The 100118-nt window shown below is 50.6% G+C and carries 108 protein-coding genes, 2 tRNA genes, 1 other RNA gene and 5 pseudogenes; 55 read left to right on the top strand and 61 right to left on the bottom strand.

The genetic code is table 11. The features are described from left to right. Window positions 1-472 precede the first annotated feature (472 nt). Window positions 473-1150, top strand: coding sequence for an endolysin (locus tag C7K08_RS02150; RefSeq protein WP_423218672.1), 678 nt, complete (start codon window positions 473-475; stop codon window positions 1148-1150). On the opposite strand, the gene C7K08_RS02145 is transcribed toward C7K08_RS02150, so the two are convergent. Continuing rightward, entirely contained in the window at window positions 1147-1899 is a 753-nt protein-coding gene (locus tag C7K08_RS02145; protein ID WP_241536969.1) for a TPM domain-containing protein, read from the bottom strand. The two genes, C7K08_RS02150 and C7K08_RS02145, sit on opposite strands and share 4 nt — an antisense overlap. Window positions 1900-1989: 90 nt before the next feature. Between C7K08_RS02145 and C7K08_RS02140 the strand changes: the two genes are divergently transcribed. Further along, window positions 1990-3141 carry an SAM-dependent methyltransferase gene (locus C7K08_RS02140; protein WP_133165141.1) on the top strand — a complete coding sequence of 384 codons (1152 nt, stop codon included), beginning with the start codon at window positions 1990-1992 and terminating at the stop codon, window positions 3139-3141. Here the strand turns inward: C7K08_RS02140 and aroB are convergent. After that, complete coding sequence (aroB, locus tag C7K08_RS02135; protein ID WP_106498992.1) at window positions 3131-4246, bottom strand: 3-dehydroquinate synthase; 1116 nt, start codon at window positions 4244-4246, stop codon at window positions 3131-3133. The two genes, C7K08_RS02140 and aroB, sit on opposite strands and share 11 nt — an antisense overlap. A gap of 156 nt (window positions 4247-4402) precedes the next feature. On the opposite strand from aroB, the gene C7K08_RS02130 reads away from it, so the two are divergent. The 3 genes from C7K08_RS02130 (at window position 4403) to ssrS (ending at window position 6566) form a co-directional block, all read left to right on the top strand. Next, a complete protein-coding gene (locus C7K08_RS02130; protein WP_106499012.1) occupies window positions 4403-5203 on the top strand; it encodes a carbohydrate ABC transporter permease in 801 nt (266 codons plus the stop codon). Window positions 5204-5215: 12 nt separating this feature from the next. Then, window positions 5216-6367, top strand: a complete 1152-nt coding sequence (locus C7K08_RS02125) for a 5-(carboxyamino)imidazole ribonucleotide synthase (protein ID WP_106498991.1) — start codon at window positions 5216-5218, stop codon at window positions 6365-6367. Between the two features lie 15 nt (window positions 6368-6382). Continuing rightward, window positions 6383-6566, top strand: a non-coding RNA gene (gene ssrS, locus C7K08_RS02120) — 6S RNA. A gap of 34 nt (window positions 6567-6600) precedes the next feature. Here ssrS and C7K08_RS02115 read toward each other — a convergent pair. After that, window positions 6601-6876, bottom strand: a complete 276-nt coding sequence (locus C7K08_RS02115) for a DUF2103 domain-containing protein (RefSeq protein ID WP_106498990.1) — start codon at window positions 6874-6876, stop codon at window positions 6601-6603. A 9-nt stretch (window positions 6877-6885) separates the two neighbouring features. Continuing rightward, window positions 6886-7170: an ATP-dependent Clp protease adapter ClpS gene (gene clpS / locus C7K08_RS02110; RefSeq protein ID WP_106498989.1), complete on the bottom strand. Its 285-nt coding sequence runs from the start codon at window positions 7168-7170 to the stop codon at window positions 6886-6888. 77 nt (window positions 7171-7247) lie between these two features. Here clpS and petN point away from each other — a divergent pair, with 77 nt between their 5' ends. Further along, window positions 7248-7349, top strand: a complete 102-nt coding sequence (petN, locus tag C7K08_RS02105) for a cytochrome b6-f complex subunit PetN (protein ID WP_106499011.1) — start codon at window positions 7248-7250, stop codon at window positions 7347-7349. A gap of 316 nt (window positions 7350-7665) precedes the next feature. Continuing rightward, on the top strand, window positions 7666-8745 hold the full coding sequence (locus tag C7K08_RS02095) for a hypothetical protein (protein WP_133165140.1): 1080 nt from the start codon (window positions 7666-7668) through the stop codon (window positions 8743-8745). Here C7K08_RS02095 and psb29 read toward each other — a convergent pair. Further along, window positions 8712-9377, bottom strand: a complete 666-nt coding sequence (gene psb29 / locus C7K08_RS02090; RefSeq protein WP_241536968.1) for a photosystem II biogenesis protein Psp29 — start codon at window positions 9375-9377, stop codon at window positions 8712-8714. The two genes, C7K08_RS02095 and psb29, sit on opposite strands and share 34 nt — an antisense overlap. A gap of 103 nt (window positions 9378-9480) precedes the next feature. On the opposite strand from psb29, the gene clpP reads away from it, so the two are divergent. Then, window positions 9481-10071, top strand: coding sequence for an ATP-dependent Clp endopeptidase proteolytic subunit ClpP (gene clpP, locus C7K08_RS02085; RefSeq protein ID WP_106498985.1), 591 nt, complete (start codon window positions 9481-9483; stop codon window positions 10069-10071). A gap of 48 nt (window positions 10072-10119) precedes the next feature. Here clpP and C7K08_RS02080 read toward each other — a convergent pair whose 3' ends face one another. The 5 genes from C7K08_RS02080 to pyk form a co-directional block, all read right to left on the bottom strand. After that, entirely contained in the window at window positions 10120-10380 is a 261-nt protein-coding gene (locus tag C7K08_RS02080; protein WP_106498984.1) for a DUF7219 family protein, read from the bottom strand. 43 nt (window positions 10381-10423) lie between these two features. Then, window positions 10424-12343, bottom strand: a complete 1920-nt coding sequence (ftsH, locus tag C7K08_RS02075; RefSeq protein WP_106498983.1) for an ATP-dependent zinc metalloprotease FtsH — start codon at window positions 12341-12343, stop codon at window positions 10424-10426. A gap of 79 nt (window positions 12344-12422) precedes the next feature. Further along, window positions 12423-12842, bottom strand: coding sequence for an NUDIX hydrolase (locus C7K08_RS02070; RefSeq protein WP_255098255.1), 420 nt, complete (start codon window positions 12840-12842; stop codon window positions 12423-12425). After that, window positions 12839-14068 (bottom strand): ABC transporter permease, encoded by a 1230-nt coding sequence (locus C7K08_RS02065; RefSeq protein WP_106498982.1) that lies wholly within the window; start codon window positions 14066-14068, stop codon window positions 12839-12841. Before C7K08_RS02065 ends, C7K08_RS02070 begins: the two co-directional genes overlap by 4 nt. A 6-nt stretch (window positions 14069-14074) precedes the next feature. After that, complete coding sequence (gene pyk / locus C7K08_RS02060) at window positions 14075-15859, bottom strand: pyruvate kinase (RefSeq protein ID WP_106498981.1); 1785 nt, start codon at window positions 15857-15859, stop codon at window positions 14075-14077. A gap of 45 nt (window positions 15860-15904) precedes the next feature. Here pyk and C7K08_RS02055 point away from each other — a divergent pair, with 45 nt between their 5' ends. Next, entirely contained in the window at window positions 15905-16234 is a 330-nt protein-coding gene (locus C7K08_RS02055) for a nucleoside triphosphate pyrophosphohydrolase family protein (RefSeq protein WP_106498980.1), read from the top strand. Then, window positions 16234-16698 carry a hypothetical protein gene (locus tag C7K08_RS02050; protein ID WP_106498979.1) on the top strand — a complete coding sequence of 155 codons (465 nt, stop codon included), beginning with the start codon at window positions 16234-16236 and terminating at the stop codon, window positions 16696-16698. Before C7K08_RS02055 ends, C7K08_RS02050 begins: the two co-directional genes overlap by 1 nt. 5 nt (window positions 16699-16703) lie before the next feature. On the opposite strand, the gene C7K08_RS02045 is transcribed toward C7K08_RS02050, so the two are convergent. The 3 genes from C7K08_RS02045 to ilvA form a co-directional block, all read right to left on the bottom strand. Beyond that, entirely contained in the window at window positions 16704-17009 is a 306-nt protein-coding gene (locus tag C7K08_RS02045; protein ID WP_106498978.1) for a YggT family protein, read from the bottom strand. Between the two features lie 23 nt (window positions 17010-17032). Next, a complete protein-coding gene (gene scpB / locus C7K08_RS02040) occupies window positions 17033-17524 on the bottom strand; it encodes an SMC-Scp complex subunit ScpB (RefSeq protein ID WP_106498977.1) in 492 nt (163 codons plus the stop codon). Window positions 17525-17586: 62 nt separating this feature from the next. Further along, window positions 17587-19107: a threonine ammonia-lyase, biosynthetic gene (gene ilvA, locus C7K08_RS02035; protein WP_106498976.1), complete on the bottom strand. Its 1521-nt coding sequence runs from the start codon at window positions 19105-19107 to the stop codon at window positions 17587-17589. Window positions 19108-19183: 76 nt separating this feature from the next. On the opposite strand from ilvA, the gene dxs reads away from it, so the two are divergent. Then, window positions 19184-21103: a 1-deoxy-D-xylulose-5-phosphate synthase gene (dxs, locus tag C7K08_RS02030; RefSeq protein WP_106498975.1), complete on the top strand. Its 1920-nt coding sequence runs from the start codon at window positions 19184-19186 to the stop codon at window positions 21101-21103. After that, window positions 21104-22321 (top strand): NAD(P)/FAD-dependent oxidoreductase, encoded by a 1218-nt coding sequence (locus C7K08_RS02025; RefSeq protein WP_106498974.1) that lies wholly within the window; start codon window positions 21104-21106, stop codon window positions 22319-22321. Between the two features lie 10 nt (window positions 22322-22331). Here the strand turns inward: C7K08_RS02025 and psaK are convergent, their stop codons facing one another. Genes psaK through C7K08_RS02010 form a run of 3 tightly spaced genes read right to left on the bottom strand, consistent with a single transcriptional unit; the run spans window position 22332 to window position 23253 of the window. Further along, window positions 22332-22607 (bottom strand): photosystem I reaction center subunit PsaK, encoded by a 276-nt coding sequence (gene psaK, locus C7K08_RS02020; RefSeq protein ID WP_106498973.1) that lies wholly within the window; start codon window positions 22605-22607, stop codon window positions 22332-22334. Beyond that, on the bottom strand, window positions 22604-22951 hold the full coding sequence (locus C7K08_RS02015; RefSeq protein WP_106498972.1) for a DUF3593 domain-containing protein: 348 nt from the start codon (window positions 22949-22951) through the stop codon (window positions 22604-22606). Before C7K08_RS02015 ends, psaK begins: the two co-directional genes overlap by 4 nt. Beyond that, window positions 22948-23253: a DUF2499 domain-containing protein gene (locus tag C7K08_RS02010; RefSeq protein WP_106498971.1), complete on the bottom strand. Its 306-nt coding sequence runs from the start codon at window positions 23251-23253 to the stop codon at window positions 22948-22950. The genes C7K08_RS02015 and C7K08_RS02010 overlap by 4 nt, the downstream gene beginning before the upstream one ends. Before the next feature lie 16 nt (window positions 23254-23269). On the opposite strand from C7K08_RS02010, the gene csaB reads away from it, so the two are divergent. Further along, a complete protein-coding gene (gene csaB / locus C7K08_RS02005) occupies window positions 23270-24385 on the top strand; it encodes a polysaccharide pyruvyl transferase CsaB (RefSeq protein ID WP_106499009.1) in 1116 nt (371 codons plus the stop codon). 43 nt (window positions 24386-24428) lie between these two features. Here csaB and rpmB read toward each other — a convergent pair whose 3' ends face one another. The 6 genes from rpmB to C7K08_RS01975 form a co-directional block, all read right to left on the bottom strand. Then, a complete protein-coding gene (gene rpmB, locus C7K08_RS02000) occupies window positions 24429-24665 on the bottom strand; it encodes a 50S ribosomal protein L28 (RefSeq protein ID WP_106498970.1) in 237 nt (78 codons plus the stop codon). A gap of 58 nt (window positions 24666-24723) precedes the next feature. Next, window positions 24724-26649, bottom strand: coding sequence for a molecular chaperone HtpG (gene htpG / locus C7K08_RS01995; protein WP_106499008.1), 1926 nt, complete (start codon window positions 26647-26649; stop codon window positions 24724-24726). Between the two features lie 86 nt (window positions 26650-26735). Further along, complete coding sequence (locus C7K08_RS01990; protein WP_106498969.1) at window positions 26736-26960, bottom strand: indolepyruvate ferredoxin oxidoreductase subunit alpha; 225 nt, start codon at window positions 26958-26960, stop codon at window positions 26736-26738. An 81-nt stretch (window positions 26961-27041) separates the two neighbouring features. Further along, window positions 27042-28223: an ATP phosphoribosyltransferase regulatory subunit gene (locus C7K08_RS01985; RefSeq protein WP_106498968.1), complete on the bottom strand. Its 1182-nt coding sequence runs from the start codon at window positions 28221-28223 to the stop codon at window positions 27042-27044. A gap of 27 nt (window positions 28224-28250) precedes the next feature. After that, window positions 28251-29072 carry an inositol monophosphatase family protein gene (locus tag C7K08_RS01980; RefSeq protein WP_106498967.1) on the bottom strand — a complete coding sequence of 274 codons (822 nt, stop codon included), beginning with the start codon at window positions 29070-29072 and terminating at the stop codon, window positions 28251-28253. A gap of 3 nt (window positions 29073-29075) precedes the next feature. Next, window positions 29076-29444, bottom strand: a complete 369-nt coding sequence (locus C7K08_RS01975; protein WP_106498966.1) for a 2Fe-2S iron-sulfur cluster-binding protein — start codon at window positions 29442-29444, stop codon at window positions 29076-29078. A gap of 54 nt (window positions 29445-29498) precedes the next feature. Here C7K08_RS01975 and C7K08_RS01970 point away from each other — a divergent pair. Further along, window positions 29499-29585 (top strand) — tRNA-Ser (locus C7K08_RS01970). Between the two features lie 93 nt (window positions 29586-29678). Then, window positions 29679-30710, top strand: coding sequence for a PstS family phosphate ABC transporter substrate-binding protein (locus tag C7K08_RS01965; RefSeq protein WP_241536967.1), 1032 nt, complete (start codon window positions 29679-29681; stop codon window positions 30708-30710). A gap of 60 nt (window positions 30711-30770) precedes the next feature. Here C7K08_RS01965 and pstB read toward each other — a convergent pair whose 3' ends face one another. The 4 genes from pstB to pstS form a co-directional block, all read right to left on the bottom strand. Continuing rightward, complete coding sequence (pstB, locus tag C7K08_RS01960; RefSeq protein WP_106498965.1) at window positions 30771-31586, bottom strand: phosphate ABC transporter ATP-binding protein PstB; 816 nt, start codon at window positions 31584-31586, stop codon at window positions 30771-30773. Between the two features lie 45 nt (window positions 31587-31631). Further along, window positions 31632-32525: a phosphate ABC transporter permease PstA gene (pstA, locus tag C7K08_RS01955; RefSeq protein ID WP_106498964.1), complete on the bottom strand. Its 894-nt coding sequence runs from the start codon at window positions 32523-32525 to the stop codon at window positions 31632-31634. Between the two features lie 38 nt (window positions 32526-32563). Beyond that, entirely contained in the window at window positions 32564-33520 is a 957-nt protein-coding gene (pstC, locus tag C7K08_RS01950; protein ID WP_106498963.1) for a phosphate ABC transporter permease subunit PstC, read from the bottom strand. A 172-nt stretch (window positions 33521-33692) separates the two neighbouring features. After that, window positions 33693-34682: a phosphate ABC transporter substrate-binding protein PstS gene (gene pstS, locus C7K08_RS01945; protein ID WP_106498962.1), complete on the bottom strand. Its 990-nt coding sequence runs from the start codon at window positions 34680-34682 to the stop codon at window positions 33693-33695. 116 nt (window positions 34683-34798) lie between these two features. On the opposite strand from pstS, the gene dnaK reads away from it, so the two are divergent. From dnaK to murQ, 4 genes are read left to right on the top strand one after another with little or no spacing between them, the layout of a single operon-like run. Then, entirely contained in the window at window positions 34799-36754 is a 1956-nt protein-coding gene (gene dnaK, locus C7K08_RS01940; RefSeq protein WP_106498961.1) for a molecular chaperone DnaK, read from the top strand. An 8-nt stretch (window positions 36755-36762) separates the two neighbouring features. Next, window positions 36763-37599 carry a DnaJ domain-containing protein gene (locus C7K08_RS01935; protein WP_106498960.1) on the top strand — a complete coding sequence of 279 codons (837 nt, stop codon included), beginning with the start codon at window positions 36763-36765 and terminating at the stop codon, window positions 37597-37599. A gap of 9 nt (window positions 37600-37608) precedes the next feature. Further along, a complete protein-coding gene (locus C7K08_RS01930; RefSeq protein ID WP_106498959.1) occupies window positions 37609-37989 on the top strand; it encodes a DUF3110 domain-containing protein in 381 nt (126 codons plus the stop codon). Continuing rightward, entirely contained in the window at window positions 37986-38912 is a 927-nt protein-coding gene (gene murQ, locus C7K08_RS01925; protein ID WP_106498958.1) for an N-acetylmuramic acid 6-phosphate etherase, read from the top strand. Before C7K08_RS01930 ends, murQ begins: the two co-directional genes overlap by 4 nt. On the opposite strand, the gene mtnP is transcribed toward murQ, so the two are convergent. Then, on the bottom strand, window positions 38891-39775 hold the full coding sequence (gene mtnP / locus C7K08_RS01920; protein WP_241536965.1) for an S-methyl-5'-thioadenosine phosphorylase: 885 nt from the start codon (window positions 39773-39775) through the stop codon (window positions 38891-38893). The genes murQ and mtnP overlap by 22 nt on opposite strands. Window positions 39776-39849: 74 nt before the next feature. On the opposite strand from mtnP, the gene C7K08_RS01915 reads away from it, so the two are divergent. Then, window positions 39850-40287, top strand: a complete 438-nt coding sequence (locus C7K08_RS01915) for a peptidylprolyl isomerase (protein ID WP_106498957.1) — start codon at window positions 39850-39852, stop codon at window positions 40285-40287. A 17-nt stretch (window positions 40288-40304) separates the two neighbouring features. On the opposite strand, the pseudogene ribBA reads toward C7K08_RS01915, so the two are convergent. Further along, window positions 40305-41534, bottom strand: a pseudogene (gene ribBA, locus C7K08_RS01910) (bifunctional 3,4-dihydroxy-2-butanone-4-phosphate synthase/GTP cyclohydrolase II); the annotation flags it as partial. An 80-nt stretch (window positions 41535-41614) separates the two neighbouring features. Between ribBA and argC the strand changes: the two are divergent. Continuing rightward, window positions 41615-42694: an N-acetyl-gamma-glutamyl-phosphate reductase gene (gene argC / locus C7K08_RS01905; RefSeq protein ID WP_106498956.1), complete on the top strand. Its 1080-nt coding sequence runs from the start codon at window positions 41615-41617 to the stop codon at window positions 42692-42694. Here argC and purN read toward each other — a convergent pair. Further along, window positions 42685-43266: a phosphoribosylglycinamide formyltransferase gene (purN, locus tag C7K08_RS01900; protein WP_106498955.1), complete on the bottom strand. Its 582-nt coding sequence runs from the start codon at window positions 43264-43266 to the stop codon at window positions 42685-42687. The two genes, argC and purN, sit on opposite strands and share 10 nt — an antisense overlap. Before the next feature lie 83 nt (window positions 43267-43349). Between purN and C7K08_RS01895 the strand changes: the two genes are divergently transcribed. Both C7K08_RS01895 and C7K08_RS01890 read left to right on the top strand, forming a co-directional pair. Further along, window positions 43350-45053, top strand: a complete 1704-nt coding sequence (locus C7K08_RS01895) for a M61 family metallopeptidase (RefSeq protein ID WP_153062408.1) — start codon at window positions 43350-43352, stop codon at window positions 45051-45053. Between the two features lie 176 nt (window positions 45054-45229). Next, window positions 45230-45910 (top strand): N-acetylmuramoyl-L-alanine amidase, encoded by a 681-nt coding sequence (locus tag C7K08_RS01890; protein ID WP_241536964.1) that lies wholly within the window; start codon window positions 45230-45232, stop codon window positions 45908-45910. Here C7K08_RS01890 and C7K08_RS01885 read toward each other — a convergent pair. Continuing rightward, complete coding sequence (locus tag C7K08_RS01885) at window positions 45907-46650, bottom strand: helicase DnaB (RefSeq protein ID WP_241536963.1); 744 nt, start codon at window positions 46648-46650, stop codon at window positions 45907-45909. The genes C7K08_RS01890 and C7K08_RS01885 overlap by 4 nt on opposite strands. Window positions 46651-46885: 235 nt before the next feature. Here C7K08_RS01885 and C7K08_RS01880 point away from each other — a divergent pair, with 235 nt between their 5' ends. Both C7K08_RS01880 and C7K08_RS01875 read left to right on the top strand, forming a co-directional pair. Beyond that, the gene (locus C7K08_RS01880) at window positions 46886-48493 is read left to right on the top strand and encodes a glucose-6-phosphate isomerase (RefSeq protein ID WP_241536962.1); all 1608 of its coding nucleotides are present in this window, start codon (window positions 46886-46888) and stop codon (window positions 48491-48493) included. Window positions 48494-48610: 117 nt separating this feature from the next. After that, a complete protein-coding gene (locus C7K08_RS01875; RefSeq protein WP_106499005.1) occupies window positions 48611-49951 on the top strand; it encodes an MFS transporter in 1341 nt (446 codons plus the stop codon). Window positions 49952-49973: 22 nt separating this feature from the next. On the opposite strand, the gene C7K08_RS01870 is transcribed toward C7K08_RS01875, so the two are convergent. Beyond that, window positions 49974-50657, bottom strand: coding sequence for an HAD family hydrolase (locus C7K08_RS01870; RefSeq protein ID WP_106498950.1), 684 nt, complete (start codon window positions 50655-50657; stop codon window positions 49974-49976). An 89-nt stretch (window positions 50658-50746) separates the two neighbouring features. Here C7K08_RS01870 and acs point away from each other — a divergent pair, with 89 nt between their 5' ends. Beyond that, window positions 50747-52717, top strand: a complete 1971-nt coding sequence (gene acs, locus C7K08_RS01865) for an acetate--CoA ligase (protein ID WP_106498949.1) — start codon at window positions 50747-50749, stop codon at window positions 52715-52717. On the opposite strand, the gene C7K08_RS01860 is transcribed toward acs, so the two are convergent. Both C7K08_RS01860 and C7K08_RS01855 read right to left on the bottom strand, forming a co-directional pair. Next, window positions 52696-53412, bottom strand: a complete 717-nt coding sequence (locus C7K08_RS01860; protein WP_106498948.1) for a DUF1350 family protein — start codon at window positions 53410-53412, stop codon at window positions 52696-52698. The genes acs and C7K08_RS01860 overlap by 22 nt on opposite strands. Then, window positions 53412-53867, bottom strand: a complete 456-nt coding sequence (locus C7K08_RS01855; protein WP_106498947.1) for a peroxiredoxin — start codon at window positions 53865-53867, stop codon at window positions 53412-53414. Before C7K08_RS01855 ends, C7K08_RS01860 begins: the two co-directional genes overlap by 1 nt. Before the next feature lie 90 nt (window positions 53868-53957). Here C7K08_RS01855 and C7K08_RS01850 point away from each other — a divergent pair, with 90 nt between their 5' ends. Further along, entirely contained in the window at window positions 53958-54686 is a 729-nt protein-coding gene (locus tag C7K08_RS01850) for a 3'-5' exonuclease (RefSeq protein WP_106498946.1), read from the top strand. Between the two features lie 23 nt (window positions 54687-54709). Then, complete coding sequence (locus tag C7K08_RS01845) at window positions 54710-54937, top strand: hypothetical protein (protein WP_106498945.1); 228 nt, start codon at window positions 54710-54712, stop codon at window positions 54935-54937. On the opposite strand, the gene C7K08_RS01840 is transcribed toward C7K08_RS01845, so the two are convergent. The 7 genes from C7K08_RS01840 to C7K08_RS01810 form a co-directional block, all read right to left on the bottom strand. Continuing rightward, window positions 54934-55218 (bottom strand): 2Fe-2S iron-sulfur cluster-binding protein, encoded by a 285-nt coding sequence (locus C7K08_RS01840; RefSeq protein ID WP_106498944.1) that lies wholly within the window; start codon window positions 55216-55218, stop codon window positions 54934-54936. The two genes, C7K08_RS01845 and C7K08_RS01840, sit on opposite strands and share 4 nt — an antisense overlap. Before the next feature lie 87 nt (window positions 55219-55305). Then, window positions 55306-55379 (bottom strand) — tRNA-Pro (locus C7K08_RS01835). Window positions 55380-55410: 31 nt separating this feature from the next. Beyond that, window positions 55411-55746 carry a hypothetical protein gene (locus tag C7K08_RS01830; protein WP_106498943.1) on the bottom strand — a complete coding sequence of 112 codons (336 nt, stop codon included), beginning with the start codon at window positions 55744-55746 and terminating at the stop codon, window positions 55411-55413. Beyond that, on the bottom strand, window positions 55743-56066 hold the full coding sequence (locus C7K08_RS01825; RefSeq protein WP_133165138.1) for a hypothetical protein: 324 nt from the start codon (window positions 56064-56066) through the stop codon (window positions 55743-55745). The genes C7K08_RS01830 and C7K08_RS01825 overlap by 4 nt, the downstream gene beginning before the upstream one ends. 4 nt (window positions 56067-56070) lie before the next feature. Continuing rightward, window positions 56071-56742 (bottom strand): peptide-methionine (S)-S-oxide reductase MsrA, encoded by a 672-nt coding sequence (msrA, locus tag C7K08_RS01820; RefSeq protein ID WP_106498941.1) that lies wholly within the window; start codon window positions 56740-56742, stop codon window positions 56071-56073. Then, window positions 56742-57005 (bottom strand): hypothetical protein, encoded by a 264-nt coding sequence (locus C7K08_RS01815; RefSeq protein WP_106498940.1) that lies wholly within the window; start codon window positions 57003-57005, stop codon window positions 56742-56744. The genes msrA and C7K08_RS01815 overlap by 1 nt, the downstream gene beginning before the upstream one ends. A gap of 95 nt (window positions 57006-57100) precedes the next feature. Then, window positions 57101-58861, bottom strand: coding sequence for an ABC transporter ATP-binding protein (locus tag C7K08_RS01810; protein ID WP_106498939.1), 1761 nt, complete (start codon window positions 58859-58861; stop codon window positions 57101-57103). Between the two features lie 55 nt (window positions 58862-58916). On the opposite strand from C7K08_RS01810, the gene C7K08_RS01805 reads away from it, so the two are divergent. The 9 genes from C7K08_RS01805 to C7K08_RS01765 all read left to right on the top strand — a co-directional run bounded on the left by C7K08_RS01805 (window position 58917) and on the right by C7K08_RS01765 (window position 69116). Further along, on the top strand, window positions 58917-59258 hold the full coding sequence (locus tag C7K08_RS01805) for a DUF3288 family protein (protein ID WP_106498938.1): 342 nt from the start codon (window positions 58917-58919) through the stop codon (window positions 59256-59258). A 90-nt stretch (window positions 59259-59348) separates the two neighbouring features. Continuing rightward, window positions 59349-60389: an anthranilate phosphoribosyltransferase gene (trpD, locus tag C7K08_RS01800; protein ID WP_106498937.1), complete on the top strand. Its 1041-nt coding sequence runs from the start codon at window positions 59349-59351 to the stop codon at window positions 60387-60389. Window positions 60390-60420: 31 nt separating this feature from the next. Further along, window positions 60421-61566, top strand: a complete 1146-nt coding sequence (gene carA, locus C7K08_RS01795) for a glutamine-hydrolyzing carbamoyl-phosphate synthase small subunit (protein ID WP_106498936.1) — start codon at window positions 60421-60423, stop codon at window positions 61564-61566. A gap of 14 nt (window positions 61567-61580) precedes the next feature. After that, window positions 61581-61964, top strand: a complete 384-nt coding sequence (locus C7K08_RS01790; RefSeq protein ID WP_106498935.1) for an STAS domain-containing protein — start codon at window positions 61581-61583, stop codon at window positions 61962-61964. 13 nt (window positions 61965-61977) lie between these two features. After that, the gene (locus tag C7K08_RS01785) at window positions 61978-62349 is read left to right on the top strand and encodes a Mini-ribonuclease 3 (RefSeq protein WP_106498934.1); all 372 of its coding nucleotides are present in this window, start codon (window positions 61978-61980) and stop codon (window positions 62347-62349) included. A 36-nt stretch (window positions 62350-62385) separates the two neighbouring features. Further along, window positions 62386-63759: a 23S rRNA (guanosine(2251)-2'-O)-methyltransferase RlmB gene (rlmB, locus tag C7K08_RS01780; protein ID WP_106499004.1), complete on the top strand. Its 1374-nt coding sequence runs from the start codon at window positions 62386-62388 to the stop codon at window positions 63757-63759. 50 nt (window positions 63760-63809) lie between these two features. Then, a complete protein-coding gene (locus C7K08_RS01775) occupies window positions 63810-64055 on the top strand; it encodes a DUF1816 domain-containing protein (protein WP_106498933.1) in 246 nt (81 codons plus the stop codon). 27 nt (window positions 64056-64082) lie between these two features. Then, window positions 64083-65543, top strand: a complete 1461-nt coding sequence (gatA, locus tag C7K08_RS01770) for an Asp-tRNA(Asn)/Glu-tRNA(Gln) amidotransferase subunit GatA (RefSeq protein WP_106498932.1) — start codon at window positions 64083-64085, stop codon at window positions 65541-65543. Between the two features lie 54 nt (window positions 65544-65597). Next, complete coding sequence (locus tag C7K08_RS01765) at window positions 65598-69116, top strand: DNA polymerase III subunit alpha (RefSeq protein WP_106498931.1); 3519 nt, start codon at window positions 65598-65600, stop codon at window positions 69114-69116. Here C7K08_RS01765 and C7K08_RS01760 read toward each other — a convergent pair. The 3 genes from C7K08_RS01760 to ruvA are packed head-to-tail and all read right to left on the bottom strand — an operon-like array spanning window position 69067 to window position 70454. After that, window positions 69067-69489 carry a PAM68 family protein gene (locus C7K08_RS01760; protein WP_106498930.1) on the bottom strand — a complete coding sequence of 141 codons (423 nt, stop codon included), beginning with the start codon at window positions 69487-69489 and terminating at the stop codon, window positions 69067-69069. The genes C7K08_RS01765 and C7K08_RS01760 overlap by 50 nt on opposite strands. A gap of 5 nt (window positions 69490-69494) precedes the next feature. Next, window positions 69495-69764: a 30S ribosomal protein S15 gene (gene rpsO / locus C7K08_RS01755; protein WP_106499003.1), complete on the bottom strand. Its 270-nt coding sequence runs from the start codon at window positions 69762-69764 to the stop codon at window positions 69495-69497. Window positions 69765-69818: 54 nt separating this feature from the next. Continuing rightward, complete coding sequence (ruvA, locus tag C7K08_RS01750; RefSeq protein ID WP_106498929.1) at window positions 69819-70454, bottom strand: Holliday junction branch migration protein RuvA; 636 nt, start codon at window positions 70452-70454, stop codon at window positions 69819-69821. A gap of 21 nt (window positions 70455-70475) precedes the next feature. Between ruvA and C7K08_RS01745 the strand changes: the two genes are divergently transcribed. Together C7K08_RS01745 and dnaG are read left to right on the top strand one after the other, a co-directional pair. Next, window positions 70476-70904 (top strand): hypothetical protein, encoded by a 429-nt coding sequence (locus C7K08_RS01745; RefSeq protein WP_133165137.1) that lies wholly within the window; start codon window positions 70476-70478, stop codon window positions 70902-70904. Between the two features lie 34 nt (window positions 70905-70938). Next, window positions 70939-72963 carry a DNA primase gene (dnaG, locus tag C7K08_RS01740; RefSeq protein WP_106498927.1) on the top strand — a complete coding sequence of 675 codons (2025 nt, stop codon included), beginning with the start codon at window positions 70939-70941 and terminating at the stop codon, window positions 72961-72963. A 38-nt stretch (window positions 72964-73001) separates the two neighbouring features. Here the strand turns inward: dnaG and C7K08_RS01735 are convergent, their stop codons facing one another. Beyond that, entirely contained in the window at window positions 73002-73331 is a 330-nt protein-coding gene (locus tag C7K08_RS01735) for a hypothetical protein (protein ID WP_106498926.1), read from the bottom strand. A 1-nt stretch (window position 73332) separates the two neighbouring features. After that, complete coding sequence (locus C7K08_RS01730; RefSeq protein WP_106498925.1) at window positions 73333-73818, bottom strand: pentapeptide repeat-containing protein; 486 nt, start codon at window positions 73816-73818, stop codon at window positions 73333-73335. A gap of 57 nt (window positions 73819-73875) precedes the next feature. Here C7K08_RS01730 and C7K08_RS01725 point away from each other — a divergent pair, with 57 nt between their 5' ends. The 7 genes and pseudogenes from C7K08_RS01725 (at window position 73876) to secF (ending at window position 79921) form a co-directional block, all read left to right on the top strand. Next, complete coding sequence (locus C7K08_RS01725; RefSeq protein WP_241536960.1) at window positions 73876-74280, top strand: YraN family protein; 405 nt, start codon at window positions 73876-73878, stop codon at window positions 74278-74280. 29 nt (window positions 74281-74309) lie between these two features. Continuing rightward, a pseudogene (gene rsmA, locus C7K08_RS01720) lies at window positions 74310-75113 on the top strand (16S rRNA (adenine(1518)-N(6)/adenine(1519)-N(6))-dimethyltransferase RsmA). Continuing rightward, window positions 75110-76048 carry a 4-(cytidine 5'-diphospho)-2-C-methyl-D-erythritol kinase gene (ispE, locus tag C7K08_RS01715; protein ID WP_241536959.1) on the top strand — a complete coding sequence of 313 codons (939 nt, stop codon included), beginning with the start codon at window positions 75110-75112 and terminating at the stop codon, window positions 76046-76048. Before rsmA ends, ispE begins: the two are co-directional and overlap by 4 nt. Further along, the gene (locus C7K08_RS01710; protein WP_106498924.1) at window positions 75999-76337 is read left to right on the top strand and encodes a DUF3082 domain-containing protein; all 339 of its coding nucleotides are present in this window, start codon (window positions 75999-76001) and stop codon (window positions 76335-76337) included. The genes ispE and C7K08_RS01710 overlap by 50 nt, the downstream gene beginning before the upstream one ends. Before the next feature lie 187 nt (window positions 76338-76524). Beyond that, window positions 76525-77502 carry an alpha-ketoacid dehydrogenase subunit beta gene (locus tag C7K08_RS01705; protein ID WP_106498923.1) on the top strand — a complete coding sequence of 326 codons (978 nt, stop codon included), beginning with the start codon at window positions 76525-76527 and terminating at the stop codon, window positions 77500-77502. Continuing rightward, a complete protein-coding gene (secD, locus tag C7K08_RS01700) occupies window positions 77499-78956 on the top strand; it encodes a protein translocase subunit SecD (RefSeq protein WP_106498922.1) in 1458 nt (485 codons plus the stop codon). The genes C7K08_RS01705 and secD overlap by 4 nt, the downstream gene beginning before the upstream one ends. Continuing rightward, window positions 78953-79921, top strand: coding sequence for a protein translocase subunit SecF (gene secF, locus C7K08_RS01695; RefSeq protein ID WP_106498921.1), 969 nt, complete (start codon window positions 78953-78955; stop codon window positions 79919-79921). Before secD ends, secF begins: the two co-directional genes overlap by 4 nt. A gap of 147 nt (window positions 79922-80068) precedes the next feature. Here secF and C7K08_RS01690 read toward each other — a convergent pair whose 3' ends face one another. Genes C7K08_RS01690 through mnmH form a run of 4 tightly spaced genes read right to left on the bottom strand, consistent with a single transcriptional unit; the run spans window position 80069 to window position 83494 of the window. Next, entirely contained in the window at window positions 80069-81136 is a 1068-nt protein-coding gene (locus tag C7K08_RS01690; RefSeq protein WP_106498920.1) for an AI-2E family transporter, read from the bottom strand. Beyond that, entirely contained in the window at window positions 81133-82161 is a 1029-nt protein-coding gene (locus C7K08_RS01685; protein ID WP_423218671.1) for an AI-2E family transporter, read from the bottom strand. The genes C7K08_RS01690 and C7K08_RS01685 overlap by 4 nt, the downstream gene beginning before the upstream one ends. Next, the gene (gene psb28 / locus C7K08_RS01680) at window positions 82136-82474 is read right to left on the bottom strand and encodes a photosystem II reaction center protein Psb28 (RefSeq protein ID WP_106498919.1); all 339 of its coding nucleotides are present in this window, start codon (window positions 82472-82474) and stop codon (window positions 82136-82138) included. The genes C7K08_RS01685 and psb28 overlap by 26 nt, the downstream gene beginning before the upstream one ends. A 24-nt stretch (window positions 82475-82498) precedes the next feature. After that, window positions 82499-83494, bottom strand: coding sequence for a tRNA 2-selenouridine(34) synthase MnmH (mnmH, locus tag C7K08_RS01675; protein ID WP_241536958.1), 996 nt, complete (start codon window positions 83492-83494; stop codon window positions 82499-82501). Window positions 83495-83523: 29 nt separating this feature from the next. Between mnmH and C7K08_RS01670 the strand changes: the two genes are divergently transcribed. Beyond that, window positions 83524-84228 (top strand): GUN4 domain-containing protein, encoded by a 705-nt coding sequence (locus tag C7K08_RS01670; RefSeq protein WP_106498917.1) that lies wholly within the window; start codon window positions 83524-83526, stop codon window positions 84226-84228. A gap of 28 nt (window positions 84229-84256) precedes the next feature. Beyond that, the gene (locus C7K08_RS01665; RefSeq protein WP_106498916.1) at window positions 84257-84664 is read left to right on the top strand and encodes an ATP-binding protein; all 408 of its coding nucleotides are present in this window, start codon (window positions 84257-84259) and stop codon (window positions 84662-84664) included. Here the strand turns inward: C7K08_RS01665 and C7K08_RS01660 are convergent. From C7K08_RS01660 to C7K08_RS01650, 3 genes are all read right to left on the bottom strand, one after another. After that, window positions 84661-84924: a DUF6439 family protein gene (locus C7K08_RS01660; RefSeq protein ID WP_106498915.1), complete on the bottom strand. Its 264-nt coding sequence runs from the start codon at window positions 84922-84924 to the stop codon at window positions 84661-84663. The two genes, C7K08_RS01665 and C7K08_RS01660, sit on opposite strands and share 4 nt — an antisense overlap. 276 nt (window positions 84925-85200) lie before the next feature. Further along, entirely contained in the window at window positions 85201-85551 is a 351-nt protein-coding gene (locus tag C7K08_RS16065) for a copper-binding protein (protein WP_193464802.1), read from the bottom strand. A 121-nt stretch (window positions 85552-85672) separates the two neighbouring features. After that, window positions 85673-86734 carry a methyltransferase domain-containing protein gene (locus C7K08_RS01650; RefSeq protein ID WP_106498914.1) on the bottom strand — a complete coding sequence of 354 codons (1062 nt, stop codon included), beginning with the start codon at window positions 86732-86734 and terminating at the stop codon, window positions 85673-85675. Between the two features lie 155 nt (window positions 86735-86889). Here C7K08_RS01650 and C7K08_RS01645 point away from each other — a divergent pair, with 155 nt between their 5' ends. Together C7K08_RS01645 and C7K08_RS01640 are read left to right on the top strand one after the other, a co-directional pair. Next, the gene (locus C7K08_RS01645; RefSeq protein ID WP_106498999.1) at window positions 86890-87408 is read left to right on the top strand and encodes a globin family protein; all 519 of its coding nucleotides are present in this window, start codon (window positions 86890-86892) and stop codon (window positions 87406-87408) included. Between the two features lie 45 nt (window positions 87409-87453). Further along, window positions 87454-88644: a pyridoxal-phosphate-dependent aminotransferase family protein gene (locus C7K08_RS01640; RefSeq protein WP_241536957.1), complete on the top strand. Its 1191-nt coding sequence runs from the start codon at window positions 87454-87456 to the stop codon at window positions 88642-88644. On the opposite strand, the gene C7K08_RS01635 is transcribed toward C7K08_RS01640, so the two are convergent. Further along, window positions 88589-89083, bottom strand: a complete 495-nt coding sequence (locus C7K08_RS01635) for a nucleoside deaminase (RefSeq protein ID WP_106498913.1) — start codon at window positions 89081-89083, stop codon at window positions 88589-88591. The two genes, C7K08_RS01640 and C7K08_RS01635, sit on opposite strands and share 56 nt — an antisense overlap. Before the next feature lie 11 nt (window positions 89084-89094). Here C7K08_RS01635 and C7K08_RS16760 point away from each other — a divergent pair, with 11 nt between their 5' ends. Then, window positions 89095-90501 carry a pyridoxal phosphate-dependent decarboxylase family protein gene (locus tag C7K08_RS16760; protein WP_106498912.1) on the top strand — a complete coding sequence of 469 codons (1407 nt, stop codon included), beginning with the start codon at window positions 89095-89097 and terminating at the stop codon, window positions 90499-90501. Between the two features lie 51 nt (window positions 90502-90552). Here the strand turns inward: C7K08_RS16760 and C7K08_RS16715 are convergent, their stop codons facing one another. The 6 genes and pseudogenes from C7K08_RS16715 to C7K08_RS01610 form a co-directional block, all read right to left on the bottom strand. Then, window positions 90553-91257 (bottom strand): YcjF family protein, encoded by a 705-nt coding sequence (locus tag C7K08_RS16715; protein WP_341272125.1) that lies wholly within the window; start codon window positions 91255-91257, stop codon window positions 90553-90555. A 144-nt stretch (window positions 91258-91401) separates the two neighbouring features. Continuing rightward, window positions 91402-92160: pseudogene (locus C7K08_RS16710) on the bottom strand (Era-like GTP-binding protein); the annotation flags it as partial. Then, a complete protein-coding gene (locus tag C7K08_RS16705; protein ID WP_341272124.1) occupies window positions 92160-93284 on the bottom strand; it encodes a transglycosylase domain-containing protein in 1125 nt (374 codons plus the stop codon). The gene C7K08_RS16705 and the pseudogene C7K08_RS16710, both read right to left, overlap by 1 nt. A gap of 9 nt (window positions 93285-93293) precedes the next feature. Then, window positions 93294-94286 (bottom strand): annotated as a pseudogene (locus C7K08_RS16700) (FHA domain-containing protein); the annotation flags it as partial. Beyond that, a complete protein-coding gene (lspA, locus tag C7K08_RS01615) occupies window positions 94286-94750 on the bottom strand; it encodes a signal peptidase II (protein ID WP_106498909.1) in 465 nt (154 codons plus the stop codon). The gene lspA and the pseudogene C7K08_RS16700, both read right to left, overlap by 1 nt. Beyond that, window positions 94747-95322 carry a biotin transporter BioY gene (locus C7K08_RS01610; protein ID WP_106498997.1) on the bottom strand — a complete coding sequence of 192 codons (576 nt, stop codon included), beginning with the start codon at window positions 95320-95322 and terminating at the stop codon, window positions 94747-94749. Before C7K08_RS01610 ends, lspA begins: the two co-directional genes overlap by 4 nt. 15 nt (window positions 95323-95337) lie before the next feature. On the opposite strand from C7K08_RS01610, the gene C7K08_RS01605 reads away from it, so the two are divergent. Then, a complete protein-coding gene (locus C7K08_RS01605) occupies window positions 95338-95628 on the top strand; it encodes an NAD(P)H dehydrogenase assembly family protein (protein ID WP_341272123.1) in 291 nt (96 codons plus the stop codon). Here the strand turns inward: C7K08_RS01605 and C7K08_RS01600 are convergent. Continuing rightward, window positions 95597-96823 carry a M16 family metallopeptidase gene (locus tag C7K08_RS01600; RefSeq protein WP_106498908.1) on the bottom strand — a complete coding sequence of 409 codons (1227 nt, stop codon included), beginning with the start codon at window positions 96821-96823 and terminating at the stop codon, window positions 95597-95599. The two genes, C7K08_RS01605 and C7K08_RS01600, sit on opposite strands and share 32 nt — an antisense overlap. Before the next feature lie 41 nt (window positions 96824-96864). After that, window positions 96865-98085 carry a M16 family metallopeptidase gene (locus C7K08_RS01595; protein WP_106498907.1) on the bottom strand — a complete coding sequence of 407 codons (1221 nt, stop codon included), beginning with the start codon at window positions 98083-98085 and terminating at the stop codon, window positions 96865-96867. 114 nt (window positions 98086-98199) lie between these two features. On the opposite strand from C7K08_RS01595, the gene C7K08_RS01590 reads away from it, so the two are divergent. From C7K08_RS01590 to C7K08_RS16290, 3 genes and pseudogenes are all read left to right on the top strand, one after another. Beyond that, window positions 98200-98934: a phycocyanobilin:ferredoxin oxidoreductase gene (locus C7K08_RS01590; protein ID WP_106498906.1), complete on the top strand. Its 735-nt coding sequence runs from the start codon at window positions 98200-98202 to the stop codon at window positions 98932-98934. 73 nt (window positions 98935-99007) lie between these two features. Next, complete coding sequence (locus tag C7K08_RS01585) at window positions 99008-99853, top strand: efflux RND transporter periplasmic adaptor subunit (RefSeq protein WP_106498995.1); 846 nt, start codon at window positions 99008-99010, stop codon at window positions 99851-99853. A 13-nt stretch (window positions 99854-99866) separates the two neighbouring features. Continuing rightward, window positions 99867-100118: pseudogene (locus C7K08_RS16290) on the top strand (hypothetical protein); the annotation flags it as partial.

The following is a 100118-nucleotide window of genomic DNA, read 5'->3' as shown; positions in this document are numbered from 1 at the left end:
GAGGTGTTGTTGGAGGGGCTTCGAAACCATGGATGGCACCGTTGCTTGAGCCGTGGAAGCTTTCTTAAGGGGGAATGGCAGCTGGATGAGCCCCTAATTCCCCCAGCCAAGGGGCCCTTAGCCCYAGGCGGYGAAATTGAGGCRGCCCGCTATCTGCTTRAGTTTTTAACTTAAAAAATATGTGCAAAATGCATAAGCCACACGGCAAACATCAATCCTCAACTGCTTTTATAGGTTTTCATAGATAAGAAAGTTTTGCAAATAATTAGCATTAGTTTCTCCACATAAACCACTTCATTTGTATAAACGAATACGCAAATTTCCCCTGTCAATGATTGGTGGACGATTTATTATCTGGCCAGCGTATATTMTTGTTTRTCTAATTCYTAGCCATATTCACCCAGTCCGTTTCTGAAAAGAACTCGTGAGCGGCAAAAAAAAATTATTTCTAGTTTTTCTAGCTTCTTCTCTTTTGGCTCCTTGGGGTGCCAAGGCCGTWTCGGCRGCAGAGATKAAGCTGAAAACTGAGCAGCCTGCAGAAATTGCTCAGTTCTCCCTGCCCCGTTTGCAGCTGCCTRGTTTCCCAAGCCCTCAGCGCTTTTTTGCGATCACAGCCGAACGCCGCGCTCTGCTCAACACGATTCGTTATGCAGAAGGCACCTGGAAGGAAGGGGCAGACCTGGGCTATCGGGTGATGTTYGGCGGCAGCTTAATGAATTCCCTCGATCGCCACCCGGATCGGGTTAACTACACCMGTGGCTACGCCAGTGCCGCCGCAGGTGCCTACCAATTCATGCCTGCCACCTGGTCGCTGGTGGTGCGGGCCATGGGGCTAGCTGGCTTCAACCCCCAGGTTCAAGAYCAGGCGGCATTGTTCCTAATCCAAAAGCGGGGCGCCTTGCATCTGGCTGATCAGGGCATYCTCASCGCTGAATTGGCWGCCAAGTTGGCYCCKGAATGGGCTTCCTTCCCCACCCTCAGGGGAGCTAGTTACTACGGACAGCCGGTTAAGCGCCTAACCGAACTGCAACGCTTYTATGAAGCCAACCTTGCCCGSCTGCAGGGGCGTGTGCCGCTGGCAAAAACAGTGCCCCTGGAAAACCAAAATTGCWCCGAYAGCAGTTTGGATTGTGCCTTAAAAAGTTTCTAGCTTGCTTTTGTGGTTCCTGGTTTAGGCAATGTTTTAAGCGCAATTAAATAGGCCGTGAGGGCACTGCCAATAAAGCCAGCGCAGTTGCTAACGAGCGGCACAAAATCGGAGGTTCGAGTAAGAATTGGTGCAAGGCCAAATAAWGCAAACAGCAGCAGCCAGAGTGGCGCCATCAGCAGCAGCCAGGTCCAGGCGATAATTGTTCCTTCTTTCCTTGGGTAGGCGGCAAAGCCAGCCACCAGTCCGCCAAGCACAGATGTGGCAAAGGTTAGTAGCCATTGCTCCTCAGGTAAACCGGGAACTACTTGGCAGCCACCCCTGTTTAAACAAAGCTCCACCGCCGCTAAGGAATCAACGATTGCCCCATCCTCGCCGTGGTCTTTCACGTAATACTGATTGCCAAAACGGGTTTGTAGTTCCACCCAGTAGGTGCGGGGCATTAATGCAAATAATGCTTCACCAACATTGAAATTAAGCAGATTGCCGCCRCGGGGATCTGCCACCAATAAAAGGCTGCGCTCATCTAACTCCCAATATTCCTTAACCGCCAAGCCAGGGGTGCGATCGTATTGGGTTAATACCCTCAATTTCCAACCGCTATCCACTTCAAATTGATCAAGTTCGCTCTCTAACTGCTGGCGTTGCTGATCTGTGAGCGCCTTGGCAAGATCGATTACGGGTGTGGGGTGATCAGGCAGTAGATCGGCGTTGTTGTAGGCCATGGCTGGATCCACTGGCATAAAAGCCATTAGGCAGCACACCATCAGCCCCAGYAACCATCTACAAGCCACAGGATCAAAACGCAGTAGAACGCATTGTCATCGATACCAGGCAAAGCTGTGGCAGTTGATTCGCGTGAAGGGCTCCAGCAGCTTCTCGTTGAACAAGGCGGCAGCGCCTCGTTTTCGCTGGTGATGGATTGGCTTCTAAATAATCCAGAAMACGGTTTTTATGGCAGTGGGCGCTGTTGCTTTGGCAGCCGCGGCGATTTTGTTACGGCTCCATACCTGGGTTCAGCCCTTGCTGATCACCTGCTGAAGCAACTGCTGCCTTGTTTTGATTTGTTAGCTGAGCAACCTGGAACCCTCAGYCTGATCGAGTGGGGMCCCGGTGATGGCTTATTCGCGCAGCAGCTTGCCCAGGGTTTTGTGGCTGCTAATCCCCCCTGGTTGCCCCGCTTGGAGATCCTTTTGCTGGAGTTGAACGCTCCCCTGCGCCAGCGCCARCAGCAAACCCTGCAAAATTGCCCCATTCGATGCCATTGGCCAGAGCTCCAGCAGCTGCAGCAAACCCCTAGGCGAGCTGTTGTTGTAGCCCATGAACTGCTGGATGCCCTGCCCGTAGATCGATTTGTGCTGCATCAAGGCAGATGGCATGGCCTTGAGGTGGGGCTAAATGCAGAAGCTGATTTTGAATGGCAACGCGGTGCTGTTTTGCAGCCCAAAATCCAAAGCCAATTGGCAAGCCTCGGCTTGGCCATGGATGGGGGGGGKAGGCCTGAAGGCTGGTGCAGTGAGTGGTGCTCGAGCCTTGAGCCCTGGTTGGAGCTGGTGCGGCAAAGCATCGATGAGGGTTGGCTTTTAGCAATTGATTACGGCCACCCCGCCCAGCGCTACTACTCCCCCCATCGAGATGGRGGCACCTTGCTTGCCTACCGGGGCCAGCTAGCTAGCCCCGAATTATTGGCAGAACCTGGCAGTTGGGATATCACCGCCCATGTGTGCACCACTTTGCTKGAACAACTTGCCCCCGGCAGTGGCTGGAATTGGCTGGGCTCGGTGCTGCAAGGGGAGGCCCTTTTGCGTTTAGGCCTTGGAACTTGCTGGGCTGAGCTATCTGCYCCAGGYGCTGAAAGCCTCTCCTGGCGCYTGGCWCGCCGGGAGGAATACCAACGGCTAACCGACCCATATCAATTGGGCGGCTTCTGGTGGTTGCAACTTGGTACCCCTGGCTTGCCGAGCATGGRGGAGTTGTTGGCTTCTAGGAGCTGATGCTTTGAAGTGCCATCAAAGCCATYTCAAGGGGCACRTCGTTGCGAATTTCAACGGCTCCAATTGAATTAGGTAACACGAATCTCACCCTGCCAGCACTAACTTTTTTATCRCGAAGCAGGCAATTACGCACATCCTCGTTATCAAAGCGTGGTGCTTKAAGGGGCAAACCACAGCGTTCGATCAAACTGCGYTGACGTTCTTGRTCTGCGGCGGTCCATAAATCAAGTTGAAGGCTTAATTCRCCAGCGGCAAGCATTCCCAAGGCCACCGCCTCTCCGTGCAGAAATTTTTCATAGCCAGTGAGGGTTTCAACCACATGGCCAAGGGTGTGGCCGTAATTAAGGATTGCCCGCAGATTGCCCTCCCGCTCATCGGCAGCTACCACCCGTGCTTTTGCCGAAGCCGACCTTTTTAAAATCAGCAGCAAYAAATTYTCCCCAATGGCATCAAGATCAGCCAGATCWTGATGTTGTTCAAGGGCTTCAAATAACACTGGATCGCCAATTACTCCGTATTTAATAACTTCCGCTAAACCTGCCCGCACCTCACGCTCCGGCAGGGTGCGGAGCGTGTTGGGATCGATCAACACCAGTTTTGGTTGGTGGAAAGCGCCAATCAGATTTTTGCCACCGGGGTGGTTTACCCCGGTTTTGCCGCCAATKGCMGCATCCACCATCGCCAGCAGAGTTGTGGGCACCTGCACAACGGCAATACCCCGTAGCCATGTGGCTGCAGCAAATCCAGCCATATCACCGATCACACCACCGCCAAGGGCAACGATCAAGGAGCTGCGTTCCAATTGATATTGATAGGCCTTGTTATGGATTTCAGTGATGGAGCCAAGCGTTTTTTGATCTTCTCCGCTCGGCAAAAGCATTAACTCTGCCAAAAATCCTTCGCTATTAAGGCTTTTTAGCAATTGCTCCCCATAGAAATCAGCAACGGCAGGCTGGCTCACCACCAGGATGCGGCAGCCCAAACCAAAACCCAGCTTGCTWAGTTCTTGGCCCAGCTGATCAATTCCASCTGCACCGATCTGGATGCTGTAGGAGTTTGCGCCGAGATCAACCAAAACCTTGCCAAGGGTTGCTTCAGCTTCCATGGGGCGCCACTCCTTCAATGCTGAATGTATGGCCCTTTTGGCCCAGAATGGCTGGGCTTAAGGGATTGATGCTTGAAGAGATCGCCTCTACTTCCTTGGTTGTTTGTGGCACCAGCCCTTGCAGTGGTGTTGCTAACGGTACTGGTGCCAGCGCTGATGGCGTTAGTGATGAGTTTTACCCGCACGGGCCTTGATTTGGATGCACCGCTGCAATTCATCGGCTTGGCCAATTTGCGGCGGTTGAGCACAGACCCACTTTTTTTAAAGGTGCTCAGCACAACCTTTCTCTATCTGTTRGGGGTGGTTCCGCCAATGGTTGCTGGTTCGCTTGGTTTGGCGGTGCTGCTAAATCGTGCCCTGCCTGGGATCCACTGGTTACGGGGAGCTTTTTACACACCGGTTTTGGTATCTGTTGTGGTGGCAGCTATCGCTTTTCGCTGGATATAYGCAGAAAACGGATTGTTGAATGGCTGGGCTGGATACTTGCTTGGCAATAATTACAAAGCAATTGGTTTTTTAAGTGATCCAAAGCTTGCCCTGATAGCTGTGATGTTTGTAACCCTATGGAAGGGTATTGGCTATTACATGGTTATTTTCTTGGCGGGTTTGCAGGGTATTTCTAAGGATCTATATGAAGCAGCAGAACTRGATGGCAGCCGCGGTTGGCGCCAACATCTGGATATAACTTTGCCYTTGATGAGGCCCTATGTTGCCCTGGTAGCAGTTATTTCCTCCATCGCAGCAACGAAGGTATTTGAGGAGGTTTTTCTYTTAACCCAAGGGGGSCCCGCGGATTCCACCCGCACKGTTGTTTATTACGTATACGACTTGGCATTTCAGGAATTAGACATCAGCTATGCCTGCGCTGCTGGCTTGGCTCTTTTTCTGGTTGTTTTGCTGCTCAGCTTGTTGCAACAGGGCTTAAAGGGCAGTGGCTTGCCTAAATTGCAAGATTGAGCTGCACTGATTTTGGAGCCAATTGGGATAGTTGGTAGCGGTCAACTGGCGGGAATGCTTGCAGAGGCGGCCCATGCCATGGATTTGGAACTGCATTTGCAGGCCACAGACCCYGGAGATGCTGCCGTTGCMYTGGCGGCGGCGGCGGTTTTTGGACCATCTGAAAGCGCTGCTGCCACCGCTCAATTGGCCWCTAGCTGCAGGCGCATCGCTTTTGAAAATGAGTGGGTTGATATCGAGTCGCTGCAGGCTTTGGAGGAAAAGGGGATTGAATTTCAACCATCTGCCCAGGTGTTAGCTGAAGTGGTTAACAAACGCCACCAACGCAATTTGTTAAATCGGCTCAATATGCCAAGCCCCCGCTGGTGTGAATTAGAAGCTGTGGTGAGTTCTGGCGGGAAGCTGCCAAACCATCTTGATTTTCCCTTGATGGCTAAGGCCACCTGTGGTGGTTACGACGGACGYGGCACTGAAAAGTTACTTAATCGTGCTGCTTTTGAGGCATTGCTGATGCGGGTGGATCGCCGCCTGTGGATTGTGGAGGAGATGGTGAACTATGAAAAGGAATTGGCCATTTTGGTTGCCCGCAATMAAGCAGGCCAAATCAGTGTTTTCCCCTTAGTTGAAACCCATCAACAACACCAACAGTGCGAATGGGTTCTGGCCCCAGCTGASGTGAACCATGGGGTTGAAGCAAGGGCCCGTTCCATGGCGGTTTCGATTGTTACCGCTTTGAACTATGTGGGGTTGTTAGCGATTGAATTTTTCCTTTCCCCCCAGGGGTTGCTGGTGAATGAGTTGGCCCCCCGCAGCCACAATTCAGGCCATTACACGATTGAAGCCTGTGGCACCAGTCAGTTTTGCCAACAACTAAATGTGCTSGCCGATCGCCAACTCGGYTCTTCAGCCCTTGTGGTTCCCGGTGCCTTGATGGTGAACTTGCTTGGCTTTGAGGAATCCAACAGCACCTATCAAGAGCAGCGCAATTTGTTGCAGGCCCTGCCCCAAGCGCAYCTGCATTGGTATGGCAAGCGCTTATCTAGGCCGGGCAGAAAGCTGGGTCATGTAACCCTGCTGCTCCATAGCCTTGATGCTGGTTTGCGCCGTAGGGAAGCGATGGAATTATTRGCCGCGGTGAGGCAGATCTGGCCCAACCCGGCCTGAAAGCCTTAGATTCGCYYCGAACTGCTGCGTTGGTGTTTGCCCTTTCCAGTGTTCTGATCTGACTCCCTTTTCGACATGGGAGTGGTGTCGCGAAGGTGACGTATACCGGCCCTGTAGCCGGAAATGAAACCCCGCTTTCCTCTCCCTTCTGGTTCTTCCAGGTCGAAGACTGAGGGCTCCACGGCCTGGCGGTTCACCCCTTTTACTAATAATGAATTTTTTTAAAAATTAGTTTATCTATTTAGTTGCTCTAGGCGTTGYTGCARTTCACTTTTACTCATTTGGGTAACAATAAAAACCTCCTGGGCGCTGCTACCCCTGCGGGCTAATACCTTGTGACCACCTTTTAAGCCACAGGAAACCCTTAATTTCAATCCCTCGCAACGGCCTTTCACGCGGCAGATAACCGCCGGGGTGATTGTGTCTATGGCGGGATCATTCGCCAAAATTTTCAGGAGGGGAATCAAGCCATCCAGATAGGTGCTGTGGGTGATAACGAGTCGGCCCACAAAAATTCCCTAGGCCTGCTCGAGGGGGGCCATGGTTAAGCCCTCCGCACCGAGTTGCATGTGATACAGCTCCGCCTGTTCCATCGGCCCAACCCACACCACTGCCCTACCGGCGCTATCTATTTCTTGGGCTAGGGCCCAGGCTTGATCGGGSCCCATCGCTGGGATGTATTTCACAAGACAATCAACAACGTGTTGAAAAGTATTTATTTCATCATTCAGTACAACAACTTTATAGGTGGGATAGGGGGCTCGTTCCAGTAAAACGCTSCTTTGGGGGCTGCTATAGGCCAATGCCGCTACAAGCAAAGCTCCATTCTGCTCCGTTGCGCGGCCCTTTAGGTAGAGTTGWTYTAACTGAAAAATCCTCCGTGCTGATCACCCTGGGATGGGCTGCCCTAGCAGCAACCTTCACCTTCTCGATCGCCATGGTGGTTTGGGGTCGTAATGGTGATGGTTCAATCAATTTCTAGAAACCCTTTTGGGTGCAATGCTTGATTTACCGATCGATCTAACCTTCAACTCGGTTTTRGCTGCAGTTGCAGCCCTGCTGCTTATTTTTGTTAGTGGGGGTGTTGTTTACCTTTCTGCAATGGAATGGAAAGACAAACGGCGTCGTTCGGCAGCAACTACCTCCGCAGCTGYTCGCCGATCTGGCAAAAATTGAGGGCCAGTTTTGGTGTTKCCCTATTGCCTTTTGTAGGCGCTTTTACCCTTCTGCTATCAGCTCCAAAACCSCAGCAGGGRAACTTAAATCCTCTTTTAAGCCAAGCATCTTTAGCCCAGAGCTTGCCTATTCAAGCTCTGCAGCCGCCACCACAACTATGGAAAGAGCGGCTCTCAGAGGGCCTAGCTARAAAACTATGGCGGAACGGCAGTGGTTCCTGGCTACAGATATGGGGCCCCCACGGCGACGCGGCGCCTTTATTGCTTGTGCGGGCAGGTAAAGAAGCCGATGCTGTGCCCTTAAGTTTGCGTTGGGGGCCCTATCGGGTGGTTGCAGCAGACGCCTTGGGTTTTCAGAGCTTGAAGCAATTGTTGGAGAAGCCAAGGGGACTGCGCMATAGCCCCCGCTGCGCGGCCTTAGATGGGGTAAACCCGGGCATCTTTTGGAGTGGTTCGGGCCTAGTGGCAATCGCCGCTAATTGGTCTCCATTAYTRGTGCCTCTCCAGCAGGGTTGCCTGCAGCTCGAAGGTAGGCGCTGGTGGGGCCAAACCAGGGGTGGGGATKCTGTTTTGCGGTCTACCAAGTTGGTTGAACAAGGAGCTGAGCCCACTTGGCCCCAAAGCCCAGCGCCATTGCTCYTACAGGGCGATGCTTTGGCGCCCCTTTTGGCTCCCCTATTGGCTCCTCTCTTGGATGGCRCAGCTGAAAAGAGCCTGTTGCAAAGCCCTTTTCAGCTGCAGTTGCAATTCAATCCTGCCAAWAACCCCTATCAAGCCAGCATTTGGATTGCCCTGCGCCCCAAAAATAATGCTGTTCGTGCTAATTACCAACAGCTTTTAAGSCGCTTGGAAAACAACCTGCCCACAGAAATGCGCTTAGAAAATAAAAATAATGTGAGCCTTTTGCTCAATTCCAAGGGCTGGGTGCAGGCCGGCTGGCGCTGGCTTGCCACTGGCGAGTTGCTGGTGGTTTTAGGGGCYGCYCCCACCGATCCCCTGCCGAAAGCAATGGCAAAGCCTCGGATCAGCCAAACAGCTGGCCTWAAACTTGTGGCAGTTCCCCGCCTTTTAGATCAACGGGGCTTGCTGCCTGAGCAGTTCCCCGTGGTGCTTAAGCGATCAACGCTGCTTAGGGGCCAGTGGCGGCCTGGAGTGGCYGGGGGCGCAGCTCAGGTAACTGGTGATTCACTGTTGCTTGATTGACGTTCCCGGCGGCGTTTAACGGCAGCAACGGTTTCTTCCATCATTTCCACCGCCTGCGCCATTTTTTCTAAGTTGCTGGCATATARGCCCATGTCTTTATCCAGTTTTTCCTGTTGCARGCCCATCTGTTCGCCAACACTGGTGGCCCTTTTGCGCAGCGCCTCTGGCTCTTGATCATCGCCACCGCTCAATTCTTGAATTAATGCCATCAGGCCCACGGCATGGAGACGCGAGTAATGAAAATCGCTGCGGTTTGCCCCTTGCAACACAAGTTTTAGGGGCTCTGGTGCCCCTTCSCCACGGCTTGCTAGCCAATTGCTTATCTCCTGCTCACCATGGGCTGAAATACCAGCTTTTAGGGCGGCGGCTTGCTGCCGCAGGYCTTCATTGCTTAGGCCAGTGGCGGAGCAGAGCGCTTGGAAAAGGTTTTCCCGCTGACCTTCCGGTTGAAATCCCTTGGTGAAACTGTCGAAAACCTGGGTAAGGCCCAGGGAGAACAAAGCATCTGGCTCGAAACCCTGCTGATGGGAAAGCAGATGCAACTCCACTAGGAGCTCATCCACCAGCCGGCGGTAGAGGCCAGGAATCACCCTGGGATATGCGGCAAAGAAGCGCCTTTTGCTGTCTGCCACGGTTTGGCAATCACCCACTGGATTCCCCTCTGTTATGGGCGACCATAGCGCTCGACAGCCATGGCACYGTTAGTAGTATCTGAAGAACCGTTTGATAATYGCCATGATCCCCATCGTTATTGAGGATTCGGGACGGGGTGAGCGCGCCTTCGATATCTATTCGCGGCTGCTGCGTGAGCGGATTATTTTYTTAGGGGAGCCCGTCACCTCTGATTCTGCCAATAGAATCGTTGCGCAATTGTTGTTTTTGGAAGCGGAAGATCCTGAAAAAGATATATTTTTRTATATTAACTCACCGGGGGGTTCTGTTTACGACGGCCTTGGAATATTCGACACTATGCAACATGTAAAACCAGATGTGCAAACCGTATGTGTTGGCTTGGCCGCCAGCATGGGCGCCTTTTTGTTAGCCGCTGGGGCAGCTGGCAAGCGCAGCAGCCTGCAGCATTCGCGAATCATGATTCATCAACCCCTTGGGGGCGCCCAGGGCCAAGCATCTGACATCAGAATCCAAGCAAACGAGATACTATTTCTTAAAAAACGCCTTAATGAAGAATTGGCCAGTCGTACTGGTCAACCGCTGGAAAGAGTGCAAAAAGATACTGATCGTGATTTCTTTATGTCACCTGTTGAAGCTGTTAATTATGGTTTGATTGATAAAGTTATCGATCAACGCCCCATTCACGCCGTATGATTAAATGTGTTTGCTTGATTAAGCTAAACTAAGTTAAATAAAATTAAACTAATTTATTAAGTTCTTGTGGCTGTCCCKCAGCTGGCTCCAGATTTGTTTTATTTCGGCATAGGCCGCTTCCTGGCTTACTTTGCCATTGCCTTGTAGGGCAACAATCAGGCCAACTCTTTCTGCAAATTGCTCAAGATTTTGGTGAAAAGCTAATCTTTCAGGCGTCCAATCTTTGCCTCTGTAGTTAGTGAATGCCTCCAGGGGGGAATGGGTTCCTTCCTGCCCCTCAGGGATAGGATCGTTTRAGGGGGAACCCATCTGAGTCATTAAATTAAGCCATAAGCTTAGTTATTATGCACCCTTAGGGGCTGGCAGGCAGTAGCGGGGAGAACCTTTCCTTGTCAGGAATAGCAGCAAATGTACTCACAACCTCCCTAAACTTATCGCCATCAAGGCTTTCACTCTCGATTAAAAGTTCCACTAAACAATCCATACAGGGGCGCTGCTGCTCTAGAAGCGCCAAGGTGTCTTGATAGCACTTATCAACAATCAATCTYACCTGACCATCGATGCGATTGGTGATGGAGTCGGATACATCGCTGCGCGTCATTAGGTCGCGGCCAACAAAAACCTCTTGATTGCCCGCTTCAAGGGACATCGGACCCAGTTCGCTCATGCCAAAACGGGTAACCATTTGGCGTGCCATCCCGGCCACCTGCTGAATATCACCAGCTGCTCCAGTGGTTACTTCGGCATGGCCAAAAACAATTGCCTCTGCAGCACGGCCCCCCAGGGCACCCATGATGCGTGCCCTTAGTTGGGCACGGCTCACCAGCATTTGCTCTTCATCWGGGGAGAACCAGGTGAGGCCCTGGGCTTGTCCCCTGGGAATKAGGGTTACTTTCTGAACGGGATCATGGTGTTGAACAAGGGTTCCCACTAGGGCATGACCCACTTCGTGATAWGCGATCAAACGCTTGCTGCGGCCATCGGTAAGGGGTGTACCTTCCATGCCGGCAATTACACGATCTACGGCGTCGTCTATCTCAGCCAAGCCGGTGGCAGTTTTGCGGCGCCGCGCTGTGAGGATTGCAGCTTCATTAAGTAGGTTGGCGAGATCAGCACCGGTGAAGCCAGGGGTGCGCCTAGCGATCATTTCAAGGCTCACATCTTCCGCCAAAGTTTTATTGCGTGAATGCACCTTTAAAATGGAAAGCCTGCCCTTGATGTCAGGGGCATCCACACTCACCTGACGGTCGAATCTACCCGGACGCATCAGGGCGGAGTCAAGAACATCAGCCCTGTTTGTTGCAGCAATAATTATCACTCCGTTATTACCTTCAAATCCGTCCATTTCAGTGAGCAGCTGGTTAAGGGTTTGCTCCCTTTCGTCGTTGCCGCCGCCAATACCAGCACCCCTTTGACGGCCTACAGCATCTATTTCATCGATAAAAATCAAACAAGGGGCATTCTCCTTAGCCCGCTTAAACARGTCCCTTACTCGGCTTGCACCCACACCAACAAACATCTCAACAAATTCYGAGCCGGCYAGGGARAAGAAGGGCACACCAGCTTCGCCAGCGATSGCTTTTGCCAGGAGGGTTTTACCGGTTCCAGGGGGGCCTACAAGGAGCACACCCCTTGGAATAGTTGCACCAACGGCAGTRAATCTTTCCGGCTGTTTGAGAAAGGTAACTACYTCCTGGAGATCTTCTTTTGCTTCTTCAACTCCCGCCACATCATCAAATTTAACTCCGGTTTCAGCCTCCATTAAAAAGCGGGCTTTTGTTTTGCCGAATTGCATGGCYTGGCCAGGGCCCCCAGGCATGTTTGAGGAGCGGCGAGCCAATAAAACCAAAGAGCCAATGAGTAAAAGAGGAAATAACAAATTGCCTAAAACACCTARAACAGGMGGAGCACTGCGGGGGGGATGGATATCAAAACTGATCCCTTCTTCTTTTAATTTATTAACCAGTTCTGGTGCTAATCCAGGCAAATCAACCCGTAAACGTTGAACRCGGTTGTCGATATCTGGATCAACGGCTTCTACAACCGCACTGCGGCCACCATCAAAAATATCYACAGAAGTTACCCTTCCAGCATCCACATAATCGAGGAAGCGGCCGTAGGTCATGCGGGCTACGGCACTGTTGCGGGGTGCCAAATTTGGTTGATTAACAACCCGTGCCGGGCCACCGTTAGCAATTACCTGCCAGAGCAGAAATAAACCTAAGGAGATAGGTAAMGCCCAAAGCAGAACGGTGCGCCAACGGTTGTTCATGGATGGTTTTGCAGCCGCTGGCYAAAATTGTTTCGYAATTGTAAAGACCCTGAGAAGCCAGCGGGGCTCCCCCAGCGCTTTATTGCTTCAAAAGTTCAGTTACTGCCCATTGCAGCGATGGGGCAAAGGGTCGGATTTCAGCATTTTTTGGGCTYAAAACCTCACCACTGCGCAGTTCTGCCAAGCTGGCTAAMACCATGTCTTGACCCTCCAGGAGCGTTAGCTCCGTTAAGGGCACCCCAAGGGAACCACGGAAGAAATGGGCCACCCTTTGGGGGCTGCTTTGCACAAACCAGGGTTCTAGCTGGGTGGAGGTCCAGTTGATTTCCTCCAATAGCTCCCTTTGCACGGCTTCCATGGCTGTTTCCCCTGGCTCCAGATGACCGCCAAASAGGGCCCAGGTGCCCGGATACACGATTCCGGCAACGTCGTCCCTTAATTGCAGTAGCCATTTGCCCTGGCGCTCGAGCATGGCAAGGGCAACCTCTGGTGGATTCACAGGCGSCGCAGGGCAACAATTGGATCTAATTGGGCGGCCCGCCTTGCWGGCACCACCCCAAAAAAGAGGCCAATGGAGCCAGATAGGGCAACGGTGCTAGCAACGCTGGCCAGGCCGATGGCCGCTGGCAGGGGCGTTAAGGCCGCTACCGCCAGAACTGCCCCGAGCCCTATCAGGCTGCCCACCAACCCCCCCAAGCTCGACACCACGAGGGCTTCCACAAGRAATTGCAGCAACACATCGTTGCTGCGGGCACCTACGGCCTTGCGMAGGCCGATCTCTTGGGTGCGTTCACTWACAGACACCAACATGATGTTCATGATGCCAATACCTCCCACCAGAAGTGAAATCGCGCCTATGGCGCCAAGCATCAAGGTGAGSCCCCCGGTGATTGTTCCCACAATTGAAAGGGCATCTTTTTGGGAGCGCACAGCAAAGTCGTCTTCCCTGAGGATTTTGTGGCGCAGGCGCAGCAGATTACTGATCTGAAATTTGGCGGCACTCACCGATTTTTCATCTTTTGCTTCCACGCTCACAAAACTGAGGGAGGTGCCAAAGGTGGGATCTCTGCCACTCAGCCGACTCACCATGGTGCTGAGGGGCACGTAGGCGGCATCATCTTGGTTTTGGCCAAGAAAAGCTCCTTTTGAAGCCATGATCCCCACCACCTGGAACGACTGATTGCGGATGCGCACCTCCTTGCCGATTGGATAGCCCCCTGGCAGTAGGCGCGCCGCCAAGTCGGGGCCCAGCACCGCCACATTGCGGGCGCCTTGGAGGTCGGCATCACTAAAAAAACGACCCTGGGCCATATCAAAACGTCGCACCGCYAAAAATTCGGGGGTGATCCCGGAAACCGTTGCAGTGGCGCTTAAATCCCTTGCCCTTACCGTTTCGCTCAGGGTGATTTGGGGTGCCACACGGCCCACGCTTGGCACTTGCTCAAGGATGGCGTTGGCATCYTCTAAAACCAAGGTTTTGGGCGTTTCAATGCCGCGTCTACGGGTGTCGTTGTTGCCAGGCACCACAAACAACACATTTGCCCCAAGGGTGCTTAGTTGACCCTCTGCCAAGTTTTGAGCCCCCTTCCCAACCCCCACAAGGGTGATTACAGAGGCATTGCCAATCACGATGCCAAGCATTGTTAATGCTGAGCGCAAGCGATTCGAACTCAGGGCCCCAAGGGCCATGCCAATGGTGTCTTTTATGGGTAAACGGGCACTCATGGCCGATTAGCCAATGTTGTCGGCGCTGCTGTGGTCGTGCACATGGGTACCCCGGTGAACYACCCCATGGCGGATATCAAGCGTAACTACCTCACCTTGGCGCACATCACTGGTTACCTGTGCAACGCCCACAATCACGGGAATACCCAAGCGTTGGCCGATAACAGCGGCGTGGCTTTGACTGCCGTCTTCCTCTGTGATCACCCCGCCGGCGCGGCGGATCGCCTCCAGGTATGAAGCGGTGGTGTGGGACACCACCAAAATCTCACCGGGCTCGATGCCAGCTGCCTCCTCAGGGTTTTGGGCCARGCGCACCTTGCCGCTWACGGAAGCATTACCAAAACCGGTACCCCTGCCCAACACCGCAGAAACGATCCCAACTTTCACCAAATCAGTGGAACCACTCACGCCACTGAGGGTGCCGGCGGTTTGCACCACCAGGTCGCCCTCCTCTAGCAATCCCTGTTCTTGGGCAACACCCATGGCAATGCTGAAGGTGCGGCTGGTGGAACTTTGGGTGCTRATMACCAATGGRTTAACGCCCCAAACCAGTTGCAGCTGACGGGCCACCTTCACCTCGCTGGTAACAGCAAGGATGGGCGTGGAGGGGCGGAACTTACTCACATTTCTTGCCGTTGCACCACTTTTGGTTAAGGGCAGGATCGCRGCTGCATCCAGTTGATTTGCGATGGTGCTCACCGCTTGGCTGATGGCATTGGGAATCGTGCTGGCCAGCTGGGTATCCGGTTGGCGGTTTGGATAATTTTGCTCGATGCGCCTGGCGATGCGAGCCATGGTTTCCACCGCCTCCACCGGGTATTGGCCCACGGCGGTTTCGTTTGAAAGCATCACAGCATCGGTGCCATCGAGAATCGCATTGGCCACATCACTTACCTCGGCCCTAGTGGGCCTGGCGTTTGTGGCCATGCTGTCGAGCATTTGGGTGGCGGTRATTATCGGGATGCCCATCGAATTGGCCTTGCGGATTAATTCCTTTTGCAGCAGTGGCACCTCCTCTGCTGCCATYTCCACGCCGAGGTCACCGCGGGCAACCATTACCCCATGGCAGAGGGGCAGGATTGAATCGATTTGATCAATCGCTTCAAATTTTTCTATTTTTGCRATCACTGGGGTTCTATGGCCAAGGCTGCGAATCAACTCGCGAATCTCCTCCATRTCTGATGGATTGCGCACAAAGCTCAGGGCAACCCAATCCACCCCCAGCTGTAAGCCAAAGGCGAGGTCGTTGCGATCTTTAGCGGTTAGTGCCCGYACRGAAAGCAACACATCGGGGAAATTAACCCCCTTGTTATTGGAGAGCACCCCCCCCACGGTTACTTTGCAATGGAGGGTTTGTTCCTGTTGATCGATCCAATCAACCAGCATTTCCACCTTGCCGTCGTCCATCAGGATGCGACTGCCGGGTGGCACTTCAACCGCCAATTTGTCGTAGGTAACGGTGGCGATGTGTTGATCGCAGGCCACATCCCTTGCAGTTAGGGCAAAAGGGTCGCCTTTAGCCAGGGTTATGGGKCCAGCATTAAACCTACCGAGACGAATTTTGGGTCCCTGTAAATCTTGAAGAATGCCCACATGCATTCCCAATTTGTGGGCTACCTGACGAATTGTGGCTGCCCGCTGGGCATGTTCAGAGTGGTCGCCGTGGGAAAAATTGAGTCGAAAGGTGGTGGCGCCCGCAAGAATTAACTCGCGAATCATTTCCGGCGATTCGGTGGCGGGCCCGATGGTGGCGACAATCTTGGTGCGTCGCTGCAGGTCGGGCTTTGGCATGAACCGGGCTTGAGACGCAGCGGAAGCTATCACCCTACAGATCAAATGGAACTCAATTCCTATCAGCTCCTTGCCCGGCGAACGGCCCTCTACCCCCACCGAGGCAACAACATCCTTTATCCCACCTTGGGCCTGTGCGGTGAAGCCGGAGAAGTGGCAGACAAGGTAAAAAAGGTGTTACGTGATGGCGMCGGTGAGTTCAATAGCGAGCAAAAGCAGGCAATCGCCATGGAATTGGGCGATGTGCTCTGGTATGTGTCCCAATTGGCTGATGAGTTGGGTTTTGGCCTTGAGGCCATAGCCGAGGCAAATTTAGAAAAACTGCAAAGCCGCGCTGCCCGTAACGTGATCTCCGGCAGTGGTGATCAACGTTGATGGCTTCTTTACTGGGTTTACTTCTGGCAATTCTGTTGTTTTGGGCGCCCCCTGCTCTGGCAGCGGTTTTGCAGGTGTTGGAGGTAAAACTTGAACCCTGCCCCCAGGCMGATGTGGGTGCCCAACCGGAATTTCGCAGGCCCCTAGGGGCCAGCTGCTATGCCCTCAGCGGCGAGGTGCTGAACAGTGGAGCTAAACCGGTGGTTGATACYGATGTATTTGCCCAAATACTTGATGCCAGCGGAGAACCGGTTTTACAAAATCGCACCAGGGTTGGCTCCATCGGTGATGTGCAGCCAGGCCGTTCTGCCTTTGCCCTAAGGCTTTCGGTGCCTGCTGGCACCCCTGGCCCCCTTCAGGTGAGCCACGCCAAGGCCAAGGGCTTTAGCGCGCCCGTAAGGGCTAGGGCGGGTGTTAACGATGAACGTTTACCGCTTGAGCTGGAATTGAACTTGGAAGAATAAAAAAATTACTGAAAAGAGCTRAATGATGGTGCGGTGCTCATCGCCAACTGGCTCAGCAGGCCACCACCAATCTGCAGKGCAAAAAAGGCCACCAAAGCTGATAGATCAAGGCCGCCCAGGGGGGGGATAAGCCCGCGAAAAACATTCAGGTATGGGTCGGTTATCGAGCTCAAGGTTGAGAGCAATGGATTGCTCCAATCGAGGTTGGGGAACCAGCTCAGCAGCACYCGCACCACCAAAACAAAWGTGTAAATACTGAGGGTTTGGGCAAGCACCTGCAGAAAGGAGCTGAGGAGGAGGCTGCTGTCCATGGGATTAGGCGAATGGTTTAAATCTATCCAGCCTCACCGCCAGCGCTGCTTTTTACGCTGAAAGTGCGATGGAATTTTTCCGTGAGGCTTATCCAGAAAGAGCGGCCATCGCTTTGGCGCCTTCTTTCAATGAAACCCTGYTCCACCAGCTCTTTGATGTGGTCGTAGGCGCCGCTGCCCCGCAGGTCTACCAGCTCCGATTGCAGGATGCGTTTTTTTAGGGCAACGGTGGCAAGGGTGCGCAGGCTGGCCGTGCTGAGGTCTACGGGAACCAATTCCTGCACTAGATCACTGAGGTCGGCCCGTAATTGCAAACTGAAGCCAGCACTTTCCTGGCGGATTTCCAAGGCGGTGTCGCGATGGGCGTAGTCGGCCATCAAGGTAATCAGGGCAAGTTCCACCTCTTCAGGGGGGGAATGCACAAGCTCACTGAGTTGATGCAAGCTGAGGCAGCGGCCCTTCAGATARAGCACTGCCTCAAGTTGGGCCGGTAGGGAAAGGTTTGGATTTGCCACGGTTCACTTTAGGCATGCTCAAGTTAGAATGTTCAAATTAAAAATGTTTAYACTTGCAATAATCACACCAGAAATAATTGATAGGCCGGGTTCTTGGTTTCATCTGCCCAAGGCACCTTGAGCTGCCTAAGGAATWGCTGCCAATCACTTGATTGCTGCTTAGGAACCTGCACGCCCAGCACGATTCTTCCCACATCAGAGCCTTGATTGCGGTAGTGAAAAATCGAGATATTCCAACAGGGGTTTAATTCTTCAACAAAAGCCATCAAGGCACCTGGCCTCTCGGGAAATTCAAAGCGATAGAGCAATTCCTCCAGGTTGTTATCGCCAGATCCTTGGGGTAGGCGTCCGCCCACCATGTGGCGCAGGTGCAACTTTGCTAATTCATTGCCTGAAAGGTTCACGCAGGGAAAGCCCGCATTGATCAGCTTTTCWGCTAGGGCGGCAGCATCAGCTTTATTAATAATTTGTACACCGATAAAAATTTGAGCCTTCACCCCAGCAGCTAAGCGATAGCTAAATTCGGTGAGGTTGTGGGTGCCAAGCAAACGGCAAAATTGCCGCAAACTTCCKGCCCCCTCGGGAATTTCAACGGCAAACATCGCCTCCCGTTCTTCACCCAATTCGGCCCGTTCAGCTACAAAACGCAGCCTTTCAAAATTCATATTTGCGCCGCAGGCCACGGCCACCAATTGCTGACCCTTCGGGCGGCCWACGGCATCGGCCTTAAGCCCAGCTATGGCGAGGGCTCCGGCCGGCTCAAGAATTGAGCGGGTGTCTTCAAAAACATCTTTAATTGCCGCGCAGATGGCATCGCTATCCACCGTTACCATCCGATCCACCACCTGCTGGGCGAGCCGAAAGGTTTCCTGTCCCACTTGTTTTACGGCTACCCCATCGGCAAATAAACCCACCTGGTCAAGGCACACCCGCTTGCCGGCGGCAAGGGATTGGGTCATGGCATCGGCATCCACAGGTTCCACGCCGATGATYTCCACATCTGGCCACAGTGATTTCACGTAGGCGCCAACGCCGGCGATCAAGCCACCACCGCCAACTGCAAGGTAGATGGCATGGGGGGGCTCAGGGCACTGACGCAATATCTCCAGGCCGATGGTGCCCTGGCCAGCGATCACATCTGGATCATCAAAGGGGTGGATAAAACAAAGCTTGCGCTCGGCTTCCAATTCGCGGGCCCGTTCATGGGCTTCGTCGTAGGTATCACCGTGGAGCAACACCTCAGCACCCAGCCTTTGCACCGCTTCCACCTTTGTTCGCGGCGTTGTGAGGGGCATCACGATCAAAGCTTTGCAGCCAAGTTTTTGGGCCGCCAGGGCCACCCCCTGGGCGTGGTTGCCGGCACTTGCTGCGATCACCCCCTGCTCACGTTGCTTTTGGCTCAGTTGCACCATCTTGTTGAAGGCGCCGCGCAATTTGAATGAAAAAACCGGTTGCAGGTCTTCCCTTTTGAGTAAAACCCTTTGCCCAAGCCTTGCCGACAAGGTGGGTGCTGGCTCTAGGGGGGTAACAAGGGCTACGTCGTAGACCCTGGCCCTCAGGATTCGTTGTAGGTAACCCTGCATTGCGCCTCATTTCACACCTATATCTTCAGCCTTGGTGTGGGGGGCCTAGATTTAGTTACCACAGAAACGCGGCGGAATGCACCTCAGTGAGCTGAGTCATCCGAATCAATTGCACGGCCTAACCCTGCTGGAATTGGAGGCAATTGCCCGCCAGATCCGTGAAAAGCACCTGGAAACTGTTTCAACCAGCGGTGGTCATCTGGGCCCTGGCCTTGGGGTTGTTGAACTAACCCTGGCCCTCTATCAAACCCTCGACCTCGACCACGACCGGGTTGTTTGGGATGTGGGTCATCAGGCCTATCCCCACAAATTGATAACCGGCCGCTACGGCCAATTCCATACCCTTAGGCAACAGGGGGGAGTGGCTGGCTACTTAAAACGTTCTGAGAGCCGCTTTGATCATTTTGGCGCTGGCCATGCTTCCACGAGCATCTCCGCTGCCCTTGGCATGGCCCTGGCCAGGGATCGCCAGGGCTTAAGCCATAAATGCGTTGCCGTAATCGGTGATGGCGCCTTAACCGGTGGGATGGCCCTAGAGGCGATAAACCATGCGGGGCATTTGCCCCACACCAAATTCATGGTGGTGTTAAACGACAACGACATGTCGATATCACCACCSGTKGGKGCACTTTCCACCTATCTAAACCGGATGCGTTTAAGCCCACCGGTGCAATTTCTTAGTGGCAGTGCTGAGGAAGCTGTAAAAAGTTTGCCTTTTATGCACGGACAATTGCCATCGGAGTTGAGTCGTTTAAAGGAGGGAATGAAACGCCTAGCCGTGCCGAAAGTTGGGGCGGTATTCGAAGAGTTGGGATTCACCTATATGGGACCAGTTGATGGCCACGACATGGCTGCAATGATGCGCACTTTTCAGGCAGCCCACCGCTGCGATGGGCCTGTTYTAGTACATGTAGTTACCACCAAAGGCAAGGGATATCCCTATGCGGAAGCTGATCAAGTTGGTTATCACGCCCAATCTGCCTTTGATTTATCCACCGGAAAATCTTTTCCAGCAAAGCGACCAAAACCACCGAGCTACAGCAARGTGTTTGGTCAAACCCTTGTGAAACTCTGCGAGCAAAACAGCAATATTGTTGGCATAACAGCAGCGATGGCAACCGGTACCGGATTAGATCTGCTTCAAAAAGCACTACCGCAGCAATACATAGATGTTGGTATTGCTGAACAACATGCAGTAACCCTTGCAGCCGGCATGGCMKCCGAYGGATTAAGGCCAGTTGCTGCCATCTACAGCACCTTTTTGCAAAGGGCTTACGACCARCTAATTCATGATGTTGGCATTCAAAATCTTCCCGTTTGTTTTGTGATGGATCGGGCCGGCATCGTGGGAGCCGATGGTCCCACCCACCAGGGTCAATACGACATYTCTTACCTGCGYTGTATTCCGAATTTCACGGTGATGGCCCCGAAGGATGAGGCGGAATTGCAGCGGATGCTTGTTACTTGTATTGCCCATCCAGGACCCACAGCCCTTCGCATACCAAGGGGYGAGGGAGAAGGCGTTCCCTTGCTGGAGGAAGGCTGGGAGCCCTTAGAAATTGGCAGGGCTGAACAATTGGCTGAAGGTGATGATCTGCTGATTGTTGCCTATGGGGCCATGGTGGCGCCCGCCATGGCAACAGCCGGATTGCTCCAGGAGCAGGGGATAAGGGCTGCGGTTGTTAACGCCCGTTTCCTGAGGCCCCTTGATGAAAGTTTGCTTGTGCCCATGGCCCGCCGCATCGGCAGGGTAGTAACGATGGAGGAGGGGTGTCTGGCGGGGGGCTTTGGCGCTGCCGTGCTCGAGGCCCTTCAGGATCAGGATGTGTTGGTGCCGGTTTTACGCATTGGAATCCCCGACCAACTGGTAGACCACGCCAGTCCGGATCAATCCAAGCAGGCCCTTGGCCTMACACCAAGCCAAATGGCCCAAAGGATTTCCGATAAATTTGGCGTTGCCCTAAACCATCAATACCGCGAAGCTCAACCGGTGTGAGTGGAGAGTTTTGAGGTTTTAGTTGCTGGTGCTGGCCCAGCGGGGGGGGAGTTGGCCCGCTGTTTGGCCCAGGCCGGCGTGTCTGTTTGTTTAGTTGATCGTTTGGCTGATATGCGGCAGGCGGCATTTAGCAGCGCCGCCCTGCCCCTTGCCAGTGTTAGCCGTTTTGGTTTGCCTGCGGAGGTTTTGGCAGCTAGCTGGCACGGTTGGCAGCTGCTCGGACCGAATGCTATTTGGCATCAATGGCAGCAACAGCATGCCCTGGGGGCGGTGTTGGATTTTGGCGGCCTGCGCCACTGGTTAACGGTTCAGGTTCAGGCCCTTGGTGGTGAAGTGCGGCTCGCCAGCAGCGTTGTTGCAGTGGAAACCAATTCAAACAGCAATCAATTAATTACCAAATTGAGGGATCCCCATGGAAAAATCACAAAGGTGAAATCCAATTGGGTGGTTGATGCCACAGGCCAAAGCCGTTGCTTTATTGGTGAAACCAGCAACCTTGTTAAAGACCACCTACTGCTCGGAATCGGGCTTGAGTGGTTGTTAAAGGTAGATATGGGCCGTTGGCAGCACTGGAGTAAGAAACTCAGCTTTGCGCTTGGCAGTAGCTGGGTTCCCAATGGTTATGGCTGGGTATTTCCGATGCAGCCTGGCCTGTTGAAGGTGGGTGTGTGTCGTTTGCCTCCTCCTTGGCAAAGCAAGCAGCTAGGTGGCCTTGCCCTTGGCCAATTGCAAAAGCAAYTCCTCAAGGAGCTGGATTTGGGGGGAGCAACGGTTATTAATCGCCATGGCGGGGTGATCCGCAGCCGGGTGCAGCGGAGTGATTGCCATGGCCGTGGGCGGTTGCTTGCCCTTGGTGATGCAGTTAGCACCGCAAATTTGTTGGGTGGTGAGGGCATACGCCATGCCATGGAGAGCGCCAGGGTTCTATTGCCCTTGTTGCTCGATGCCCTTGCCAATCCAGGCGATGAAAAAGCAAATCAAGGCTTGATTAAAACCTATAMAAAAAAGCTCCAGGGGCAATTGGGAACCCGCTGGAGCTTGAGTGGACGCCTTGCTAAACGCACTTGGTGGGGCCTGGATAACAAGGCGGCAGATCAACGCATGGAGCGGTTGCTGCAGGGGCTAAACCATTGCAGCGCTGMGGATTTATCGGAACTGCTTTTTAACTACCGCTTTGAACGCTTCGGCCTGAGGGCTCTTCCCTATTTATTTGGCTAGGGGCTGGTGTTCAAAGAACACCAGAAGCTGCAAGGCCTTGAATTGCACCGATTCCGATGATGTGGCCAAGGCTGGTGGTGGCCAAAAGGGCGCCGTGGCCAAAGCCGCCAAAGAAACTGTTGTTTGGTAGAGCCAAACCCTCGTTTGGATATTTGATGGTTGCTTTGCCAATGGCGATGGCAATTACGTTGCAGAGGATCATCACTAAACCCACCTTGGGGGTCCAAGTAACCACTGCGGGGGTGAGTGCYAGTACTGGGCTGATCAGGGTTGGAATAACAGTCATTTTTTAGGGGGCCTTGGTGCGGCTAGTTGATCATCTTGCCCTGGGGCGGATTGTGCCGCAGGCCGTAAGACTTGTTCACTGCCGAAACCTAAAAGCAACACCAAATTGCTAAGGCTCAGGAATGCTTCTGCGCCGCCATGGAGCCAATCCACGTTGGCCAATTCCTGCCCATAGCGGTTAAGGGCAATGGTTGCTGCGCCAATGGTGATCGCCACAAATAAAAGTGTTAATGCAAAGCCCCAAAGGGCGAGAGGYGGAAAACGGCCACTGCGTTTTGCCCACCAAAGGAAAAGAAGGTATGGCAGCAGGGATGCTGCAAATAAAGGTGCTGCTGGATCGTTCATGGCAGCTGCGGTTTGGCCGAACGGGCAATTAACCAGGCGGCAGCCGCTAAGCAGCAGTTGCCCAGCAGGGTGAGGCTTGCTTGCAGGGTTACTAACCARTGCAAGTCAATGCTGTTATCAAAAAGGTGCCAGGTGCAGGCGCAAAGGGCACTRGCTAAGGCGGGCACCATGGCAAGGGCAAGCCAGCGCCATTCAGGCTCATGCTTTCTTTCTCCCCAGGCAACCACAGCAGCCATTGCAAGTAGCCACTCCAGCACTGAACTGAGGTGAATAACCCAGGTGTGAAAGGAAAGGATGTGCATTGCTGGCAATTTAGTAATGCCATGGCTCACACTGACAGGGGCATGGACGATCGCTGTGGTTCCCTCCCCAAACAAACTGCTGATCTGCGGTTATTACGGCGAACACAATCTTGGGGATGATGCTCTACTCCAGGCGCTTTTGGCCCAGGTGGGTGCTGGTTGCAATGTTGTTGTTACCGCAGCGGATCAGGTTCAAGTAGCTAAACGATTTGGTGTTCAAACCTGCAATCGCCGCAGCCTAAGCAGCACTCTTAGGGCATTGGCCCGTTGCGAGCTATTGATTTTTGGTGGTGGCAGTTTGCTGCAAGACAGCACAAGTTTTAAAAGTTTGATCTTCTATGCAGCCCTGATAATYGCGGCCCGGTTGCAGGGCAAAGCGGTTTTACTTTGGGGCCAGGGGCTGGGGCCCTTGAAGCGCTGGCCCAGTAGGCAATTGGTGCGTTTTCTCCTGGCAATTGTGCAGGCTGCCAGTTGGCGTGATCCAGGCTCCGCCGGATTGGCCCGCCAATTGGGCCGCAGCCCCATGGCCCCMGACCCCATTGGTGCTGATCCCGTGTGGTGCCTAGCCAAAGGCCATTGGCGCGGCCGTGGCGGACCAATAATTTTGGCTTGGCGGCCCACAGCATTGCTGCAMAACCACCAGTGGCGGGTTTTGCTTGAGGCCGTAGCCCAATTGGCCGAGCAAAACCATCGCCAGGTGTTGTGGATGCCTTTCCATGCCCATCAAGACCGGGGTTTATGGCAACAGCTCTATGCAAGGGGGCTGATGCCGGAATCCCTATGGAGATGCTCAAGGGAACTTTGCCTTGAACGGCCTGAAGAGGCCATGGCAGAGGCATCCCTGGCGGGGTTGGTGTTGGCAATGCGTTTGCACGCTCTGATCCTTGCCGCCTTAACTGGAGCACCCTGCACTGCCCTCAGCTACGACCCAAAGGTGGCAGCAGCAGCAGCAGGTTTGGGGTGCCCTTGCCTTGATTTGGCAGAGGTGCCTAACAATTCAGAAACTATTTATTCCAGCTGGAATAAACAACTGGATAAACCGCTATTGGGCGATCAAATAAATATTCAAATTAATAGCTCAGCMGTACATGGAATAATGCTAAAAAAGCAACTYAAACCAAGTTRWTATTAATTAARTTRTCAAAAATTAAATYATTAAAAAYCAACTTGTAAAATCAAACCTTGGCRAGGTTTACGCCCAGTTCCTTTGCAAATGCACCTAAGCCCTTCTTTTGAACAGTGCGCAGGGCCCTGGTGGAAAGCCGAATTTTTACCCAGCGGTTCCCTTCAGCCCACCAGAGCCTGCGGTAYTGCAGGTTCACCTGCTGCAGCTTTTTGGTGCGCACATGGGAGTGGCTAACGGCCATGCCGTTGTTGGCCCGTTGACCGGTTAGCTGGCACACCCGAGACATCTACTGAATTCCAAATAAGAACTAGCYCACTAGCTTAGCAAAGGAGYGGGGCATTGATTCAGAGGCCCCKYTCCATCAGCTGCCCCATCAGATCGCAACTGCGTTGTTGAAAACCAGCCAGCTGATTTGGCTCGAGGCCACCCACGGCCAACCTGGCCATCTCATAGAGGTGGCGGCTCAGCTGTTCCGCTAACACCTGGCTTGGGGAATTGGCCCCAGGGCTGGTTGTGAGCACCGCTCCAGATGAAAGCTTYAGCAATCCATCCACAAGGCGGTGACGACGGTTTACGAGCAGCACGTGGTGGTCTGGTAGGCCTGGCARCCTCTGTTCCATCAGRGCTCCCATGTCGTTTAGGCGGCGCATCTGCTCCGGCAAAAGAATTAAGGCTGCCGGTGCGTTTTCGCCCTTAAGGCTCTGCACCTGAATGGTGATTTTGTCGTTTGATAACGACTGCTTGAATAGATCGCGCAATTTTTCGCTTGCTTCTTTGCCATCGGCATCGGCAAGGCTTGGTTCCTGCTCTTGAAGGCTTGAATCCAGCTCGGAATCAACCCGCTGAAATTTCAATTCACCATGGCGCATTTCAAGCCARGGAATGAATTGAGCATCAATTAATGAATCAGCCAACAAAACYTCAGTCCCCTGKCCCTGCCAGAGGGCAAGGGCGCCGGCCTGGGCGGCTTCRTCGTTGCAATARAGAACCCGTTCCTTGTGRTTTGCATCGGTGCGGGATGTGTAACCGCTAAGGGTGGTGAARCTCTTTTCAGCGAATCGGATTGGATCTGGCTCTGGAGCGTCGCCCTGMTCATCGGAATTATCTGTCTTYAAGGTGGTGCCAAATARAATTATTTCTGCAATTTGATCAGCAAACTTATCATCTTCCATGGCACCAATTTTAATAAATGGAGCCACTGAATCCCATATTTCGGCATATCTGCTTGGATTATTTCGTTTTAATTCCTTGAGWCGATCACCAACYTTTTTAGCAACAAAACCACCAATTGAGCGCACCTTGCGRTCGGTTTGTAAGGCTGATCTGCTTACGTTTAAGGGGATATCTGGTGAATCGAGCACCCCGCGTAAAGGCAGCAGGTAGCGGGGRACAACCTCCTTAATTGAATCGCTTACAAATACTTGGTTGCAGTAAAGCCTAATTTCGCCCTTGTCCCAGTCCCCTCGGCCAGCGAGCTGGGGAAAATATAATATTCCTTGTAAATTGTATGGGTAATCGGTATTTAAATGCACCCATAGCAAGGGGTCGCCTTGAAAAGGRTAAAGATAGCGATATAAATTAAGGTARTCTTCGTCTTTTAAGTCCCTTGGGCTTTGTCTCCAGGGCGCCTCACGCTTGTTTACTGTTTCCCCATCRAGCTGAACTGCAACCGGCATGAAATCACAATAAGTTGTTATWAGATTGCGTATTCTTGCKGGCTCAATATATTCGAGTTCCTCATCTTGGAGATGTAAAATTATATCGGTGCCCGGTTCAGCCCTCTCGCCAGCTTCAAGGCTGAAGTTTGGCGAACCATCACAGCTCCAGCGCACTGCTTCTGAACCATCTTTTGCGCTGAGGCTGAGCAGCTCCACCTGTTTTGCAACCATGAAGCTGGAGTAGAAGCCAAGGCCAAAGTGGCCGATAATTGCATCGCTCTCCCGTTTGTATTTTTCTAGAAATTCCTCTGCGCTGGAGAAGGCAACTTGATTTATGTAGCGCTTCACCTCATCGGCTGTCATGCCGATGCCGTTGTCGCTGATGGTGAGGGTATTGGCTTCCCTATCTATTCGTATTTGAATGCAACCTTCAGGTCCTTCGCTGCAATCTCCAGCCATGGCAGCCATGCGCCTTTTGCTGATGGCATCGGTGCCATTACTAACTAATTCCCTAAGGAAAACCTCGTGGCCGCTATAAACTGCCTTCTTGATTATTGGAAAAATATTTTCGGTGTGAATCTGTATCTGACCTTTTTCTTCTAGCACCGTCATGRGTAGATCAATTAAAAACTTTTCAACCTTAGGCAGCTGCTCCTCCAAARCTCAAGGCCCCTTGAGGGTGGGTTCTCCGAACCGGCTTAGCTGATTTGCTGTAGTTCAGGGCGTTCCTCAGGCAAAATTGCACCCTCAACCGGGCACACTTGCAGGCAAATGCCACAATCGATGCAGGTTTGAAAATCAATCCAATAAAAGGCTGTTCCCTTGGGATTTGCCCCTTTGCCGGGGTGWATGCAGGCAACGGGGCAGGCATCAACACAGTCGGCAATGCCTTCACACACGTTGCTGATGATCGTGTGGGCCATCGGATTAATCCTCGTTRATGAAACTCTAAAATCYCAAAAGCAAAAATGCTTGYTGGTTGAYTAAAGATTGGAATCGAGCTTTTAGCTGAGCCAGTTGAGCAAGCTGATGCCTCGGGCCGCGGCATGWTTTTCTGCCTCCTCTTTTGTGTTGCAGGGRTGAGGCCARAGTTCAGCCTGTTCGCCGCGGCGGTGGCACTGCTGCTGGAGGTTTAGGGCTTGGTTCAGCAGCTCAGATCGCTGAAATGCCACGAGCCAACAGTTTTTGTTTGGAAGGGGGGCATGGCCGCTGGCATTGCCAAGCAAAACCCGCACCTCGCCAACGGAGAAACTAAAGCCCACCCCTGTGGCCTCGGCATCTAGAGGGCTGAATTTTTTCAACAATTTGTTGTAGCGGCCACCGTTGGCAATGGCCACTGGTGCATGGGGCCCCTGGCACACCAATTGCATTACCAAGCCGTCGTAGAGGGCGAATTGGGGTTGAAAGGTTGGATCTAGTTGCAAGCGAATTCCAACGCTGGCAGCAAGGGGCGCTATCGCCGAAAGCAACTCCTCAAGCTCATCCAGCAGTGCTGCAGGGCCAAGCAAGTTWTTAAGTTTTTCCAACACCAGCTTTGGYGTTCCCCTCAATTTGATTATTTGCAGCAGCAGTTGCAGTTGMTTGTTGTTTATGGCTATTTGTTTTAAACCCAGCTGATCCCCATGGCAGAGGGCCCGGCGGCAATTTTGCTGAACAGATGGCTCAATTTTTTCAAGCACTAGTTCAAGCAGCCCTTGGTGACCGATTAATAAACAGGGGGCGTGCTTTTCGTTTAGGGGTAGATGCCCTGCGGCATCAAGCAAAAGCCTGAGCAATTCAGCATCCCCAGCTGGGCTGGCGCTACCCATTAATTCAACGCCGCTTTGTAGTTGCTCGTTGATTTTTGGATTTTCGCCATCAAGCCTTTCAGCCAAAAAGATCGAGCCGCTGTAATGCAGTCGTAAAGGCCTTTGCAGCGCCTCKAGCCGAGTGCAAGCGGCCCTGGCAATGCTGGCTGTCATCTCTGGCCGCAGGCCTAAGGGCTCATCKGCAACAACCTGTAAAACCTGGGCTGAGGCGATAGCCCCCCCAGCTTCAAGGGTGTCTAAACGTTCGATGCTGGGGGGTGTTACCTCGCTGTAACCCCATAGCTGATAAACCTCGGCGAGGCGATCACAAATCCATCGRTTTGCCCCCACATCCTGGGGCAAAAGATCGCGGGCGCCGCTGGCGGGCTGCAAGGCCATGGGTGCTTACGCAACATCGGCCAAATCCTATGCTTTGTAAATCTCTTTAGGCATCGGTTGGCAGCTRGATAAACCAGCCAATAAAGGCTCCATWAGCCCTGGGCTGGATGCCACAACCCTGCCGCTAGCAAGATCCAGCGCTGAACCGTTGTAATCACACACAACTCCTCCGGCCGCCTCAATTAGGGCAACACCTGCTGCCAGGTCCCACGGCTGCAAACCCCTTTCCCAGTAGCCGTCTAGCCKCCCTGCTGCCACAAAGGCCAAATCAAGGGAGGCGGCGCCACCGCGYCTAACCCCATGGCTGCGGTGGGAGAAATAACAAAATTCGGTGTAGTTGTTGTTTTGCACTTCAAAGCGGTCGTAGGCAAATCCAGTTACCAGTAGTGATTCGCTTAAATCGTTGCAACCGGAAACYTGAAGCAGATCGCCGTTGCAATAGGCGCCTAGGCCATGGCCCCCCCAATAAGACTGCTGCAGGGCTGGGGCTTCAATGGCACCAAGAATTGGCTTGCCATTTTTTAGAAGCCCAACAGAACAGGCAAATAGGGGAAACCCATGGGCGTAGTTCGTGGTGCCATCAAGGGGATCTACGCACCACTGCAATTCGCCAAGGGGGCCTTGCAGGCCTGTTTCCTCGGCCAACACACCTATGAGCGGGCTGCGCTGATGCAGCACAGCAAGAACGGCTGCCTCAGCTGCTAGATCAGCTTCCGTAACCAGGTCGCCGGGCCTGCCTTTGCTACGCACTTGCTCAAGCTTTCCCCAGTGCTTCATTAAGGCATCGGAGCCAGCGGCCGCCGCTTCTTTGGCTATTTCAAGCAGTTCTAAAGGGCTTTGAGTGGGCATTGATCAATGGTCCTCAAGGGGGATTGCTTTGCGCACCCTGCCGCGGGCGAAGGCTTGGCCAAATTGCAATAAATAAACCTCATCCTCGGCTTGGGTTTCTGCAACCAAGGCGCCGCTCACCTGGGCAACGCAAAGGAGGGCATAGCCCTTTTGCTTAAGAGCGCGCGAAAGGCCAAGGGCTTCCGGCTGCTCCAGGTTGCCCTCAAGCACCCTTACGGCGCAAGCGGTGCAACAGCCATTCCTGCAGCTGAAGGGCAATGGCGTGCCAAGGGCCTCAAAGCCCTGGAGCACGTAGGAACCCTCTGGCAGATTGGCRCTATGGGTTTYCCCCCGTTGCCGGTCGTGGATGGTAACCCGATGAAGAACAGCCATGGGGAGTTAAGGGTTCAACTGCTAGGTTGCCACGGGCTATTCAAAGCCAGTTAAGGAGAGGTGGCCGAGTGGTCGAAGGCGCAGCACTGGAAATGCTGTATAGGGGCAACTCTATCGAGGGTTCGAATCCCTCCCTCTCCGTTTCAATTTGCAGCATGGCTACCTTGCCTTAAAGAAGCCACAAAGAAAGCTCCCCATTATTCAGGAACAGATTTTGTGGGAATTGTGGTTCTAGTGAGCAGCCGATCCGGATCAGTTGTTTTTGGTGTGGCAATTGGTTTGTTGCTAGCGCCCCTATCCTCAAGGGCCCAAATCAGTTCAATAAGCAGCAGTGGCTCCAGCACCGTCGCCCCCATAACAGAGCTKGCGATTAAGGAATATCGCAAAACTGGTGCTGCTGGCAAAGCATTATTCACGCCCGTAGTTGTTAATGGAACAGGGGCTGGGTTTAGGGATTTTTGCTCTGGAAAAACTGCAATTAGTAATGCATCACGGCCCATTAACACCAAGGAACTAAAAGCCTGTGCTGCAGCAAAAATTGATTTTTATGAACTGCCTATMGGCTTTGATGCGCTAACGGTAGTAGTAAATTCTGCAAACACCTGGGCCAAGAATATTTCCTTGATCGAACTTAAGAGACTTTGGTCCCGCGACGCCCAGGGCAGGGTGGAACGCTGGAATCAGGTGAATTTAGATTGGCCTGCAAAGCCAATTAATCTTTATGGACCTGGCAAGGATTCAGGTACATACGAATATTTTAACAAGGCTATTAATGGCGATGCCGATAATTCTAGGGCCGACTATAGCAGTAGTGAAGATGATAATATTATCGTAAAAAATATCAGCTCAGATCCCAATGGCCTCGCCTATTTCGGATTTGCCAATTACAAGGCCAATCAAGCCAAACTCCGCGCCCTAGCAATCGAGGGAGCGAAGGGCAGTGTTCTGCCATCYATCAAAAATGTTCAAAATGAAACCTATCAACCACTTTCTAGGCCAATATTTATTTATATTAATGGCAATCAAATAAAAAATAACCCATCCCTAAGGGCATTCATTGGCTTTTATTTGAGAAATGCAGCTGGTTTTGTTGCCAAAGAAGGCTACATCCCCCTATCTAATTCGCAATATCGAATCGTAGAAAACAAGCTGTTCCGTGATGTTCGCGGTAGTTCTTTCGCTGGTGAACTCCCCGTGGGTGCTGGCATAGGTGAATTACTTAATAGAAGCATCGATAGCAATAAAAGGCCAGAATTCCGCAATTAAAAAACCTCCCCTTGGGGAGGTTTTTGTATCTACCTTTTGGGGATAGCCTATATATTTAGATCAACCGAACCTACCGCTCACATATTCTTGGGTTGATTGTTGCTTTGGATTATTGAAGATGTTGGCTGTTTCATCAAATTCAACTAAGTAGCCCACCTTGCCACTGCCACCTTCAACGGCAACGGCATTGTAGAAGGCGGTCATGTCTGATACACGCACAGCCTGTTGCATGTTGTGGGTAACAATCACAATCGTGAACTCTTTCTTCAGTTCATGCATTGTTTCTTCAACTTTTAGAGTTGAGATCGGATCGAGCGCTGAGCAGGGCTCATCCATCAGAATTACATCAGGTTGGGTGGCGATTGTGCGGGCAATACAAAGCCTTTGCTGTTGGCCACCAGAAAGGGAATAACCACTCTCTTGAAGTTTGTCTTTGCATTCGTCCCAAACTGCTGCCCGGCGCAGGGAACGYTCAACCAACTCGTCCATGTCGCCGCTGTAGCCGTTTATCCTTGCCCCAAAGGCAATATTTTCATAGATGCTTTTTGGAAATGGGTTTGGCCTTTGAAACACCATGCCAATGCGCCTGCGCACTTCAACGGGATCCACCTTGGGTTCGTATAAATCCTGGCCTTCATAAATAATTCTGCCTTTTAGGCTAAAGCTTGGGATCAAATCATTCATCCGGTTAAAGCAGCGCAAAACAGTGCTTTTACCGCAGCCGGAGGGTCCGATGAATGCGGTTACCTTGCCGCGGGGCACCTCTAGAAAAACACTCTTAACAGCTTCAAAGGAGCCATAGCTRATCGTTACGTTGTCGCAGGTGATAGCAACCTGGTCGTCGGGAACGTCGGTGATGTGGGTGGTGAAGGTCATTTGAATTTTTTAGTGGAGATTTTTGTGTAGCTTGACAGTGGCTTGTTAACGCTGGGCAAAGCCAGAAATCCAGCGGGCAAAGATGTTCATTCCCAAGATCATAATTACCAAAACGAAAGARGCYGCCCAAGCCAGAGTGATTTGAGCCTCGTAGGGCATGATTGCAAAATTAAATATCAAAACAGACATTGTTGCGAGCGGTTTGAAAATACCCTCTGGCCAGAAAGGTGAAAAGAGTGCAGTAAATATAAGTGGAGCTGTTTCACCGGCGGATCTGGCAATTGCTAAAACAATGCCGGTTGCAATGGGTGCTACCGCAGCGGGTAAAACAACCTTCATTGTGGTAACAAACTTAGATGCCCCAACGCCAAGGGCACCCCATCTGAGTTCTTGGGGTACGAGCTTTAAACCTTCATCTGTGGTTTTAATAATTGTTGGGAGCATCAGCACAGAGAGGGCCAAGCCGCCGGCTACAGCCGAATAACTATTGCCAAACAAAACTCTTGTTGAAACCACCAAACCATARATAAACACACCGGCGATAATTGARGGTACACCCGCCAATACATTGGTACCGAATCTCACAAACTCTGCAAATTTATTGCCCTGGGAAAATTCAGCCAAATAAATGCCACCACCAACGCCTACTGGAACAGAAAATACAACCGAAATCAGGGTTACAAGGAGGGTGCCCAAAAGCGCATTTCCAATGCCACCGCCTTCAAGTCCTGGTGGGGGTGGCAGTTGAACAAACATTAATGGCCTGATAACTGAAATACCCTTAAAGAGCACATAGGCAATAACAAAAATCAGCGGCAGAACGGCAATTGTTGCAAACGCGGAGGCCAGGCCAGTCATGAAAMCGTTGGCCTGGTTCCTAAGTAGACCTGGTTTGCGGTGCAGTGACGTTGGARTGAAGTTGGAAAYTGAWGATGTCATTTTAGTAAATTAAAGTTTTGGGTGAGATTGATTTGTTGTTACTCATATTTTAAGCTCAACCGCTTAACTATCCATTGGGCTAGCACATTAACWATAAAAGTTATTATCATTAAAACCAAAGCTGCATACATTAAAGCTGAAACCTGTACGCCATCAGCTTCGCCAAACTGGTTGGCAAGTAATGCGGCAATAGTATTGCCAGGGGCAAACCAAGAAAGATTAAAGCTTGTTGAGTTGCCGATAATCATCGTTACAGCCATCGTTTCTCCCATGGCCCTGCCAAGGGCAAGCATGATTCCGCCGATGATTCCAGAAATGGCTGCTGGTAAGAGAACTTGAAAAATTGCAGTCCAGCGGGTTGCACCAATTCCGTAGGCGGCCTGGCGTAGATCAGGGGGCACTTGATTTAAGCAATCCCTTGAGATTGCCGTGATAATCGGCAGGAGCATAACCACCAAGATCAAAACGGCAGGCATAAAACCTGGGCCGTTGGCRGGCGTGCTGAAAAAAGGAATAAATCCCAAGTTGTTATGGATCAGATTTAATACTGGCCTGATCGATGGCTCAAGAACAAATATCGCCCATAATCCCAAAACAACGGAAGGAATTGCAGCGAGCAACTCAACCATATTTGAAATGATCGTTCGATATTTCAAGGCGATAAAATTTTCAGTTAAGAATATTGCTGTGCCAACACCGAGAGGAACAGCTAAAACCAATGCCAACACGGAGGTTAAAATTGTGCCATATATGGCAGTGAAGGCACCAAATTTCTCTTCAACTGGATTCCAGGTGGTGCTGGTGAGAAAGTTAATACCAAATAATTTAATTGCCTCCCTCGCTTCCCAAAAAACAACAAGAAATATGCCAAAAAGAATAATTCCCACCAGAGCTGCCAGCGCAGTTACCAAAGAGCGGAAGCCGTTGTCTAGCAATTTGTCACTTGCTGGTCTGTGGCGCAGGGTGTAGAGCAGATCTCTGCGGGTTGCTTCCATAAATCAAATTGCAGAAACCTAAGCATGCTGGAGGATGCTTAACTGCAAGTTAAGCTATTTGGATAGAACAAAAAAAAGGGGGGCAAATTGCCCCCCTTTGGTAAAGAATTTAAAAATTAAGTTAAAACTAGATTTAAAAAACTAGATTTAAATAATTAATTAAAAGACCTAACTATTTACCAATTTGCTTAACAGCAGCCTTGGCCTTGGCAAGAATGTTGCCTTCTAGGGGCACATAACCAAGATCGTCTGCCAATTTCTGAGCCGCAGGGCTCAGGGCGTAGTTCAAAGCCTTTTGGATGGCTTGAGTTTTATCTCCGTTCCCGGTTTTGTAGGCCAGGATCCAAGTAAGAGTAACGATGGGGTAGCTCTTAGCGCCAGCGGGATTGGGATCTTCGCCAGCATTCATGTCGTTGAGCTTGATGTTGTCTAGGCCAGCGGCACCRGAAACAGCTGTGGGCTTAACGAATTGACGAGCTTTGTTTTGAACAGCCGCGGCTTTGATAACGCCACGAACATAGGATTGGTTGAGGTAACCAATTGAACCTGGGGTTTGTTGGATTACACCAGCAACTCCTTCGTTGCCCTTGCCGCCAACACCAACTGGCCACTGCACRCTCTTACCTTCGCCAACTTTGCTCTTCCACTCAGGAGAAAAAGTTGARAGGCTGTTGGTGAATGCAAATGTTGTACCTGAACCGTCGGAACGGTGGGCTACGGAGATGGGGCCCGCGGCACACTTAAGTTCCTTCCAGTCGGTAATGTTGCCAAGGAAGATATCAGCAACTTGTTTTTGGGTAAGCTTCAGCTCACAACCGGGCTTGTTGTAGGCAACGGCKATGGAGCCGCCAACCATGGGGATTTGAACAACGCCACGGCTAACTTTGGCAGCYTCTGAATCTTTGATTGGTTCGTCGGGCGCCCCGAAGTCAACTGTTCCAGCTACGTACTGACGAACGCCAGCGCCAGAGCCAACAGACTGGTAATTAACCTGGCTWCCGCCTTTAGTGTTGGCGTAGTCGGCAAACCAGCGTTGRTAAATGGGRGCWGGRAAWGWTGCWCCGGCACCACTGATGGTGGYTTGGGCAAGCACGGGCAAAATTGTGGCAGTGCTAAGGGCCGCAATGGCGCTAAAAGCAACCGCTTTCTTGGCAACAGRCATGGGAGCCAACTTTGGTTCAAACGWTTAATAAGTTCTTTTTCTTAAGGCTGCGTTATCGCCTCGGGGCTGACTGGTTTGCCATTGCCCGTTACCTTTGAATTCATTCGCTCAGGTCCATGGGGAGGATCGTTGGCATCGACCTCGGCACTACCAATTCAGTTTTGTCTGTTTTGGAGGGGGGGCGCCCAGTTGTTGTTGCCAATGCCGAGGGCTTGCGTACCACCCCATCGGTGGTGGGCTTCAACCGTGAAAAAGAGTTGTTGGTGGGCCAGGCCGCCCGTCGCCAATTGGTACTCAACCCACGCAACAGCTTCAGCAATCTCAAACGCCTTATCGGTCGTTTGTGGGTTGAGCTAGACGATGCCAGCCAGGCCGTTGCCTACACAATTCGCGCCAACGATCAAGGCCAGGTGCGGGTGGTATGCCCTGGCATGGAACGGGAGTTTGCTCCTGAGGAGCTAGTTGCCTGCCTGTTGAGAAAACTTGTAGACGATGCCACCACCTACTTGGGGGAACCSGTTGAAGCGGCGGTGATAACCGTTCCAGCCTATTTCGATGATGCCCAGCGCCAGGCCACCCGGGATGCGGGTCGCTTGGCTGGTTTCAGCGTTGAACGCATCTTGAATGAACCCACGGCAGCGGCCCTCGCCTACGGCTTTGATCGCAACCGTTCCCAAACGGTTTTGGTTTTTGATCTTGGTGGTGGCACCTTTGATGTTTCTGTTTTGAAGATTGCCAATGGTGTTTTTGATGTGAAATCCACCAGTGGCGACACCCAACTTGGCGGCAACGATTTCGACCAACGCATTGTTGATTGGCTAGCCGATGCCTTTCAGAAAAATCATCAGATCGATTTGCGCCGCGATCGCCAAKCACTGCAACGATYGTTAGAAGCGGCTGAAAAGGCAAAACAGGAACTATCGGGCACCCAGCAAACCCAGATCTCCTTGCCTTTTATCGCCACAGCTCCCGAGGGGCCCCTGCATCTGGAAATAAACCTGGATCGCCGCACCTTCGAGGGCCTTTGCCCAGATTTATTAGATCGTTTGCTCCGGCCTGTTCAAGAAGCGCTTCGCGATGCCGGTTTRGCCCCCGAAGACATCGATGAAGTTGTGCTGGTGGGCGGCGGCAGCCGCATGCCRATGGTGCAACAACTTGTGCGCACCTTGATACCTAAAGAACCAAGCCAAAACGTCAATCCCGATGAGGTTGTAGCCATTGGCGCCGCAGTTCAGGCCGGAATTCTCACCGGKGAACTGCGCGATTTAATGCTCAACGACGTAACCCCGCTTTCAGTGGGCCTTGAAACCATCGGTGGTGTGATGAAGGTRATCATCCCCAGAAACACCCCGATTCCGGTGCGCCGATCGGATGTATTCAGCACATCGGCAGCAAATCAATCAACGGTTGATATCCAYGTGCTCCAGGGTGAGCGCCAAATGGGCAGTGATAACAAATCCCTGGGCCGTTTTCGTTTGGCTGGTATCCCCCCAGCCCCAAGGGGGGTGCCCCAGGTTCAGGTTTCCTTYGATGTGGATGCAAACGGAATCCTGCAGGTTTCTGCCACGGATCGCACCACTGGAAGGCGTCAAAGTGTCACGGTTCAAGGCAGTTCCAACCTCAGCCAACAGGAAATCGACCAGCTTTTAGCTGAGGCWGCCAGCAAAGCCCTTGAGGATCGCCGCAAACGTTCGGAGGTTGATCGCCGCAACCGCGCTGAAACCCTTATCGCCCAAGCGGAACGGCGCCTGCGGGATGCCTCCCTTGAGTTAGGGCCCTACGGCGCAGAACGCCAGCAACGCAGTGTTGAGAGTGCMCTTAGGGATTTGCGTGATGGCCTCGAACAGGTGGATGAACGGGAGCAGGATCTTTTGGTAAGCCAGTTGGAGGAAGCCCTTTATGGCTTAAATCGCCGCTTGGCAGCTGAGCGCCGCGAGGGGGAGTCGGGGGGGCCATTACAGGGKCTACGCAGCACCCTTGGCTCGCTCAAGGATGAATTATTTGCCGACGACGACTGGGATGATTGGGATCGCTCAAGTAAAAGACCTGATGATCCCTGGGGGCGCTATTGAGTTCTTCCATGGTTTCGCCTAACCCCACCGACCACTGGGAAGTGTTGGGTTTAGAGCCCGGCGCCAATCAGCAGGCCCTAAAGCAGGCTTTTCGCCGCCTGGCGCGCCGCTGGCACCCAGATCTAAATGCCAATGATCCAGTAGCGGAAGAGCGTTTTAAACKAATAAACGAGGCCTACGCCGTATTGAGTGACCCCAGCCGGCGTGGCTTGTGGGAAGGGGGCGASCAGAAGGAAGAACAGGATCCCTTTGCCACTGGTTTTCCTGATTTTGAAACCTATTTGGAAGCCCTGTTTGGCAAGTTTCCTGAACCTGAACCTGAACCCAGCRGTTGGCCCGCAACCACCCCAGGCCCACCGCCGCCACCAGTGCAGGCCCAAGGMAACCAGGAAACGCTGATAAAACTCACTCCCCAGCAGGCCCTTGATGGCACCAGTGTTCAAGTGGCTTTACCCGATGGCCTGGTGGTGGAGGTGCAAACCCCCGCTGARGCCGGTGATGGTTGGCGACTGCGGCTAGAGGGGGTGGCTCCCGGAGGTGGCGACCATTTTTTGCTGCTGCAGGTGCGCACCGATGAGGATTTGCGCATCGATGGTTTGCGGGTGYTTTATCGGCTTGATCTACCCGCACCCCAGGGGGCCTTGGGTGCCCAGGCCGTGGTGCCCACCCTYACAGGACCTCCGGGCACATCAAGCGGCCAGTTGTTGCGCTTGCGGGGTAGGGGGCTTGAGCGCCAGGGCCGGGGGGGTGATCAAATAGTTGAGGTGAGGCTTGTGGTGCCGGATGCCTGCAGTGAAGCTGAAACAGCCCTYTATCGGCGTTTGGCTGAACTGCTGGAAGAATGAGCTAAGTGAATGGGGGCTCAGTTGAGCGAAAAAGTGCACGTATTGCTTTTTGATGCTGGCAGCGATGCTGAAGGTATCCATTCCCTMGAACTAAATGGCCGCACTGTGGTGTTGTTATTTGCCGATCAAGACGATGCTGAACGCTATGCAGGCCTGCTCGAGGCCCAAGATTTTCCCTGCGCCACCGTTGAGATGATCCAGAGGGACGAGGTTGAAATTTTTTGCGCCCAGGCTGGTTACGAGGCCCGATTTGTGCCAACTGGCTTCCTACCAAAATCAGCTGAAGAGCGCCTACTKCTTGCCCCACCTGAGCACAACCTWGATACCAATAGTTGGAAGGAGCAAACAGATTTAGATGCCTTTCGCCGCTCCCTTGAAGGTTTGCTATGAACCTTGATCGAGGCCACCTTTTAACAGAACAGGCCAATGGTKCAAGCGAAAATCTTGATCAACTCAGTTCCCTAGAACTGGCGGCACTCTTTGCAAGCGAAGACAAATTGCCTCAACAGGCGGTTGAAGCAGCAGTGCCTCAATTAGCCCAGGCGATTGATGCCATCAGTTTGCGCTTAAAACAGGGCGGGCGTTTGTTTTATTTAGGGGCTGGCACCTCTGGCCGATTGGGGGTGCTKGATGCAGCTGAATGCCCGCCAACTTTCTGTAGCGATCCCAGCTTGGTGCAAGGGGTTCTAGCCGGTGGGGCGGCCGCCCTGTTGCGCAGTTCTGAGGGGCTGGAGGATTTATTTGAAGGCGGCAAAGCTGATTTGCAAACCGCTGGATTCAATTCAAGTGATGCCTTGGTTGGCATTGCTGCTGGYGGCACCACCCCCTATGTGTTGGGGGGKCTTASTTATGYCCAAGAGATTGGYGCCMTTGCCATTGCCATGGCCTGTGTACCAGCAGAGCAAGCACCCATGCCTTGCCAGATCAACATTCGCCTGCTCACTGGCGCCGAATTACTCACGGGGTCTACAAGGCTTAAGGCTGGAACCGCCACCAAGATGGCCTTGAACATCATTTCCACTGGGGTGATGGTGCGGCTGGGCAAGGTGTTTGGTAACCGCATGGTTGATGTGGCTGTTACCAATGCCAAGCTTGAAGATCGGGCCCTGCGCATACTGGCCCACCTGGCTGGCGTRGATCGCAGCCAAGGAAAACTGCTACTGCAACAGGCCGGTGGATCAGTGAAGGTTGCCCTATTGATGGCCGCTGCTCAGTTGCCAGCCGCAGATGCCGTTGCTCTGTTAGCCGCCTCGGCTGGAAATTTAAGGCTCGCTTTACAGGCAAGTGGCTTTCAATTGAAMGGGCCCCAATAGGGAGTTGTGAATAGATCAAGCCGCTCYCGGGTTGGGGCGGGTACGTGTTCTTTAGCTGTCATCAAGGCATTGGCCAGGGCTGTGTGGGCTTTGCTGCTGGGCCTCAGCTGGTGGAGCTTTGCAGCCGCTTTTGCTACCACTTCTTGGGCAGTGGCAGCATTTGCCTTGAGATTTGCTATCACCATTTCCACGGTTACGGCATCGTGGTTGGGATGCCAGCAGTCGTAGTCGGTAACCATGGCAAGGGTGGTGTAGGCAATTTCCGCCTCCCGTGCTAGGCGAGCTTCCGTGTGGTTTGTCATGCCGATCACATCACAACCCAAGCTGCGATAAAAATTGGATTCTGCTTTTGTTGAAAAAGCAGGACCTTCCATACACAAATAGGTGCCGCCGCGGTGCAAATGCCGCTCGGGGGGCAACACCTCTTCAACCGCTTCGCACAGCAGTTTYGACAGCTCTGCGCAGAAGGGTTCGGCCAAAGACACATGGGCCACAGCCCCCTCACCAAAAAAACTGCAGGGGCGCTGATGGGTGCGGTCTAGGAATTGATCGGGYACCACTAAATCAAGGGGCCGCAAAGCTTCCTGCAAAGAGCCAACCGCTGAACAGGAAATGATCCARCGCACCCCAAGGGAGCGCAGGGCCCAAATGTTGGCGCGATAGGGCACCTCAGTGGGTAGAAAGCTGTGGTGGCGCCCATGCCTGGCCAAAAAAACCACCTGTGCATCGCCAAGACGACCGCGGCGCAAACTATCCGACGGTTTGCCAAAGGGGGTGTTGAGCTGCAGTTCCTCCACATCACTCAGGCCCTCCATTGCATACAAACCACTGCCCCCCAATACGCCAATAAGGGCTTCGGGCATGGAGCTGGGGGAGGGGTTCGCAGAGGTCATCTCGATGTGCCAAGGTTCACCCATTCCACACTGGAACAGCACCAATGACCAAGGCTTTGATGGATACGGATGCGGGCCAACTCGAGATCGAGTTGTTCGACACCGATGCACCGCAAACAGTGGCTAATTTTGTGAARTTGGCAAACGAAGGCTTTTATAACGGCCTTGCCTTCCATCGGGTGATCGATGGATTTATGGCCCAGGGGGGATGCCCAAATAGCAGGGAGGGGGCAAAAGGTGTTGCAGGCACAGGCGGCCCTGGCTACATGATCAACTGCGAGATCAATAAAAACAAGCAYCARGCAGGTAGTCTTTCCATGGCCCATGCCGGTAAGAACACCGGTGGCAGTCAGTTTTTTCTKTGCCACGCCGCCCAACCRCAYCTTGATGGGGTTCACACCGTTTTCGGTGTTACGGGTAATTTAGAAGTGGTTCTTGCCATCAAAAATGGAGCACGTATTAATAAGGTAACTATTCAATAAACTGCTAGGGTTTAACCCATTAAATGGCCCAGTTTTTTTGCTTTTGTACTTAGATAATCAGCGTTRTGTTCCCCTGGATTTATCACCAGGGGGCAGCGCTCAACCACCTCGAGGCCATAGCCGCCAAGGCCTGCGATTTTGCGTGGATTATTAGTAATAAGCCTTAGGCGATGCACTCCCAGATCAAAGAGAATTTGGGCGCCTACGCCGTAGTTGCGTAGATCGGCCGCAAATCCCAAACTTTCATTCGCTTCCACCGTATCAAGGCCACCGTCCTGCAGGGAGTAGGCCTTTAATTTGTTGATCAAACCRATGCCGCGGCCCTCCTGGCGCAGGTAAACCACAACGCCACAACCTTCTGCTTCAATCATGCGYAAGGCAGCCTCCAGCTGGGGCCTGCAATCGCAGCGCAGGGAGCCAAAGGCATCTCCSGTGAGGCACTCTGAGTGCACCCTCACCAAAATAGGTGAATCAGATTCCTGAGGATTTCCCTTAACAAGGGCTAGATGGTCTTGTCCGTCAAGGCTATTGCGATAACCAATCGCTTCAAATTGACCAAATTGACTTGGTAAATTTGCAGATGCTTCGCGTACAACAAAGCGTTCGTTTTTCAGGCGATAGCTAATTAAATCTGCGATGGTTATTAAACATAATTGGTGCTCTTGGGCGTATTTGTGCAAGTCGGCTAGCCGCGCCATCGAACCATTKGCATTTTGGATTTCGCAGATCACCCCAGCTGGATATAGGCCCGCCAACCGCGCYAGATCAATTGCTGCCTCGGTGTGACCAGCCCGTTTTAAAACACCTCCATCTTTTGCCCTCAGGGGGAACACATGGCCAGGTCGGCGCAGGTCTTTGGGAAGGCTTTCAGGATGCAGAGCAACTTGAATTGTGCGGGCTCGATCTTCGGCGGAAATACCGGTGCTCACCCCCTGTTCAGGGCCCGCATCAATGCTCACGGTGAAGGCGGTTTGATTGGCATCGGTGTTGTTATCAACCATCAAGGGCAATTCGAGCTCATCTAAGCGGCGCCCCTCCATGGCTACGCAAATCAAACCCCGAGCTTCCGTTGCCATGAAATTGATCTGCTGCGGGGTTGCAAATTGAGCGGCGCAGATCAAATCGCCTTCGTTTTCACGATTTTCATCGTCTACCACCACCACGCAGGCCCCGGCCCGAATCGCATGCAACGCCTTTTCGATCGAATCGAATTGAATATCAAGGCCGTTGGCGGGTTGGGCAGCCATGGGAAGGGATAACTGATGTTTGTTATAAAGCTTCTTGCGTGCCTATCGATCACTAAAGTTTGCGCTAATCAAGTTGCTCCATGGCCGTAGCTAGTAGTTCCCCGCGGCGGGTTGCCGTTATTGGTGCCTCGGGTTATGGCGGTTTGCAAACCCTGAGGATTTTGCAAAATCACCCTGGCTTTGAGCTCAGTTTTCTTGGTGGGGAGCGCAGTGCAGGTAAAAGCTGGTTTGATTTATGCCCTTTTTTGCCACTGGCAGAAAATTTGGTGGTGCAGAATCCAGAGCCAGATGCCATAGCAGCTGCAGCAGATTTTGCTGTGCTCAGCCTCCCCAATGGTTTAGCCAGTGGCTTGGTGCCCCGGTTGCTCCAGTTAGGGGTAAGGGTTGTTGACCTATCGGCCGACTACCGATTTCCAAGCCTKAGCCAATGGGCGGCCACCTATAGCAGTGAAGCAAAAGAGTTCGATCGGGCAGATCAAGAGTTTTGCTCCGAGGCGGTTTATGGCCTGGTGGAATGGGCCATGGAGCAATTACCTAAGGCTCGMTTAGTGGGGGCCCCTGGTTGCTTCCCAACGGCCAGTTTGCTGGCGCTGATGCCCCTGCTRCAGCAGGGCTTRATTGAAGGGGAAGGAATTGTGATYGATGCCAAAACTGGCACCTCAGGGGGTGGTCGTGCCCCTAAGGAGCATTTGCTTTTGGCAGAAGCTGCTGAAGCGGTTGCCCCCTATGGGGTTGTGGGCCATCGCCACACCGCCGAGATTGAAATGCTTGCCAGCAAGGCAGCCGGTAGGAATATYCAACTTCAGTTCACCCCCCATTTGATKCCGATGGTTAGGGGCCTGCTGGCAACYGTTTACGGTCGCTTGCGGGACCCAGGTCTTACGGCAGAGGATTTAACTACTTTGTATCAAGTAACCTATAAGAATCATCCCTGTATAGATATATTGCCAGTTGGTACATATCCCTCCACTAAATGGGTTAAACATACAAATAARGCRCTTATATCAGTAGCTGTTGATAAGCGCACTAGCCAGGTTATTGTTATGAGTGTTATTGACAATTTAATTAAAGGCCAAGCCGGCCAAGCGGTTCAATGCCTCAATGTAATGACAGGTCAAGCGGTTGATGCAGGCTTGCCAATGCTTCCATACTATCCATAAACCAATTGCCTTACTTTTGAAAATATCGCTGGAGCAAATATCAGATGTTCCTGTTCTTGTATTTTAAGTTTCAAGCTCTCTAATGTGTCAGATGGTTGGATCTCAACCTCCGCCTGGGCAATTATTGGGCCAGCATCAACATTGAGCACCACCTCATGGACGGTGCAACCACTTTTTTTTGCACCAGCGGCAAGGGCTGCTGCAATCGCAGCRCTTCCTTTAAATTCTGGCAGCAGGCTTGGATGAATATTTAGCAATCTTCCACTTGGGAATGCATCGATAAGTTTTGCTGTGATTATTCGCATCCAGCCAGCCAAAACAACCAAATCAATTTTTGCCAGCTGCAAGGCCTTAAGTATGGCATCATCAAAATTTTCACGGCTATCAAAATTACGGTGATTAATCAGCARCCAGGGTATGYTGTATTTTTCAGCCCGCTGCTGGGCACCACAACCTGGGTTGTTAATGATTAATAATTCAATGGTTGCTAAACCYTGYTKATGATCGCGGCAATAGTGAAGCAATGCCTCAAAATTGCTTCCAGATCCGGAGGCGAGTACCGCTATACGCATTGCTCTACTTCCATTGCTCTATTCCAATTAGMGAATTACGGCTAGCATAGTTTAGGGCTAATTATCCGTTGAGGTATTTATTGGTGATCGGTCCCCATTATTGGCTTGATTTAAGCAATGCTTCAAGCCAGCGTTTCCAGGTGGAGCTCAAATGCACTCCCCAAACCAGTCGGATCAAATTGCAGCTTCCCGTTTGGACCCCTGGTTCCTATTTAGATCGAGCTTACGCAAGGCATCTTGAGGGTTTAGTTGTTTTTCAGGCGGATCAACAGTTGTGTGCAAGGCGMTTAACCAGTAGCAGTTGGCTCCTAATTGTTCGCCCCGGCCTTGAGCTCAGCATTAGCTATGGCCTCCTGGCTGTGGAAGCAAGCGTGCGCAGCAATTGGCTTGATCAAGGGCAMGGCTTTTTAACAGCTGCTGCCTGGGCCCTGGAGGTGGAAGGCCAGCGCTGGTTTAGCCATACCCTATCTCTGAAGCTACCGCTGGGATGGCAGGTTGCCACATCGCTTAGCCAGCTTGGGGATGGCWTATACAAGGCTGATAACTACGATCAATTGATYGATTGCCCCATCGCCTTAGGTGCGATGGAGGAGATAACTTTTGATGTGGGCGGAGTGCCCCACCGCTGGGTTTGGCAAGGTTTGATAAAACCAGCGCCATTGGATCAATGGCGCTGGCAATTGCCATTGATTTGCAGCACTGTTTGCCGCTTGATGGGAGTGGAGCATCCGCCGGCATCTGTTTATTTATTTATGATTCGTTTTTGCCTTAATGGTTTTGGCGGTTTAGAGCACGATAACAATACGGCGCTTATGTTTAGCCGAAATGAGCTAAATACGCCAGCAGGCGTACGCMRSCTTTTWCAACTTGTAGCCCACGAATATCTACACCAGTGGAATGTAAGAAGATTAAGGCCAAGGGAGTTAACGCCGTATAATTATTCAGCTGAAACAATCACAGCTAGCCTTTGGTTTGCAGAGGGAATTACAAGTTATTATGATTCCCTGCTTGTTTTGAGAGCAGGTCTTTGTAGTAWTGCTGATTATTTTGATGATTTAGGAAAAGATATTAATAGGTATCTTTGCACTCCAGGTAAGGCGGTGCAAAGCCTTGTGGCAAGTAGCGAAGAGGCCTGGATTAAACTTTACCGAAGGGATGCCCATAGTGATAATCAGCAAATTAGTTACTATTTGAAAGGTCAATTAGTGGCCCTTTTGCTTGATATACATCTTCTATCTAAGGGCTTTTGCCTAGGGCAGCTTCTTCAGGAATTGTGGCAAAAATTTGGAATTTATCAGCGCGGCTACAGCCCTGAGGATTTATTAAATGCAGCCGCTAAATTTGATGATAAACTGCTATCAATTTTGCCAATATGGCTTAACAGTATTGAAGATCTACCGCTGGAAAGTAATCTTTTAATGGTTGGAATGCGCCTAGCTAGTGCCGATGCAAAGCATGCATTTAGTGGCATAGGTTTGGAGTTAAACAATGGTGAGTTGCGCATTTGCAAGCTCGCTCGTGATAGCCCTGGTGAATCTGCTGGTTTGTGTGTGGGTGACGAAATACTAGCCATCGATGGCGAGCGATGCAGATCGATTGATTTCTTTGATCAATATCTGCAGCCAAATTATAATCATCGCCTATTGATTAGCCATGATGGTTGCATATCTGAAATGCTGCTCTGCCCATCCATTATTAAGCCCTTAAGCTGGAGCTTGGTTGAGGATCCTGATGCAGCTTCAGATGCAATTAAGCTCCGCTGCCGTTGGCTTCAGGGGCATGGGTAATGTTMAGGCAACATTTTAGATCCAAAAAAATTAAACTCGCAGCCTGCTTTGCCTTGGCGTTTGGAAGCTATTGGCTTGCAATTTATKTGCAWAAAAAATATCTTATTAATAGGAATAGCAATGCTKTTGCTGGTATATCAATTCCAAGGATAAATGARCAAAGYTCTAAAACACCGTTGCCGCCAACGCAGCCTGAGTGGAAATCACCTCTGATCATGAATTGCCCTAAAGCAAATCCTGATTTAAGATCTAGATTATTATCAATGGATCTTAAGTTAAGTGAGRTTAAGGCGCATCCTTCCAATTATGGCGAGCGTGTAAAAATTGACAGTTTTGGACAAAAACTAAACCCTAAGCCTGCTGTAATTGTATTACATGAAACAGTGTTTGATGTGAATTCAGCTATTAATACATTATTAACCCCCCATCCATCCGATGAAGATCAGGTYAGTTATCACACCCTGGTTGCTAGGAGCGGGGAGATAGTTCAATTGGTACCTCCATCATTTCGCGCCTATGGGGCAGGACATTCAGCATTTAAAGGCCGGTGGATTTTCTACAACAAAAATCTAAGCGGATCTATTAATAACTTTGCTTTGCACGTGAGTTTAGAAACCCCTGAGGATGGTTTTAATGATGATCTTAATCACAGTGGTTACAGCAGTGCCCAATATGACGCATTGAGCCGAGTGTTGGCTGATTGGATGATTCGCTACCAAATAGCGCCGGAGGCCATCACAACCCATCGCCACGTTGATTTAGCTGGCGCTAGGGCTGATCCGAGAAGTTTTAACTGGTTGCAATTGCAGAAGAGATTAACAGCTTTGCAACTAGTGTGTAAAAATCATAAYAACTAGATCAGTGCACTTGCAGTTGGCTTTTGGTTGCCATATACCAAGCCATGCAAAGCAGGATCTTGCATATATTTGAGAATTCTGGTGGGGTAGTCGAGCTTGCCGTTGTGTAAATAGGCAAGTGTTGCCAGCAGATGGGCTTCTCGATAGCTTGTGCTGGAATTTGAATTATTTCCAGGTTTAGCATCAAGGGCGATGATTAACCGATGCATTTTTTCAGCAAGTATTGCGATATTTCGTTCTGGATTTAAGAGCTCACTCTTAGCCCAAGCCAATTGCTGAGGGCTGGGATTTTTKGGTAATAAGCCTTGATGGATCAGTTCCTCAACACCTAATTGAGCCAAACCATGGGTTTTAAACAGTCCCGATTGAACAGCTAAGGGCGTGTCTTCTCCAGGTTTTGCATGCTGAAGTTCGTCGTAGAGGATTGCAGCTAAAAACATTGGATTTATTCCTTTTGCCTTTGCTTCACGCCGCAAGGTAGGMGTTAGGGCCCCCAAACGATCCAGGGTTTGATTTCTTAAGGGCAGCCAGTGGTCTAGCCCAGCGGTGAAGAGCTGGGCTATGGGGGTTTGGGGACCGTGCACGCCAAAACGCTTCTGCAATAGTTGCAGCTCTTGAGCGCTGAAATCCGCTGGATCCGGTCTAGGTGATTCGGCCTGAGCTGATCTACTCAGATCGATTTGGTTTGAATSAATWTCTCGGCTCGGATCTGCAAAGGAACCCGCTAAAAATAATGTCAAAGCAAAGCTGAAGCCAGTTAGGACGGGCTTTTTCAGCGGCTTTAGTTGTGGCAGGGCAGGTAGCTGAATGGCTAAAAACCAACCAAATCAATATTAAATGCTTTTTTTATTGATCCCCWKGGTGGGTGCCAGTAGTTCAAATGCTTAAGCCCACTACGTGCCATAACCCCATCGTCACCAAAGCTGAATAGTCTGCAGTGCAGATCGTTTTGGGCATCAGATGGGCACCTCGAGCATGGCCGGCTCCCTTCCTGATCTAGACATATCCRACGGCGCTGGCCAGTGGCAGCGTTTTTGCAATTTGCTCTGGCACCACGAATCCCTTGGCATGTGGCTTGATGTAAGCCGCATGCAGCTGAATCAGCCCCAGCTTGATCAGTTTGAGCAGCCCTTTGCCAAGGCATTTGAGGCAATGGCAGCGATTGAGGCCGGCGCTGTTGCCAATGCCGATGAAAATCGCCAGGTGGGCCACTACTGGTTGCGAAATTCAGCWTTGGCTCCAGATCAAGAAACCGCAGCTCACATAGGTGAAGAAGTTGCACGAATGCAGCAATTTGGTGCTGATCTTCTTGAGGGAAAAATCAAAGCCCCCAATGGCAGCTYATTTAGCAATGTGCTTTGGATTGGAATTGGTGGTTCTGGCTTAGGTCCCGTTTTGATGATTCGGGCCCTGCAGGAAAACGGCAAAGGTTTGCCGTTTCATTTCCTAGACAATGTTGATCCCGATGGAATGAGCCGCCTGTTTAACGCAATCGGCCCATCTMTGCCAACCACTTTGGTGGTGGTTGTTAGTAAGTCTGGTGGTACACCAGAACCTCACATCGGTATGGTGCAGGCAAGGCACCGTTTTGAGCTTGCCGGTTGCCAATGGAGCCAGCATGCAGTGGCAATCACCATGCGCGATAGCAAATTAGACAAAGAAGCAGCAGAACAGGGTTGGTTGAATCGCTTCGATATGTTCGATTGGGTGGGTGGGCGCACTTCGATTACCAGTGCTGTTGGTGTGCTGCCGGCTGTTCTTGCTGGTATCGATAGCGCTGCCTTTCTTGCGGGAGCGGCGGAAATGGATTGTGCAACCCGGCTGCCAATTTTGTTGCAAAATCCGGCTGCCTTAATGGCTGCGAGTTGGTATGTGGCTGGCGATGGCAAGGGTAAACGCGACATGGTGGTGCTGCCCTATCGCGATCGTTTAGAGGTGTTTAGTAGATATCTACAGCAGTTGGTGATGGAATCYCTCGGCAAGCGTCTTGATAGGAAAGAACAGGTTGTTCACCAAGGAATCGCTGTATATGGCAATAAGGGTTCAACGGATCAACATGCCTATGTTCAACAACTTCGGGATGGGATCGATAATTTCTTTGCCACATTTATTGAAGTATTAGAAGATCCAACAGATATACCAATGCTTGAGGATTCCTACCCTGGTGATTTCCTTGATGGATTTTTACAAGGCACAAGAGCTGCTCTGTCTGAGGGGGGAAGGCAAAGCATAACGATCACTCTGGAAAAATTTAAYGCAAAAAATCTTGGCGCCCTAGTGGCTTTATTTGAAAGGGCCGTTGGTTTATACGGTGAACTTGTTGATATCAATGCCTACCATCAACCCGGTGTTGAGGCGGGCAACAAAGCTGCTGCCGAAATCCTTAGTTTGCAAAAACAAGTTGAATCATTGCTGCAGGATGGTGTGGAGCGTTCTGTGAAKCAGATCTGCGAYGAATTAGCAAATCCCACTGCCCAGGAGCCAGTTTTCTTCATMCTACGGCATCTATGTGGCAATGTTCGCGGAATAATAGCTAAGGGYAACTGGAGTGACCCCTTGAGCTTAACTTTTAAAAAAGTTTAATTTAAAAAGTTATTTTAAAACTATGTAATAACAATGAAAAAAACAGTTCAGGCTTACATCGAGGAAATTCCTAATTGGCAGGATGGATCCTCCCTTGGCAAAGCACCCCTATCTGGGATGCAATGGTTGGTTTGGAGCCTTGCCACTGCGGGCAAGTTTTTTGAAGGCCTGATTGTTTTCATGGGTGGAATAGCACTTCCKTTGGTTTCTGAGCAGTTTTCAATTGATCAAACAACAAAAGGATTCATTACTGCTGCTACATTRGCTGGAATATTAATAGGTGCTCTCTTTCTTGGYGGGCTGGCTGATCGCTTTGGCCGAAAGCCGGTTTTTATAGGAGAGATGKTTTTGCTATTGATTGGATTATTAGGTGCATCATTTAGCAGTAGTAGTGAATTGCTTATATTTTGGCTTTTTATAATGGGCTTAGCCCTTGGCGCTGATTATCCAACAGCCCATTTAGTTATTTCYGAGAGCATACCAGCCTCAATTCGCGGCAGGCTTGTATTGGGTGCTTTTAGTTTTCAGGCCTTGGGAGCTGTAATCGGTACGGCGATCTGTGCGGTTGTTTTGAGTTCTAAACCAGAACTGAGTACCTGGAGGATTTTCTATTTATTACCTRTTATCCCCGTTGCTCTTGTTGCWTGGGGGCGAATATTTTTGCCTGAAAGTAGCCATTGGCTCCTTAGTAAAGGGCATTTAACTAAGGCTGAAAAGCAGCTTCGCAAACTCTTAAATAGGCAAGAYATAAGTTTATTGCAACTAGAAATTGCCGAGGAGGGAGTGGTAAAGTATAAATCAAGTAAATTCGGAGATCTTTTCCATGGTAAGCAGCTCAAATCTACAATACTTGCYTCTTTGCCATGGTTTCTCCAGGATATTTCTACCTATGGAATTGGTATTTTTACRCCAATAATAATTGCAGCAGCCTTYGGCGCAGAGGCCCAAGAGCATAATCTTTCCGCTYTAATCCATAACGATTTACTTGGTGCCAAGGGAACTGCCCTAGTTGATATTGGCTTTTTAGTTGGCATTGCTTTTGCCATATGGCTTTCAGATAAGTTGGGTAGRATCCCTTTGCAAATAGCTGGCTTCATAGGTTGCGCCCTTGGYCTTTTAATTGCAGCGGCCGGAAATTTCAATGGTGCCAATAATATAGTTTTAATTGGAGTTGGCTTTTTCCTGTTCCAATTTATGACGAATCTAGGGCCAAATTCTCAAACTTACTTAATTGCTGGTGAAGTATTTCCTACTAAAATTAGAGGAGTAGGCGCTGGATTYGCTGCTGCATSTGGCAAGGTTGGAGCGGTAATAACCGCTTTCTTTTTTCCTGCTTTGCTAARTGGTTTTGGGGCAGACCGCTTGCTTCCATTGCTTGCCSTAACYTCATTAATTGGCGCCTGGATTACTTGGCTTTATCGAGTRGAAACAAAAGGTGTTAACCTGGAAACGATATGATYTCACTWTATTGAARCTMTTATTAWATTGGCACATTAAATAAGGTTTCTAGGATAATTGATTTTTCTGGATAATYCTTTKCATTTAACCCTGGGGCTGGTAATACAAAAACTTSGCAACCKGCTGCAAAMGCYGCAGTTGCCCCTGCGGGGGAATCCTCAAATGCCCAGCAATTTTTTGGATCAACATTTAATTGTTTTGCGGCTTCAATAAATAAATCGGGGGCTGGTTTTCCCCTATCTATGTTTGCGTCATCTCCATGGACCCGCACTTTTATCGATTCCAACCATGGGTGTGGTTTTAGTTTTACCAATACCGCCTGCATGCCACTGCTAGTGGCAATGGCCATGGGTATATTTTTTTTGTGGCAAAGCTCAACCAGCTCCCTTGCTCCAGGCATGGGTTGGGCATTTGAAACCAGGGATTGAGATATTGGTTGTTGAATTGCCAARAGCTCCTCACTGCTTATTTGTAGGTTTAATTTTTTAATTACCGCCGCCGCATTATCAAAACGATTGCGGCCCCTGAGCTCCAGCAATAGGCCTTCAGGCACGTGGGCGCCAAAATGCTCGATGCTTGCGGCCCATGCTCTGCTGTGCAGAGGTTCCGTATCTARCAAAAGGCCATCAAGATCAAAGAGGCAGCCGGCGGGTTTGATTTGCCGCAGGTGTTGGAGCACAGCGTTGCTGGGTACATACCTCTGCATCTTCTCCTGCTTTTTTACTTTGACGACCGAGGGCTTGTCGGTTAGATAACTGTTTAAGCAACCTTGCAAGGGCGATTGCCCCCCCAGTGATGACAGACATGGCCATTGAATCTGTTCTCAAGGAAGAGCGCACCTTTGATCCCCCAGCAGAGCTCTCCCAAAGCGCTGCCATCGGTTCCWTGGCCAGCTACAGGCAGCTTGTGGCGGAGGCAGAGGCAAACCCCGAGCTCTTTTGGGGAAGCCATGCCAAGCGGGAGCTCCATTGGTTYAGYCCATTTAGCCAAGTGCTCGATTGGACTAATCCGCCGTTTGCCCGCTGGTTTGAAGGGGGCACCACAAATATTTCTTACAACTGCCTTGATCGCCATCTGCAAGGCCCCAGGGCTGATAAACAAGCGCTTATTTGGGAAGGGGAACCAGGCGATAGCCGTATTTTTACCTACAGGCAACTCCACCATGAGGTTTGTAAAGCTGCAAATGCCCTTAAAGCCCTTGGTGTTGAGCGGGGCGATTTAGTTGCTCTTTACATGCCAATGTTGCCAGAGGCCGCCATCGCCATGTTGGCCTGTGCGCGCATTGGAGCTGCCCATTCGGTTGTATTTGGTGGTTTTTCAGCGGAGGCCCTTAGGGATCGCCTCAATGATGGCAAAGCAAAATTAGTGATCACAGCTGATGGTGGATTTCGCAAAGATAAAGCCGTAGGGCTCAAGTTAGCCGTTGATGACGCCCTTTCCCAGGGCTGTGAATCTGTGCAAAAAGTATTAGTTGTGCAACGCACTAAGCAAGAGGTTGGTATGCAGAACGGTCGTGACCATTGGTGGCACGATTTGGTTGATTGCCAATCATCAGCTTGCGAGGCTGAACCTATGAATAGTGAAGATAGATTATTTGTACTTTATACATCAGGTTCCACTGGSAAACCAAAAGGGGTTGTTCACACCACAGCTGGTTACAATTTATGGGCTCACTTAACATTTAAATGGATATTTGACCTGAAGGAAAATGATATACACTGGTGTACTGCCGACGTTGGATGGATTACAGGTCATAGTTATATTGTTTATGGTCCACTMTCTAACGGWGCCACAACATTGATGTATGAAGGAGCTCCAAGGGCTTCTARTCCTGGTGCTTTTTGGCAGATCATTGAGAAGCATAAAGTTAGTTTGTTTTATACAGCGCCAACGGCTATTCGSGCGTTTATGAAAAGTGGTAGGCAGGTGCCAGATCAATTTGATATGAGCTCATTGCGTATTTTAGGCAGCGTTGGTGAACCTATTAATCCTGAGGCATGGATGTGGTACAGGGATGTTATTGGCTCAAATAAATGTCCAATTGTTGATACTTGGTGGCAAACTGAAACCGGTGGCGTGATGATCAGTCCCCTTGCGGCTGCAACCCCAACTAAACCTGGTTCTGCAACATTGCCCCTACCTGGGATTACCGCTGCAGTAATGGATGCCAATGGTAATTTATTAGCTGCAAATCAAGGTGGTTATTTAGTAATCCTTAAACCATGGCCGGGCATGATGCGAACATTGCAAGGAGATCCAGAGCGATTCCGTTCAAATTATTGGTCGTATATCAAGCCGGCTGATGGTTCCACTATTTACTTTGCTGGCGATGGTGCCCGCAGGGATGAGGCTGGTTATTTCTGGGTGATGGGTCGTGTGGATGATGTGATCAATGTTTCCGGCCATCGTTTGGGTAGCATGGAAATAGAATCRGCCCTTGTTAGTCACCCTGCAGTAGCCGAAGCGGCAGTTGTGGGGCGTTTTGATGATTTAAAGGGMGAGGCAATTGTTGCTTTTGTAACCCTTCAGGTTGATCKGCTTGGTAGCGAAGAATTAGTGGCTGAATTAAGGGCCCATGTGGGCAATGAAATTGGCCCTATTGCAAAACCAGACCAGATTAATTTCACAGATTCATTACCTAAAACCCGTAGCGGTAAAATCATGCGACGGATTCTTAGGGCTTTGGCATCTGGTGAAGAGATAAGTGGTGATACAAGTACCCTYGAAGATCGTTCTGTTCTTGATCAGTTGCGTAATGATGCTTGAGTATTCCACCATTCTGTAATCGCTGCTGCCAAACGATTTAATTGCCGCTGGCGTGAACCGTCTGTGATTCCCGCTAGAAATTGCTGCCTTAATCCAGCRCTTGCAGGGGTGAGATGATCACCGCTAAGTTCCAATTGTTTAACATTACTAGAYGGATTTTTGTTTAGGCATTTAAGCAACAGGTTGCTCTGGTCTAATTCGTCGCTCTTAAATTTAATAATAAGTTGATCTTTTGGTGCTTTAATATCGCTAATAATCTGCATCGTTTCATCTGGGCCTGGGCTGAATTCACTTGTTATACCTAGCCTTGGTGCCAATTCATTGAAAAATGGAATTGAGCGGCCAGCTGAAAAATTATTAAAGCTCATGTGGGCCTGGGCTTTGCAGCCCCGCCCTTGGTCGGGGGCCAGTAGRTGCAGTTTGCAGCCCATGCTGTGGCCAAGTCTTAGGCAAGCTAAATTCTGTTGCTCTGCCCTAAAAGAACGCCAAGCATTAACAGCTAGGTATTGATGATCAAAATTTGGTACGAATGGCCAGCAGTGGATRAGCCAACCCTGTTCAGCTAGWGMTTCTAACAGCCTGCGGTAACTCARCTGGGGTGTTGCTCCTAAGCCGCTGCCGCCAATAAACTGAATTAAGGCCTTTGGTTCCCTTGGGCGATATACCCATAGTTCACCTAWTTGCTGCCAGCCCATTAAGAATTAAGCATTTCCAGGGTTGTTTTTGCCTTGGCAACATGGGCATTTGCGTCAAGCATTGCATTAAAMACAAGTTTGACTATTTTATWTTTGTCAATAACATATGTTACTCTTCCTGGTAGTAAAATCAGTGAATTGGGTACGCCAAATTGTTGGCGTAGTTTATTTTGTTCATCCACTAGAAGTGGATAGGGAAGTTGATGGCGTTCGGCAAAGCGTCTGTGGCTCGWTGCWCCGTCGCCACTCACACCCCATACCTCTGCTCCCAACTGTTGGAGTGTTGCATATTGATCTCTGAAGGAACATGCCTCAATGGTGCAGCCGGGGGTGTCGTCTTTTGGGTAGAAAAACAGCACTAATGCCTTTTCACCAATGTTGTTTAAGCATCGCTCTATTCCATTTTGATCCTTCAGGCTGAAGGCCGGAGCCTTGTCTCCAACGGCAATAGACATGGCATTACTGCATTGGCGCCCCCAAACCCTAGACAGATTCTTGCTGGCTTAGTGTTTTGCTGGGACGATAGAACCAGTGAATCCCCATAAATGGCTGCAGCATGGCAACAACCCAGTTTGTTAACTGCGTTGCCCCAACAACTTTTGATCATCGACACTGAAACCACTGGTTTAGAGCCAACCTTGCACCAGTGCCTAGAAGTTGGCGCAATCCTTTTTTCCGTTCCCCATCGCTGTGTTTTAAGCCAACTCTCCTTTYTATTGCCGGCAACTAGTAACCCGGCCATTGCCGTTAACGGCATCGATCCAAAKGCCACCCAGCTATCCCAGCCCTGGCACCAGAGTTTGCAGTTGTTTGAAGCGATGGCCGCTGCRGCCGATGTGGCTGTTGCCCACAACGCTTGTTTTGATCGCCGCTGGTTTGGTTGCGGCCAGCTTCCCTGCCTTGATATGCCTTGGGTTTGCAGCATGGAGGATCTGGCTTGGCCMAAGGCCCTTGGTTTGAAAGCAAGGCCATCGTTGAGGGATTTAGCCCTTGCTTTTTCAATTCCCGTTTGGGCTGCCCACAGGGCCCTAACGGATTGCATCTACATAGCCCAAGTATTTGAGCGTTGTGATGATTTAGAGGCTCTRCTTTTGGAAGCTCTCGAACCTCGCCAGCTTTATCAAGCTCAAGTTAGCTACGCCCAAAGGCAATTAGCTAAGGATGCTGGGTTTCGCTGGAATGAACCAATTAAGGGGGCTTGGACCCGTCGCCTCAGCCAAAGGCARCTGCAAACCTTGGAATTACCATTTGAAGCAAAACCGTTGGCGGGTTAATCATTGGCTTTTATGCTGGAGCCATGGCAGCCAGCRCTTTGCTAAACCTGCAACTTTGCACCTGGCAAAGGGCCCGCACATGGGCAAGGCTCATCCGTGAGGCGGAAAATCTTTGGCATGGCGAGATTCGTGATCTGCAGCGGCTTGGCGCCCTTGAATTAGATCAGCTGTTACACGAAATCCCCCAAAGTTTAAAACCAAGGATTAATCGTTGGTTGCAGGTATACAGAGCGGCAACTCGCTTGGTTTAACTAATTTCTTCCGCTGCATTACTTTTGATTGTGCAATCCGAGGTGGGATAACTAACGCATAGCAGCGCATAACCCTGGGCCATTTGCTCATCATCYAAAAAGCTTTGATCTGCTTGATCAACCGCTCCACTWATCAACTTGCCCGCGCAGGTCGAACAGGCMCCTGCCCGGCATGAATAGGGCAGATCTACCCCGGCGGCATCAGCTGCATCGAGTATGTAGCTGTCGTCTGCACAGCTAAAGCTCTTTCCAGCTTCGATCGTGATTGTGTAGCTAGCCATGATYGCTGAATCTTTATTCCTTGATAGCAGTAGCAATGCTTAAAGGCAAAAAAAAACCGGCAATTGCCGGTAGTTTTTAATGATCAATCGGAGCGGCGGGATTTGAACCCACGACCCCCACTACCCCAAAGTGGTGCGCTACCAAGCTGCGCTACGCCCCGAACCTTTGAAAAGTAACACAGCAGCAAGTGCCTAGCGTTGTTTGCGCAATTGCTTTAGCAAGCGCAGGGTTAGGTGTTCTCGCAACTGCCTTTGATATCCATACAAACGGCGGCTGCGGGCAAGGGCCCTCAACTCCAGCATGCTTAGGGAGGCAAGCATCAATTCCGGCACTCGCTTCCAGGCCGCAGATGTGGCCGGTAACGAGGCTTCYGAATTGGAATCCTGTAGCTGGGCAAGGGCATTGCCAGCTAGCCATTCAGGCACCAAAACAAASAGCACCGCAAGCAGTCCATAGAGCTCCACAAGGCCCTTTGGCAGGGGGTGAAGGGGCTTGTTTGGTTGTTTAGGAGAAKGGTTGTTGGTCACACCTGTTCCGTGCGATGGCAGCGGGTTTTGCTKAGTAGGTCTTCGATGGTTAGTTCATCACCACTGAGCACAACGCTCAATCTTTCATTGGCATAACGGGTTAAGGCAAAGGCCTTCTGATCTCGAAACAGATTTGTTTTATAGCCCCTGTGGTACATCGAGGCTTGGCTGTCGTTGCGTTCCAGCAGTAATTCACTGCTRTCGGCGCAGCGATAGGTTTGCTTCAGCTCATAGTGTTCCCACCAGGGGGAAGGACCTGAGTGAGCCGAATTTGCTGTAAAAAACAGTGGTGCAGCAAGGGCTAGAGCCCAAAGCCTCACCTTGTTAAAGCWCGATTGGGCTGTTCTCACCACGCAGCACACAGTGGCTCACCGACCAGTCGTAATGGCTCCAAACCTTTTCTGGCAGGAGGTAGTGGCAGCCTGGAAAGGGGCCAAGGCTCACCCTGGTTGGTTGTGCTGAGCAGTAAGGGCGGCTTCCAGGCTTGGCCAGGTACTGCTGGTGGTATTCCTCAGCGGCATAGAAGATTTGATTCAGTTTAATTTCAGTGCTGATGGCAGCAAAACCCTTTTCGGTTAATAAATTYTGATAGGCATCACAGCTTGCCTTGGCAATCGCATCAAGGTTTGGATCGTTTGTGTARATAACCGATCGATACTGACTGCCGCGGTCATTGCCTTGRCGATCACCCTGGGTGGGATCGTGGCATTCCCAAAAGAGCTTGAGTAGATCGCAGAAATCAACAATTTGCTTGTTCCAAACCACCCTYACCACCTCAGCGTGGCCAGTGCGMCCACCACAAACTGCTTCGTAACTAGGTGAAGCGCCATTGCCACCGGCATAACCAACGGCGGTGSTAACAACCCCTGGCAATCGCCAAAAGCCTTTTTCTGCACCCCAAAAGCAACCGCAGCCGAAGATCGCCTCAGCTTGGTTCGGTCCCGCCTCGGCATCGATAAAACTGCCAAGCACAAAATGTTTGGTTGATTCGGCCATTAGGCGTTGCTGCTGCTTTGCTCCCTTGGTTCTAATGCAATGTGATTAAGCAGCGTTGTGGTGAAAGCAAAAACCAAAAATGGCAGCGATAGCACCAGGATCAAACCCACGGCCACCAAGGCAAACAGGGGTCTGCTGGCACCCATCAAGCTCAATGCTGTTGCAAGGCTGATAAAGATCAAGCCAACCCATGCCAGCACCTGGCCGTATATGTCCCCAAATGTGAGGGTGCAGCTCATGCGGTAGGCGTGAATGTTGCCCATGGCGGCCTTTGCTATTTGTTCAACTATGGACAATCAACTGGCTGGAAATGAAAAAAATGGCACTTCTTAAACAACTGCTTAGCGAGAACAACTGTTTAGCGAGCGGCCACTTCTAGRTCAGTRCTGGCCTTTTCCCTTTCCCATAGGCGCCGATAGGTGCCCTCCTGGCCCACYAATTCCCGGTGGGTGCCCTCTTGAACCAACTGGCCATCAACTATCACCAATACCCGATCACAGGCGGCAGCCGCAGATAGTTGGTGGCTTATGAACAACACCGTGCGATGTAGGTCGATGGTTAGGGATTGCAGAATTGCTGCAGCGGTGCGGTTATCTACGCTGGCAAGGGCATCATCAAGCACAAGAAGTGGAGCATCAACAAGTAAGGCGCGGGCAAGGGATGATCTTTGCCTTTGGCCACCACTAAGGGTGATACCTCTCTCACCCACAAGGGTTTGATAACGATCTGGAAAGCTTTCAACATCGGCCTTGAGTTGTGCTTGCTGAACAACTCTCTCTAGCTGCASAATTTCAGCATTTGGATCCCCATAGCAAAGGTTTTCTGCAAGGGTTGCTGAAAATAAATAGCCCTCCTGGGGCACCATTGCAATCTGTTTGCGAAGKTCGGCGAGTTTTAGGCAAGTGATGTCTTGTCCATTAATAAATAGTTGGCCKGATGGAACCTCCAACATGCGCCCTAAGGCTCTTGCCAGGGTTGTTTTACCGCTGCCTACAGGGCCTACCACTGCCACCAACTCACCGGGCTTAACGCAAAAACTAAGCTTGTTTAAAGAATTTTTCCCAGCGCCTGGATATCGCACACACAGGTCCCTTGCTTCGATACTTGCCCCTGTGGAATTTTCTTGCAACTYATCTGCCCTAATTGGATCTTGAATGCTTGCCTCACGGCTAAGTAGGTCTTCAACTCTCTCAAGACTCACCTGTCCTGTTTGGAATGAACTGAGGGTGAAACCCAGTAAAGCRGTRGGAAATACAAGGCGTTCAATATAAAGAATAAGGGCAATTAATCCGCCTAATGTGAGGCTGCCGCGCTCCAGTTGACCGCTACCAAGAGCTAAAAGTACGAGCAGTGATAGTGAACTGATGCCCTCTAGTAATGGGAAAAGAGTGCTGCGGGTGCGGGCGAGGGCAATGGCGGCATCGCGATAGCGTTTGCTTAGAGATGCAAATGCACCTACCTCTGTGGGTTCTTGCCCATAGATTTTGATTGCACTAATTCCTGAGAGATCCTCTTGGATTAAATCGCTTAATTGGGCAAGATTCTGCTGTTGTTGGCGCTGTTGGCTCATCATGCGTCCCCCCGAGGCGCCCACCACCACCAGCATCAATGGGTAGAGGATGATTGCCGCCAGGCTTAGCCAGGGGTCTATGGCCAGCATTGCTGGCAGGGTGAATGCATAGGCAAGGGCTGTGTTTGCAAGGCTTAATACCGCGAATCCAAGCAGCCGCCGTACATTTTCCACATCACTTGTAGATCTGCTAATCACTTCGCCGCTGCCAGCGGTTTGTACCCAGCCGGGCTCCTGTTTCAACAAATGATCAAAAATACGTTGACGCAACAAGATTTCCACCTGCCTGCCGGCGCCAAAAACCAATACCCGCGACCAAAGCCTTACCCCGGCCATGGCGCTAGCAAGCAGGGCAATCCAAAGGGCTTGGTGGAGTAGATCGCCAAGAGAAAAGCCTGGCTTGAGGCTGTTTACGGTTCTTTGCACCAACAAAGGCAATGTGGTGCCGAGCAAATTCACCACCAAAAGAGCCAACGCCCCCCGCAAAAGTTGCTTGCGTTGGGGCCGTAAATAACGGGCAATCAAACCCAGTTTCAACGAAGCAAACATCCAATCCCTCCCCTCACACCCAAACTACGTAGCAATCAACCCCAATGGAGGTGCCATGGCGATTGAGTCCCCCCAGTCCCATCCCCTGTATGCCCTAGATCGCAACATTGTKGATGGTTTGCTGGCTGCTAAGGAGCCAACCAGTGGGCAAATGGTTGATGCCGCAAGGCTTTTTAATCGCTATCAGGGTTTTCCAGGTGCCACCGACCTTAAAGAAGACCTGGAAAAAACCCTGAGGCTCTGGGGTTTTGATCGCAATGAACTCAACCGTCGCTGTAGGGAGCTCTGGAGCACTGGTTATCTGCCTGGTGAACAGCTCAATGCTCAACCTGGCAGTGAGGTGGGATCGCAAGTGGGCAGTGGCTTTGATTCAACCGATAGTGAAAATGACGCCTAGATCACCCGAATTGGCCACTTCTTAGGCGATTATTAAGAGGTCCCCATCACCTGGCCCGCGATGCTTAGCATCCGGGTCTTTTTTTTAGCTATGCAAGTGGTTCAGCAGCTCCCCGCCTTGTTGGAGCGCCTTCTCCAAGGGGAATGCTTGGCTGAAGAGGATGCGGCCGGGTTGATGCAGGCCTGGTTGGAAAACAGTCTTAGTGCSGTTCAAACCGGTGCTTTTCTAGCTGCCCTGCGYTGTCGCACCCCCTCAGCAATTGAGCTATCAGCCATGGCCTTGGTGCTGAGGGCAGCGGCACCGCTGCCCTGCAAGCGCCCCGATGGGCCTCTGCTCGATAGTTGCGGCACCGGTGGTGATGGTGCCAATAGTTTCAATATCTCCACAGCCGTTGCCTTCACCGCCGCCAGCTGTGGGGTAAAGGTGGCTAAGCATGGCAACCGYAGTGCAAGCGGCAAGGTTGGTTCAGCAGATGTGCTGGAGGGGCTTGGCATTCAACTAACAGCTCCTTTGGAATCAGTTGTTGGTGCAATCGATCGAGCCGGCGTTAGTTTTTTGTTTGCCCCTGGCTGGCATGGCTCCCTGGCGGCGCTTGCCCCYMTGCGCCGCAACCTTGGCGTGCGCACCATATTTAATCTTTTAGGCCCTCTTGTTAATCCACTTGCCCCTGAGGCCCAGGTGTTGGGGGTGGCSGACATTAATTTGTTGAAACCCATGGCTGGGGCCCTCAAAAATTTGGGTTTACAGAGGGCTGTGGTTGTTTATGGCCATGGTGGTTTGGATGAAGCGAGCCTCGCTGGAACAAATGAATTGATTGTTTTAGATGCAGGTGAATTGCACGCCCAGCAATTAGATCCCACCGCCTTTGGCTTGAGCCTTGCGCCCCTTGCTGAACTTGAGGGCGGTGATCTCGTAACCAATCAAGAAATTCTTAAGCGGGTGTTGCAAGGCAATGGCAGCAAGGCCCAACGGGAGGTGGTTGCTCTTAATACAGCTCTGGCGCTTTGGTGCAACGGTTCAGTGCAGCATTGGGGTGATGGTGTGGAACGTGCCCTAGCRAGCCTTGATAGTGGGGAGCCATGGMAGCGTTTACTAGCCCTCCGCTCTGCCCTAAACCCCGTTGCGGGATGATCCTCTTAATTAAAAAATCGTGCTGAAGTTGATGGAAGCCCAGCTTGTGCTCGCCGATGGCACCGTACTGAGGGGCAAAAGCTTTGGTGCTAGGGGAACAGCCATTGGTGAAGTGGTTTTTAACACCGGGATGACCGGCTACCAAGAGGTGCTCACCGATCCAAGCTATGCGGGGCAATTARTTACATTTACMTATCCAGAATTTGGCAACACCGGCATAAACGAATTTGATATGGAATCTGATAAACCTGCTGTGCAGGCTGTTATCAGCAGGGAATTGTCGCCGGTTGCCAGTAGTTGGCGCGCAACCGCAAGCCTTGATCAATGGCTGCAGCAGCACGGGGTAGTGGGTTTATTTGGTGTAGACACCCGCGCTTTGGTGAGGGTTTTACGGGAGGGTGGCGCCATGAATGGGGCCGTGAGTAGCGATGGCACATCAGCCAAAACACTCCATGAAATGGTTTGTTCTGCCCCATCAATGGAAGGTTTAAATCTGGCCCAGCAGGTTTCAACCCCTAAGCCCTACAGCTGGCAACAGCTATCACCGGTTGGCTTTGATCAACGCTTGAAAGCGCAACCAAGCAAGCCCTATCAAGTGGTGGCCATTGATTTCGGCATAAAGCGAGCAATTCTCGAACGCTTGGCGGCCCACGGCTGTGAACTCAGAGTGTTGCCTGCAAGCTGTTCCTTGGAGCAGGTTCTGGCTTGTARACCCGAGGGAGTGTTTCTTTCAAATGGGCCTGGAGATCCCGCTGCAGTGAGTTCAGCCATTGGCTTGGCGAGGGGATTGCTGCAAGAAAAAAACCTGCCTGTTTTTGGCATTTGCCTGGGGCATCAAATTCTTGGTTTGGCCCTTGGTGGCAGAAGCTTCAAACTTGGTTATGGCCATCGCGGCCTTAACCACCCCTGTGGCGCAGCGGGGATTGTGGAAATTACAAGTCAAAACCATGGATTTGCCATTGATGCGGCAAGCCTTGATCCTGAACGGGTGAAGATCACCCATAARAACCTGAATGATGGAACCGTTGCCGCCATTGAGCTTTTGCATCAGCCCGTTTTTGGGGTGCAGTATCACCCGGAGGCATCCCCAGGACCCCATGACGCTGATCATCATTTCGCCAAATTTGTGGCATTGATGGCAGATAGGCGATCTGTGGATAAGATTGAGCGCCCATAGGGGCCCATCAGCTGTTGAGGACTGGAGCCATCACCGAATTGCAGCGACTCACCGTCTCTCTCCGTGGTGGATTTGAACCCCAGGAGCGCTACCTGCTGTTCCATTTCACTGGTCAGCTGGATGCCTACTCGGAACGTCAATTCCGCGATTTTGTAAGCCAATACGTGGCTAAATCCAAGCTTCCTTTGGTACTAGATCTGAGCAAGGTTGATTTCCTTGATTCATCTGGCCTTGGCGCCCTCGTGCAAATTGCCAAGCAGCGCAATGAGGCAAAACTCAAATTTTTTGTAGTTGGAAATAGCCGTGTTGTGCAAACGGTGAAGCTGGTGAGATTGGAAGCTTTCCTTAATCTTCAACCGGATCTCACCACTGCCCTAAGTGGTTTTGCTGCCCAGTAAAACTCYAATTGGCATGGCCTTGCCGGGCCCCGCCCAGTTGGCATGGCTTGGAGATGCMGTGTGGGAACTTCACCAGCGCACCAGGTTGGTGCGCCACCAAGCCAGTTCCCACCGGCTTCATCAAGCTGGTGTTGAGCAAGTACGCGCCGAAGCCCAAWGCGCCGCTTTGTTTTTTTTAGAGCCCCACCTAACCGAATCTGAGCTGGAATGGGTGCGCAGGGGGCGTAATTCAGCGGGTAGAGGGCCGAGGCGTGTGGATCCAGCCATCTATGGCAGGGCCTCAGGGTTTGAGACAATGGTTGGCTGGCTCTATCTCTGCAATCCGGAGCGACTTAATGAGTTGCTTTGCCTTTTTCAGGATTTACCCCTGGATGGCCCGGTGTGAAATTGTTTGAGCCTGGTTCCCTTTGCTGCCTCCGCCATGGCTCCCCGTCCCGATCGCCCCAAAGGGGAGCGCCCTAGGCGACCCTTCAGCCGTCCCGACGGTCCAGCTAGGGGAGCCTCTAGCCGGCCGGAGCGTCCGGTGCGCCTTGGTCGCTCCGATAGGCAGGATCGCAGCAAGTCTTACGAATCTCCGGAGCGGGCCGACCGATCTGATCGATACCGAACGAATAGATCTGAGCGACCAAGTTTTGATCGAACAAGCTCAGATCGAGCAAGCTCAGATCGAACCAGCTCGGATCGACCAAGTTTTGATAGGCCAAGATCAGATCGACCCAGTTTTGGAAGGTCTACTAGCGACCGTTCTCGCTCAGATAGAAGCCGTGCCGGTCAAACACGTTTTGAGAGAACACGTCTAGAGAGAACAAGTTTTGATCGACCCAGTTCAGAGCGAACAAGTTCTGATCGCAGAAGTTTGGATCGCAGAAGTGATCCAAGATCCAATCAAGATTTTGAACCAACCGCCGATAGCAACACAAGCCCCGAGATTGATGATTTGGTTTGGGGCCGCCACGCGGCCATGGCAGCCCTAGAAAGCGGTCGCCCAATTCATCGCATCTGGTGTACGCCAGAGATGCGATTCAGCAGTCGTTTTTTACARCTACTTAGGGAAGCAAAGGGTTCTGGTGTTTTGGTTGAGGAGGTTACCTGGGCTCGCCTGGCCCAACTCAGTGGCGCAGCTGTTCACCAGGGAATTGTGCTGCAAACGGCAGCGGCGGAAACCCTCAACCTGAAAACCCTTGTGGAAGGTTGTAGTCAATTGGGGGAGGCACCMCTTTTGATGGCTGTAGATGGGCTCACCGATCCACAAAATCTTGGTGCGATCGTGCGCAGTGCGGAGGCCCTTGGTGCCCATGGTTTAGTGCTGCCCCAGCGGCGCAGTGCAGGGTTAACAGGTTCTGTGGCAAAGGTGGCAGCCGGAGCGCTCGAGCATCTACCCATTGCAAGGGTRGTGAATTTGAATCGGGCTCTGGAATCCTTGAAAGAAAATGGCTACCGCGTGGTTGGTTTAGCCGAGGAGGGCAGTGTTCCTCTTATGGATGCTGATTTAGAGGGCCCCTTGGTTGTTGTTACCGGTTCCGAGGGAAAYGGCCTTTCGATGCTTACCCGCCGCCATTGCGATCAATTAGTTCGTATCCCCTTGCGCGGGGTTACCCCAAACTTAAATGCAGCAGTAGCAACTGCTTTGCTGCTTTATGAGCTGGCTCGCAGGGGTTGGATGGCAGGTATTCAYGGCCAGGATCCCGCCCCACGACTGCAACGGGTGCAGTTGCAATCGTCGCCAGCCGTAGCTGTTGAAACCCCAAATGAGGAGCAAATAAGTGACGGATTCAGCGCAGAGATCCGCCTATAGGCCCCAGAGGGGCCTATGTGAGGTCAAAATAACGGCGCATGAGCTTTCTGATGGGTCTTTTTTCCGCTCCCCTCCGCGCCACTGCCAATGCCCTAGGCCTGGCCTGGTGGGCGAGGGTTGATACCCGCCAACCAGAYGTCACCTATTGGTTCGGCCCCTATGTGCGTCGCCATACGCTCGAATGCAAGCTACCTGCTTTCTTGGCAGACCTGCGCAGTGAGGGACCAGCGGTATTGGAACATCGTTTAGTGCGAACCCGTCGCGGTGAACCATTCACCATCGAACATCAGGGCTGATAGCGTCGCAAYAGTTTTGTTTCGCACATGGTGATCAGCCGGGGGCGTGCTGCCTTTGATCAAGGCTTGCAATCGGCCAGTGCCCACACCCAGGCAAGTTTTGATCGCATAGCTGAAACCGAACCGCAGTTGCACTCATTCGTAACGCTTACCCAAGAGCGGGCGAAGTTAGATGCAGAGCGGATTGATAAGGCGAAGGCAGCCGGTGAAAAGWTGGGACCCCTAGCCGGAGTGAATCTGGCAATTAAAGACAACCTCTGCACTAAAGGTATWAAAACCACCTGCTCAAGCCGAATGCTCGAGCACTTCATCCCCCCCTACGAATCCACWGTTACCCAAAGGCTTTGGCAGGCAGGGGCTGTGCTGGTGGGTAAAACAAACCTCGATGAGTTCGCCATGGGCAGCTCAACGGAAACCTCAGCATTTGGTGCCACTGCCAATCCATGGGATCCCACCAGGGTGCCGGGGGGAAGTTCCGGGGGCAGCGCCGCAGCTGTRGCCGCTGGCCAATGCGATGCAGCCCTTGGTTCAGATACCGGTGGATCAATCCGACAACCGGCAAGTTTTTGTGGTGTTGTGGGCTTGAAACCCACCTACGGCCGGGTGAGCCGTTGGGGACTTGTGGCCTTTGCCAGCTCCCTTGATCAAGTGGGTCCATTTGGCCGCACGGTTGCKGATGTGGCGGCTGTTTTACAGGTGATTGCCGGCCACGATCCCTTTGATGCCACAAGCCTTGACCTACCCGTTCCTAATTACCTTGAGGCTTTGGATCAGCCARTTAAGGGTTTGAGGGTAGGAATATTGAAAGAGGCCTTTGGCGCTGGTTTAAACCCTGAAGTTGAGGCTTCGGTGCGTGGGGCTGCAARCCTGTTGCAATCCCTTGGCTGCACCATGGTGGATGTGAGTTGTCCCCGTTTTAAAGACGGTATCGCCACCTACTACGTGATTGCCCCTTCTGAGGCATCGGCCAATTTGGCCCGTTATGACGGTGTTAAGTATGGCCAGCGCCATCAAGCTGGCGAAAGCCTCGGTGCCATGACGGCACTCACTAGGGCCAATTGTTTTGGCGCAGAGGTTCAAAGGAGAATTTTAATTGGTACCTATGCCCTATCTGCTGGYTACGGAGATGCCTACTACCGCAAAGCACAACAAGTGCGCACATTAATTAGGGAGGATTTCAATAGGGCTTTCCAACAGGTTGATTTATTACTTACGCCCACCTCGCCTACAACTGCCTTTAAACCTGGGGAGCATAGTGATAATCCAATAGCTATGTACTTAGCCGACTTGCTAACCATTCCAGCAAACCTAGCTGGTATTCCTGCCATCAGTGTTCCCTGTGGTTTTGATAGCAATGGCCTCCCMATTGGCCTGCAATTGATGGCACCGGTGCTTGAGGAAGCGAGATTGCTTCAGGTATCCCATCACTATGAGCAGGCCGCTGCGGTGATGAAAGATCGGCCCGAAGCTGCACTGGCCATTGGTTAGCACCATATCTAGTGCCCCTAGCTAGGGTRGGTGCACTAGGGCTGGTGGAAAGCTTTGTCGTTTGTTCCCCTTCATAACCACAGCGATTACAGCCTGYTKGATGGGGCAACCCAGCTTCCCGCCATGGTGGCGCGAGCCGTTGAATTGGGGATGCCAGCTGTTGCCATAACGGATCATGGTGTGATGTATGGCGCCATTGAACTACTTAAATTGTGCACAAAGGCTGGGATAAAACCAATTATCGGCAATGAAATGTATGTTGTTAATGGCAGCATTGAAGATCCCCAGCAAAAGAAAGAGCGTAGATATCATCTGGTTGTGTTAGCAAAAAATCAAATTGGTTATAAAAATCTAGTAAAATTAACAACAATTAGTCATCTCCAAGGGATGCGAGGTAAGGGAATTTTCTCACGGGCTTGTATTGATAAACAGATATTGAAAAAATATAGTGAGGGTTTAATTGTTGCCACCGCTTGCATGGGTGGTGAAATACCCCAGGCGCTTTTAAAAGGAAGATATGATGTGGCTAGGGACATTGCCATTTGGTATAGGGATGTATTTGCTGAAGATTTTTATCTGGAAATTCAAGATCATGGCTCCCCTGAGGATCGGATCGTAAACACTGGCATAGCAAAATTGGCGGCTGAACTTGATATTGAAATAATTGCAACTAACGACGCTCACTACTTAAGCGGATTGGATGTGGAGGCCCATGACGCCCTTTTATGTGTATTAACAGGAAAACTCATTAGCGATCAGAAGCGCCTCCGCTACACCGGCACTGAATTTATTAAAAGCAGAGCTGAAATGGAGTTGTTGTTTGCCGATCATTTAGAAGCTAGCGTTGTTGAAAAAGCCCTTGATAATACGGTTAAAGTTGCAAATAAAGTTGAGGAGTATGACATTCTTGGACGGTATCAAATGCCAAATTTCCCGATCCCTGATGGCCACACTTCAGTTAGTTACTTAACGGAAGTTTCTGAGCAAGGATTAAGGGCAAGACTGGCAATAACAGATTCGGAAGTAATTGAAAAAATCTATGCAGATCGCCTCTATTTTGAACTGGAGGTTATGGAGCAGATGGGTTTTCCCACCTATTTCCTTGTGGTTTGGGATTATATTCGTTTCGCTCGAGATAATGGTATTCCTGTGGGGCCGGGTAGAGGTTCTGCCGCAGGATCCYTGGTGGCCTATGCCCTCGGAATAACAAATATTGATCCCGTTAAGAATGGTTTGTTATTTGAACGCTTTTTGAATCCTGAGCGAAAGTCTATGCCGGATATTGATACCGATTTTTGTATTGAGCGCAGGGGGGAGGTAATTGAATACGTAACCAAGCGCTATGGTGAGGATAAGGTGGCACAAATAATTACATTTAACCGCATGACTTCAAAGGCAGTTTTGAAGGATGTGGCCAGAGTTCTGGATATTCCCTATGGGGACGCAGACAGACTGGCAAAATTAATTCCTGTTGTTCGAGGCAAGCCAGCAAATCTAGATGAAATGATAAGTGAGGAATCTCCAGCGCCTGATTTTAGGGATAAATATAATAACGAYCCCGCTGTTAAGCATTGGATCGATCTTGCTCGCCGCATTGAGGGTACAAACAAAAGTTTTGGCGTTCATGCAGCAGGTGTTGTTATCGCAGCTGAACCCCTAGATGAACTTGTGCCACTACAGCGAAATAATGATGGTCAAATAATAACTCAATATTTCATGGAAGATGTTGAATCAATGGGTTTACTTAAGATGGACTTCTTGGGCCTTAAAAACCTAACCATGATCGATAAAACCCTGCAGTTAGTACATCAGCATTCTGGTATTCGCATAGATCCAGATGATCTGCCAGCAAATGATTYAGCAACCTATGCCCTATTGGCAAGGGGGGACCTGGAAGGAATTTTCCAATTGGAATCCAGTGGCATGCGCCAGATCGTAAGAGATTTAAAACCATCCTCCCTTGAGGATATTTCTTCGATATTGGCCCTCTATCGTCCCGGACCTCTTGATGCAGGGCTGATACCTAAATTTATTAATCGCAAACATGGTCGTGAATTAATCGAATTCGTTGATCCCAAACTTGAGCCGATTCTGCAGGAAACCTATGGAATTATGGTTTATCAAGAGCAGATCATGCGCATCGCCCAGGATTTAGCTGGCTATTCACTTGGTGAGGCTGATCTGTTGCGGAGGGCCATGGGTAAGAAGAAGGTGTCAGAAATGCAAAAACATCGCAGTCAATTTGTACAAGGGGCAACTGCTCAGGCGGTTCCTGAAAAGGTAGCAGATACATTATTTGATCAAATGGTGTTGTTCGCAGAATATTGTTTTAATAAAAGCCACTCCACTGCCTATGGCGCTGTTACCTATCAAACCGCATATTTAAAAGCCCATTATCCGGTTGCCTACATGGCAGCTCTATTAACAGTTAACTCTGGTATTACAGATAAGGTGCAGCGCTACATTTCMAATTGTAATTCCATGGGCATTGAGGTTTTACCCCCTGATTTAAATAGTTCAGGCATTGATTTTACCCCACAAGAGAATAAAATATTATTTGGTTTGTCGGCAATTAGGAATTTAGGCGAAGGTGCCATTCGCGGCTTGTTACTTTCACGGCAWAAAGATGGTCCGTTCCAATCCCTTGCCGATCTCTGCGATCGCATGGCAACTGCTAGCTCCTTAAATCGCAGAGCCCTGGAATCATTGATCCATTGCGGTGCGCTTGATTGCCTAGAACCAAAGGCAAATCGTGCCCAATTGATGGCTGATCTTGATCTGCTGCTTGATTGGGCTAACTCAAGGGCAAGGGATCGYGTWAGTGGTCAGGGTAGTTTGCTTGATTTATTAACAGTTGATAGCTCTGCAGGAWCAAATACTGCTGTTAGTACAGCGCCAAAGGCTGCGTCTGTTGCCGATTATGCCCCTACGGAAAAATTGCGTCTCGAAAAGGAATTGGTTGGTTTTTATCTATCAGATCATCCGTTGAAGCAATTGAAATCCACCAGCCATTTGCTTTCACCAGTTGGGTTGGCTCAACTGGAGGAGCAGGCCGACCGCAGCCGTATCTCTGCACTGGTGATGGTTCCAGAAATAAAATTAGTAACCACCCGCAAGGGCGATCGCATGGCAATTTTGCAGCTTGAAGATCTCACCGGTAGTGCAGAAGCGGTTGTTTTTCCAAAAACCTATGCKCGGCTTGCTGATCATTTGATGGTTGATGCCCGTTTATTGTTGTGGGCCCAGGTAGACCGGCGCGATGATCGAGTGCAGTTAATTGTTGACGATGTTGCYTTGGTTGATGACTTGCGCYTGGTGATGGTTAAATTAAATCAAAAGCAGGCGGGAGATATTACGGTTCAACATCAACTAAGAGAATGTTTACAGCAGCACCGTGTTGATAATGAATCAGTTGGTGCAAGGATTCCAGTTGTTGCAGAAATAGAGAGCCTTGAAGGCCATTGCTTTGTGCGCCTTGGTCATCAATTTTGTGTAAACAATGCTGATGCCGCAGTKGCAAGCCTTAGCGCTGCTGCTTTTCAGGTGAGCTTGCGCCACTGCGCAGCCGCTTGATATTAGGTTTAATTTGCTCAAAACCAAATAGAGARCCGGGTTCTTCTAACCAACTGCTTGAGAAGATTCCATAGCTAAGCCCAACTAAGCCTAGTAAGAARCATCCACCAGAACTTATTAAGGTGATYCCAGTTGGGATATCCAGGATCTTTTTAGTGATTAATAGATAACTACCAACAAAAACTGCCATCCCCATAATTGTTGGTATKCCMGTGGCGATAGCAACCCTTCGAGCCATGCGGTTWGCAACCGTTTGGGGAATTGCCTTTTTGCTATCGCTAACTTTTAGCTTTTTAACGGRTTTAGGAGCTGCGGCTGCTTTTGCTGGTGATGATGTTGGCTGATTGCGCTCGTGAGCGAAGCCATCCGCCATGGTGCCTAGCCTCGGATGCCCAGTTTAGCGATCAGGGTTTGATACCGCTCGTTGCTTTGGCTTTTCAAGTAGCTCAGCAGGCTTTTGCGGCGACCAAGCATTTTCAGGAGGCCTTGCTTAGAAGAAAAATCGTGTTTGTTGGCCTGTAGGTGGCCGGTGAGCTGGCTGATGCGCTCACTCAACATGGCCACCTGCACTTCCACCGATCCGGTGTCTGTGCCATGGGTTTGGTGGCTGTTAATCAGCTCTTGTTTCTTTTCTGTGTTGAGCGGCATGCGGGAGATCGGCCCGAATCGGTGCAATCRACCACCATAACTCCCCGAGGGGCCTTATTTGGCAGTTTGGCCAAGCCAGCGCAGGCTTTCCCGCAACCAGGCATCACTATTTTCYGCATCATCCCCGGATAGCAGGGGATTCACGGCCTTAAGGGCCTCGTGAATTTCCAAGGGGCCATATCCCAAACTGGTGAGCATCTGCTCAAGTTCTGGCCGTAGGTTTGTTTCGAGTGCAGCCAAGCTGGCTTCTTGGTTGTGGCTRATCACATAACTATCGAGTTTCTGCCTCAGTTCAAGCGAGAGGCGCTCAGCGGTGCGTTTGCCCACACCCTGGGCACTGCAAAGCAGGTTTAGGTTTCCCTGCTGGATAGCTTCAATAAGAACTGGCGCCTCCATCGCTCCCATCAATGCCATCGCAACCTGGGGGCCAACCCCGCTAACTCCAATCAGTAGTCGAAATAGATTGCGCTCCTGCTGATGGCTGAAGCCGAAAAGCACACTGCCATCTTCCCTATGAAGATGATGGATCCAAAAACTGAGCGYTGCAGCCCCAGGGCTAAGCCGATGCACAGCCCACAGCTCTTTACTAATTTGAACCTCGTAGCCCACACCGGCGCAAATCAAAAGCAAACCGCAGCGATTTCCCTCCTGCCAGGTGTGGCCCAGGTGTCCTTCAAGCCAACCGATCATGCTGTGCTCAGATTTGAACTAATGGTGCCGTTGCTGCCAACCCTGCGCCGGCTGGCTCGTCTGGGGGCTTTGCTTAGCTTGCTGATCAGCCTTTCTGGCTGTGTTTCCTTCAATCAACCGCCGCGTCAGGCCCTGCTATCGGCTTTAAATCTGCAAGTTCAATTGAGTGAGGTTGAACTGGCTGATGCCCTGCAGCTATCGCCAAGGGAGGATGTGCCTAGCCTGCAGCGGGTGCGGTTGGATCAACAACGGCTGGAACGGATTCAAAATCAAAAGGTATGGCTGCTCCATGGCCGATTTGATTGGCGCTGGCCTGGAGAAGCGCTGAATGTGGCAAGCCCCTTTGAATTGCGTTTGATACGCGGTGAAAAAGGTCAAACCTGGCGACTGCTAAAGCCACCAAGCTCCCAGTCTCCCCAGTGGCGGATATATCCATTGCCCCTGGCCTAAAACCAGCAACAATGGGAAACCCTTACGGTTAACAGTGAGCAGCCCCCGTCTCCACCCCCGCACAATTGAGGCGGTAAAGGAAAGGGCAGACATTGTTGAAGTGGTTGGTGAACACGTAGTACTAAAGAAAAAAGGCAAAGAATTTGTTGGGATTTGTCCATTTCACGATGACAAATCACCATCGATGACAGTATCGCCAGCAAAGCAATTTTATTATTGCTTTTCCTGTGGGGCTGGTGGTAATAGTTTGAAATTCCTGATGGAATTAAAGCGTCAGAGCTTTAGTGATGTGGTGCTTGAGCTGGCAAGGAAATATTCATTACCAGTTGAAACACTAGACGCTCCTCAGCAGGAACGCCTAAAAGAACAATTAACGCGACGAGATAAAATTCACCGGGCACTTGCATTGGCGAGTGGTTGGTTTCGAGCAAATTTGCGCAGTCCAATCGGTGCAGCAGCTCTRAACTATTTGCAAAAGGATAGGGGCTTAAATAACGGCACGATCGAATTATTTGAGTTGGGCTACGCACCCAATAAGTGGGATGCGCTTATCAGCCATTTGCAACAGGTTGAAAATATTGATATTAATTGTTTAGAAATGGCTGGCTTAGTTGTTGCCCGCAAGGGGGGCGATGGATTTTATGATCGCTTTAGGGAGCGATTGATGGTTCCTATTCACGACCGTCAAGGCCGAATCATTGGTTTTGGTGGCCGTAGCCTTGAGGGGGTAGAACCAAAATATTTAAATTCACCTGAAACTGAAGTATTTGAAAAGGGTAAGCAYTTATTTGGTTTAGATAAGGCTGCAGATCCAATTCGCCGCGCTGATTGTGCAATTGTTGTTGAGGGTTATTTTGATGTAATTGCCCTCCATGCCGCTGGAGTGCGCCACTCGGTTGCAGCATTGGGTACAGCGCTTGGTAGTCAGCAAATTACCCAGTTATGCCGCTGTTGTGATAGCAGGCGGATCGTRCTTAATTTCGATGCTGATGGGGCTGGTATTAGGGCAGCTCAAAGGGCAATTGGTGAAGTTGAGCAACAAGCGTTGCAGGGGCAGATTGAATTGCGGATTTTGCCTTTGCCCGAGGGGAAGGATCCGGATGATTTTTTAAAACTCCAGGGCTCTGCCAACTATTTAGCCCTCGTTGAACAAGCACCCCTCTGGCTTGATTGGCAAATTGAGCAGGTTTTGATCGGCATGGATTTAAACCGTGCCGATCAATTTCAGCAAGTGGTGAAGGCCCTTGTGGAGCTGCTTGGCAAATTGCCCCAATCGGCCCTGCGCAGCCACTATTTGCAAAGGGTGGCTGAACGTCTATCCGGCGGTCAATCGCGCATGGCGTTGCAGCTGGAGGAGGATCTCCGTCAACAGGTGAAAGGCCAACGTTGGCATGGGCGCTCCAGTCGCCATGGTCAACCAGGGGAAGCTGGGATCAGAGAACGGGCAGAGGCAGCTTTGCTCCGTCTTTATTTGCATGCACCGGCGGTGCGCGCCGAAATTCGCAGGGAGTTGCGAACAAGGGACCTGGAGGATTTTGGGATTCCACATCACCGCAAGCTGTGGCTTGTTATTAATGAATTAGAAGAATCAAAACTTGGCATTGTTGAAATTGAGGATATTTGTAGGGGCAGTAGCCCTGGGGAAGCCCTTATGGATATAGATATTGCTAAACTACTAAGTGATCATCTTTTAGAAACAAATACAGCCCTGCTTCAACGGCTGAGTGAACTGCTTGAGCCCAGTGAACTTCAAGATCTTAATTTAATCAATCCCACTCAACACTTGCGGGGTACCACAGCTAGCTTGGAACGCCAGCGAGTAATACGTAGATGTCGCCATTTAATTGAAGCTTGGGGTAGCCAACGCCTACAAAGTTTAGAACATTGTATTTCTTTACTGCTTGAGGCRGATCGCATTCAACCGGCTAACAATGACGATGGTGAACAGCGGATTGATTTACTATTTAATGAATTAAATGCAGATGCAATCCGATTYCAGGAACTTTATTACAATGARAGGCGTTACCTWACCGAGCTGGACGCMCAGCGTTGCGCTTAATTCTTGTAATTTATCTTACACTTTTTTTAAACTTTGYTTTAAACTTCATCCTGCTCCAGGAGCAGCTGTTGAAACTCAGTGTATAGGGTATCTTTTTCAATGATCTGATTATTTTTTTGTTTGATTTTTGTGGTTTCTGATTTCTTGGCTTCCATGGATTTTAACCTCGCTAGTAAATGKTCTGGCACATYACCGTCCGGGCTTACTTGCATTAGTTGACGGAACAATTCTTCGGGATTTTGTTCAGTTTCTACCGGATGTAATTTTCGGGTTGGTGTTGCTTCTGTTTTCTCAGGAGTTGCTAGCGGTTGGGGCAATCGCCTTCCAAGTGCTTCTAAACGCTCTTTACTTTTAGGATCAAGGGCCATATTACTCACATTCCAAGCTGTTAAAGGTGCTGCGGCCAGTGCTGTTGTTTGTACCGCTCGCCACTGCGCATAAAATCTTGAGTGAATCGCCCCGCAAAGGCACATTGGTAAAATCAGCACCAATAATACTCACATTCTTGAAGCGTGTATTAAAGGCAAATGCATCTTCAAGGATTGCTTGGTCGAGTTTTGTGCCATCAAATACTGCAGAATCCAAGGTTGCTCCGCGTAAATTTGCATCACTCAAATCTGCATCCTGAAGCTTTGCACCGAAAAGGCTTGCCCCTTCCAAGTTTGCCCCTTTGAAATTAGCCTCCCGCAAATTTGTGAGGCTAAATGTGGTGGCTCTTAAATCAGCWCCATGGAAATCCGCCCCGATTAACACCTGCTTATTAAATTCCTTCGCAGCAAACACAGGCAAGGCCATCCCTAAGCCGCAGCCGAGCAGGGACAGTGCTAGCACTAGGGAAGCGATTAATCGTGCCATTGCTTCATAGCTGAGTTTGGGTGGAACCCTAGATCTATTTCGATCCCTTTAGGTTTGTTGCCACCATCTCAACCAGATAGCTATCCAAGGAATAGAAGAGATATTGAGGGCCTTGGCGCTGAATTAGAGGCTCTGCAGCTGCTTAAGCAACGGGGCTGGGCATTGCTTGAACATCGCTGGAGCTGCCGCTGGGGTGAATTGGATCTACTGGTTTCCAAGCCCCAGAGGTTGCTGCTGGTGGAGGTGAAAGCCCGCAGCCGTTGTGGCCCAGACAATTGGGGGCTCGGGGCCTTTGGTCCCCAAAAGCGGCGCAGGTTAGAACGCAGTTTTTCCTGTTGGTTGGCGCTAAACCCCAATTGGCATGGGGCATCGGTTCAGATTGCCCTTGCCCTAGTGCCCTTGGTTTCGCGGCCCCGCTTGAGGCTCTCTCGGCCCATTCGCTGGTTGGTGCTCCACAGTTAGGAGCAACCCTCTGCAAATAGCCTCAATTTATGGGCTTCTCAGGCCACACCGCCCGCAAACGATTTGGCCAACACTGGTTAATCGACGCTGCTGTGCTCAACAGCATTGTTGCGGCGGCAAAGCTGCAAGCCACAGATAGGGTTTTGGAAATAGGCCCAGGGCGTGGTGCCCTCACCGAAAAAATTCTTGAGCAACCATTGCAAAGGCTTGAGGCCATTGAATTAGATCGGGATTTAGTGGTTGGTTTACAGCAGCGCTTTGGCAAAGATCCAAGATTTAACTTGCACCAGGGGGATGCCCTCGCCATGGCGCTCCCAACGGCAAATAAGGTGGTTGCAAATATTCCTTACAACATCACAGGCCCCCTGCTGGAGATTTTGCTTGGTCGGCTTGATCAACCGCGCTTAAATGGTTTTGATTCCCTTGTGCTGTTGTTACAGCAGGAGGTTGCCCAGCGAATCACGGCTGCACCAGGAAGTAGCAGCTTTAGTGCCTTGAGCGTACGTTTACAACTTCAGTGCTTTTGCGAAAAGGTTTGTGAGGTGCCTCCCCGTTGTTTCCAGCCACCGCCCAAGGTGAACTCTGAGGTGATTTGTTTAAGGCCCCTGGCTGAGCCGCTGCAATTGAATATTGCGATAACAGTTGAAAAATTGCTGAAATCAGCCTTTGCAGCCCGTCGCAAAATGCTTCGCAATACCCTTTGCCAATTTGTACCGGAGGGGGAGCTTCAAAATTGACTTAACCAGGCGRATGTTTCAGCTCAACAAAGACCCCAAGAAATAGGTCCCAACAAATGGGTAGCGTTGGCAACTGCTCTGTTAGCTGAGTTTTGATTAAGCAAACTGCAATCCTGCAAAAGAAGGCCCCTGCCAAGCTCAATTTGCACCTGGAGGTGTTGGGAATCAGGCCAGATGGTTTTCATGAGCTTGCRATGGTGATGCAAACCGTTGATCTTTTCGATCACATCAGTGCTTCAGCCGGGGTTACTGGTGTTGTTTCGCTTAGCTGCTCCGATYCAAGCCTTGGCGTGGATGAAAGCAATTTGATAGTGAAAGCAGCCGTTGCACTTAAAAGCCATTGCAACCGCCCCGATCTCGGGGCTCAACTGCAGTTGCAAAAAAATATACCGATCGGGGCTGGCTTGGCTGGGGGATCTAGTGATGCCGCTACACCGCTGTTATTGCTTAATGAATTTTGGCAACTTGGTTTAAGCATGGCTGAGTTGGAGCAAATCGCAGCCCAGCTTGGTTCAGATGTGCCTTTTTGTTTAACAGGGGGCAGCCAATGCTGTTTCGGGCGTGGCGAAMGCCTGCAGGCCCTGGCCGATCTTCCAAGCCTTGGGGTGCTTCTTATCAAGGATCCCAGCGCCCAGGTGAGTACCCCATGGGCCTATGGCCAATGCAAGCAAATGCGGGGCGATTTTTACCTCACCAACGAACAAGACTTTGAGCAGCGCCGTGAGCAACTGCGCCAAGGCCCCCTGTTGCAATGGTTCAAGGGCACAAGGGAACCACCCATGCCAATGCTGCGCAACGATTTACAAGCGGTTGTTGCCCCTGCCGTGCCCTCTGTTYCCAAAGGATTGAGCCTGCTTAAGGAAGCACCGGGTTTACTTGCTGYAGCCATGAGCGGTTCGGGCCCCAGCTTGTTTGGCCTATTTCCCAATCGCGCAGGGGCTGCTCTGGCGGAACAACAGCTCTTGCCCGCCCTGCGGGAGAATGGTTTTAGCCATTGGGTATGTGGATTTGAGTGTGCCAGAACCTACTAAGCAGCTGTTGCCGGCCAAGAAAGGTCCCCTCAGTTATTTGAGTGGCAGCCTCACCAGCGCCCTGTTCTGTGGTTTAGCCCTGAGCATCACCTGGAAAATCATTGGCTACTACAGCGATCGGCCGCCCCACTACAGCCAAAGAATTGCCCAATCAATTGCCACTGCAGTGAAAACCTTGCTTGTGGGCACAGGCTGCTTAGCAACTTTTACCTTTGGCTTGATCAGCATCGGCCTATTTCTKCTTTTAATTCGCTCCCTTATCCCTGCCGGGCCCGCTGCTGCCGATTAACCTGGCTTTAGTTTGATTAGTTCCATGACTCCCCATGACTTGGGGTTACTGGCCCTTCTGCTTTCGCCAGGCCTTTTGCTATCGGTTTTATTACTCACAACCTTTGCGGCAGGAGGCTAGGGCTCTTATCCGCTGATAGGTTGGCTCCCAGCCGAAATTTTCCGGCTTTCTACGTGCCCTGAGTTCTGTGGCTGAGACCCTTCTTTTCAATGCCTTGCGCGATGCCATCGATGAGGAGATGGCCCTAAACCCATATGTATGTGTGATGGGTGAAGATGTGGGCCAATACGGGGGCTCCTACAARGTTACAAAAGATCTATACGAGAAATATGGCGAATTAAGGGTTCTTGATACGCCGATTGCWGAAAACAGCTTCACGGGCATGGCCGTGGGAGCTGCGATGACTGGGTTGCGACCAATAGTGGAAGGCATGAATATGGGTTTCTTATTGCTTGCCTTTAATCAGATTTCAAACAAYATGGGGATGTTGCGCTACACCAGTGGCGGTAATTTCACGATCCCCACAGTTGTTAGGGGACCGGGGGGCGTTGGTAGGCAATTGGGGGCGGAGCACAGCCAACGCCTAGAGGCCTATTTTCATGCAGTTCCTGGCATAAAGATAGTTGCGTGTAGCACTCCAACCAATGCGAAGGGCCTAATGAAAGCTGCCATTCGCGACAACAATCCAGTTCTATTTTTTGAACATGTATTACTATATAATTTAAGTGAGGATATACCTGARGGTGATTATACCTGCGCCTTGGATAAAGCGGAACTTGTTAGAGAAGGGGAAGATATTACAATCCTAACCTATTCGCGCATGCGCCACCATTGCTTGGCTGCTGTTAAGCAGTTGGAGGAGGCTGGCTACAACCCAGAACTCATTGATTTAGTTAGCCTAAAACCCTTTGATATGGATTTAATCAAGAAATCCATTTCAAAAACCCACAGGGTGGTTATTGTTGAAGAATGCATGAAAACTGGCGGCATCGGTGCCGAGCTGATTGCATTAATTATTGAAAATTGTTTTGATGAATTAGATGCAGCCCCAGTGCGCTTATCAAGCCAGGATATTCCCACGCCCTATAATGGAAAATTAGAAAATCTAACTATAATTCAACCCCATCAGATTGTATCTACGGTTAAATCGATGGTACAGCGATGACTAAATCGCAAGGCTGGCTCGCTCTAATTCTTGCCCTTGCAATAGGAAGCGTATTGGTTTTACGTAGTTTACCACTTTCACTTGGTCTTGATTTAAGAGGCGGCACACAATTAACACTYCTGATMAAACCTGCAGGTACGATTAAAAAAATTGAGCCAACAAAACTAGAAGCTGTTAAAGATGTGCTTGAAAGGAGGGTTAATGGCCTAGGTGTTTCTGAAGCCACGGTTACAACCTCCGGCGATGATCGCATTGTGGTTCAACTTCCAGGGGTCCAGGACCCCCGTAGGGCAGCYGAAGTTCTTGGCACAACAGCGATGTTGGAGTTCAGAGCTCAAAAACCTGGCACTGAACAAGAAATGACTGGTTTGATGAGATTGAAGCGTTTGCTTGAAGCTAAAATTGACCAATTAACAGGCACTGGTAAAGCAGAATCCGTTCARGATGATTCCCTAAAGGATTTGCTGAAAACCTTAGATATAAAAAGCTCCKCCGAMGCATCAGAACTAGATCARCTAAAGGCAATWCTATTAGATACTAATCGCAGAATTGTTAGTCTATTTGAGCCACCAGCTTTCACCGGTACCCACTTGATTGATGCTGGTAGGCAGCAACAACCTAATAGCCAGGCTTGGGAAGTAACCCTGAGGTTTGACAGGGTTGGTGGTGATGAATTCGCAGCATTAACAAAATCTATTGCCGGCACTAATAGGCTTTTAGGGATAATGCTTGATGGTAGGTCTATCAGTGAAGCAAGCGTTGGTCCGCAATTTGCCACCGCTGGAATCACAGGCGGTGCCGCAAGTATCACAGGTCAATTCAGCGCTGAACAGGCCAGGGATTTGGAAGTGCAATTAAGGGGTGGTGCCTTGCCCTTACCAGTTGAAATAGTTGAAAATCGCTCCGTTGGTCCCACGCTTGGTGCGGAAAATGTTCGCAATAGTTTAGTTGCAGCAATTTTAGGTATAGTTTTGGTTGGTATATTTATGGTTGTTATTTATAGGTTGCCTGGTTTTGTTGCTGTTCTTGCGTTGTGTTTGTATGCACTTTTCAATCTTGCCGTTTATGCACTTATTCCAGTAACTCTAACCCTGCCAGGTATCGCTGGTTTTATACTTTCAGTGGGCATGGCTGTGGATGCAAATATTCTTATCTTTGAACGTACAAAAGAAGAACTCCAAGATGGTAATAGTTTGTTTAGATCAGTTGATGTTGGATTTTCTAGGGCCTTTTCATCAATATTTGATGGMCAYATAACCACCTTGATCAGCTGCGCTGCCCTCGCTTGGCTTGGTACGGGCCTTGTTCGAGGCTTTGCAGTAACCCTCGCAGTTGGTGTACTGCTTAGTTTGTTTACTGCCCTCACCTGTAGCCGTACCCTTTTACGCCTTGTACTTAGTTATCCAGCCCTTCGTCGCCCTGAATTTTTCTTGGGCTCCCCAACTCAGCCATGACATCTTCCAGCGGTGCTCTGCTACGTGAGCCATCTTTCCGAATAAATAGATACCGGCGTTTCTGCATGGTTCTAACTGTTTTCCTGCTATTTATTAGCTTGCTGGGCTTGATGTTGTCTTGGCTTTCGCCGATCCATGCCCCATTAAGGCCCGGCTTGGATTTTACAGGTGGCACATTAATCCAAGTTGAAAGGATCTGCAGCCCTGCTTGTAAAAGTTTTTCCACTGAGGAAYTGCGAAAGGATCTACCAAGCGGCGCTGTTGTGCAAAGCCTTGATTCAGGMAAAGCAATCAGCGTACGCACTGCGGCCCTTAGCCCAGCTGAGAGYGGAGCAGTAGTTGAAAGCCTTGATCGCCTGCTCGGACCAATACAAGCCAGCGGTACCCAAATAAATACAATTGGACCATTATTGGGATCTCAGCTATTGCGCAGCAGTTTACTAGCACTAATAGTTAGTTTTGCTGGCATAGCTATTTATATCTCTTTGCGTTATGCCCGCCTCTATGCTGCAATGGCATTGATGTGTTTRACCCATGATGTTATTTTAACCACGGGATTATTTGCTTGGCTTGGATTATTGGCTGGGGTAGAAGTTGATAGTTTGTTTGTAGTTGCGCTTCTTACAATAGCTGGCTATTCAGTAAATGATACCGTGGTTATTTTTGATCGTATTCGCGAACAACAACAGGTGCTTCCCAATCTTAGCGTTGAGGATCAAGTAGACCGAGCGGTTGCCGGCACACTTAAAAGGTCTTTCTATACAATAACTTCAACAATACTACCAATAATAGCCTTGATATTATTTGGCGGTGAAAGTCTTTACTGGTTTGCTGTTGCCTTACTTGTTGGTGTTCTMATTGGTGGTTGGTCGAGCATTGGTTTGATTCCACCATTGTTGCCCCTGCTTGGCGGCAAGCTTCCSAATAGGGGKTCTGCTGCCAATACTGCAGAGCTTCAAGCGTGAGTTTTAGAAAACTTTTTGCCACAACATTATGGTTGYTGGCTTTRTTAGAACTTCGTTCTGAAATAATYTTGCTCTACCAGCATTTCACYTGGACAAGTTTTTTCTATGCTATTTTTACTCATAAACTTGCATCCTTAGTTCTAATAATTATTCCCTAYTGGTTCTTTCATGCACAAGTGACCTTAAAGTCCAGCGATCCATAATCTCTTTAACAAATATTTCCTCTAGTAGAACTTGTAAAACCACAACTGATGGTAGYGCGAGCAGCACACCCGGCAGTCCGAGGAGAGCACCAAGGCTCAACTGTGCCATCAGGGCAACTGTGGGTAGWAGATTTACAGTGCGCTTTAAAAGTATTGGTGTTACCAAAAATGCTTCAGCATTTTGAATAACAAGCCTCATGATAATTACCTGCAAGCTAAGTAAAGGTGATATTAAWAGTGCAACAGCAGCCGGMACAAGGGTGGCTACAGTTGGACCAATGGTGGGTACAAAAGTGAGAATCCCACAAATTAAGCCGCTAAGTAACGCWAGGGGAACCTTTAGCCATRCCAGGCCTGCCCATGTAACAACAAATACCARTGAAGCMGAAATTGTCATGCCCGCCAACCAGCCGCCAAGGGCCTCTCTGCATTCTGCTAAAAGTCTTTTGGTGTGTTGCCGGTAAAATCTTGGGCTTGATGAAATTATTAGTCGTGTATGACTTGAAGGATCTAAACAAAGCAAAATAGCTAGTAATGTCATTAATATCAGCTGAATTGAACTATTTGCTGCGCCTCCAGCCAAACCTAGTAATTGACTMCCCAATGGCTGTAAACGTTGCAAGCTTGCGATTGAACCTAGGGAGCTAAATGATTTTTGGATATCATTAAGGCCTTGTATGTCTCCTGTGAGTAGAAAAAGCCTTTGCACTAGTATTGGMACTAATTGGTTAAGTGTTTTTATTTGCTCAAGCAATTCTGGCAAMAGAAGCGTGCCTAGTTCCCAACTGATAAAAGCAATCAGAACCACTACAACTGCAATGGCTAAAGGTCTTTTTAGTTTTAAGCGTTTAATAATGAATTGAACTGGCACATCTAAAGCAACTGCCATTACAATTGCACCAAATAGTACAAGTAACACCCAGCGCAGCTCCCAGGCAAGCACCCCAAGGCAAATCAGGGCAATGCTTCCAAGCAGAGCTGGCCAATTAAAACTCCGTTGATTATTTTTCATGCTCCCAAGGGCCTTTTTAGGCCATCAAGAAAATCATTGATGAGTAGATCCCTGATCAAAACTTGCATACAAACGGCAAGGGGTAAGGCAAGTAATAAACCGATCGGGCCAAAAATTAAYGTAAAKGCMACTTGTGCAGCAAGGGTTAGCCCTGGCAATAATTTAAGTTGATGATGCATTACCGAAGGTGTTATCACATAGCTTTCCATATTTTGAATAAACACATAAAGAACTARCACTGCCACAGCTTTCCAGGGGGATTGMAGWAKGGCTACAGCCATGGGGAAAATTGTACCWATTGTTGGGCCAACATTTGGGATTACATTCAASATCCCAGCAAGGATTGCATTGGCAATTGTAAGCTTTATACCAAGTAAACTTAAGCCAATGAAGGCTAGAATAGCTACGCATATTGAACTAATAAGAACGCCAAACATCCAGCTTTTCAGCGCTTTTCCGCAGCTGATTAGCACAAGGCTGAAWCGTTTTCTATAGAAGGATGGAGCTAAGGAAACAGCAACTTGGTGATAGCCACTGGGTTGGGCGGTAATCATCACTGCCACGGCAAGCACGAAGAGGGTTTGCAGCGCTGCGGCCCCTAGATTTCCGGCAAATCCAAGCAATGGTTTAACGCCACCACTAATATTGAAATCATTGCTTTGGCCAATACGCAGCAAAAATGTGTTGCTTAATTTGGCTAGATAGGAAAGTGCTTTTGGTAATTGTGTAAGCAGTTCGCTAAACTGTTCAACAAATGGTGGTACTAATAGAGCCGTAAGTAGAATCGCTAATGAAAAAATTACAAATAAACTAATTAACAGGGCTTGCCATCGTTTCAGGCAAAACTGCTGCTCCACTTTTGACACCAAGCCACACAGAGCTACGGCAATAACAACCGCGCCAAATAGTTGGATCAGTAGTTCCCGCAATTGCCAGCAAATGCCCAAGGCTGCYAGTAGTGCCAACAGGCCGCACCAGCTGGCAAATCCCATGCCAGCTTCAGCTTTGGTTGAATCCAAGTTCATGGCTTTCTGCATAGCGCTCAGCAAAGCGCATAAAACGCTCGAAGTCTGCCTCGCTTTTCCATGTATAGGTGGCCTCTAGGGCACTCGCCTTTCCGTTTACAAAGCGTGCCTTCACGTCACGGGTTATGAGCTCCCCTTCYTCATCCAGCAAAAACATGCCTGTGATGTCGCCGATCGCTTCAGGGGCGAGGGCATTTGGCTCCTCAAAAACGAAGAGTGCTTGGCCTGTCATGCCGTCGCGGGAACGGGTRAGCCTGATATCAGGTACCACCGGCTCATCAACTCCTCGGAAAAATTGAATTGCTGCTGCCATTTCATCCCWTCTAAAGCGAGAAGCTTAAGCAGCCCSMAGCTCCATCAGCAGCTGAGCAATATTTTCAATACTTTTACCGCCCCCATCAAGCCGTTCAATGCTCGATTGGCGCCGAGCTAGTTCACTGGTGTAGGAGCGGTCGTAGTAATCCAAGATTTCAGCGCAGGCTCTGCTGAGATCACCATTGCGAATGCTGCTCAGCGCTGTGGCTGTTCGTTGGGGACCGAGCTTGCGGCTAAGCCGTTCGGTTGCCTCAATTAATCCCTTCGGGCACTGGSTGCCATAAACCTCCACCAGCATGGCAATGCGCTCCTCCTTGGGGCGCTCAAGCACCACTAGCGGAGCTAGTTGCATTTGCTTCCAGATGCCATKTGGAATTCGGCAGCGTCCCACCTGGGCACTCTCCGCCTCAAGCCAGAGCGGTGCCATGCCRTTTACGCCCCTTAATTCAATCGCTAGGCAATTTTCAAAWTGTTCCACGCTTGGCTGTTTYGGTAAGCCAAGGCCGCCAAAGCTGCTGCCGCGGTGATTGGCCAATTTCTCCAGATCCACCACCGCAGCTCCCCTTTTTGCCAGGGCCTGCAAAACAGCTGTTTTGCCACTACCTGTGCCTCCACCCAATAGGCATATMGGCCAACTCAGCTCAAATTGGGCTAGGGCCCAGTTGCGGAAACTCTTGTAACCCCCAGCTAAAAGCTGAACATCAATGCCAACGGTTTTAGCGAGCCAAGCAACGCTGCTACTTCTCATGCCACCCCGCCAGCAATAAAGCCTTAGATGCCCKTTWTYCGCCTCAGCTTCCAATTGGTTGGCAAGCTCTRGCAAACGGGGTGCCACCAGTTCCAAACCAAGCTTTACGGCTRCTTTTGAACCMTCCCGCTTGAAGCAGCTACCCACGGCAGCTCGTTCCTCATTAGAGAAAAGCGGCAGGTTTTTTGCCCCTGGAATATGGGCCTGCTCATATTCACCTGGGCTGCGCACGTCTAAAAGAGGGGCAGGGTTAGCCAGAAAAGCATTCACTGCAATACTTACCTCTGGCCTGTTTTGTGATGTTGACTGGTCCACGTTCCGATGARCTGCTTGAGCTTTTCCTTGCAGGCACCGAGCGACAGCAACTGCGTTGTTGGGCACAGCTTCAATCGCAGGCATTTGAGCTTAGGGAGCTGATCTGGGAGAGGTTGCTCACTCAACCAAGGCAGGCAAATTCCTGGGCGAGTGGATCTCTACTGCGCCTATTGGCAAGGGATTCAGAAATGTTGGCTGAAATCAAGATCCGCTTTCCGCGGGGCTGGTTGCCATGCCCAGAGGGTTTTGCCAACTTATTTGAACAGCTACAGGATGCCTTGTTGCTCGAGCAGCTTGAGCTTTCAGATCGGCTAACTAGTTCTTTGCTMAGGGAGATGGCGGGGCCGGAGGCTGTGGCGAGGGGGTATGTGTATTTCAGCGAGGTGGCAAATTTCAAACCAAATCTTTTGGCYCACATGGATGCCCTCTGGTGGCTCTATAGCAATGGAAGATTTGGTTTTCGTGTGCAAAAGCAACTMCTKARCAGCGTATCTGGCAACTGGGAAAAMCTYTGGCAGTTGATTGCTTGGAAAGCAAACGGTGTTTGGACCCGCTATCCCAAAAACTTCAACTGGTCCCATGGGGCACCAGAGGGGCATATGCCCCTCGTGAATCAATTGCGTGGTGTTCGCTTACTTGATGCAATCTTGAAACATCCCGGCCTCGACTTAGGGCCTGGCTCTGCATAGGATCGAATCGCTGCGCAATGGGCGCCTGATGAACCAGGCTCAAACTTCTTGCCAACGCTGGCGCTGGTGTGAATTCAGCACAACTTCCACCTTGGCCCTACAGCCGCTTTTGGAGTTGTTGTTGGAACCGGTACCAGAGGCRGATAAAGATTTAATCCAGCTTGGTTTGCAGGAGGCGCTCGTAAACGCTGTTCGCCACGGTAACGGCGGAGATCCCCTCAAGATTTTGAGGGTTCGTAGGATCATGATGCCKAACTGGTTTGTATGGCAGGTGCAAGACCAAGGTTGTGGTTTGCCCCAGCAATTGCGCTSTGCCYATCTACCCCAYTGTTTAGATGCCTTATCAGGCAGGGGCTTGTATTTGATGCATCAATGTTTTGATGACGTGCGCTGGAGCCCGAGAGGTAACCGGGTGCAAATGGCAAAACGCCGTTAGGAACGGGGGCAACCGGGATCCCGTTGTTCTCGTTTGAGCCAACGCAAAGCGCTCTCCAATAATTCAACAGCTGCTTGATCACCAGGGCCATTGGCTTGCAGGGCATGGATAAGGGCCGCTGAGATTTGCTCGCTGGCTCGCCTATGCGGATCGGTTTTTAAATGATGCCAATCACGATCGCTTATTTTTAAAAGATCATGGAGCTCCTTGGCAGCTTCCGATAGGTTTAAAAGCTCYGTATCAGCTGAAAAATCCGGCATGGCAGGCTATTTTGTGGTTAACAAAATCCTATTAGGTTCGCTGTGATGGCAGCARGAAAAATACTAAAACCGCTTCAGTGGCTCCATAAATTGGCTGCTATCAATTCCATACTCTATGATTCAAAAATTATTTCAAAGTATCCRTTAAAAACTCCATTCCAAAGACGTTTGCATCAACGYAAACAATTTCTAAAAATATTKATAAGTAACCAGCCCTGGCAATCAGWTGGTGATGGCAAGTTTTGGCGAGCAATGCGTTGGGGTGGCGCTGGTTTCCTAGCGTCTCAAGCCCTGCATTACTTCTTGACGAGGTGATATTGAAGGCTGCAGGTGTTGGGCGCTGCGGGCTAGATCGTCGTGCAACTGCACGTCGTCTGCAGTTTCGGTATCGATAACGGTTTGCARTAGATGTTGCGGACCACGCATCCAGGCATTGCGGAGGGARCGCCTTAAACGGTCTTCCACAAGAACCAAGCGATCGGCAGCTTCCCTAGGGCTTTCACCCTGCTCAATTTCAGTGCGGAGGCAAACCCCAAAGCCATGGGCTTCGATCAGGGCTCTTCCACCGATTAACACGGTTTGGAAGGTCCAACCTTCAAGCCATCTAACCCGGAATGGGTTGGTCATCAAYAGCCTCAGGCACACCACCATTTGAACGGATGGGGAGATCCTTTACAAGTTTTTTCCATTTCTTGTTTCGTTTCTTGAACCTAAGCCTGTGGAAAACTGGGCACGGACATCCGTTTTTCTAGCCAATCTCAGGCTTACTAGCGCACCAGATGCGTGTCATAAACCAGGTTTCTCCTTTGATCTCAGTAAAACCAACCCTGCTTAGGCGAGTTTCGATCTGATCGCCGATGTAATCGCGGTAATAGGGCTCATGGAACACCCTGCGGAAATTTTCCATAACAGGCTGAAATTGCGGGCTATCGGCCAACTGCACTGAATCAGCCAGAACAAGCACGCCGCCTGGCACTAAAACTCGGAAGGCTTCAGCTAGCACTGCCTCACGGGCTTCCGCRGGAAGCTCATGCAAAAGGAAAACGCAACTAACCGCTTGCATGGATTCATTTTGAAAMGGCAATGCCTCCGCATTTCCCTGCACCAGCTGGGGCAGTTCACCGGGCAATTGAGATAACCAKCGGTTTGCTTGGCGTAGGTAGGCATTTGATAAATCCAAGCCCACCAATTGGGCGCTGCTAAATGCACCTCTTAATTGCCTAAGGGTGCGGCCAGTGCCGCTGGCCACATCAAGAATTCTTAGGGCRCCACTAGCCAAATTTGCCCTTGATAGGCGTTCTTTTAATGGCTTCAGGATCCTGCGGCGCATGGCATCTGCCGTGCCGTTAAACAGCAATTCCACCTGCAGGTCRTATAGCTCAGCTGAACGATCGCTGAGGTAACCATCGGTTTGRTGGTGAAAATTCTGCAGGTAGTAGTCGGGRAAATTGCTGATGTCAACGTTGTTGGGAAGATCTCGCACATCCCGGCGCAGCCTGCGGTTCCAAATGTTTGGCAAATCAAGCCACACCAGTGGGTAGCGCAGCATCCAATCCAGCCATGGGGCATCGAATAATTGGCTGGTGGGATACAAGCCTTGTTCTGCCTCTAGCCAATCCCTTTCAAGCAGGTAATCCATGCTGGTGCGCAAGGCTTGCARGGTTTCGGCTCTTATCGGGATTGTTTCAGCATTTGCCTTGGGCGCCACCAGATCCATCAATTGGGTGCTCACTTGTTTGTGGGCAATACCAAGCAAGCTTTTGCCCTGCTGCATGGTTTGGTAAGCGATCTTGGTAACCGAAGCCGCCATCGATGGGGGGTGTAATTAACTRCTCACATTTCAGCGGATTTGCCGCTTGGCCGCGAGATTCAAGTAACCGTTTCTGTCRGATCTAGGCAAACAAGGCGGCTTWGGCGCTGCAAAAGCATTGCGGGTGATAGCTTTTGGCCACTGGTCTTGATGCYATGCAAGATGCGATCACCGGWTTGATCGGCCGTTACGACCAACAGGGTCGCTATTTCGACCGCTCAGCGTTGGATCGCCTTGAGGCTTATTTCGCTGAATCAAGCCTGCGGYTGGCTGCGGTAGCAATCATTAATGCSGATGCGGCTGAAATCATCCGGGAAGCCAGTCAACGCCTTTGGCTTGCTGATCCMGAACTGTTACTKCCCGGTGGCAATGCTTACACCACCCGCCGTTTATCCGCCTGCCTTAGGGATCTCGACTATTTCCTGCGCTATGGCTCCTAYGCCCTCGTGGCCGGTGATTGGCAGGTGTTGAACGAAAGGGTGCTTAATGGGCTMAACGACACCTACAAGTCCCTGGGTGTGCCCACAGGCCCCACGGCAAGGGGCATTCTTTTAATGGCAGACGTATTAAGTGAAAAGTTGGCTGCCACAGGCTTCAGTGATCCAACTTTGGCTCGCGCCCCCTTTGAGCACATGGCAAAAAACCTTGCCGAAACAAATTTGAATGGCCGTTGAATCGGCCAATGGTTAGTCTCACATCCTCAATTCTTGTCTAGTCGCGTGAACGATTCCCCGCTCTCCACTGTGAAAGAGACCGTGAGTGCGTCCCATCGTTTACGGCTAGATCCGATYKCYACGCCTAATCGCCTGTTGTTGGGGCCAGGTCCATCAAATGCAGATCCCACTGTGTTGCAGGCCATGGCCAGGCCCCCCCTCAGCCACCTGGATCCGCTTTATCTAGAGCTGATGAACGAAGTGCAGGAAATGCTGCGCTAYGCCTGGCAAACCGATAACAGGATCACGATTCCAGTTAGCGGTACCGGCAGTGCCGCCATGGAAGCAACCATTGCAAACACCGTTGAACCAGGAGATCGTGTCCTTGTTGGGGTGATTGGTTATTTCGGTTTGCGCTTGGTGGATATGTGCAACCGCTACGGAGCAGATGTGCAGGTTCTTGAAGCTCCCTGGGGTGAAGCCTTGGCGCTCGAGCAAATAGCAGCAGCCATCAAACAACACAGGCCGGCGGTGTTTGCCTTAGTGCATGCCGAAACTTCCACAGGTGTGTGCCAACCCCTTGASGGCATTGGCGCCCTTTGCCGCGAAAACAACTGCCTGCTCATWCTCGACACCGTTACATCCCTTGGTGCTGTMCCCCTCAAGCTCGACGAAGCCCAGGTTGATTTGGCYTACAGCTGTAGCCAGAAGGGCCTGAGTTGCCCCCCGGGCCTGGGGCCATTCACCATGGGGCCGAGGGCTGAGGAAAAGATTGAACGGCGCAAGGGCAAGGTTCCAAATTGGTATTTAGATATGTCTGGTTTGAAGTCTTATTGGGGCAAAGATCGCACTTACCACCACACAGCGCCGGTAAATATGAATTTTGGTTTGCGGGAGGCACTCAGGCTGCTCTGTGAAGAGGGTTTGGAAAATGCCTGGGCTCGCCACCGCAGCAATAGCGAAAAAATGTGGCTTGGGCTAGAGGAATTAGGCCTTGAACTGCACGTGCCCCATTCCCTTCGCCTGCCAACCCTCACCACCGTAAGAATYCCCGCTGGTATTGATGGCAAAGCCTTTTCCGCCCATYTGCTAAATAAACATGGGRTTGAGATCGGCAATGGKTTAGGGAGCCTTGCCGGTGAGGTGTGGCGCGTTGGCCTGATGGGCACTAACAGCACCCCAGCGAATGTTGATTTGTTGCTTAATTTGCTTGAACTTGAGCTGCCAATCTTCCGTACTGGCCGCGTCGCTGCCTAAACCAGCTAACCAGTAGCTCCTCACATTGATCAGCCAAAACTCCGCCAGTTACCTCCATGTGGTGATGGGCACTGGCGTTGTTAGCAAGATCCAAACAGCTCCCCAATGCGCCGCGCTTGGGATCACAAGCACCAAACACCACATGGCCCATTCGCGCTTGAACAAGGGCCCCGGCACACATCGGGCAGGGCTCCAAGGTAACTATCAGGGTGTGCTGATTAAACCGCCAGGTGGAGCTGCTCAGGCTTGCCTGGCGCAGGGCAACCAATTCGGCATGGCCAAGCGGGTTTTGTTCTTTTTCGCGCCGGTTACTGCCCCAGCCRATCGCCCTTCCCAKTGGGTCGAGCACCACTGCAGCAACAGGTATCTCCCCGCAACCGCCAGCAGCTGCAGCCAGCCTCAACAGCCGCTCCATCCAGATGKTGATGGGTGTTTCCATTAACCATCACAATGGTTGATCAACGGATCAATGGCTTGCAAGCCCCAGGACTTCCCAGAGCTTTCCCAGGCCCAGATGAAACCCAGGGCGCCTTGGGGGAATTGCTCGGCCATGGGAGCAAAATACTTTGTGATTGGCTAGAGGCAACAAATAACCACGGACCTAGGCCCGCTCTAAGCGTTCAACCCCTCGCGGAACCGGGTRATGYTGGTAAGTCGATGGAGCAGCTCTGGTGTGATCTCGCCGGGTTGATGGATGGTGCCTATAGGCCTAATCATCCGGGCGCATTGGCCCACCTTGATCCCCCTTCCCTAGGGGTTTCAATTTGCGCTGAGATGATTGCAGCAGGGCTKAATAACAACCTTCTRGCKGAGGAACTCTCCCCATCTTTAAGTMGATTRGAGCGCAGYTTGTGCAGCTGGATCGCCCGTGARATCGGGCTTGGTGATCTTGCCTCAGGGGTGCCTGCCAGCGGTGGAAGTTTAAGCAACCTGATGGCCCTTGTTTGCGCGCGCCAGGCAGCTCAACTRCAAAAACACTCAAATTGTGTTGTTATTACAGGAGCCGCTTCCCATGTGTCATTAAACAAGGCGCTGGCGGTTATGGGCATAGGGGCTGATTGTCTATGGCGATTGCCACTGGATAGCCAGGGGCGGTTAAAGGCAAYTGAAGTWGCTGCYGCTWTTGATAAAGCTCAAAAGCTTGGCTTACCGATCCTTGCCGTTGTTGCCACTGCAGGTACCACCATTCAAGGACTGGTGGATCCCATAGGAGACATGGCAGCATTGTGTAAATCTGCAGRGGTATGGCTGCATGTGGATGGTGCAATCGGTGGYGTGTGCGCYTTAGTTGAGAGTGAACGCTGGCGAGTTGAAGGGATTGGTTTAGCTGATTCAGTTAGCTTGAAYCCACAAAAACTACTTGGTGTTAGCAAGCCTTCCTCACTGCTGCTTTTAAAGGATCCAGCCCATTTAAAAAATAGTTTTTCCACTGGMCTTCCCTATATGGAGCCGCCTWTGGTTAGYCAGGGCGGTGAATTAGGTTTACAAGGAACCCGGGGGGCTGAGGTGTTGAAATTGTGGATGAGTTTGCAGTATCTGGGCCTTGAAGGTATTGAAAATATTTTGCAATCTGCTTTTTCCCGTGCCTCAATATTGCGMAATTTGCTTGAGTCTATGCCATTGCAGTTATTAGCTGGTGATTTACATCTCCTTAGTTTTACYGCCTCGGGAATRGAATCWGAAAACCAGGTTGCCTGGCGCGATAGATGTCATAGGGAATTGTTAAGATCTAATTWTTGGCTATCYAAGCCAAATTGGCGTGAACTGCCACTTTTAAAGGCTGTTCTCGGTAATCCCTATACAAGTTCCGARCATTTGCAGCAGTTGGCTTCTGTTGTTAAAAAATCATTGATATGAAACAGGAAAATAAAAGGGGCCGCTGGGTWGCAATAAGCACKGGCGTTATATCTATTGCCATTGCGGTGGTTTATTTGTTGGTGGTTTTTTTACTGGATCGCCAGGGCCCCCTTCTTCCACCACCTCCCGAGGCCCTCGGCGGGGCGGTAATTGTTGCACCTGCTGTTTCAGCGGTTCCACAACCCGAGCCAGGGCTTCTTCAAGGAAGCGTTTGAGATCAAGGTCGCGCCGCTCTAGGTCGTATTGCTCGCGAACAACAGCAGCTATTCCGCCATCGCCCCAGTCTTGTTGTTGGCGGAAATAGCTKATGAAGCTTTTACCGGCTAAGCGGGTTAGCCAAGCACCGGTAACAGCTTGRATWGCCTTCGAGGCGAGCAATGCGGGCAGGTTTAAACCCATGGCAGTGCCAATYAATCCGGCCCCCCCCTTCACCAGGCCAAGGCTGCCTAAGGTTCGCCCCAGGGATAGGGCTAATTGTTGTCCCTGATTTTTGCTCATGGTTACYCCRTAAATCTGGCCAATTTCAATAACCATCTGGGCATTTACGGCGGCYGTTGCAAGCAAATCAAGCCCTGGCAGGGGGGTTAAGGCGATGGCACCAGCGCCAATCCAGCCATAGCGTTCWACAATTTGCATTGATTCTCGATAACGCTGTTTGTCAAGAAGCTCTTCTGAAATCGCTGAAAGACGACTGCTTTGCAAAAGAATGTTGTCGGCAAGTAAATCTTCTCCCTCCTCGCGGAGCAGTTGGGCCAATCTGTTTAAAAGTCGATTGATTTCTGCAGCTGGCTGCAGTGGTTTTCCACCAGGTTGGGGAATTGATTGCGGCGCACCACTGGCACTTACAACATCATCATTTCTAATTAATCCGCTRCAGCGAASGCGTAATAAATGCARTAAACGCTGTTCTTCACTTTCGCCACGAAGATCACATTTRTTTAACACTAAAAGCATACGCTTTCCCATTTGAGCGAGTGCTTGTAAYACTTCAAATTCACTAGATCGGAGATCACTATCAACAACAAATACCAATAAATCTCCGCGAGTTGCTTCAGCCCTAGCCTGCTGCTCTCGCTCTAGGCCAATGGCTCCTGATTCAAGAATGCCRGGGGTATCGCGCAATTGAATTGATCGTTGCATGCCCTGYAGGCGCATTAAATAGTTTGTGCTGATCTTTGTACTACCCATTACCGCACCAACCTCACCAATTYGATCATTTAAAAGGGCGCGAATTARTGAAGTTTTACCGCTAGATCCACTACCAAAAAATACAACTATTAAGTCACCCTTTTTAAGGTWTGTCTCAACTTCTAGGCGGCGTTTTAGCAATGCTTCTCTCGCAACCAGATCCTTAAGTTGTGTTAATTGTTGATCCAGGGCGTTAAGATTTTGTTGCGCGGCTTCGCCGCGGTTTGATGCTGCCTTGGGTAATTCTAATTTTGAATTTCTTAGCCTTGGTCCCAACCATGGCTTTAACAGTGGATAAATTGAAAGACCTATTGCTGCAACGAGAAGTAATAATGTGGGACCAACCAACCAACTCGGYAACCAATAGCTTAATTGCCAMAGCAAACTRTTAACAGCTTGCAAAACAATTGAGAGAATAACGATGGCAAGTARTAAACCAACCACCAGAAGCCATGGCCGAGGTGCTTTCATCAACGGGCTTCAGCGTTTGTGCTGCCTCTACCGGCGCTGCGAATGATATCTGCCCAAAGTTGGGCTGCTAAAGCACTGCTTGCTGCCGTKGGAGTGCTGTTATCGTTGCCCAGCCAAATTCCCATCACCCAGTGGCGGCTGGGTTCAAAGCCAATAAAAAGTAGATCTCGCCCATCATTGGTGGTGCCAGTTTTGCCACCCTCTGCCCCCCCAAGGGAAGCKGCATTACCAGTRCCCCACTGCACCACCCCCCTCAGTAAMGCTTGCATTAATTGRGCTTGCTTCACACTTACTACCCGGCGATTATTCGATCTGGTTTGGGATGGTTGGCGGCAAGCCTTACCTGAATTTGCACAGGGTTCAGCATCCGTGAGCCTTCTGATCGTGGTTGGTTGTTGCCAAATACCGTTATTGGCAATGGCTGCGTAGGCAGCAGTCATTTCAATTAGTTTGGTTTCGCTCTGGCCCAACACCAAACCAGGAACAGCTGCTAGCGGTGTTGTGATGCCAAGATCACGGGCTTTTTTAACTACAGCATCTAATCCGTAACGGCGACCTAATCTCAAAGCTGCTGTATTACTGCTACTGGCAAAGGCTTGGCTTAAGGCCAAACTGCCAGCGCAGCCAGCCGTAAAACTTTGGCCACCCCAATCTAGGGGTGCACAACTAACAGCATCATCTGGTTTTAAGCCCCGCTCAAGGGCTACCAAGTAAGTCATTAATTTAAAAGTGCTACCCGGTTGCCTAAGGGCTTGGGTGGCCCGRTTGAATTGACTTGTGTTGTAATCCCTTCCACCAACCAAGCTCAATACGGCCCCGTTACGGCTATCGATCACTACAACAGCCCCCTGTTCCACACCCCAACCATTGCCGGGTTGCAGGTATTCGCGCAATTTTGTTTCCACTACTTCTTGAAGCACTGGATCTAGATTTGTATCAACAAGGAAATTTCCCTCGCCAGCAACCTCTGAACCAAGCAAATTCTCTAGATCACGATATACCTGATCTGAATAAAAGGGAGCTGGCTTGCGTTCCCTTGCGGCGCATGCCCGCGCTGCCAAAACCACAGGGGTGCGTCTAGCACGACGGACCACATCGTTTGCAACAACACCCTCCGCCGCCATCTTTGTKAGCACCCCATTGCGGGCGCTCAGGGCATCTTGGGGAAAGGCACATGGATCATTGCCATTTGGTGAAGGCAGTAARCCAACCAGTAGTGCSGCTTGYTCTAATGATAGATCTTTAGCTGCTCTATTAAAATATAATTGAGCAGCATCTTCAAAGCCCCATCCAACKCCTAAGTATACTCTATTTAAATAACTTAGCAGTAAATCCCGTTTACTAAATCGTGCCTCTAGTTGYAATGCAACCATTAATTCTCTCCATTTCCTACCTAGGGTTTCGCCTTGGCCCACCTGTTCGGGATATAARCTTCTRGCTAATTGTTGGGTGAGAGTACTGCCGCCTTCAAGTACTTTGCCGCCRAGTAAATTTGTTAATAAGGCCCTTGATGTGCCGATGGGATCAATGCCTGGATGCCACCAAAAACGATTATCTTCGCTGGCAAGAAGTGCTTTRATTAAATGAGGTGAAAAACTATTTAATCCAGATAATTCTTGGTGTCCACTGCTATTTGAGCTTGATAGGGGACGATTATTGCGATCGTAAAGAACCATCGGACCACGAACAGGWGCTAAGCTGCCCCTTACGGGCACACTCACGCTGCCAATAACGAGCAAAARTAAWCCAAATAACCCTGTTCCGAGGGATGCAATGCTRAAAATTTTAAACCCTTTATTWATCCAGGGTCGAACATTCAGTTGGCGRAATTCTAYTTCTGGTACATTTTCTGCAGAGGCTGGTCCTAAGCGAATTAGATCTCCATTTTGCAATTTAATTGTTTTGATTGAACAACCCTGCCAGCTAAGGCCATTGGTTGAACCATTATCKCTGAGATGCCAGTGGCGACCTTTTAGCTCAAGTAAAGCGTGGCGCTTTGATACGGCAGGGTGATTAACAACTATCTCTCCATCGCAATCACGGCCAATTCGGTATATCTGCCCATATAAAGGGTGGCAAATGCTCRCTTCTCCATGTTGATGAATCCAAAGTTCCGCCAGGTTCATCAATTCCGCCTCAAGTTATTAATCAACAGTGAAAGCACAGCTAAATTAATAGCTACATCAGCAAGATTAAAAACAGGAAAGCTAATTGGCACAAAATCAAGAAAGTCCACAACCGCCCCAARCCGCCACCTATCTAATCCGTTGCCGATTGTTCCTCCCAATAGCCAGCCCACCGCCAAAAGTTGCAGCAAGCKCCACTGGCTTCCCCTGCGCCATAGCCATAGCAGCAAAAAAATCGCAACKCCAAAGCTGATTAAGCCAAGCCAGGCAGCCCCTTGGGGAAACAAGCTGAAGGCGGCTCCGTTGTTCCAYACCAGGCGCAAATCAATCAAACCAGGGAACAAAACCGCCTCCCTACCCGCCCCCAAATTGCGTAGCACCCAATACTTACTCCACTGATCCAGMAGTACTACGCCAATTGCAAGGCMAATGCTGATGCGTCGCCCTTTTAAAAGCTTGTTCACCGGTTYACCAGCAATAGAGGCCGCAGCAACCTGGCCATCACTCCAACAACACAACAGAGCAACAACTGGGCCGGAAGGGGCATCAGGCTGTAGGTAATCAGCAGCTGGGGCAGGCTCTCTCCCCAGCGGCGGGCGAGGCTACCCAAACCCAAATTAAGTAACCCGCATAGCTGGATTGTGAGAACTCCGAGGCAGGCAGTGCCAGTTAAATGCTCGAGGGAGTCCATACCTGGCTGTTTTGCTAAACGTCCGCATAACCAGGCTGCTGGTATGAAACCAGCCAGGTATCCGAATGAAGGTTGTTGCAGGTAAGCAAGGCCTCCGCCCTCTTGAAAAACAGGTATTACGCTGAGCCCAAGGCTTAGGTAGGCCACCGCAGCAAGCATTCCCGATCGGGGGCCGCACACAAGTGCYGTTAGTAGTAAAGCGGGCACCTGGGCCGTTATTGGTAAATCATGGAAGCCGAAACCAGCCTGGGGACTCCACCAAGGCATAGCCGGTTGGAGCAATCCACCGGTGAGAATAAGCAGAAGCCCAACTAAGGCTCCCCACCAGTTCAAGAGGGCGCGCAAGCTCAACCCATGTAATTGCCGCCATCCTGCACCACTCCAAGGATCTCTTCAACATTGACTGACCCATCAGAAGCAATTTTTGCCGTTGGCAGCCTSGTAAAACTCCAGGTTCAACAGCCCTGGTTGAAAACCGCAGCTGCCATGCCCGTACTGCGGCCCGCAGATCTGGTAGACCTAAAYGAGCAGGGYGAAGTGGTTGCGATCCATGCGATGCAACAGAGGGCCGTTAAATTCCGTAGGGGYACGTTTTTACTGCCGGTTAGTTCCCTGAGCTCTAACGTTGAGCCCTCTGCCAATGCTGTTTGAGTTCTTTAATCGCAGAGCTGGGTCCGCAAATGCTTAAATTTGCCYTTTGTAGCCAGCGTTGAGCTGCTGCAAGCAATTSAGCTGGTTCTATCCGATCAAGTTTTTTCAAGCAAATTTCGTTGTGATCTGCTGGCAAGCCATAGCTGAGGAGCATTGCTAATCGGTCGGCTCTTTGGCCTCCAGTTTCGCGGCTCAATGCTTCCATCCCYTTTAGTTTTGCAACGGCAAGCTGCAGTTCAGCCTCTGATATCGGAGCTTGAATAATATTTTGCCATTCTGCTAATAGTGCATCTAGGGCTTCGCATGCCCTACCAACAGCACAGGAAAGATGCCAAACCATTGGTGAATTTGATCTACGCATCATCAATTCCACACCAACGTCGTAGGCCAAACCTCGCTCCTCTCGAATCACCTGAAATAGGCGGCAACTCATGCCAACTCCAAGGTGCACTTGAAGCAGCCTAAGCATTAGGGAGTCTGTATTATCAATGCCTACAGTTCGAAAGCCCATCATTAGAACCACCTGCTCAGTGTTGCAAACAACAGAAGCAAAATTAAGTGCTGGCTCTGGATTGGGTTCTGGTGCACTAATTGGTWCATTGTTCCATAGGTTTAATCTCTCTCTGCAGTTTTTAATTAGTTCTGCTGGGGGGTCTCCAGCTAAAACRAGCAGTGCTTTTCTGCATGTTAGCTGTTTAGATGTCTCTAGTAGATTWTTTTGTTTAATATTTTTTAGATCTTGCTTGAAGCCAATGGGATCACTGCTATAGGGTCCATCATCAAAAAGTAATGGCTTTAATTTGTCATKGCATAGCTGAAAAGGATCCTCCTGAAGTCTTTTCAGCATCTGAATATTAAGATCTCGTTCTAAATTTATCTGCTCTTCATTGCAATGGGGGCTTTCAAGCATCGCAAGTATTAATGGCACCATTGAATTTGCATCAATTCGATTGCATTTGAGTGCAATAACAAGCAGGTCTTCTCCGGCTTCACAGCGTAAATTTGCGCCATGGCTTTCCACGAAACTTGCGAATTTTTCAGCATTGAATTCTGCGCAGCCGCGCGTTAGCACTCCAGCTAGGAGCTGCTGACGACCCTTCATGCCAATCGGGTCGAGGATGCTGCCTAGGGGTAAAACAATTCGAGCCGAAAGGATTGGAGCCCCTGGTTGATGGATCAGCTCAACTGATTTCATGGCTGAATTGTTGTTGGGAATTTGTTCATGCGGGGATTAGTTCAAGCAGGGATTACTTCAAGCAGGCAGGCGGATTGCAAATCCCAGCGGCCTGAAAGGGCTTGAAGCCTTGTTAAATCCCATTCCTCAAGCCATCGCAATGGTTGATCCAATGCACATAGGCGCCTTTGCAGGCTCGCTTGCCCCAGGTGATGGGTTACTTGACTGATCGCTTCAAGGCCAAAGGTATAGCCATTTGCCACCATGCGTTTTGAGCGCTCAAGTTCAAGCTTGCCAAGTCCCTCCTGGGCTTCTTTAAGCAACTTTTGCAATTCCAATCGAACCTTTGATAGGTGTTCCAGATCGGTAACCGCCTCAAGGATCACCAAACTGCCCCGCTCTAGGGGATGAACCTCCACATCGATTGATTCAACCAACTGAAGCTCTTCWCGCAGATGTTTTACCAGCCTGGATGAGCGGCCCTCAGCAAGGGCACTGGCCCAAAGGTCTATGCCCATTAGGGCTTGGGGATCTGAGGCCGGAGGTGCGGGCCATGCCACTAGGAGTCGAGCCGATTCCAAACGGGGTAMACGCAACAAATGCTCCCYCGGTTGCCAAAACAACAACAAATCATCTGGTGTGTCCACTGCAGAGCCAGGATCAAGGCTGCCCATTGGTCCAGCACCTAGCCAGYTCARCAACTTTTCTGGATCAAAACAGCCGCCTACGGCGATGCTGCAGTTTGCCGCCTTGTAGTGACGTTGCTGAAAATTACGCATTCCATCTGGTTGATGGCTAACTAGATCGGAGCGCAAGCCAAGAATCGGCCTGCCGTAGGGGTGGCTGCCACAGGCGAGTTGCATTAACGCCTGAAAGGCAACCTCCTCTGGTTGATCCTCGCTTTGGGAGAGCTCCTCGAGCACCACCAGGCGCTCCATTTGAAATTCCTTCAGCTCCAAACCTGGCTCCAATACCAATTGGGGAAGTAATTCCCAGGCAACGGCAATGCCTGAGGCCGGAATAATCAAGTGGTAGTGAACCTCGTCGTAGCCGGTGGCAGCATTGCTAGAGCCGCCTAGGAATTCGATTTGGAGATCAAATGCCCCTGGGGGCAGCCGTTCATTTCCCTTGAAAACCATGTGCTCAAGGAAATGGGCTATGCCGCTTTCCCCCTCCTGCTCCATGGCACTACCTGCCTGGCACCAAAAATCAAGACAAACAACCGAAGAATCATGCTGGGGGAGGCAAGTAACCGAGCAACCATTTGCGAGCTGAAGCTCCATTGGTGCCGGAAAGCCAAGGGCAAAGCGAGAATTAATCAGGGCTCTAGCAACGCTTAAGAGCCATCATGGTCTGGCCGGTGGCCCTTAGGCTCCAGAAACTGCGTATTGCGGCAGATGAATGCACCCCATCCATTGGTAGATCGCATCGCCCAATCCCTCCTTCCCCTTTGGAAGGATCTGCCAGAGGTTGCGGCCCTACCCTTGGAGGCAAACCTCCGTGAGGTGCGCGGCGAACTGGAAGGTGATGAAATGGCCATCAATAATGAATTACTACGCTGCCGTGGAATTCGTAAAATTCATCTTGAAACGGCTCATATCGGCAGAAATCTAGACATTCTACACTGTGTAATGTTCCCAGATCCCTGTTTTAATCTACCTTTATTTGGCGCTGATATCGTTGCTGGCAGAGCTGGCATTTCAGCTGCAATTGTTGATTTGTCCCCCACCAATGATGATTTGCCTCCAGCCATAAAAGCAGGCTTGCAAAAAATTAAACGCAATAATTATTCCCAGGTGAGGGAAGTGCCACCTTGGGGAACAATTTTCTCCTCCCAGGTGTTGTTTGTGCGGCCAACTTCTTCTATTGAAGAGSATTGGTTTTTAACTGATCTGTTGGCATTTCACCAGGTTTTTTTAGAACAGCTAAGGCTGAGCATGCCCCAGTCGCCYGATCATCCAGATAGCCAAAGGCGATATCAGGGGCAATTGCACTATTGCCAACAGCAAAGGCGAAACGATAAAACCAGAAGGGTTCTGGAGGCGGCATTTAATCCACARTGGGCAGAGAATTACATTCAGAATCTCCTCTTCGACGACCCMCTGCCTCCGGCAGAACACCCCAGTGGCTGAAGCCGTGAAAAAATCGAGGCGTAGATGGTTGTTGKGGCTTGCTGGRGCCGGCCTGTTGGTGGCAATTGGAAGCATGGCAAGCATCAGGCTTTTCCCCGCTCCTGCCASTAAAACCGCACTCAAACCGGCAAACAAGCCCGATCGCCCCCTTGGTGTTACCGCCCTGGGCCGATTGCTACCCGCCGGAGATGTGCGCCGCCTGGCGGCACCCAGTGGTGCCATGGGCACTACGCCCCGCGTTTCAGTGCTCCACGTKGAYGTGGGTGATCAGGTGCAGGCTGGGGCGCTGCTRGCAAGTTTTGATAGCAAAATTGAYGCGCAAGCCGATTTAGCTCTGGCCAGGGCCAGCATCAGCAGCCTGAGGGAAAGACAACGTCTGCTAAGGGTTGAACTATCCCGTTACCGGAAATTGCAACAGCAGGGTGTTGTGTCTTTGGAGGGGCTTGAATCAAGACAATTAAAATTACTCGAGATCGATCAACAACTTATAACTGCGCTAGCTGAATTACAACGGCAGGAAGTGAAGCTACCCTTCACAGAATTGCGTGCACCGTTTGCCGGAACAATTCTACAAATCCACGCTCGCAGTGGCGAAAGACCAGGAGTWAAGGGTGTTCTAGATATCGGCCAAAGCAACGAAATGGAAGCGGAGCTTGAAGTATACGAAAGTGACATTGATCGTGTTCGAATTGGTCAGCTTGCTAAGTTGCGCAGCGAAAATGGAGGCTTTTCAGAWTATCTAGTTGGTAGGGTTTTTCGGATCGACCCACAGGTTAAACAAAGAGATATTTTATCAACCGATCCAACCKCTGATACCGACGCTAGGGTGGTAASCGTTAGGATTAGTTTGATTCCATCTGATCGCAAGAAGGTTGAAAAACTTTCTGGCCTAAAAGTTATTGGCAATTTAGCTCCTTAGTGGCTTTAAAATCATGTTCTTAATCATTTGGCGGAAAAGAAAAATACCCCTAGCTTGGCTTTTGCTTACCCGTCAACCCGTTCGCTTAGCAATCGCCCTTGCTGGGATTAGTTTTGCCGGGATATTGATGTTTATGCAGCTTGGTTTCAGGGATGGATTGTTTGATGCAAGTGTAACTATTCACCGCCTCTTTGAATGCAAGTGTAACTATTCACCGCCTCTTTGATGCCGATTTGGTTCTAACCAGCCCTCGCTCCATGAGTTC

The sequence above is a fragment of the Synechococcus lacustris str. Tous genome (genome assembly GCF_003011125.1).
GTDB lineage: Bacteria > Cyanobacteriota > Cyanobacteriia > PCC-6307 > Cyanobiaceae > Synechococcus_D > Synechococcus_D lacustris.
The sequence above is the reverse complement of the archived record's forward strand: the minus strand, read 5'-3'. Positions and strand labels throughout refer to the sequence as shown.

Coding starts and splice junctions, on each gene's coding strand:
- C7K08_RS01745 (WP_133165137.1), top strand. CDS start 70,476: ATGGTGCCGTTGCTGCCAACCCTGCGCCGGCTGGCTCGTCTGGGGGCT.
- C7K08_RS01815 (WP_106498940.1), bottom strand. CDS start 57,005: ATGGGCAACATTCACGCCTACCGCATGAGCTGCACCCTCACATTTGGG.
- rpsO (WP_106499003.1), bottom strand. CDS start 69,764: ATGCCGCTCAACACAGAAAAGAAACAAGAGCTGATTAACAGCCACCAA.